This window comes from Mangrovihabitans endophyticus, from assembly GCF_014646155.1.
GTDB lineage: Bacteria > Actinomycetota > Actinomycetes > Mycobacteriales > Micromonosporaceae > Actinoplanes > Actinoplanes endophyticus.
Genome location: NZ_BMMX01000005.1, coordinates 1 through 114,451 on the forward strand (window position 1 = coordinate 1; position 114,451 = coordinate 114,451).

At 71.4% G+C, this 114,451-nt stretch carries 100 protein-coding genes and 1 tRNA gene; 54 read left to right on the forward strand and 47 right to left on the reverse strand.

From position 1 onward, the window contains the following. Positions 1–250 precede the first annotated feature (250 nt). Entirely contained in the window at positions 251–517 is a 267-nt protein-coding gene (locus IEY73_RS08990; RefSeq protein WP_189078659.1) for a DUF7660 family protein, read from the forward strand. 176 nt (positions 518–693) lie between these two features. Here IEY73_RS08990 and IEY73_RS08995 read toward each other — a convergent pair whose 3' ends face one another. Beyond that, positions 694–1,389: an AAA family ATPase gene (locus tag IEY73_RS08995; protein ID WP_189078660.1), complete on the reverse strand. Its 696-nt coding sequence runs from the start codon at positions 1,387–1,389 to the stop codon at positions 694–696. Positions 1,390–1,693: 304 nt separating this feature from the next. On the opposite strand from IEY73_RS08995, the gene IEY73_RS09000 reads away from it, so the two are divergent. From IEY73_RS09000 to IEY73_RS09010, 3 genes are all read left to right on the forward strand, one after another. After that, positions 1,694–2,161, forward strand: a complete 468-nt coding sequence (locus IEY73_RS09000) for a nuclear transport factor 2 family protein (RefSeq protein ID WP_189078661.1) — start codon at positions 1,694–1,696, stop codon at positions 2,159–2,161. A gap of 299 nt (positions 2,162–2,460) precedes the next feature. Next, the gene (locus tag IEY73_RS09005) at positions 2,461–2,772 is read left to right on the forward strand and encodes a ribosomal protein L7/L12 (protein ID WP_189078662.1); all 312 of its coding nucleotides are present in this window, start codon (positions 2,461–2,463) and stop codon (positions 2,770–2,772) included. A 249-nt stretch (positions 2,773–3,021) separates the two neighbouring features. Further along, positions 3,022–4,266, forward strand: a complete 1,245-nt coding sequence (locus IEY73_RS09010; RefSeq protein ID WP_189078663.1) for a recombinase family protein — start codon at positions 3,022–3,024, stop codon at positions 4,264–4,266. Positions 4,267–4,314: 48 nt separating this feature from the next. Here the strand turns inward: IEY73_RS09010 and IEY73_RS09015 are convergent. Both IEY73_RS09015 and IEY73_RS09020 read right to left on the reverse strand, forming a co-directional pair. After that, positions 4,315–4,389 (reverse strand) — tRNA-Val (locus IEY73_RS09015). 50 nt (positions 4,390–4,439) lie between these two features. Further along, positions 4,440–4,850, reverse strand: a complete 411-nt coding sequence (locus IEY73_RS09020) for a TIGR02611 family protein (RefSeq protein ID WP_189078664.1) — start codon at positions 4,848–4,850, stop codon at positions 4,440–4,442. A gap of 278 nt (positions 4,851–5,128) precedes the next feature. Between IEY73_RS09020 and IEY73_RS09025 the strand changes: the two genes are divergently transcribed. From IEY73_RS09025 to IEY73_RS09040, 4 genes are all read left to right on the forward strand, one after another. After that, positions 5,129–5,560 (forward strand): SsgA family sporulation/cell division regulator, encoded by a 432-nt coding sequence (locus IEY73_RS09025; RefSeq protein WP_189078665.1) that lies wholly within the window; start codon positions 5,129–5,131, stop codon positions 5,558–5,560. Positions 5,561–5,745: 185 nt separating this feature from the next. Beyond that, complete coding sequence (locus IEY73_RS09030; protein ID WP_189078666.1) at positions 5,746–6,684, forward strand: helix-turn-helix domain-containing protein; 939 nt, start codon at positions 5,746–5,748, stop codon at positions 6,682–6,684. Between the two features lie 23 nt (positions 6,685–6,707). Continuing rightward, complete coding sequence (locus IEY73_RS09035; RefSeq protein WP_189078667.1) at positions 6,708–7,163, forward strand: RrF2 family transcriptional regulator; 456 nt, start codon at positions 6,708–6,710, stop codon at positions 7,161–7,163. Between the two features lie 88 nt (positions 7,164–7,251). Then, entirely contained in the window at positions 7,252–7,425 is a 174-nt protein-coding gene (locus tag IEY73_RS09040; RefSeq protein WP_189078668.1) for a DUF4236 domain-containing protein, read from the forward strand. On the opposite strand, the gene IEY73_RS09045 is transcribed toward IEY73_RS09040, so the two are convergent. Beyond that, complete coding sequence (locus IEY73_RS09045) at positions 7,426–8,316, reverse strand: hypothetical protein (RefSeq protein ID WP_189078669.1); 891 nt, start codon at positions 8,314–8,316, stop codon at positions 7,426–7,428. Positions 8,317–8,398: 82 nt separating this feature from the next. On the opposite strand from IEY73_RS09045, the gene IEY73_RS09050 reads away from it, so the two are divergent. Beyond that, positions 8,399–9,940 (forward strand): fibronectin type III domain-containing protein, encoded by a 1,542-nt coding sequence (locus tag IEY73_RS09050; RefSeq protein ID WP_189078670.1) that lies wholly within the window; start codon positions 8,399–8,401, stop codon positions 9,938–9,940. A gap of 16 nt (positions 9,941–9,956) precedes the next feature. On the opposite strand, the gene IEY73_RS09055 is transcribed toward IEY73_RS09050, so the two are convergent. Next, positions 9,957–10,877 (reverse strand): AEC family transporter, encoded by a 921-nt coding sequence (locus tag IEY73_RS09055; protein ID WP_189078671.1) that lies wholly within the window; start codon positions 10,875–10,877, stop codon positions 9,957–9,959. Between the two features lie 62 nt (positions 10,878–10,939). On the opposite strand from IEY73_RS09055, the gene IEY73_RS09060 reads away from it, so the two are divergent. The 4 genes from IEY73_RS09060 to IEY73_RS09075 are packed head-to-tail and all read left to right on the forward strand — an operon-like array spanning position 10,940 to position 18,656. After that, a complete protein-coding gene (locus IEY73_RS09060) occupies positions 10,940–11,935 on the forward strand; it encodes a magnesium transporter CorA family protein (protein WP_229715691.1) in 996 nt (331 codons plus the stop codon). Positions 11,936–11,992: 57 nt separating this feature from the next. Continuing rightward, positions 11,993–14,983 carry an FtsX-like permease family protein gene (locus tag IEY73_RS09065; RefSeq protein ID WP_189078673.1) on the forward strand — a complete coding sequence of 997 codons (2,991 nt, stop codon included), beginning with the start codon at positions 11,993–11,995 and terminating at the stop codon, positions 14,981–14,983. After that, entirely contained in the window at positions 14,980–17,991 is a 3,012-nt protein-coding gene (locus tag IEY73_RS09070) for an FtsX-like permease family protein (RefSeq protein ID WP_189078674.1), read from the forward strand. Before IEY73_RS09065 ends, IEY73_RS09070 begins: the two co-directional genes overlap by 4 nt. Further along, positions 17,988–18,656 (forward strand): ABC transporter ATP-binding protein, encoded by a 669-nt coding sequence (locus IEY73_RS09075; protein WP_189078675.1) that lies wholly within the window; start codon positions 17,988–17,990, stop codon positions 18,654–18,656. Before IEY73_RS09070 ends, IEY73_RS09075 begins: the two co-directional genes overlap by 4 nt. A 40-nt stretch (positions 18,657–18,696) precedes the next feature. Here the strand turns inward: IEY73_RS09075 and IEY73_RS09080 are convergent, their stop codons facing one another. Beyond that, on the reverse strand, positions 18,697–19,539 hold the full coding sequence (locus tag IEY73_RS09080) for an ABC transporter ATP-binding protein (RefSeq protein WP_189078676.1): 843 nt from the start codon (positions 19,537–19,539) through the stop codon (positions 18,697–18,699). 66 nt (positions 19,540–19,605) lie between these two features. Between IEY73_RS09080 and IEY73_RS09085 the strand changes: the two genes are divergently transcribed. The 6 genes from IEY73_RS09085 (at position 19,606) to IEY73_RS09110 (ending at position 23,505) form a co-directional block, all read left to right on the forward strand. Continuing rightward, positions 19,606–20,544 (forward strand): ribose-phosphate diphosphokinase, encoded by a 939-nt coding sequence (locus tag IEY73_RS09085; protein WP_189078677.1) that lies wholly within the window; start codon positions 19,606–19,608, stop codon positions 20,542–20,544. 33 nt (positions 20,545–20,577) lie between these two features. Further along, positions 20,578–21,492 carry a glycoside hydrolase family 88 protein gene (locus IEY73_RS09090; protein WP_189078678.1) on the forward strand — a complete coding sequence of 305 codons (915 nt, stop codon included), beginning with the start codon at positions 20,578–20,580 and terminating at the stop codon, positions 21,490–21,492. 211 nt (positions 21,493–21,703) lie between these two features. Beyond that, positions 21,704–22,078, forward strand: coding sequence for a hypothetical protein (locus IEY73_RS09095; protein ID WP_189078679.1), 375 nt, complete (start codon positions 21,704–21,706; stop codon positions 22,076–22,078). After that, positions 22,075–22,515 carry a hypothetical protein gene (locus IEY73_RS09100; protein ID WP_229715692.1) on the forward strand — a complete coding sequence of 147 codons (441 nt, stop codon included), beginning with the start codon at positions 22,075–22,077 and terminating at the stop codon, positions 22,513–22,515. The genes IEY73_RS09095 and IEY73_RS09100 overlap by 4 nt, the downstream gene beginning before the upstream one ends. A gap of 5 nt (positions 22,516–22,520) precedes the next feature. Beyond that, the gene (locus tag IEY73_RS09105; protein ID WP_189078680.1) at positions 22,521–23,084 is read left to right on the forward strand and encodes a hypothetical protein; all 564 of its coding nucleotides are present in this window, start codon (positions 22,521–22,523) and stop codon (positions 23,082–23,084) included. 25 nt (positions 23,085–23,109) lie between these two features. Further along, on the forward strand, positions 23,110–23,505 hold the full coding sequence (locus IEY73_RS09110; RefSeq protein ID WP_189078681.1) for a roadblock/LC7 domain-containing protein: 396 nt from the start codon (positions 23,110–23,112) through the stop codon (positions 23,503–23,505). Here IEY73_RS09110 and IEY73_RS09115 read toward each other — a convergent pair. Both IEY73_RS09115 and IEY73_RS09120 read right to left on the reverse strand, forming a co-directional pair. Continuing rightward, complete coding sequence (locus tag IEY73_RS09115; RefSeq protein ID WP_189078682.1) at positions 23,489–25,543, reverse strand: hybrid sensor histidine kinase/response regulator; 2,055 nt, start codon at positions 25,541–25,543, stop codon at positions 23,489–23,491. The two genes, IEY73_RS09110 and IEY73_RS09115, sit on opposite strands and share 17 nt — an antisense overlap. A 143-nt stretch (positions 25,544–25,686) precedes the next feature. Then, the gene (locus IEY73_RS09120) at positions 25,687–26,499 is read right to left on the reverse strand and encodes an SGNH/GDSL hydrolase family protein (RefSeq protein WP_189078683.1); all 813 of its coding nucleotides are present in this window, start codon (positions 26,497–26,499) and stop codon (positions 25,687–25,689) included. A gap of 288 nt (positions 26,500–26,787) precedes the next feature. Here IEY73_RS09120 and IEY73_RS09125 point away from each other — a divergent pair, with 288 nt between their 5' ends. Next, on the forward strand, positions 26,788–27,195 hold the full coding sequence (locus IEY73_RS09125) for a hypothetical protein (protein ID WP_229715693.1): 408 nt from the start codon (positions 26,788–26,790) through the stop codon (positions 27,193–27,195). Between the two features lie 6 nt (positions 27,196–27,201). On the opposite strand, the gene IEY73_RS09130 is transcribed toward IEY73_RS09125, so the two are convergent. After that, positions 27,202–28,059 (reverse strand): patatin-like phospholipase family protein, encoded by an 858-nt coding sequence (locus IEY73_RS09130; RefSeq protein WP_189078684.1) that lies wholly within the window; start codon positions 28,057–28,059, stop codon positions 27,202–27,204. A gap of 454 nt (positions 28,060–28,513) precedes the next feature. Beyond that, positions 28,514–28,804: a DUF1540 domain-containing protein gene (locus IEY73_RS09135; protein ID WP_189078685.1), complete on the reverse strand. Its 291-nt coding sequence runs from the start codon at positions 28,802–28,804 to the stop codon at positions 28,514–28,516. A 164-nt stretch (positions 28,805–28,968) separates the two neighbouring features. Between IEY73_RS09135 and IEY73_RS09140 the strand changes: the two genes are divergently transcribed. Together IEY73_RS09140 and IEY73_RS09145 are read left to right on the forward strand one after the other, a co-directional pair. Further along, positions 28,969–30,078, forward strand: coding sequence for a glycoside hydrolase family 26 protein (locus tag IEY73_RS09140; RefSeq protein WP_189078686.1), 1,110 nt, complete (start codon positions 28,969–28,971; stop codon positions 30,076–30,078). A gap of 82 nt (positions 30,079–30,160) precedes the next feature. Next, entirely contained in the window at positions 30,161–30,544 is a 384-nt protein-coding gene (locus IEY73_RS09145; RefSeq protein WP_189078687.1) for a PPOX class F420-dependent oxidoreductase, read from the forward strand. A gap of 3 nt (positions 30,545–30,547) precedes the next feature. Here the strand turns inward: IEY73_RS09145 and IEY73_RS09150 are convergent, their stop codons facing one another. Further along, entirely contained in the window at positions 30,548–31,693 is a 1,146-nt protein-coding gene (locus tag IEY73_RS09150; protein ID WP_189078688.1) for a DUF5925 domain-containing protein, read from the reverse strand. A gap of 210 nt (positions 31,694–31,903) precedes the next feature. Between IEY73_RS09150 and IEY73_RS09155 the strand changes: the two genes are divergently transcribed. Beyond that, on the forward strand, positions 31,904–32,695 hold the full coding sequence (locus tag IEY73_RS09155; protein ID WP_229715716.1) for an ABC transporter ATP-binding protein: 792 nt from the start codon (positions 31,904–31,906) through the stop codon (positions 32,693–32,695). Here IEY73_RS09155 and IEY73_RS09160 read toward each other — a convergent pair. The 7 genes from IEY73_RS09160 to IEY73_RS09190 all read right to left on the reverse strand — a co-directional run bounded on the left by IEY73_RS09160 (position 32,658) and on the right by IEY73_RS09190 (position 42,903). After that, positions 32,658–33,098 carry a nitroreductase family deazaflavin-dependent oxidoreductase gene (locus tag IEY73_RS09160; RefSeq protein ID WP_189078690.1) on the reverse strand — a complete coding sequence of 147 codons (441 nt, stop codon included), beginning with the start codon at positions 33,096–33,098 and terminating at the stop codon, positions 32,658–32,660. The genes IEY73_RS09155 and IEY73_RS09160 overlap by 38 nt on opposite strands. 49 nt (positions 33,099–33,147) lie before the next feature. Next, positions 33,148–34,332: a VWA domain-containing protein gene (locus IEY73_RS09165; protein WP_189078691.1), complete on the reverse strand. Its 1,185-nt coding sequence runs from the start codon at positions 34,330–34,332 to the stop codon at positions 33,148–33,150. Then, positions 34,329–36,611, reverse strand: coding sequence for a DUF5682 family protein (locus IEY73_RS09170; protein ID WP_189078692.1), 2,283 nt, complete (start codon positions 36,609–36,611; stop codon positions 34,329–34,331). The genes IEY73_RS09165 and IEY73_RS09170 overlap by 4 nt, the downstream gene beginning before the upstream one ends. Beyond that, positions 36,604–37,665 (reverse strand): ATP-binding protein, encoded by a 1,062-nt coding sequence (locus IEY73_RS09175; protein ID WP_189078693.1) that lies wholly within the window; start codon positions 37,663–37,665, stop codon positions 36,604–36,606. Before IEY73_RS09175 ends, IEY73_RS09170 begins: the two co-directional genes overlap by 8 nt. Next, positions 37,662–40,727, reverse strand: coding sequence for an SWIM zinc finger family protein (locus IEY73_RS33475; RefSeq protein WP_229715695.1), 3,066 nt, complete (start codon positions 40,725–40,727; stop codon positions 37,662–37,664). The genes IEY73_RS09175 and IEY73_RS33475 overlap by 4 nt, the downstream gene beginning before the upstream one ends. Before the next feature lie 68 nt (positions 40,728–40,795). After that, complete coding sequence (locus tag IEY73_RS09185; protein ID WP_189078694.1) at positions 40,796–41,803, reverse strand: glutathione S-transferase family protein; 1,008 nt, start codon at positions 41,801–41,803, stop codon at positions 40,796–40,798. A 50-nt stretch (positions 41,804–41,853) separates the two neighbouring features. Continuing rightward, the gene (locus IEY73_RS09190; RefSeq protein WP_189078695.1) at positions 41,854–42,903 is read right to left on the reverse strand and encodes a LacI family DNA-binding transcriptional regulator; all 1,050 of its coding nucleotides are present in this window, start codon (positions 42,901–42,903) and stop codon (positions 41,854–41,856) included. Between the two features lie 252 nt (positions 42,904–43,155). On the opposite strand from IEY73_RS09190, the gene IEY73_RS09195 reads away from it, so the two are divergent. Further along, positions 43,156–44,550, forward strand: coding sequence for a DUF1996 domain-containing protein (locus IEY73_RS09195; RefSeq protein ID WP_189078696.1), 1,395 nt, complete (start codon positions 43,156–43,158; stop codon positions 44,548–44,550). A gap of 183 nt (positions 44,551–44,733) precedes the next feature. Here IEY73_RS09195 and IEY73_RS09200 read toward each other — a convergent pair whose 3' ends face one another. The 4 genes from IEY73_RS09200 to IEY73_RS09215 form a co-directional block, all read right to left on the reverse strand. Beyond that, complete coding sequence (locus IEY73_RS09200; protein WP_189078697.1) at positions 44,734–45,384, reverse strand: DUF305 domain-containing protein; 651 nt, start codon at positions 45,382–45,384, stop codon at positions 44,734–44,736. Between the two features lie 468 nt (positions 45,385–45,852). Then, a complete protein-coding gene (locus tag IEY73_RS09205; protein WP_189078698.1) occupies positions 45,853–46,677 on the reverse strand; it encodes an NAD-dependent protein deacetylase of SIR2 family in 825 nt (274 codons plus the stop codon). Positions 46,678–46,775: 98 nt separating this feature from the next. Continuing rightward, entirely contained in the window at positions 46,776–49,808 is a 3,033-nt protein-coding gene (locus IEY73_RS09210) for a discoidin domain-containing protein (protein ID WP_373292762.1), read from the reverse strand. Between the two features lie 870 nt (positions 49,809–50,678). Then, positions 50,679–50,858: a hypothetical protein gene (locus IEY73_RS09215; RefSeq protein WP_189078699.1), complete on the reverse strand. Its 180-nt coding sequence runs from the start codon at positions 50,856–50,858 to the stop codon at positions 50,679–50,681. Positions 50,859–50,968: 110 nt separating this feature from the next. Between IEY73_RS09215 and IEY73_RS09220 the strand changes: the two genes are divergently transcribed. From IEY73_RS09220 to IEY73_RS09230, 3 genes are read left to right on the forward strand one after another with little or no spacing between them, the layout of a single operon-like run. Further along, positions 50,969–51,658, forward strand: coding sequence for a response regulator transcription factor (locus IEY73_RS09220; protein WP_189078700.1), 690 nt, complete (start codon positions 50,969–50,971; stop codon positions 51,656–51,658). Further along, entirely contained in the window at positions 51,651–53,042 is a 1,392-nt protein-coding gene (locus IEY73_RS09225; RefSeq protein WP_189078701.1) for a sensor histidine kinase, read from the forward strand. The genes IEY73_RS09220 and IEY73_RS09225 overlap by 8 nt, the downstream gene beginning before the upstream one ends. A 35-nt stretch (positions 53,043–53,077) precedes the next feature. Further along, positions 53,078–53,584 carry a hypothetical protein gene (locus IEY73_RS09230; protein WP_189078702.1) on the forward strand — a complete coding sequence of 169 codons (507 nt, stop codon included), beginning with the start codon at positions 53,078–53,080 and terminating at the stop codon, positions 53,582–53,584. A 52-nt stretch (positions 53,585–53,636) separates the two neighbouring features. Here the strand turns inward: IEY73_RS09230 and IEY73_RS09235 are convergent, their stop codons facing one another. Continuing rightward, a complete protein-coding gene (locus IEY73_RS09235; protein WP_189078703.1) occupies positions 53,637–54,404 on the reverse strand; it encodes a DUF5995 family protein in 768 nt (255 codons plus the stop codon). Between the two features lie 165 nt (positions 54,405–54,569). Beyond that, positions 54,570–57,368: a helix-turn-helix transcriptional regulator gene (locus IEY73_RS09240; protein ID WP_189078704.1), complete on the reverse strand. Its 2,799-nt coding sequence runs from the start codon at positions 57,366–57,368 to the stop codon at positions 54,570–54,572. 148 nt (positions 57,369–57,516) lie between these two features. Here IEY73_RS09240 and IEY73_RS09245 point away from each other — a divergent pair, with 148 nt between their 5' ends. From IEY73_RS09245 to IEY73_RS09255, 3 genes are all read left to right on the forward strand, one after another. Continuing rightward, positions 57,517–58,098: an adenylate/guanylate cyclase domain-containing protein gene (locus IEY73_RS09245; protein ID WP_189078705.1), complete on the forward strand. Its 582-nt coding sequence runs from the start codon at positions 57,517–57,519 to the stop codon at positions 58,096–58,098. Between the two features lie 128 nt (positions 58,099–58,226). Then, positions 58,227–60,284 carry a DNA gyrase/topoisomerase IV subunit B gene (locus IEY73_RS09250; protein WP_189078706.1) on the forward strand — a complete coding sequence of 686 codons (2,058 nt, stop codon included), beginning with the start codon at positions 58,227–58,229 and terminating at the stop codon, positions 60,282–60,284. 13 nt (positions 60,285–60,297) lie between these two features. Further along, positions 60,298–62,820 (forward strand): DNA gyrase/topoisomerase IV subunit A, encoded by a 2,523-nt coding sequence (locus IEY73_RS09255; protein ID WP_189078707.1) that lies wholly within the window; start codon positions 60,298–60,300, stop codon positions 62,818–62,820. On the opposite strand, the gene IEY73_RS09260 is transcribed toward IEY73_RS09255, so the two are convergent. Further along, complete coding sequence (locus IEY73_RS09260) at positions 62,799–64,490, reverse strand: GGDEF domain-containing protein (RefSeq protein WP_189078708.1); 1,692 nt, start codon at positions 64,488–64,490, stop codon at positions 62,799–62,801. The two genes, IEY73_RS09255 and IEY73_RS09260, sit on opposite strands and share 22 nt — an antisense overlap. Before the next feature lie 129 nt (positions 64,491–64,619). After that, entirely contained in the window at positions 64,620–64,928 is a 309-nt protein-coding gene (locus IEY73_RS09265) for a hypothetical protein (RefSeq protein ID WP_444543371.1), read from the reverse strand. A 44-nt stretch (positions 64,929–64,972) separates the two neighbouring features. On the opposite strand from IEY73_RS09265, the gene IEY73_RS09270 reads away from it, so the two are divergent. Next, a complete protein-coding gene (locus IEY73_RS09270) occupies positions 64,973–66,226 on the forward strand; it encodes an ROK family protein (RefSeq protein WP_189078709.1) in 1,254 nt (417 codons plus the stop codon). Between the two features lie 37 nt (positions 66,227–66,263). Here the strand turns inward: IEY73_RS09270 and IEY73_RS09275 are convergent, their stop codons facing one another. The 8 genes from IEY73_RS09275 to IEY73_RS09310 form a co-directional block, all read right to left on the reverse strand. Next, on the reverse strand, positions 66,264–67,664 hold the full coding sequence (locus IEY73_RS09275) for a GH1 family beta-glucosidase (RefSeq protein ID WP_189078710.1): 1,401 nt from the start codon (positions 67,662–67,664) through the stop codon (positions 66,264–66,266). A 43-nt stretch (positions 67,665–67,707) separates the two neighbouring features. Continuing rightward, the gene (locus IEY73_RS09280; RefSeq protein ID WP_189078711.1) at positions 67,708–68,721 is read right to left on the reverse strand and encodes an ABC transporter ATP-binding protein; all 1,014 of its coding nucleotides are present in this window, start codon (positions 68,719–68,721) and stop codon (positions 67,708–67,710) included. After that, entirely contained in the window at positions 68,718–69,797 is a 1,080-nt protein-coding gene (locus IEY73_RS09285; RefSeq protein WP_189078712.1) for an ABC transporter permease, read from the reverse strand. The genes IEY73_RS09280 and IEY73_RS09285 overlap by 4 nt, the downstream gene beginning before the upstream one ends. Continuing rightward, positions 69,797–70,777: an ABC transporter permease gene (locus tag IEY73_RS09290; protein WP_189078713.1), complete on the reverse strand. Its 981-nt coding sequence runs from the start codon at positions 70,775–70,777 to the stop codon at positions 69,797–69,799. The genes IEY73_RS09285 and IEY73_RS09290 overlap by 1 nt, the downstream gene beginning before the upstream one ends. Next, complete coding sequence (locus tag IEY73_RS09295; RefSeq protein ID WP_189078714.1) at positions 70,774–71,916, reverse strand: ABC transporter ATP-binding protein; 1,143 nt, start codon at positions 71,914–71,916, stop codon at positions 70,774–70,776. Before IEY73_RS09295 ends, IEY73_RS09290 begins: the two co-directional genes overlap by 4 nt. A gap of 85 nt (positions 71,917–72,001) precedes the next feature. Next, positions 72,002–73,687: an ABC transporter substrate-binding protein gene (locus IEY73_RS09300; protein WP_189078715.1), complete on the reverse strand. Its 1,686-nt coding sequence runs from the start codon at positions 73,685–73,687 to the stop codon at positions 72,002–72,004. A 102-nt stretch (positions 73,688–73,789) separates the two neighbouring features. Then, positions 73,790–74,812, reverse strand: a complete 1,023-nt coding sequence (locus IEY73_RS09305) for a LacI family DNA-binding transcriptional regulator (RefSeq protein WP_189078716.1) — start codon at positions 74,810–74,812, stop codon at positions 73,790–73,792. A gap of 274 nt (positions 74,813–75,086) precedes the next feature. Beyond that, positions 75,087–75,929, reverse strand: a complete 843-nt coding sequence (locus tag IEY73_RS09310) for an NAD-dependent protein deacetylase (RefSeq protein ID WP_306661479.1) — start codon at positions 75,927–75,929, stop codon at positions 75,087–75,089. A gap of 108 nt (positions 75,930–76,037) precedes the next feature. Between IEY73_RS09310 and IEY73_RS09315 the strand changes: the two genes are divergently transcribed. The 3 genes from IEY73_RS09315 (at position 76,038) to IEY73_RS09325 (ending at position 78,654) form a co-directional block, all read left to right on the forward strand. Further along, complete coding sequence (locus IEY73_RS09315; protein WP_189078718.1) at positions 76,038–76,571, forward strand: hypothetical protein; 534 nt, start codon at positions 76,038–76,040, stop codon at positions 76,569–76,571. A gap of 158 nt (positions 76,572–76,729) precedes the next feature. After that, positions 76,730–77,533, forward strand: coding sequence for a hypothetical protein (locus tag IEY73_RS09320; RefSeq protein ID WP_189078719.1), 804 nt, complete (start codon positions 76,730–76,732; stop codon positions 77,531–77,533). Between the two features lie 80 nt (positions 77,534–77,613). Next, on the forward strand, positions 77,614–78,654 hold the full coding sequence (locus tag IEY73_RS09325; RefSeq protein ID WP_229715717.1) for an App1 family protein phosphatidate phosphatase: 1,041 nt from the start codon (positions 77,614–77,616) through the stop codon (positions 78,652–78,654). Positions 78,655–78,677: 23 nt separating this feature from the next. Here the strand turns inward: IEY73_RS09325 and IEY73_RS09330 are convergent, their stop codons facing one another. Next, positions 78,678–78,848 carry a hypothetical protein gene (locus IEY73_RS09330; protein ID WP_189078721.1) on the reverse strand — a complete coding sequence of 57 codons (171 nt, stop codon included), beginning with the start codon at positions 78,846–78,848 and terminating at the stop codon, positions 78,678–78,680. A gap of 18 nt (positions 78,849–78,866) precedes the next feature. Between IEY73_RS09330 and IEY73_RS09335 the strand changes: the two genes are divergently transcribed. The 3 genes from IEY73_RS09335 to IEY73_RS09345 all read left to right on the forward strand — a co-directional run bounded on the left by IEY73_RS09335 (position 78,867) and on the right by IEY73_RS09345 (position 82,962). After that, positions 78,867–79,523 (forward strand): hypothetical protein, encoded by a 657-nt coding sequence (locus tag IEY73_RS09335; RefSeq protein ID WP_189078722.1) that lies wholly within the window; start codon positions 78,867–78,869, stop codon positions 79,521–79,523. A 154-nt stretch (positions 79,524–79,677) separates the two neighbouring features. Further along, on the forward strand, positions 79,678–80,526 hold the full coding sequence (locus tag IEY73_RS09340) for a sigma-70 family RNA polymerase sigma factor (RefSeq protein WP_189078723.1): 849 nt from the start codon (positions 79,678–79,680) through the stop codon (positions 80,524–80,526). Between the two features lie 105 nt (positions 80,527–80,631). Beyond that, positions 80,632–82,962 carry a HelD family protein gene (locus IEY73_RS09345; RefSeq protein WP_189078724.1) on the forward strand — a complete coding sequence of 777 codons (2,331 nt, stop codon included), beginning with the start codon at positions 80,632–80,634 and terminating at the stop codon, positions 82,960–82,962. 29 nt (positions 82,963–82,991) lie between these two features. Here the strand turns inward: IEY73_RS09345 and IEY73_RS09350 are convergent, their stop codons facing one another. Further along, on the reverse strand, positions 82,992–83,876 hold the full coding sequence (locus IEY73_RS09350) for a sigma-70 family RNA polymerase sigma factor (protein ID WP_189078725.1): 885 nt from the start codon (positions 83,874–83,876) through the stop codon (positions 82,992–82,994). Positions 83,877–84,054: 178 nt separating this feature from the next. On the opposite strand from IEY73_RS09350, the gene IEY73_RS09355 reads away from it, so the two are divergent. Next, complete coding sequence (locus IEY73_RS09355; protein ID WP_189078726.1) at positions 84,055–84,555, forward strand: DUF456 domain-containing protein; 501 nt, start codon at positions 84,055–84,057, stop codon at positions 84,553–84,555. 16 nt (positions 84,556–84,571) lie between these two features. Here the strand turns inward: IEY73_RS09355 and IEY73_RS09360 are convergent, their stop codons facing one another. Then, on the reverse strand, positions 84,572–85,873 hold the full coding sequence (locus IEY73_RS09360) for a D-alanyl-D-alanine carboxypeptidase family protein (RefSeq protein ID WP_189078850.1): 1,302 nt from the start codon (positions 85,871–85,873) through the stop codon (positions 84,572–84,574). 50 nt (positions 85,874–85,923) lie between these two features. Next, the gene (locus IEY73_RS09365) at positions 85,924–86,352 is read right to left on the reverse strand and encodes a hypothetical protein (RefSeq protein WP_189078727.1); all 429 of its coding nucleotides are present in this window, start codon (positions 86,350–86,352) and stop codon (positions 85,924–85,926) included. 348 nt (positions 86,353–86,700) lie between these two features. Between IEY73_RS09365 and IEY73_RS09370 the strand changes: the two genes are divergently transcribed. Continuing rightward, the gene (locus IEY73_RS09370) at positions 86,701–87,054 is read left to right on the forward strand and encodes a histone-like nucleoid-structuring protein Lsr2 (protein ID WP_189078728.1); all 354 of its coding nucleotides are present in this window, start codon (positions 86,701–86,703) and stop codon (positions 87,052–87,054) included. Between the two features lie 210 nt (positions 87,055–87,264). On the opposite strand, the gene IEY73_RS09375 is transcribed toward IEY73_RS09370, so the two are convergent. From IEY73_RS09375 to IEY73_RS09385, 3 genes are all read right to left on the reverse strand, one after another. Continuing rightward, positions 87,265–87,726: a MarR family transcriptional regulator gene (locus tag IEY73_RS09375; protein ID WP_189078729.1), complete on the reverse strand. Its 462-nt coding sequence runs from the start codon at positions 87,724–87,726 to the stop codon at positions 87,265–87,267. A gap of 84 nt (positions 87,727–87,810) precedes the next feature. Then, on the reverse strand, positions 87,811–88,950 hold the full coding sequence (locus IEY73_RS09380; RefSeq protein WP_229715697.1) for a PP2C family protein-serine/threonine phosphatase: 1,140 nt from the start codon (positions 88,948–88,950) through the stop codon (positions 87,811–87,813). A gap of 129 nt (positions 88,951–89,079) precedes the next feature. Next, positions 89,080–89,472: an ATP-binding protein gene (locus IEY73_RS09385; protein ID WP_229715698.1), complete on the reverse strand. Its 393-nt coding sequence runs from the start codon at positions 89,470–89,472 to the stop codon at positions 89,080–89,082. Between the two features lie 199 nt (positions 89,473–89,671). Here IEY73_RS09385 and IEY73_RS09390 point away from each other — a divergent pair, with 199 nt between their 5' ends. The 10 genes from IEY73_RS09390 to ggt all read left to right on the forward strand — a co-directional run bounded on the left by IEY73_RS09390 (position 89,672) and on the right by ggt (position 102,420). Beyond that, entirely contained in the window at positions 89,672–91,522 is a 1,851-nt protein-coding gene (locus IEY73_RS09390; protein WP_189078732.1) for a sigma-70 family RNA polymerase sigma factor, read from the forward strand. 9 nt (positions 91,523–91,531) lie between these two features. Continuing rightward, positions 91,532–92,524 carry a glucose-6-phosphate dehydrogenase (coenzyme-F420) gene (fgd, locus tag IEY73_RS09395; protein ID WP_189078733.1) on the forward strand — a complete coding sequence of 331 codons (993 nt, stop codon included), beginning with the start codon at positions 91,532–91,534 and terminating at the stop codon, positions 92,522–92,524. Positions 92,525–92,555: 31 nt separating this feature from the next. After that, entirely contained in the window at positions 92,556–93,428 is an 873-nt protein-coding gene (locus IEY73_RS09400) for an LLM class F420-dependent oxidoreductase (protein WP_189078734.1), read from the forward strand. After that, complete coding sequence (locus IEY73_RS09405; RefSeq protein WP_189078735.1) at positions 93,425–94,084, forward strand: HAD family hydrolase; 660 nt, start codon at positions 93,425–93,427, stop codon at positions 94,082–94,084. Before IEY73_RS09400 ends, IEY73_RS09405 begins: the two co-directional genes overlap by 4 nt. A gap of 118 nt (positions 94,085–94,202) precedes the next feature. Next, a complete protein-coding gene (locus tag IEY73_RS09410; protein ID WP_189078736.1) occupies positions 94,203–95,876 on the forward strand; it encodes a sodium:solute symporter family protein in 1,674 nt (557 codons plus the stop codon). Between the two features lie 27 nt (positions 95,877–95,903). Further along, positions 95,904–96,245, forward strand: a complete 342-nt coding sequence (locus IEY73_RS09415) for a hypothetical protein (RefSeq protein ID WP_189078737.1) — start codon at positions 95,904–95,906, stop codon at positions 96,243–96,245. A 112-nt stretch (positions 96,246–96,357) separates the two neighbouring features. After that, positions 96,358–96,603 (forward strand): hypothetical protein, encoded by a 246-nt coding sequence (locus IEY73_RS09420; RefSeq protein ID WP_189078738.1) that lies wholly within the window; start codon positions 96,358–96,360, stop codon positions 96,601–96,603. A 185-nt stretch (positions 96,604–96,788) separates the two neighbouring features. Continuing rightward, on the forward strand, positions 96,789–98,579 hold the full coding sequence (locus tag IEY73_RS09425; protein WP_189078739.1) for an ABC transporter ATP-binding protein: 1,791 nt from the start codon (positions 96,789–96,791) through the stop codon (positions 98,577–98,579). Continuing rightward, a complete protein-coding gene (locus IEY73_RS09430; RefSeq protein ID WP_189078740.1) occupies positions 98,576–100,504 on the forward strand; it encodes an ABC transporter ATP-binding protein in 1,929 nt (642 codons plus the stop codon). Before IEY73_RS09425 ends, IEY73_RS09430 begins: the two co-directional genes overlap by 4 nt. A 116-nt stretch (positions 100,505–100,620) precedes the next feature. Continuing rightward, positions 100,621–102,420 carry a gamma-glutamyltransferase gene (gene ggt, locus IEY73_RS09435; protein WP_189078851.1) on the forward strand — a complete coding sequence of 600 codons (1,800 nt, stop codon included), beginning with the start codon at positions 100,621–100,623 and terminating at the stop codon, positions 102,418–102,420. 49 nt (positions 102,421–102,469) lie between these two features. On the opposite strand, the gene IEY73_RS09440 is transcribed toward ggt, so the two are convergent. The 3 genes from IEY73_RS09440 to IEY73_RS09450 form a co-directional block, all read right to left on the reverse strand. Further along, entirely contained in the window at positions 102,470–104,131 is a 1,662-nt protein-coding gene (locus tag IEY73_RS09440; protein WP_189078741.1) for a PAS domain-containing sensor histidine kinase, read from the reverse strand. A 64-nt stretch (positions 104,132–104,195) separates the two neighbouring features. Further along, the gene (gene trmB / locus IEY73_RS09445; RefSeq protein WP_189078742.1) at positions 104,196–104,891 is read right to left on the reverse strand and encodes a tRNA (guanosine(46)-N7)-methyltransferase TrmB; all 696 of its coding nucleotides are present in this window, start codon (positions 104,889–104,891) and stop codon (positions 104,196–104,198) included. Between the two features lie 64 nt (positions 104,892–104,955). Further along, complete coding sequence (locus IEY73_RS09450) at positions 104,956–105,564, reverse strand: hypothetical protein (RefSeq protein ID WP_189078852.1); 609 nt, start codon at positions 105,562–105,564, stop codon at positions 104,956–104,958. Between the two features lie 266 nt (positions 105,565–105,830). Here IEY73_RS09450 and IEY73_RS09455 point away from each other — a divergent pair, with 266 nt between their 5' ends. The 3 genes from IEY73_RS09455 (at position 105,831) to IEY73_RS09465 (ending at position 108,698) form a co-directional block, all read left to right on the forward strand. Beyond that, positions 105,831–106,412 (forward strand): IS607 family transposase, encoded by a 582-nt coding sequence (locus IEY73_RS09455; protein ID WP_189078743.1) that lies wholly within the window; start codon positions 105,831–105,833, stop codon positions 106,410–106,412. Further along, positions 106,409–107,869, forward strand: a complete 1,461-nt coding sequence (gene tnpB / locus IEY73_RS09460) for an IS607 family element RNA-guided endonuclease TnpB (RefSeq protein WP_229715699.1) — start codon at positions 106,409–106,411, stop codon at positions 107,867–107,869. The genes IEY73_RS09455 and tnpB overlap by 4 nt, the downstream gene beginning before the upstream one ends. Positions 107,870–107,993: 124 nt before the next feature. Beyond that, positions 107,994–108,698, forward strand: a complete 705-nt coding sequence (locus IEY73_RS09465; RefSeq protein WP_189078744.1) for a class I SAM-dependent methyltransferase — start codon at positions 107,994–107,996, stop codon at positions 108,696–108,698. Positions 108,699–108,792: 94 nt separating this feature from the next. Here IEY73_RS09465 and IEY73_RS09470 read toward each other — a convergent pair whose 3' ends face one another. Further along, entirely contained in the window at positions 108,793–109,002 is a 210-nt protein-coding gene (locus IEY73_RS09470; RefSeq protein ID WP_189078745.1) for a hypothetical protein, read from the reverse strand. An 86-nt stretch (positions 109,003–109,088) separates the two neighbouring features. Here IEY73_RS09470 and IEY73_RS09475 point away from each other — a divergent pair, with 86 nt between their 5' ends. Further along, on the forward strand, positions 109,089–110,030 hold the full coding sequence (locus tag IEY73_RS09475) for an aminoglycoside phosphotransferase family protein (RefSeq protein WP_189078746.1): 942 nt from the start codon (positions 109,089–109,091) through the stop codon (positions 110,028–110,030). Positions 110,031–110,185: 155 nt separating this feature from the next. Further along, positions 110,186–110,968 carry an alpha/beta hydrolase gene (locus IEY73_RS09480; protein WP_189078747.1) on the forward strand — a complete coding sequence of 261 codons (783 nt, stop codon included), beginning with the start codon at positions 110,186–110,188 and terminating at the stop codon, positions 110,966–110,968. Positions 110,969–110,990: 22 nt separating this feature from the next. Here IEY73_RS09480 and IEY73_RS09485 read toward each other — a convergent pair whose 3' ends face one another. Together IEY73_RS09485 and IEY73_RS09490 are read right to left on the reverse strand one after the other, a co-directional pair. Next, on the reverse strand, positions 110,991–111,896 hold the full coding sequence (locus IEY73_RS09485; protein WP_189078748.1) for a proteasome assembly chaperone family protein: 906 nt from the start codon (positions 111,894–111,896) through the stop codon (positions 110,991–110,993). A 112-nt stretch (positions 111,897–112,008) separates the two neighbouring features. Beyond that, positions 112,009–114,333, reverse strand: a complete 2,325-nt coding sequence (locus IEY73_RS09490; protein ID WP_189078749.1) for a putative bifunctional diguanylate cyclase/phosphodiesterase — start codon at positions 114,331–114,333, stop codon at positions 112,009–112,011. Positions 114,334–114,451 lie beyond the last annotated feature (118 nt).

Sequence of the window (114,451 nt, forward strand, 5' to 3'; positions counted from 1 at the left end):
CGCACCACGAGCGGTGAGTTCTGACATGTCGCGATCTTCGCACGAAGACTTCGACGTGCGATCCCCCGAACTCTGAGGTCGCCACCTACGCGGCAGCAGCGTTCCGATTGACGATTGGCCAGTCCTACTGAGGCGTTTGGATCGTGAACCGCGGTATCCGCTTCTGCCGCGCCAAATGCGCGGTCGTGCCGTCGCGTGGGCGCGATCGCCGGCGTGTAGTCGCCGGCTGGTCTCCGTGCACCATGGGGCGGTGAACTACGAGACTGGCCGGGCAACCGACGTAAACCCGAGCAGCGTCGAAACACGCGACGACTTCGCCCGCTTCCTCTCGGGGGTCTTGGCCGACTTCCGATCGGAGGGAGCGGCCGAGTGGGAGAACGGCACCCTGGACCGTTTCCTCGACGGGCTGTTAGCGGTCGCGGAGGCCCGTCTTGTCGATGCGTCGACACAGGATCAGGAGCAAGCCTCCTGGCGTCTGTTTGCCGAGCTCATACAAGGTGCGACGGGGTACGAGTAGCGCGCCTTCATCTGCCGCTGTTAACGCGTCTGGCTACCGGAGTAGAACCAGCTCACACCTTGCGGCCGTCAGCATGACCTGCTGGTAAGGGCTTACACATCTGGCTGTGCCCGGAACGACGGCCATGTCACCGGGCCAGGTCACTGCCATCGGCGAGGACCATCGCGGTCAGGGTTTCACCAGCGTGCACGGCGGCATCCAGCCGACGGCGTCCTTGTTCGGCGAAGAAGTGTGGTGCCCGGTAGCGCACCACGATTCCGCCGTCCTCGTCGGTCGTGGCGGCCAGGCGTACACGGTGGGGATCGAGGTAGCAGACCGGTGCCGGCAGGCGTCGCGAGCGATTCGACGATTCGTTCGACGACATCTTCCGGCGCCGCTCTCGTGGTATCGCAGACGAGGTCGTAGTTACGCAGCCAGGTCTTGTCGACGCCGTATCGCGACAGGAACCGCTGCCGTTCGCTGTCGCTGCGAAGGCCCAATTGGCGAGCGGCCTCGTCCAGGTCGCGATAGTTCTCGACCTGGTCGCCGACCCGGCCAAGCACGCGCCGCGCCGCCACGATCGGCTCGGTGACCAGGTGCACCTTCAAGGCGTCAGTAAAGAAGTACCAGGCCAGCCGGCTGTCGACCACCAGACGCTCGCCGCCGGCCGCGATGTCATGCTGCAGATGGTCGATGTAGTGGTCGACCTTGTCGTCCAACTCCGCATGCAGGTTGAACTGCAATGCGGTCATGCCATGCTCCGCGGCCATCCGACGATAAAGATCCCCGATGCTGACCCTTCGTACCCCCAGCCGGTCCGCCAGCATCACCGACACGGTGGTCTTGCCACCGCCGAGATCACCGTTCAGGACGACCGTCCGGCCTCGCATCATCGGCCAACCGTAACGGTTCGGAGCACCGGCGTGGCGTCGAGAAGATCGGCACCATCTACCGATAGGGACGCCCCGCCTTCGCCCGTCGAATGGCCCAAGGTCACGTGTACGGATTTGCCGCGAACCGATCGCTACGTAGCGTGGTGCACGGCTCGACGGCTCGGCTCGGAAGTAGTCGACGGGAGCGCTGCGGGGCAGTCAAAGCGAGGCAGGCTCGGTACGGTGTGATGGGTTTCGGGCTTCTCCGGATGTGGTTCGCCGACATGCCCGGACGACATTTGCCGACTCGAAGGAAGCCCCCGGTATGAGCAGTCCTCGCGAGACTTTCCTCCGACTGGTGAACGGCGTCTGTGACGGCCCGTACGAGGGCCTCGCGGGGCTGTACGCCGAACAGACCCATGTCACGCATCCGTTCCACCCGCTCGATCCGCCGCCGTTGCGCAGCCGCAGCGAACTCCACGAGCACTTCACCGCGCCGGGTCCCGTCGCCCGGACGCTGAGGCGCAAGCCGGTCGACATCACGATCCATGAAACCGCCGACCCGGAGGTGATCGTCGCTGAGTTCGCCTACCAGGGGCGGGTCGAAGAGACAGGCGAGGCATTTACGGTGCCGTGTGTCTTTGTGATGCGCATCCGCGATGGGCTCATCATCGAGTCGCGAGACTACATCGACCACATCGCCAGTGCGCGGGCCTGGGGTCAACTCGACAACCTGCTGACCGCACTTCGCCCGCAGGAAACCACCACCGATGATAGTACCGAGCGGCCTTGACGGACTTTTGACAAGTCGACCGCGCACGGATTTGCCGCCGATCGTGCGCGGTGGCCCGGCGGCTGCCATCACATGCTGTGACGGTACGGGCAGGCTGCGCAGACCAATGCCCACCGCCAGACGCTGGATCAAGTCCTTTCGCGGGCGCTGGTTCGCGATCAGGGGCGATGGGGGCGGCATGGGTCTGCTCGTCTGTAGCCGCAACGGAACCACCCGCCGGGTAGGGATGGCTGACCGTCGATTCTGGTGAGTGCGCAAGCGGCCAGTTTGACTTCGTCCTCCGGTGTTGAATGGCGGGCATGGAGTGGATCATTTCGTTCGCCGTGGTTGTGCCGTTCGTGTTGGCCCTCGTGGTGGCCGTCAGTGACCGCCGTAGCGCCATTGATCGTCAGGCTCGCCGGTTGGCGGCAGTCGAGCGCAAGCTGGATCTGATCATGGACCATCTGGATGTCCGCGAACCCGAGCCGACCCTCCCAGGGCCGGTCTGGGAGGAGTTGGTCGCCGGCCGCAAGATTCAGGCGATCAAGAAGTACCGGGAGGCGACCGGGGCCGGTCTGAAAGAGGCCAAGGACGCTGTCGAACTCGTCGCCAGGCAGCGCGGCCTGGAGTGACGATCTCGGCAGCGATCTGTCGGCCGGTCACCCGGATGGACCAAGAATTGCACGGTGCGCCGGTGGTGGGTTCGCTGGATGTCTTGTCTCCGCTTGAGTCGGAGGCCTGTTGAGGGTCGATCCACTTCGACGTCGACCCGCCCCCGCGAGTCCGACGGCCCACCGAAGGAGAGGACCACACGATGTCGATCTTCAATCTTCGTGGCCGCTGTCCTGGTATTCGTCAGGCGGATCTCCCTCAGGTCGCCTATGGATGATCACGGTTCGAAAGGAGATGACTCCGGCACTCCGCAACCCGGCGACTGGGAGATCGTGGTGGTCTACTCCGACGACGCCTCCGGCGCGTCCACCGACCGGCCGCAACTCCAGCAGGCGCTGCGCGCGGCGCGGGCCGGACTGTTCGACACCCTGTTGGTGTACCGGGTGGACCGGTTCTCCCGCAGCCTGCGGGACCTGACCGGACTCCTGGACGAGTTGGCGGAGGCGCAGGTGGTGTTCCGGTCGGCGACCGAGCCGTTCGACACCGCCACCCCGGTGGGGCGGATGCTGGGCGTGTTCGCCGAGTTCGAACGCGAGACGATCATCGACCGGGTCATCGCCGGGATGGAACGCACAGCCGCGAAAGGGTTGTGGACCGGCGGGCAGCGTCCGTTCGGCTACCGCCTCGACCGCACCCTGGACGGGCTGGTGCCCGACCCCGGCGAGGCGGTCACGGTCCGGAAAATCTTCGACCTGTACGTCACCGACCGGCTCGGCACGAAGACGATTGCCGGGCGGCTCAACGAGCAGGGGTCACGCACCCGGCTGGGCAAGCCCTGGTCGGCGCACACCGTGGAGATGCTGCTGACCAACCGGATCTATGTGGGGGAGAAGACCTTCCGCGACATCGTGGTTCCGGACGCTCACGAGCCCATCGTCGATCTCGCTCGTTTCGACATCGCCCAGCAGATTCTGGGCCGCCGGTCGGCGGAGATCGGGCGGCGGGCGGCGAACCCGTCCAGCTACACGCTGACCGGGTTGATCCGCTGTCCGCAGTGCGGGCGCGGCTACATCGGCACCGCCGCCAAGGGCAGGTACAAGACCTACCGGTATTACACCTGCTGGAGCCAGGCCCGGTACGGCACCAAGGCCGGCTGCTGCATTCACCGGTTCAACGCCGACGACCTCGAAGCCGCGGTCAGTGACGCGCTGCTGGACTTCTACACCACCGGCCACGACCTGATCACCGACGCGATCACCCGTTTTCAGGACAACTACGCCGCCTCCACCGCCGCCAAGCGGGAACAGTTGGCCACGCTCACCGGGGAACTGCGGGACAACACGGCCGTCGTCGACCGCTACCTGAGCGCCTTCGAACGAGGCACCCTAGACGACGACGCTCCCAAGATCCGCAAGAGATCACGGTCGTGTCGGACGACACCGTCCGACCGGTGTTCAAACTGCCGCTCACCGCAGAGCCCGGAAACGACGAACGGCCAGCCCCCGACGGGCTGACCCCTGCCGACCGTGACGCCAACCAGGTGGTTCGCGCACTGACAACTATGGTGGGCGATACTGGGATCGAACCAGTGACCTCTCCGGTGTGAACGGAGCGCTCTCCCGCTGAGCTAATCGCCCTCGACGCAGACAGACTTTACCGGACCGGGCGCCGGAGCCGGAAATCGGGGTCAGCTTCCTCCGGTGATCCAGTTCCAGGCGATCGACACCAGGTCGATGCCGAAGCTGAGGCGCACCGACAGCCACACCACCGCGGACACGAACAGCATGCCGGCCATGCCGATGACGGCTCGCAGGCCGAGCGGCTGGCGGCCCACCCAGTGGGTCCACGACCGGACGTGCCTCTTGGTGAATTCCAGCAGGTTCTTCGCCCAGGCGAACTCGAGTGCCCAGATGGCGAGTCCCAGGATCACGATGGCCCAACCCGGCCCGGGGAGGGGGATCAGCACGATCCCCACGGCCACCACCAGGGTGCCGAGCGTTCCGATGCCGATGCGGAGAGCCAGACGCCCGGTCGGATTGCGCCTGATTCGGTCCAAAACACCCATGCGGGTGCTGGGCTCGTCGTGCTTTGTGGTCATTCCATCCCCCAGTGTCCCGGATCCCCGTCACTACCCGGGAGGAATGGACGTTACCGGAGTAAGTCAAACAGCTGGGCCCACCCGTCGCCGGGCGAATCTAAGCGCTCGTCGAGAACAAGACAATATATCGCTTTTTGTCAGTCTTGGAGCGCGAATTGGGGTCGTCTTCCCACTACTGGGTGAGATCAGCTTATGGCGGAGCGTAACGACAGGGATCACCTGAGTATGGGAAACGCGGGGTTCATCGGCCTCGCAGCGGTGCCGGGGGGAGTACGTCCATGAGTACCATTCGTCCAACGACCGTCGAGGTCGAAACCTCGCTGCGGCTCGTAGCGCCTGATGCCACGGCTCTGCCCGTGCGTGCCAGTCTCCGCTATGACCCAGCCGATCCGTACGCGGTGCACGTGTTGTTCCACGCAGAATCAGCCGGTGGGGAAGCCGTGAGCTGGTCCTTTGCGCGGGAACTTCTCGTTGCTGGGCTCGATGAGCCGGCGGGCATCGGTGACGTCCGGGTGTGGCCGTGGGCCACGCCGCGGGGCGACTTCGTCGCGTTGGCGTTGTCGTCGCCGGACGGCAATGCGCTGTTCGAAGTTCCGCGCAGCATCCTTGTCCGGTTCTTGCGGCGCACCTATGTGGTGGTGCCGCGGGGTCGGGAATCCGATCATCTGGATGTGGACGCCGCCGTGAACAGGTTGCTGGCGGGCCGGTAACGAGGCGGATATTTCGGGGACGATCCGCGAGGGCACTGCCGGCTCTCGCGGGTCGTCCCTTTTGTCAGCCCGATCGCGGACTTTTAGACGAAAATAATGCTCAATGTCCGTTTCTGCATGTCATTGGGACAGGTGCAAGAACTCTGGCGTGCATCAGTGGCGGGCGCCGGTTACGTTCGGCCCCGATGCTGACGTTGGACCAGCGCCATCGCGCCGCCGCACTGCCGTTGCCGGCCCCGTTGTGGGCGGGCGTCGGAACCTGCGCGCTGCCGGACACGGCGCTGGCCGATCCGCGCACACCGCCGCAGCGGCTGCCGAACCACCTTCTCGCCCTGACCACCACCGGCCACGGCGTGATCGAGATCGACTTCACATCTCGCGAGTGCCGGCCGGGGACCCTGCTGTGGGTGCGGCCGGGCCAGGCGGTCAAGGTGGCCGAGGGGACCGGCCTGGACGCGGCGATGGTGTGCTGGCGACCGGGCCTGTTGCCGCCCGGCCAGACCGCCGGCCTGGACACCGATGATCCTGTCGGTCCGGGCCGCTGGCAGTTGACCGGCGAGGACGAGGACGCCGTGATCAACGAGTTCGCCCAGCTCGCAGTGGATTGTGAGCGGCATTCCGCCGGGGAGGCGGCGGCCGCGCTGCTGCGCCATCAACTGGCGGTGCTGTTGCTGCGGATCACCCTGATCGCTGCCGATGACCTGCCGGACATGTCGACCGTGGAGAGCCGGACGTTCGCCCGGTTTCGCCGCATGCTGGAGGAGGGGCATGCGACCAGCCGCCGGGTGGAAGACTACGCGGCCCAGGTGGGCTGCTCGGTGCGTACGTTGACGCGGGCGAGCCTGGCCGTTACCGGCCGCACGGCGAAGCAGGTGGTGGACGACCGGGTCGCGCTCGAAGCGCGGCGGCTGCTGGCCTGCACCCCGCTCTCGGTGGCCGAGGTCGGACGGCGCTTGGGTTTCGCCGAACCGACGAACTTCGGGCGGTTCTTCCACCGGGAGGTGGGCGCCAGCCCGGGAGTCTTCCGCACGAACGCGACATCGGACGGTCGTCACGTGCCGGTGCCGCGCGTGCCGCCGGATGACCGGCGCGACCCGCTCGCGGGGGCCCGGCACACGGCGTAGCCACTACGGGGCATGATGGTGACGTGCAAATCTCCGCGCGCGGCGACTATGCGGTACGGGCGGCGCTGAGCTTGGCCAACGCCTATCCGACCCTGATGTCTGCCCAGGCCATCGCTCAGGACCAGGACATGCCCAGGAAATTTCTGGAGGCGGTTCTCGCGGACATGCGTCGCGCCGGCGTGGTGCGTGCCCAGCGCGGCGCCGAGGGCGGCTACACGCTGTCCCAGCCGCCCGGCGACGTGACCATCGGGCAGGTCCTGCGGGCGGTGGACGGTCCGCTGGCAGGGGTGCGCGGCATGCGTCCGGAGGAGACCCATTACTCCGGCCCGGCCCGGAACCTGCCGAACCTCTGGGTCGCGGTGCGGTCCGCGGTGCGCGAGGTGGTCGACGAGGTCAGCCTGGACGAGGTGATCAGCGGCAAGATGCCGGCGCACGTCCGCAAACTGACCGCCCGGCCGGATGCCTGGCACCCGCGCTGACCACTGTCCGGGCGGGGCCGCGTTTGCCGCGGCGGGCGATCGGGAACCATCTGACCACTTCAGTGGTACATCGTGGAGGGACCGCACCATGGGCGTCATGCTGCGCAAGCAGAAAAAGATCGGACCGATCACGCTGCACTTCACCCAGAACGGTTTCTCGTCCTGGAGCGTCAAGATCGGCCGCTGGTCATGGAACTCGCGCGCCAAGGCGCACCGCTTCGACCTGCCCGGCCCGCTGCACTGGAAGCAGGACAAGTCCTGATCACAGGCCGATGATCACGTCGCCGCCGAGGCGTCCGTGCTCGGGCCGTCGCGTCACCGTGCCCGCGTCGATGAGCGTGTGCAGCACCCGGGTGGCGTCGGCGGCCCGATACACGGTCTCGGTGAGCGCGAACGTGCGCAGGTCGGTCACCGTGGCCTCGCCGATCCGGCCGAGGTGGGCCAGGATCTCGCGGCGCAGCGGACCCGGGTGCGGGGTGAGTGAGATGTCGATCAGGTGCCGTTCCGGATCGCCGGGGTCGCGGTAACGCACGCCGGCGAATTCGTCGACCGCCCACAGCGTGTCCTTGAAGGCGGCCAGGCTGCGGCCCAGCGCGGTGGCGTAGGCCAGGACCGGTCCGGGTTCCTCACCGGTGGCCAGTTCGATGGCGGTGACCAGCGGAAACCCCGCTTCGCGCAGCAGGCTCCCGGTGCTGGCGGCGGGGAGCACCGCGAGCACCTCCGCAGCCTTGCCGCCGGCGAGCGCGCCGAGGGTGCCGGCCGCGGGCGGGTACGCGGCGGTGGAGGCGTCCAGGTAGGCCAGGCGCGGCGCTCGCGTGTCCCCGGTGGCCCGCAGCGCCGCCGGGAGCCGGGCGTCGGTTCCGCCGGGTACCGTGTGCACGACGAGCCCGGGGGCGTCACAGCCGGGCACGCCGGACAGCCGGCGACCGACCTCGGCGACGTCGTCCCCGAGGGCCAGCATCACCAGTTCGCGCCCGCGGACCAGGTCGGACTGCTCGGCGAACACCCGCAGGGCGGCCTCCGCGGCGGTGCCGCCGTCCGCGTCGGCGTACCCGTGCACGTACACGGCGGTGCGTCCGCGGTGCAGCGCCGCCGGAACCCATGCCTGCAGATGGCGGATCAGCACCTCGCGGGTCAGGTCTCGGACGGTCATGCCTTGAGTTTCTACCCGCCGTGGTCGCGCAGGCATAACCCCGGGCTCACGGTCTTGTACCTAACGTGGCCGACCGAGCACTATGAGGCACGTGGCCCCACCCATCGCCGAACTCACCGCCCGAGCCCAGACGCTGTCGTCTGCCGGCGACCTTCAGGCCGCCCGGGAGATTCTCACCGGCGCGTTGGACCCGCGCCGGGTCGACCCGCAACACGCGTCACCCGATCTGGCTACCGCGGCGGCGTTGCTCGCCCGCATCCTGGTCGGACTGGGCGACTCGCACGCGGCGCGGTCCTGGGCCGGGTTCGCGCACGCCGCCGAGGACCGGCTGCACGGTCCCCAGGATGAGCGCACGCTTGCCGCGGCGGCGCTGCACGCGGCGGTGCTGCACCGCGTCGGCAACCACGGCCGCGCCGCGCAGCTCTACCACGACCTGGTCGGCTCGCTGGCCACGAAGGACGGCCCGAACTCGCCGCGGGTGCTGGCGGCGGAGGCGGACCTGGCGACCGCGGAACACGCGGCCGGCCACTGCACGGCGGCCCGCGCCCGGCTCGCCGACGCCTGGCAGCGCTACCGCTCGGTGCACGGCGACGCCGCGCCGGCCGGGATCAAGATGCTGGCCCGGCTCGGCGCGATGGAGCGCGAGTGCGGGCGCTTCGCGGAGTCCACCGAGCATCTCAGCCTGGTGCAGGAGTTGTGCGCACGCTATCTGCCCGCCGACCATCCGCTCGCCCGCCAGGCCGCGTCGCTGGCCGCGGCGCCCCCGTCCGGGCGGCACACCTGCGGGCGCGTGATGCAGTCCAGCGGGCCGGACACCGACCCGGGCCCCGCCGCCGGTCCGGTCCCCGCGCCCGCGGGCCCGCGCCACCCGGAGCGCGCCGTTCCCGATCAGGCGGCCTCGCCGCAGGCCGGGCCGGATTTCTCGGACCCGCCGCCGGACGACCGCATCACCGACCCCAACGGGTCGGTGTACCAGGCGCCGATGTACCTCCATCAGATGCAGACGGCGCCGGGCACCCGCAACGGCGGCCGGCACGCCCGCGTCGACACCCCGCTGCCCGCGCCGGGGCAGCGCGCCGAATACACCCGGGACGGGCGGCGCGTGCCGGCCGGCAGCGCCCCGGTCGAGACCCCGCAACGACGTCTCCCGGTGCCGGTGCGCCGACCCGAACGCCGGCCCGGCAACCCGTACGTGCTGATCGCGGCCGTGGTCGCGGGCATCGCGGTGGCCGCCGTGGTGGTGGTCCTGACGTTGCCCCGCGCGGTCGGCCAGTCCGGCGCCCCGGCGACCACCCCCGCATCGTCAGCGCCCGCGTCCCCGCCGGTGGTGATCACCCCCACCTCCGGGGCGCCCGATGGCGCCGCGCCGACCGCGGTGAAGCTGCGCGACAACCACGACAGCGTCTCGTTGACCTGGGGGTATCCGGACGACTCCGAAGGGCCGGTGCTGATCTCCGGCGGCCGGGTGGGCCAGGAGCAGCGGGCCTTCCAGCAACTGCCGGCGGGCACCACCAACTATGTCGTGTACGGCCTCAACGAGGCGGAGAACTACTGCTTCACGGTCGCCGTGGTCTACACCACCGACCGGGTGGCCACGTCGAAGCAGGTCTGCACACACCGCTGAGGCGACGGGCCCGGGTTCAGCCCAGCAACAGCGCGGTCAGCAGCAGCACCGGCACGCAACCCACCGTGGACAGGAACGTGGCATCCCGCACCAGCGTCAGCCCGGCACCGAAGCGCTGCGCGAACAGGAACACGTTCTGCGCGGTGGGCAGCGCGGCAAGCACGGTGACCGCGTACCGGATCTGCGGCGGCAGGCCCAGCGCGAGGGCCAGGGTCAGCGCCACCACCGGCATGACGACGATCTTCAGGATCACGGCCGCGATGGTCGGCACCCGGTCGTGGCGCGCGGCGAGCACCCGCCGCCCGGACAGCGACATGCCGAAGGCGATCAGCACCACCGGCACCGCCGCGGCGCCGATGGTGGCCACCGGCCGCGCGACGATCGCGGGCACATGCAGGCCGAACGCGGAGACCAGCACGCCCAGGGCGACGGCGATCACCAGGGGATTGCGCAGCGGCGCCGCCAGGATGGCACGCGGGGACACCCGGCCGGTGGTGGCGGCCTCCAGCAACGCCAGCACCAGCGGGGTGATGATCAGCACCTGGAGCACGATGATCGGTACGGCCAGGGTGGCGTCACCCAGCACGTACGTGGCGACCGGGATGCCGATGTTGTTGGCGTTGACATAGCCGGCGGCCAGCGCCCCGGTGACGGTCGCCCCGGGCGTGCGCTCGCCGGGCGCCAGCCACGACACCAGCACGTGCGAGCCGAAGCAGATGCCGGCCGCCGCGGCGGACACCAGCAGCGGCTCGCTGAGCAGCAGGTGCAGATCCGCGCCGGCGGCGGCGGTGAACAGCAGGCACGGCGACAGCACCGTGTAGGCCAGGCCGCCGAGCACCGCCTGGGCGTCGTCCGGCAGGCCGCTCCAGCGGCGCGCCGCCCAGCCGGCCAGCACGATGGCACCGATGAGCACGAACCCGGACAGCGCGGAAGTCACCGGGCCCCCGTTCGCGGCCGGGAGCAGGGATGACCGGGCGGACCTTGGGGCATAGTGACGGCGTGGAACCTGTATGCCCGACGCACACCCGTCTCTACGAGGGCGGCAAGGTCATCGCGGAGAACTTCGCCACCGACCAGATCGCCGGCCTGCTGAAGGACAATCCGGACGCGGTTCTGTGGCTGGACCTGTACGACCCGGACGAGAACGGGTTGCGCGCGGTCCAGGAGGAGTTCGGGCTGCACCCGCTGGCCGTCGAGGACGCGGTGCATGACCACCAGCGTCCGAAGCTGGACCGTTATCCCGATCACCTCTTCATGAACGTGTACGAGGTCCGCGTGCGGACCGACGGGCCGGTGCCCAGCATGCAGCAGACCGAGATCAGCGCGTTCATCACGTCCCGCGCGCTGATCACGGTGCACAAGTCGCCGGGCGACCTGGAGGCGCTGATGCGCCGCTGGGACGCGGACATCGAGCTCAGCGCCACCAGCGGCGTCGGCTTCCTGGTCTACGGCATGCTCGACGTGGTGGTCGACGGCCAGTACGACGCGGCTCGCAGCCTGGACGAGGCGATGGACGCCACCGAGGACGACATGCTCGACGAGGGCGGCGCGCCCCGGCCGGTCCGCATGTACGGGTTCGGGCTGCGCAAGACGCTCGCCGCCCTGCGCCGGCCGGTGGAACCCATGGCGGATCTGATCGCTCAGATGCTGCGGCCGGACACCGGGCTGGTGGATGAGAGCCTCACGCCGTACTTCCGGGACGTGGACGACCACGCCCGGCGCGCGACCGAAACCATCGACGGCGCCCGCGACCGGATCAACGGGCTGCTCGACGCGGACCTCAACGAGCAGAGCAACGCGCTCAACGTGGTGACCCGCAAGCTCGCCGCCTGGGCCGCGATTATCGCCGTACCGACCGCGCTGACCGGATTCTTCGGCCAGAACCTGCCCTACTGGGGATACGGGACCACGACCGGCTTCGTGGTCAGCCTGGCGCTCATCCTGGTCTCGGCCGGCATCCTCTACGCGTACCTGAAACGCCGCGGCTGGCTCTGAGCCGGGCCGTCCGCCGACGGTGTAACGTGCCACACCGATCATGGTGGGGGTGGCCGTATGTTCGCGCTGATCCTCGGCGCGGCGCGGACCCGCACCGCCCAGGTGTCCGCGGTGCTGGCGCTGACCGCGCTGGTGGCGGTGGCCGCGGCCGCCGGGCCGTGGTACAGCGAGGCCGCCGGTGAGCGGGCCGCCGCCGCGGACGTCCGGGGCGCACCCGCCGAGCAGCGCACGCTGTCGGTGCGCCGGGTCGCGGACACCGACGGCGATCCCCGCGCGGCGCTTGACGCCTTCGCCACGGCGGCCACCACCAACCTGCCGGTCGACGGTTCGGCTCCGGCGCTGGGCATGACCCTGGCGATGACGGTGCCGCACGGCGTGCAGGCCCCGGCCATCGCGGTGAGCTACCGCGCGGGGTTCTGCGACCATGCGCAACTCGACGGGCGATGCCCCGCCGCGGCCGGCGAGGTGGCCCTGGAGCGTGCGGCGGCGCAGCAACTGGACCTCGTGGCCGGGGACACCATGACGGTCCGGTCGGCGCCCGGCACGGAACCGCTGCGGCTGCGCGTGGTGGCGCTGTACCGCATCGCCGATCCCTCCGGCGCGTACTGGAGCGACAAGCTGTTCCGGGCCGACGACGGCTTCGAGCCGCTGTTCACCCCGCTGGACACCTTTGCGCGCCGTCCGCTGTGGCAGCCCACCCTCGCGTACGACACGGTGGTGCCGCAGGCCCGGCTGCGCGAGGGGGTGCGGACGCTGAGCGCGGCGCTGGCCGAGGCGGACCGTCGCCTGCGCGCGCAGGACCTGCAACTGGTCGACGCGACGGGTGACCTGCTGGCGACCATCGCCCGGGACCGGGCGGCGATCCGGCGCAGCGTGCTGGTGGCGCTGGGCCAGGTGCTGCTGCTGGGCTGGTTCGCGATCGCCCTCGCCACCCGGTACACCGGGCGGGACCGCCGCGCCGACACGGCGTTGCTCAAACTGCGCGGGGTGGGACGGCCGGCGATGCTGCGGCTGATCCTGGGCCAGCACCTGCTTCCGATGATCGGCGGCTTGCTGCTCGGGCTGCCGCTGGGAGCCCTGATCGTGCGCCTGCTGGCCGGGCCGGTGTCCGACGGCGCCCGCGCGACGGTGCTGGCCTGGTCGGCCGCGACGGCCGGCGCGGTGCTGGCCGGTGGCCTGCTGGTGGTGACCGCGGTGGAAGGGCTGGCGTTGCGGCTGAGCGTGGCCACCCTGCTGCGCCGGGTCACGGTGGGCCGCCGCGACTGGCGGGCCGACCTGATCGACCTGACCCTGCTGGCGCTCGCCGCGGCGGCCACCTACCAGGCCCGCTCCGGCGGCGCCGACTCCGGTGTCGGGCTGATCGCGCCGGGCCTGGTCGCGCTCGCCGTCGCGGTCCTGCTGGCACGGGTGCTGTCCCGGGTCGCCGATGCGGTGGGCGGGGCGGCGCTGCGGGCCGGGCGGCTGCGCGCCGGACTGGTCGCCGTGCACGTCTCCCGCCAGCCCGGTACCGACCGCGTCTTCGCCTTCGTCACCACCGTGGTCGCGGTGTTCGTGACGGCCGCCGGAGGCTGGGCCGCGGCGCGCACCTCGCGTGTCGACCGGGCGGCGGTGGAGCTGGGCGCGTCGCGAGTGCTGACCGTGCAGGCGGACAACCGCACCGTGCTGGAGGACGCGGTCCGCCGCGCCGACCCCGCCGGGCGGTTCGCCATGGCCGCGGTGGTGGACGGGTCCAGCGACCCGCCGGTGCTGGCGGTGGACACTTCCCGGCTGGCCGCGGTGGCTCGCTGGCGTCCCGAGTACGGGCCGGTAGACGCGCTGCCGGCGGCGACCCGGGCGGCCCGTCCCGTGCACACGCCGCCGGTGGTCACCGGGCGCGCTCTGGTGCTGGGCGTGCGCAACGACTCCGACGCGCCGGTCACGCTCGCTGCGGTCCTGCAGAACGAGGGCGACGGCACCCGCGTCACCGCCGTGTTCGGTGCGGTCCCGCCGGGGGAGCACCGGGTATCCACCCCGGTGCCGGTGTGCGGGGGCGGGCCGGGCTGTCGCCTGGTCGGGTTCACCATGTCCGGCTCCGGCACCGAGGTCCGGTTGTCGTCTCTGGCCCAGCGGGACCCGGCCGGCGAGCTGCTGGACGGGGCCGCCTTCGGCGACATCATCCGATGGCGGCCGAGCGTGAACGGCGCCGCGCTGGACGTCTCGGTGGCCGGCCGCAGCCTGCGCCTGCGTACCGACGTGCGGGCGCGCGAATACGGCACGGCGACCGGTGACGTGTACGCCCGCGCGGCCCCGCTGCCGGTGCCCGTGGTGCTTGCCGGCGCGCCGCCGGAGACCTGGCGGTTCACCGACCCGGCGCTGTTCGCGGTCGGCCCCGGCCTGACCCCGGTCCGGGTGGCCGGCACCGCGTCGGTGCTGCCGGTGCTCGGCGCCACCGGTGTGCTGGTGGACCTGGACACCGCACGTCTGCTGGCGGCCGGCGCGGAGACCGGCGGCACGTTCCAGGTGTGGCTCGCCGCCGACGCGCCGCCGTCGGTCGTGGACGCCCTGACGACGAACGGCCTCACGGTGGCCGCCGACCAGACCGTCGCCGCCCGCGCCGCCCGGCTCGGCGTGCAAGGCCCGGCCGCCGCGGTCGAGTACGCGCTGCTGGCGGCGGGCCTGGCGCTGCTGCTGGCCGCCGCGGCGGTGGCGGTGGTGGCCGCGGTGGACCGGGAACCGCAACTCGCCCGGCTGGCCGCCCTGCGGACCCAGGGGCTGTCCCGGCGTGTCGCGGCGACGGCCGGGTATGCCGGACCGGCCGTCCTGATCGTCACCGCCTGGCTGGGTGGGCTGCTCGCGGCGGTGGCGGCAGGGGCGGCGGCGCAGGTGCGCACGGCGCCGTTCACCGACGGCTGGCGGATCGTCATCCCGCCCGATCCGCTGGGCGGCGGCGCCTTCGCCGCGGCGGCGGTGATCGCGCTGGCCGTGCTCGCCCCCACGGCGTGGCTGGCGGCGCGTCCGCTGATCCGTCGGCTGTCCGGGCGCGGCGCCGGCGCGGAGGGCGGGGCATGATCCGCATCGTTGCGATCATGATGTGGCACCGGCGCGGGCAGGCCGTCACGCTGGCGCTGCTGTCGCTGCTCGCGGTGGCCGCCGCGGTCGCCGCGCCGGCATACGTGCGGGCCGCCGACCGGGCCGTCGCGGCCGGGCAAGTGGCCACCGCCACCCCGGCGGAGCGGGCGCTCACCGTGTCCGCCACGCAGAACCAGCGCTCCGGCGAGCAGGAGGCATTCGGCTTCGACGACATCGCGGGTGCCCTGCTCGACCTGCCCGGCTTCAGCTACGTGTATGCCGCGGAGTACCCCACCGTCGGCATCGAACCGACCGCGATGGTGCGGTCCCGCTTCGTCTACCGGCAGGACGCTTGCGCCCACCTGCGCATGGCCACCGGCCGGTGCATGATCGGCGAGGGTGAAGTGGTGATCGGCGTGCGGGCCGCCGGGCGGCTGTCGCTGACCGCGGGCGACCCGATCACGCTGACCGCGGCGCGGTTCAACCCGGACCCGCGGCATCCCGGATTCCTGACCGACGGCAAGCCGCGTGACCTCACCGTGGTGGGCACCTACCGGGTGAGTGACCCGCAGGACACGTACTGGGGCGCGCACGGATATTTCGCCCGGGACGCCGGCGACCGGCCCGGCGAGCCGGTGTTCGCCGACGCGGCCACCCTGCAGGCCATGGACCACGGCAGCACCGACGTGTCGGTGGACGGGTTCGCCGGGTCCGCCGCGCTGGCGGTGGACCACCTGGGCGCACTGCGCACGCAACTGACGGGCGTCGGCGACCAGGCGGGCGACCTGGGCGCCGGACTGGTCGTGCGGACCCGCATCCCGCAGATGCTGGACCGCATCGACGCGGGCCGCGCCGCCGCTCGCCTGATCGTCCCGGTGCTTGCCGTGCCCCTGGTACTGCTCGCCTGCCTGAGCATCTTCCTCGCGGTGGGATACAGCACGCAGGGCCGGCGTCCCGAGCTGGCGGTGGTCGCGTTGCGCGGCGCCCGCCGGTGGCACCGCTGGTGGCTGGCCTGCGGCGAAAGCCTGTTCGCCATCGGCGCGGGCGCGGTCGCCGGATGCCTGGCGGGTCAACTGCTGGTGGACGCGGTGGCGGCGTGGCGCTTTCCGGGCGTGGGCGTGGACGCCGGGATCGCGCCGCTGCGCAACGCGCCGCCCGCGTTGCTGGCCGCGGTCGCCGCCGCGCTGCTCGCGCAACGCCGGCAGATCGCGAGCCCGGTCGCCGACCTGCTGCGCCGCACCGTGCTGGCGGCCGGCGGCGGGCGCGCGCTGGCGGTCGAGGCGGCGGTGGCGCTGGTGGCCGTGGTGACCGGCCTGCAACCGCTGCTGTCCGGCGGGTCGCTCACCGGGGTGGGCATGTTCGCGGCAGGTTTCGTGATGCTGGCCCTCGCGCTGATCTTCGCGCGGCTGGTCACCCTGGCGATCACCCGAGTCGCCGGCCGGGCGCTGATCCGCGGCCGGCTCGGCCTGGCGCTGGCCGCCTTCCCCCTGTCCCGGCGGCCGGGTGCGGCCCGGCTGTGTGCGCTGCTGGTGGCCGCCGTGGCGGTCGCCGGGTATGCCGCCTGCGCGGTGGACGTGGCGGCGCGCGGCCGGCGGGTGGTGGCCGAATTGGGCACCGGCGCCGACCGGGTGCTCACCATGGAACCGGTGGGCCGGCAGCAACTGCTCTCCGCGGTGCGCGGCGCCGACCCCGGCGGCCGGTACGCGATGGCCGTGGTGCCGCTGCCTCCGGTGGGCGCCGGTGAACCGTCGGCGGGGCTGGCGGTGGACTCGACACGGCTGGCCGCCGTCGCGCACTGGGCGCCCGGCGGGGACCCGGCCGGGGCCACCGCGCGGGCGCTGCGCCCGGCCACGCCCGCCCCGGTGGTGATCCCCGGGCGGGACGTCACGGCCGACATCACCGCCACCGGCCTGCAGCCGGACAAGCCGGTGCGGCTGTCGCTGGTGTTGTCCTCGGTGACCGGCTTGGGCGACACCATCGTCCACTTCGGAGACCTGCGCTCCGGACCCTGGACCTATCAGCAACGGGTGCCGGTGTGCCGGCAGGGCTGCCGGCTGAACGCGGTGGCGCTGACCACCGGCATCGGCGTGGCCGGCGTCAGCGGCGAGGTGGTGCTGCACGGGCTGCGCAGCGTCAACCCGGTGCGGCCGGCGCTGTCCGCCGCGGCGCTGGCCGACACGGGCCGCTGGCGGCTGAACGCCTACGGCAGGCTCACCACCGCCCCGGACGGGCTGCGCATCGCGCTGAACGCGCCGAACGGACTGGGCGACGGCGCGTTCGTGCAACCCGTGGACACCCCGTGGCCACTGCCGGTGGCGTGGTCCGGCGACGCGGGGGAGCGCATCGCCGGTTTCGACGGCGGTGACGTGCCGGCCACCACGGTGGCGCACCCGGCGGTGGTGCCCGTGTCGGGGCTCGGGTCCGCCCTAGTCGACATGGAATATCTGGACCGGGTCTCCACCGACGCCTCGGCCGTCGACGACCCGCAGGTGTGGCTGGCGGCGGGCGCCCCGCCGGGCATCGTCGACGCGCTGGCCGGCCGCGGTCTGGTGGTGGTCCGGGACGTGCGCGCCGACCACGTCCGCGATCAGTTGGATCGGCAGGGCCCGGCGATCGCGCTCTGGTTCGCCGTGCTGGCCGCGGTGCTGGCGACCGCGCTCGCGGCGGGCGCGCTGATCCTCGCCGCGAGCGTCGACCGGGCCCGGCATGTGGCGGACCTGCGTGCGTTGCGTGCCCAGGGACTGCCGCGTCCGCCGGTGCGCCGGGCCACCCTCGGGACCTACCCGGCGCTTGTCGTGGTGGCCACCGTGCTGGGCCTGGCCACCGCGCTGGCCGGGTGGGGGCTGACCGGCTGGGCGTTGCCGCTGGCCGGCCTGGACCCGCCGCCGCTGCCGTTGCCCGGATGGCCGCAGCCGCCGGTGCTGGCGGCGACCGGTGCCGTGATGCTCGCCGTACTGGCCGTGGTCGCGTACGCGGCGGGCCGCCGAACCCTCAGGGAGGTGCCATGACGACGTTGACCCTCGCGTCGGCCACCATCGCCTACGCCGGCGGTGACCCGGTGCTCGGCGACGTCTCGCTGACCGTGCGGCCCGGTGAGGTGCTCGCGGTGACCGGCCCGTCCGGGGCCGGCAAGACCACCCTCCTGTGGGCGCTGGCCGGGCTGCTGCCGCCGGTGTCCGGACGCGCCACGGTGGACGGGACGGACCTGGGCGACCGGGACCACGCGGTGTCCCGCGGCGTGGTGCTGATCCCGCAGGACAACGGGCTCGCGGCGATCCTGACCGCGGCGGAGAACGTGGTGGTCGCGGTGATCGCGGCCGGGGGCACGGCGGCACAGGCGCGCCGGGACACCCAGGCGGCCCTGGAGAAGGTGGGCCTGAGCGGGCACGGCGACCAGCTCATCGAGGAACTGTCCGGCGGCCAGCAGCAGCGCGCCGCGATCGCCCGCGGGCTGGCGCTGCGCGGTGACGTGGTGCTGGCCGACGAGGTGACAAGCGAACTGGACGCGGCGAACCGCCAACGGGTGATGGATCTGCTGCGCGCCGAAGCGGACCGCGGCGCGGCGGTGGTGCTGGCCACTCACGACCCGGACGCCGCCGCGCTGTGCGACCGGGAGCTGCACCTGCGCGACGGCGTGGCGCAATGGACGCGCGAGGCGCCGCCCGGAGGGTGACGTGGCCCGCCGCCCGCCGCCGCCCGTGGAAGCGCCACCGTCAGGGCGCCGGCTCGGTGCCGCCCGGCACCAGGGTGACCTCGCCGTCGTCGTGCTGCACCGTGAACAGGGTGCCCGGCGGGTAGTCGCCCAGCACGTCGGGCGGCAACTGCACGGTGCCGTCGCCGGCGACCACCGCGAAGTCCTGACCGCCGCGCCCCTCGGAGCCGACCCGGCCGTCGCGGATGGTGACCGCCCGTCCCAGCCGGGCGCCCACCTCGTTGTCGTGGGTCACCACCACGACGGTGGTCTGCCGCTCCTGGTTGACCGTCTCCATCGCGGCCAGCACCTCGTCCCGGCCGTGCGTGTCCAGCCGGCTGGTCGGCTCGTCCACCAGCAGCAGTCCCGGTCCCGCCGCGACGCCCACGGCCAGCGCGGCACGCTGCCGGGCGCCGGGAGTCAGGTCGGCGAGCCGGGATCGGCCCTGGCCGGGCAGCCCCACCAGGTCCAGGATGCGGTCCGGGTCGTCCAGCGTGATGCCGCGCGTGTGCGCCGCACGCCGCTGCGCCAGCCAGATGTTGCGGTGCAGCGTCGCATACGGCAGCAGGTTGCGCGCCGCGCCCTGCAGCACCACGCCGATCTCGGTGCCGCGCAGCCGGGAGATCTCGCTGTCGGAGAGCCGGCCCATGTCGTACGTGCCGATGTTGATCCGTCCCGCGGAGGGCCGCATCAGGCCCGCCAGCAGGGAGATCAGGGTGGACTTGCCGGAGCCGGACGGCCCGACCAGGGCGAGCGTCTCGCCGGGCGCGATGGACAGGTCGACGCCGGCCAGCGCGACCACGTCACCCGCCTCGGCGCGGTAGATGTGGACCACCCGGCGACAGGCGACGGCCAATCCGTTCATGCCGCTCACGCTAGCGGGCCAAGGTCACCCGTCCGTGTCACGGGTCCGCCTTCTAGGGTGGTGCCCGTGCGCGACATCGCCGTCTTCACCGGAAGTGCCCATCCCGACCTGGCCGCCGAGATCTGTGAGCACCTGGGCGTGCCGCTGCTGCCGGCCAAGGTCTCCCGGTTCGCCAACGACTGCATCGAGGTCCAGCTCCAGGGCAACTGCCGGGAGCGGGACGTGTTCCTGATCCAGCCGCTGGTCCCGCCCGTACAGGAGAATCTGGTCGAGCTCCTCTTCATGCTGGACGCGGCCCGTGGCGCCTCCGCCGGGCGCATCTCGGTCGTTCTTCCCCATTACGCGTACGCGCGAAGCGACAAGAAGGACGCGCCGCGGATCTCCATCGGCGGTCGCCTGGTGGCCGACCTGCTGACCACCGCGGGTGCGGACCGGGTGCTCGCGATGACCCTGCACTCGCCGCAGGTGCACGGCTTCTTCAGCATCCCGGTGGACCACCTGCACGCGCTGCGTGAGCTGGCCGACCACTTCCGCGGCTACGACCTGAGCAACACCGTGGTGGTCTCGCCGGACCTGGGCAACGCCAAGGAAGCGGCGGCGTTCGCCCGGATGCTCGGCATCGAGGTGGCCGCCGGTGCCAAGCAGCGCTACGCCGACGACAAGGTGGTGATCAGCACCGTGATCGGTGAGGTGACCGACCGTGACGTGATCGTGCTGGACGACGAGATCGCCAAGGGCAGCACGGTCTTCGAACTGCTCGACCGGCTGCGCGAGCGCAACACCCGCAGCGTCCGGGTGGCCTGCACGCATGGCTTGTTCGCCGCGGGCGCGATCGAACGGCTGTCCGCGGAGAAGGACGTCGAGGAGATCGTCTGCACGAACACCGTGCCGATCCCGCGGTCCGAGCACACCGACAAGCTCACCGTGCTGTCGGTGGCCCCGGCGCTGGCCGAGGCGATACGCCGGATTCACAACGGCGAGTCGGTCAGTGCCCTGTTCGCCTGAGGGACACTGGTTCGCCTGCGGGACACTGGCGCGATGACCGACGCCGCGCCGCCCGAGGACCGCGTCTGGACCGCCCTGCTGGCCATGCAGCGGCAGTCCTGGGAACAGGGCGTGGCCGCGCAGGCCGCGCTGGACGGCGGCCGCGCCGATCTGGCCCGTTTGCTGGCCGAGTCGGCGGTCGCCCGGCAGGCCCCGGACGGTCGCCTGGGCGGCGCGGACGACAACGCGGTCAACGGCGCGGCCTGCGCGGAGGCGGCCCGGGCCGGTGGCTTCACCGAAGCTGCGGACCGGCAGATCGACTGGCTGGTCCACCGCGCTCCGCGTGCCGCCGACGGCACTCTGTTTCATGTGCTGGGCGGGCGCGAGGTGTGGGCGGACACGGTGTACATGGTGGTGCCGCCGCTGGCCGCCGCCGGGCATCTGGACCTCGCGGTCGCCCAGGCGCACGGGCATCGGCGCCGGCTGTGCCGGGACGGCCGCTACGCCGCGGTCTGGGCCGAGGACATCGGCGCCGCGCGGCGTGGCGAACACTGGGGCGGCGGTAACGGCTGGGTGGTTGCGGGCCTCGCGCGGGCGCTGCGCCAGGCCCCGCAACTGCGCGACAGCGACCTGCCCGCGCACGGGCGGGAGGTGCTGGACGCCTGCCTGGCGCTGCGCCGCCGGTCCGACGGGCTGTTCCACGACGTGCTGGACGACGACACCACCTTCGTGGAGACCAATGCTGCGCAGATGTTCGCCTACGCGGCCCTCACCGGCGCTGCGGACGGCTGGTTGCCCGCGGCGTACGCGGTCACCGGGCGGGATCTGCTGGCCGCCGCCACCCGCCGGATCGACAGATACGGCGTGGTTCGTGGCGCCTGCGGCGCACCGGCCTTCGACGGCCCCGGAACGTCACCGGAGGCACAGGCATTTCACCTGCTCGCGTGGGCTGCGTCGATTCGCGTCTGACCGGACCGGCGCTGTCCATCGGCCGTTGCGGCCGGATCTCGTACGATCGGCCTACCTCTTCGGGATGATGGGCTTGACCTGCACGGATTGCATACCGCATCACACGCTGTGGCGGTCTGGGTGTGTCAGTGTTGCCCCCGCAAAGATCCGCTTGGGCCTCGGATGTCATCACTTACCGTGACGATCGGGGTCCCGGTTCCCCGGAGGACACGTGGCGAACATCGAGACTTCCATGAAGGAAGCGATGGCCATCGAGGGCGCCGTCGGCGTGGCCCTCGTCGACTACACCAGCGGTCTCACGCTGGGTGTCATGGGCGGCTCGCCGACCATGGACATGAACGTGGCCGCGGCCGCCAACACCGACGTGGTGCGCGCCAAGATGCGCGCCCTGGAGATGCTGGCGCTGGGCGACTCCATCGAGGACATCCTGATCACCCTGGACAGCCAGTACCACCTGATCCGCCTGCTGGACAACCGGCGCGGCGGCGGCTCCTTCTTCCTGTACCTGGCGTTGAACAAGAGCCGGGCGAACCTGGGGATGGCCCGGCACCAGCTCCGCAAGATCGAAGCGGAACTCGAGGTATGACCGCCGTCGACGAGGCGCCGACCCGGAGCATGTCGCAGATCGTCACCGATTCGGTCGCCACGTTCCGCGTGCAGGTGCCGGAGTGCATCACCGCGGCGCTGGTGGACATGTCGACCGGCATGCTGCTCGCGGTCGACACCCTGGAGGAACGGCCGGACGACGACCTGGACCTGCTGGCGGCGGCGACCTTCGACCTGTTGCAGGGCCGCAACGTGCGGATCATCGAGGACGTGTTCCGCGGTGGCGCCGCCGGTGACCGCCCGTACTTCCAGGAGATGCTGGTCAACACCGACGACCTGGTGCACCTGTTCCTGCGCAGCGCGCGGCATCCGGACCTGGTGGCCGCCGTGGCCTGCCGGCGGCAGGCCAACATCGGCATGCTGTTCGCCCAGGCCCGGATGGTGATGAAGCAGATGGACGCAGACTTCGGCGCCTGACGGCCATGCAGGTGGAGAAGGCGCTCACCATCGCGGGCGCCGTCGCGGCGGCGTTGGTCGCGGTGGCCGACCGCAAGGTCGTCTGGGCCGGCGGAGCGCCGGCGCCCGGCCGACTGGACGCGGACGCCGCCGTCGGCGTGGCGCGGGGTGCGCTGGCGCTGGTCGAGCTGACGGACCCGGATGACGAGTTCGGCGACGTGCTGATCACCAGCGCCGCTTACTTCCACGTGCTGCGGCTGGTTCGCGGACCCGACGGCGCCGACCTGGTCGCCTGCCTGGTGCTGCGGCGCACGACCGCGAGCCTGGCGCTGGCCCGGCACGAGTTCAAGATGATCGCCAACGAGCGAGGCGCGCCCGCCGCGCCCGCCCCCGCCGGGGAAGCCGAGCCCGATCCCGATCCCGGCCCCGCCCCGGCCCACCTGCCACGGCGGCGGTCCGGCCGCAACAATGCGCCACCCGCAGCGGCCACCGCCGCCGTGCCCAACGATTGGTTCTTCCTGCTGAGTCAGCCGTTCACCACCGAGGACGCGGTGCTCGACCGGATCCTCGGCACGCTGCGGCACCTCTGACGACCACGACCCGAGAGAGACGCCCGTGCAGAGCACCACCGACCCTTACCAGGACATCCGCGGTGAACTGGCGGCGCTGCGCCACCAGGTCACCGGAGTGCAGGGCTGCGTCGTCGCCGGCGTGGACGGCCTGTTGATCCTGCACGACACGCTGAATCGCGCCGAGCCGCACGACCTGGCGGCGCTCGCGGCCGGCGCGCACGGGATCAGCCGCACCTGCGGCAACGCGCTGAACCAGGGCGGCTTCCACGAATGCACCATCCGCAACCACAAGGGCTACCTCGCCGTGTACGGCATCGGCGAGCTGGCCCTGCTGGCGGTGCTGGGCGACGAAGGGCTGAACATCGCCCGCCTGCACATCGAGGCCCGCCAGGTGACCGGCCGGCTGGCGCGGATGCTGGAGATCAATCCGTTGGCCTGACCGGTTGCGGCCCGCACAGCGACCGGATCGCGCCGAGCAGCGTGGATCGGGTGAACGGCTTCTCCACCAGCATGCTGTTGTCGTCCAGCTCCAACTGCGGGCCGAGCGAGGCCGCGGTGTACCCGGACATGTAGAGCACCGGAAGCTCCGGCCGGTGCGTACGCAACGCGGCGGCCAACTCCGGACCGGTCATCGCGGGCATCACCACGTCGGTGATCAGCAGATCCGGGTGCGCGCCCGCGGCCACCTGCGCCACCGCCTCCAGCGCGTCGGTGGCCACCGTGATGGCGTACCCGGCGGGCTCGATGAGCCGCTGCACCAGCCGCCCCACCTCCGGCTGGTCCTCGACGATCAGCACCCGGCCGATCACCGACCGGGTGGCCTCGTGCGCGGTCGCCGATCCGGGCCGCTGCTCGGCGGCCGGCAGATAGAGATGCACCGTGGTGCCGATCCGCGGCTGCGACTCCAGCGTGATGTGCCCGCCGACGGCCCGCACGATCCCGGCGGTGGTGGCCAGGCCGAGGCCGGCGGCGGTCGCCCGGGTGGTGAAGAACGGCTCCAGCGCCCGCTGCCGGGTCTCGTCGCTCATTCCCACGCCGGTGTCCTGGACCACCAGGTGCACCAGCCGGCCGCCCGGGGTGTCCTCGCCGAGCTGCCCCGCCGCGACGGTCTCGTTGCTCGCCGCCACCCGCACCATGCCGCCGTGCAGCATCGCGTCGCGGGCGTTCGCGGCCAGGTTCACCAGCGCCTGCTCCAGCGGGCCCCGCTCGGCGCGCACCGCCCACACGTCCGGGCCGAACGCCATGTCCAGGCCGATGTGCTCGCCGAGCGTACGGCTGAACAGGCTCTGCACGTCGGTGAGCAGATCCGGGACCGGGATGATCTCCGGGCGACCGCCGTCGCTGCGACCGAACGCGAGCAACTGGTGCGTCAGGGTCCGCCCGGTGTCCACCGCCTCCAGGATGTCGGTGGCCAGGCGGTGCTGCTCGGATCCCTCGGCGGCGGCCCCGGCCAGCATCTCCGCCGACCCGGACACCACGGTGAGCAGGTTGTTGAAGTCGTGCGACAGCCCGCCGATCAACTGACCGAGGCTGTCCAGCCGCCGCAGGTGGTCGAGCTGTCGTTTGAGCCCACGCGCGTCGATGTGGTCGGTGGTGTCGGTGATCATGCACACCACGCCGCCGAACGCGCCGTGGTCGTCGGTCAGCGGCATCATGCTCATCCGCGCGCTGCGCCGGGAGCCGTCGGCCCGCATCAGCCGGGCGGCGCCGACCGTGGACCGACCGGCCTGGCATTCGGTGAGCCGCCGGTTCAGCTCCTGCTGACCCACCTTGTCCAGGAAGCCCCGTAGCGGCAGCCCGACCAACTGCTCGCGTGGCAGCCCGAGGACCACCCCGATCGGTTCGTTCGCGTACGTCGTGACGCCCTCCGTGTCGAGCTGGAGCACCCCCTCGGGCACGGTCTCCAGCACCCGGCGGTACTTCTCCTCGCTGCGCCGCAGGCGTCGCGTCGCGCGGGCCGAGGACACCGCCAGCGCCAGCTCCCCGGCGACGTCGCGGGCCAGCTCGACCTCCGCGGCGGCGTAGAAACCGCCGGGCGCGCCGCGGGTCAGGATCAGGTATCCGGCGTACGCGTTGTCCACGATCACCGGGCACAGCACCGCGGCGTACACGGCGGGCGCCGGGCCGGAGTCGGTGCGCGAGGGCAGCTCGGTCAGCGGCGCGGAGCCCTCGGCGGACGCCACGATCGGCCGGCGCCCGGCGGCGAGCGTGGCGGAGAAGTCGTCGTCCGGCGCGTCACCGTGGCGGTCCAGCCACACGGCCAACCGGCGCGCCGCCTCGTCGTCCGGGTGTGTGGCGGCGATCGGGCCGTACCGGCCGTCGTCGCCGAGCAGCACCACCGCGGCGCCGTCGCCGATCATGTCGGCCGCCGCCTGAGCCGCGATGACCTGCACGTCGTACGGATCGTGTGTGGCCCGGCTCAGGGCATGTGCGAGGTCGGCGAGCGCGTACCGGAGCGGATAAGCCATGACACCCATGCCCATCATCATCAAGCGGTGTGCGGGTGCGCGGAGGCGGTTCGCGGGGACTGCAACCGTCGCCGGACGGCTCCGTGACGGCCGGGACGCGTGGGGCAGGTGGGAGGTCCGGCCGCGGGACCGGTCCCTCCCCGGGCGGGCCGTCAGCCGGCTGCGTCGCTCAGCGCGGGCAGATACCCGTACGTGTAACCGGACTGGTTGGGGTGGAACGAGTCGGTCGGCGGCAGCAGGGTCAGTCCGTTGATCCATGGGCTGGGGCCGCACACGCCGTGGCCGGCGAACCGGTCACGCACGTCGGCGAAGGTGAAGCCGGCGGCCTGCGCCCGCGCCGCGATGGTGTCGTCGAGCAGCCGGGCCCCGTCGTTCAGCGCGCGGCGCTTGGTCAGGCTCATCCCGCCGATGCCGCACGAGGCGGACGAGGTGTCGAAGAGCACCGGGTATCCCAGCACGACCACGTGCGCATGCGGGGCACGGCGCCGGATCGCCGCGTACGTCGCGTCCAGGTCCGCGGGGAGCTCGTCGGTGATGTAGTCACGGCCGTCGTCCACGACGCGCTGGCAGTCCGCGTCGCTGCCCACGGTGCACGAGATCACCGTGGGGGCGAAGCCCGCGTCGTTGCCGCCGATGGTGATCGACACCAGGTCGGTGCCGCTGCTCATGAACGGCACCTGCAGGGAGCGCACGTCGTCGGTTTCGGCGCCGCCGCAGGTCAGGTTGGTGAACGAGCGCGGGTCGTTGGCCGCGGTCCACTGCGCCGGGTAGCCGCGAGAGCTGCGCAGGCACAGCCCGGACTGGCCGGGTGCGCCGACGCCGGAGGAGTACGAGTCGCCGAGCGCGACATAGTCGGTGTCGGCAAACGCCGAGGCGGCCTGGGCGGGGCTCGCGGCGGTGGTGAGGACGAGGGTGAGTAGGGACGTGATGGCGAGGCAGGCGAGAACGGCGGGCCGTCTGTTCATCGGTGGCCTCCGATATCCGCGGGGGATGCTGGGGGCCGAAGCGCTTCGGTTACCGCAGAGTAAGTCACCGCATCCGGGAAAGAAACACGGTGACATTCCCATTACGGGGTAGTAACATCCGTCGATGTGACATGCATGGATGGCATGCGGTCATGCTTCGCGCGCGGGTCGAGATCCCGGGTCGAGATCCCGGGTCGAGATCCCGGGTCGAGGCGCTGCTCCGTGGTCACATCGCCGGCCCAGGGGAGGTTCAGCCTGCCCACAGGTGTGCCGGTTAGCGTCGGACGCATGGAACACGAAAGGGCACGTCGCGTCGTGGACACCCTGCGGGCGCGCAACGTTTTCGCACACCTGAAACTGCCGCACGCGGGCATCACCCAGTACGGGATTCGCGTGGTCCTGCCCGACGGCCGCGAAGCCGTCTGGGACAACGACGGCACCGCCGGGCTGGAAGCGCAGATCATGCGCGACGGGGTGCTGGTGGGCTTCGTGGCGTCGATCCCCGGCTCGGAGAACTTCGGCGACGCCGAGATCGTCGAGGCGATCGCGGCGGCCGACTACAACCAGCCCATCGGGCGCTCGAAGCCGGCGTCGGCGCGCCCGGCTCCCGCCCGGCCGGTGGCGCCGAACCGGACTGAGGAGCGGTCGCGGCCCCAGGCGAGCCTGGCGCAGCGGCTCCTGGGTCGTCGCGGCTGACGCCGTTTACCACCTTTGCGGGCTGCTGTGCTCCCAGACGGCGCGGACCCGCTCGGTCGCCGAGGCCGCCTGCCGGTAACCGGCTTGCGCCGCCTCCGCCCGGTGGTCGGGATCCAGCGGGTTGCGACCGATCGCTCGCCGCGCCGCCGCATCCGGGCTGACCACCGTGGCGGGCACGCCGAGCCGGGCAGCCTGCGCGCCGGGCCGGTCGCCACGGCGCACGGTGGCGGTGGACGGGGCGATCACGATCACCCGGCCGCACCCGGCCGCCAGGTCCACATTGGCCATCGAGCGCACACCGCCGTCCACGTACCGTTCCCCGGCCACCGTCATCGGCGGCCAGACCAGCGGCACCGCGCAGCTCGCCGCGACCGCGTCGATCAGGGAGACGCCGCTGTCCCGGTCGAACACCCGCACCTCACCGGTACGCGCGGCGACCGCCGGGATGCGCAGGTCGGCCGTCTGCGGCCATGCGTCGTGCGGCACGCGCGCCATGATGGCGGTGCGGCGTGCCGACTCGGGCACCGTGGAGGCGCGCAGGGCGGCCCGTCCCAGCCACGCCCGGCCACGCCGCCGATCGCCGGGAACCAGGGCGGAGGCCACGAACCGCACCACCACGCCCAGGCCGATGGCGGCGTTACGGTCGCCGGAGGTATCGGCGAGCTCGGCCTCGAAGATGTCACCCAGCGGGGTGCCGCCGGTGACCTGCGCGGCGACGACCGAACCGGCGGACGTGCCCACGAAGCGGTCGGCGCGGGACAGATCAACACCGCGCTCGGCGAGCCCGTGCAGCAACCCGATCTCCCAGGCGACACCGGTGACGCCGCCACCGCCGAGTACGAGAGCCCGTGCGTCTTCGGTCATACCCTAGATCGTCTCACCCCCACGGCGGCCCCGTCTCGCCCTGCCCTGTCCCGTCTCGCCCTGCCCCGTCCCGTCTCGCCCTGCCCTGTCCCGTCTCGCCCTGCCCTGCCCCGTCTCGCCCTGCCCTGTCCCGTCTCGTCCTGCCCTGTCCCGTCCCACCCTGCCCTGTCCCGTCCCACCTCGTCCCTCCGCTCGTCGATCTTGCACTTCCTGTGCCCGGCCTGAGGCGGCATAACCGATTTGTCGGACCGGCAAGTCCAAGATCGGCGGACCGACGGGGCGATGCGGGATCGATCTTGGACGCTCGATGCCAGGTTGAAAAAGGTTCAATGACGTTCCATCATGCCGCAGGCGGGAAAACTCACCCGAAATGCGTCGTTCAATGGATCGCCGCGCCCATGGCGGTGGACGCGGCGATCAAATGGGTGAGGCTATTCGGCGGATCGGGAATGCCTTACCTCGCTTCGAAGGTGAGGCAGTCGGCGCGGTCGGCGCCCGCGCCGACGACGATCGCGCTCGCGTGGCACTCCAGGTCCTCGTTGTGCACGCAGTCGGTGCGTTTGCAGGCGCCCACCTGCGCCGTGAGCTGCCCGATCCCACCCTTGACCGGGGAGTCGACGAACGTGTCGCACTCGCTGCCAGCGCCACCGATGGTGATCGCGAAGGCCGTGCAGCCGTTGTGGTTGTAGCCGCACCCGCTGACGCTGCACTCCTGCACACGCGGCATGGCCATCATCTGAGTCATGGTGAGGCTCCTTTGCACTTCTGCCAGGTCTCCCGGCCCACGATAAAACATTTTCCGGTATCGTCGCGTGCCACCAAGGAGCGCACTTTTCGCCAAGGGTCACCGTTGTTAGGCAAGGCTGTGCACAATGATCGGGATCCGCCGCCTCGACCTGGAGACGCAGCATGCCCGACGCAGGCCCGGATCCACGCAGCACGCGGGCGCGGTCGCGGCGCTTGCGGTTGCTCGTCCTCGGCGTGGTGGCGGTGGTGCTGCTCGGCGCCGCCACCCTGGTGGTCATCCTGGCTCGCCGGCACGGCTCGCCGACCGCCGCGCCGCTGCCGGCGTCCGCGATCTCGGCGCGCCGGCTCATCGGGCAGCCGCGGACGGTGGGGCAGTGGCCGGGGGAGCACGGACTGTCCGGTGTGAACGGTGACCCCGTCTTGGACAGCGCGCACGTCAACGCGTTCTGCGCGGCACGCGGACGGCCGTGCCGGGTGACGCAGACGTACACGGACCGGACCTCGTGGGCGAGCATGACCCAGCAGACCGGCTGGACCTTCGACCTGTTCGCCGACTTCGCCGGGGCGCTCGTCGTTTCGCAGGGTCTGGTGCCCACCGGCGCGGAGGACGACCTGGCCGGCTGTGCCCGCGGCGACTTCGACGACCGGTGGCGCGACTTCGGCGCGCTGATGGTGAGCCATCGGCGGGGCGATTCGGTGGTGCGGCTCGGTTGGGAGTTCAACGAGCCGAGCATGGCCTGGCGGGCCACCGACACGCAGGCGTGGATCGAGTGCTACCGCCACGCGGCGGACAACATCCGCGCGACAAACCCGGACGTGCTGCTGGACTGGACGATCAACGCGCACCGGACGCCCGCGGACCTGTGCGGCGGCGTGTCCACGAACTGCTACCCCGGCGACGATTATGTGGACATCGTGGGAATCGACAACTACGACCATTATCCGTGGTCGCCCACCCGGGACGCGTTCGACGAGACCGCCGCGGCGCCGGAGGGACTGGACTGGCTGTACGACTTCGCCCGTACGCACGGGAAGCTGTTCTCGGTGGGTGAGTGGGGTGTGACGCCGGTCGGTGACGCCGGCCAGGAGAATCCGGACTTCGTCCGGTGGATGCACGAGTGGTTCGCCCGGCACGCCGCGGATCTGGCGTACGAGGCCTACTTCACCGACTGCTCGGCCGGTGGCGTCCAGTCCAGCCTGTTCCGCACCGACGCCGGATGCCGGCCCAATCCGCGCTCGGCGCAGGCGTACCGGGAGCTCTTCGGCGCCTGACCAGCCCGGTCACACCCTCGGTGTCGCGCCGCTGGTCTATCGTCGCGGGGGCAGACATCGCCGCGACCGCCGGGAGCCCGATGTGATCGCCGAGCAATTCCGCCGTCAGAAGACCGTGCTGCTGCAGACCCGCAAACGAGACGGTACGTGGGTGGGCACCCCGGTGAACGTCGTGGTCGACGACGAGGGCCGGTACGCCTTCTTCCGCACGTACGACGCGTCCGGCAAAGCCAAGCGGCTGCGCAACTTCTCCGACGTACGCCTGGCGCCCAGCACCGTGCGCGGACGGCCGACCGGGCCCGCGGTCACCGGCCACGCCCGGTTGCTCGACGAGACGGAGGCGGTGGCGGTGCGCGCGATGCTCGCCGCCAAGCACCCGCTCATCCACGGGCGGCTGGTGCCCGCTTTTCATCGCCGCCGGGGCTACCGGACGCTGCACTACGAGGTGACGTTCGAACCGCAGTGAACCTCAGAGATACAGGCCGGTGCCGTCGGCGTGCGAGGCCGGCACGGTGACCGGCCGGGTGCCGCCGCGCAGCGCGAACAGCTCCGCGAGGGTCGCCCCGTGCGGCCCGATCCCGGCCGAGGTGCCCAGCCACGCGACCGCTTCGGCGTACGGCAAACGACCGACCTCGATGCTGGCCAGGCACCGCCCCGGCCGGACCACCGCGGGGTGCAGCGTGCCCAGATCGTCGTTGGTGGTGATCGCGATGAGCGCGTTGCGGCCCTGGCCGAGCATGCCGTCGGTGAGGTTGAGCAGGCGGGACAGTTGCTGCCCGGCGCCGGCCTTGGCGTCCCCGCCGACCAGTTCGTCGCAGTCCTCCAGCATCAGCAGGCGCCAGCGCGGCTCGTCCTGGTCGCCGCTGCCGAGCGCGACGCTCATCAGGTACGCGGGGTCGCCGAACAACCGCTCCGGGTCGAGCACACAATCGACCTGACACCATGAGCGCCACTGCTGCGCGAGCGCCCGCAGCGCGGTGGTCTTGCCGGTGCCCGGTTCGCCGTGCAGGAGCAGCAGCCGTCCGTCGACCGTGGAGCCGTCGAGGGCCATCAGCCGTTCCAACGTACGGGTGACCGGCTCGGCGTAGTTCATCCTGATCCGATGCCACGGGGCGGCGTCGATCTCCCGTTGCACCCGCCGCGGCCCGTGCGGACCGTAGTGCCAGAAACCGATCGGCACGCTGTCCGACGCCGGCGCGGGTTCCTCGACCGCGTCCTCGATGGCGATGGCGAGCACGGACTCGGCCAGTTCGGCGCTGGTGGCGGTCACCGTGACACGCGCCCGGCGGCTCTGCTTCCAGCGGGTCACGTGCAGCGTCCAGCCGTCGCCGACGGCGAGCCGCCCGTGCCCGTCCTCCTCGGCGGCGTCGCGCACAACGCGGGCATCGTCGGTGGTCAGGGGCGCGTCGGCGCGGACGTTCTCCAGGTGGCTGGTGCGCCCGAACGGCTCGCGTCCGGTGACGAAGGCGTCGAGCGCGAGCAGGTCGACCACGTCGACCAGCCGGTCACCGTCGTCGACGGAACCGGACAACGGCAGCGAAGCGTGCGCGGGCGCGGCGGCACCGTCCGGCAGGCGGCCACCGGTCCGGTCGACGCTCTGGTGGGGAGTGCGCATGCCACCATGATCATGCCGCCACGGGGGTGGCCGCGGTACTTTCCCCCATCGGGCGATCCCCACCCGGTGCGTCGGCGCCGGACCGCCGCCGGACCGTTTGCCGGAGTGCCGCCCGGAGTGCCCGGCACCGGCACGCGCGCCGCCGTCGGGTAAGGTGAGCCAAGCCTAACCACTCAAGGGGGTGTCATGGCGCGGCTGTCCGGCACCGGCATGACACTCGGTTATGACCGCCGGGTCGTGACCACCGACCTGTCGGTGGAGATCCCCGACGGTTCCTTCACCGTGATCGTCGGCCCCAACGCGTGCGGCAAGTCCACGCTGCTGCGGGCGCTCGCCGGCCTGCTGACGCCGCGTCGCGGGGCCGTCGTGCTGGACGGGGCCGCCATCTCGTCGTATCGGGGGAAGGAAGTCGCCCGCCGTCTCGGCCTGCTGCCGCAGTCGGCCATCGCCCCGGAGGGCATTTCGGTCACTGACTTGGTGTCGCGCGGACGCTACCCGCACCAGAGACTGCTCCGGCAGTGGACACCGCAGGATGAGGCCGAGGTCGCCGCCGCGATGGCCGCCACCGGCGTGACGGCCCTCGCCGACAGGCCGGTGGACGAGCTGTCCGGCGGCCAGCGCCAACGCGTCTGGATGGCCATGGCGCTGGCCCAGCAAACCGGCATCCTGCTGCTCGACGAGCCGACCACCTATCTGGACATCGCCCACCAGATCGACATCCTCGACCTGTGCGCGGACCTCAACGAGCAGGGCCGCACCCTCGTCGCGGTGCTGCACGACCTCAACCAGGCCGCCCGTTACGCCACACACATGATCGCGATGAAGGCCGGCGCGGTCGTCGCCGAGGGCACGCCCGCCGCCGTCATCACCGCCGATCTGGTGTCCTCGGTCTACGGCCTGGCGTGCGAGGTGATCGAGGACCCGCAGACCGGCACGCCGCTGGTGGTGCCCGCCTCCCGCGCGGTCAGGCGTCCTTGCGGGTCAGCACGAACACCGGGATGACCCGCTCGGTCTTCTCCTGATAGTTCGCATAGTTGGGGAACGCCTGCACCGCGCGCGCCCACCACTCGTCGCGCTCGGCGCCCTCGACCTCGCGCGCCTCGTAGTCGTGCCGCTCCGCCATGTCCTGCAACTCGACGTGCGGGTTCTTCCGGAGGTTGTGCACCCACACCGGGTGCTTGGGCGCGCCGCCCAGGGAGCCGACCACGGCGTACCGGCCGTCGTGCTCGACGCGCATCAGCGCGGTCTTGCGCAGCATGCCGGACTTGGCGCCCACGGAGGTCAACACGATGACCGGCTTGCCCTGGATCTCGTTCGCCTCGGCACCCGCCGTCGCCTCGTAGGTCTCGGCCTGATTGCGCGCCCAGTCGGATTTGCTCGGCGCGTACTCCCCGGAAAGTGGCATTCCGCCATCCTAGATCCGCTTCCCGTCCGCCGCCCTGAACCCCGCGCCCTCATCCCTGCGCCGTCGTCCCGGAACGTTCCGCGAACACCCGGAGATCACGGCGCTCCACCGCCGCCGCGATCAGGTCCGGGAAGGCGTCCGGCGTGCAGGCGAACGCCGGCACACCCAGGGCGGCGAGCGCCGCGGCGTTGTCGTGGTCGTACGCCGCAGCACCGTCGTCGGAGAGCGCCAGCAACACCACCACCTGCACGCCCGCGGCGGTCATTTCGGCGACCCGGCGCAGCATCTCCTCCCGCACGCCGCCCTCGTAGAGGTCGCTGATCAGCACGAAGATGCTGTCCCGCGGGCGGGTGATCAGTTGCCGGCTGTAGGCGATCGCGCGGTTGATGTCGGTGCCGCCACCGAGCTGGGTGCCGAACAACACCTCGACCGGGTCGTCGAGCTGTTCGGTGAGGTCCACGATCGCGGTGTCGAACACCACAAGTGACGTGCGCAACGACTTCATCGAGGCGAGCACCGAGGCGAAGACGCCGGCGAACACCACCGACGCGGCCATCGAGCCGGACTGGTCGACGCACAGCACCACGTCCCGCTGGACGGCGGCCGACCGGCGGCCGTACCCGACCAGGCGTTCCGGGATCACCGTGCGGTGTTCGGGCTGGAAATGCCGGAGGTTCGCGCGGATCGTCTTGTCCCAGTCGATGTCGGTGTGCCGCGGGCGGCTGATCCGTGCGGCGCGGTGCAGCGCACCGGTGACCGCCGCCCGGGTGTGCTGCGCGATCCGCTTCTCCACCTCGGTGACCACCGTGCGGACCACCCTCCGCGCCGCCTCCTTGGCCCGCGCCGGCATCACCCGGTTCAACGAGAGCAGCGTGCCCACCAGGTGGACGTCGGGTTCCACCGCGCCGAGCATCTCCGGTTCCAGCAGCAACCGGGTCAGGTCGAGCCGTTCGATCGCGTCGGCCTGCATCACCTGTACCACCGTGCTCGGGAAGTATTCGCGGATGTCACCCAGCCAACGGGCCACCGACGGGGCCGACCCGCCGAGGCCGCCCGAACGCCGGCCGGAAGGGCTTTCGGGCGGGCCGCCCCCGTCGTAGAGGGCGGCCAGCGCCGCGTCCACGCGCTGGTCACGCCCGTCGGCCTGGCCGAGGCTCTGGTCGGCTGCGGCCCCCAGCACCATCCGCCACCGACGCGTTCGCTCGCGCCGCGCCGCGTCGGCCTGCTCACTCATGGGTGCCCCCTTTCGTCCGTGGCGCCGACCGCGTGGTTCACGCCGTCGGGGTGGCCCGCGCCGTCCGCAACGGTGACCGCGCGTCCCAGCAGGGCGCTCAGGGTGGGCAACACCGCAGCCGCCCGCTCGTGGTCGATGACCGCCGCGTCGGCGGTGCTCGCCGCCGCGCGACCCGCCGCGCCGGCGGCGACACGTTCGCCGATGGCCCGGCGCTCGCCCTCGGCGAACGCACCGAACGTGCGCCGCAGCAACGGCAGCACGTCGTCGAACGCCGCACCGTCGATGTCCGCCAGCCATTCGTCGAGCAGATCCAGCAGCGCGTCGTCGTGCACCAGCAGCAGACCGCCGTCGGCCAGAAAGCCCTCCACCCACGCCGCGCCCTGTGCCGGTGGCGTGCCCACGGTCAGCGGCAGGCGCAACCGGCGGCGCACCGCCGCGGTGTCGAGGCGGCCGGCGTCCATCAGCAGCCGGGTCAGCCGCCCGGCGATCAGGCCGTGCAGCCCGGGGCGGCCGGCGACCTGACCCAGCGTGTCCAGCCAGCGTTCCCGCCACTCGTCCGAATCCAGCAGCCCGACGGCCCGGTGCACCCGGTCGAGATGGTCGCGCAGATCCCGGGCCGCCTCGTCGGACAGCGAACCGGTGGCGGAGCCCAGCCCCGCGCAGACCCGGCCGAGGAGTCCACCCAGGACGGTGGCCAGCCCGGCGGCGTCCGTTCGCCGCACGTCGCCGTATCGCAAGGTGCGCGCCAACGCCGGGATCGCGGCCATCAGGTGCTGGACGTCGGTGTCCGCCGCGGCCCGCACGTCCAGCGCCGCCAGCACCGGCGGGTACGCGCGGGACAGCCCCGCCAGCAGGCAGGTCTCGACAAGCGCGGTGACCTCGGCAAGCGTGGCGGACGACCGGGCGGCGCCGACGACCCGAGCGGTGGCGGCGTCGGCCACGGTGGTGCCGTGCATGCTCTCCTCGACCAGCCGCACCGCGAATTCCGGATGCCATCGCGTCGTCCACGTCTCGCGGAAGGTGCCGGTGCCGCGCCGCTCGTCCTCCGGCTCGCCCCACGGCACCCCGATCGCGCGTAACCGGTGCAACAGGCGGCTGCGCCTCAGGTCGATGTCGCGGCGCAGATCAAGCTCCCGTCGCCGTGGCGTCGCCTCCGGCTTGAGCCGCAGCGTGCGCTGCTGCCCGGCCAGGTCACGGGCCAGCGGGACGGCGGGCATCTCGGACGGCACCCCGCCGAGCCGCTCGCCGACCACCAGCCGGCGGTCGATCAGCTCCAGCCGCAGCGCCTCGCCGTCGCACATCACCGCCTCGGCCGCGTCGGTGACCTCGGTCAGCCCGGCGAGTGGCCGGCCGCGCAGTGTGGCGAGCGTCTCGGCCAGCCGGGTCGCCTCGATGACGTGCGCCGACGACATCGGGACGCCCTCCGCCCGCAGGACCTGCGCGGCGTTCACCAGCCACCGGGGCACCACGTCGTCGCCGGTGCTGAACAGGTGGTGGTACCACCCCGGCGACCGCACCCCAGCGCCGTACCCGGACCAGGACGCGAGCCGCCCGTACGTCCACGGCACCCAGGTGAACGCGACCTTGGCCCGGGTGCGCCCGCGCAGCAGGGCCGTGTCGTCCTTGACGGCGATCGTGCGGGTCAGCGCGGGCACGTGCCAGGCGCCGCAGACCACGGCGATGTTCTCGTGCGCGCGGCGCGTCTCCCGCAGCACCTTGCGCATGTGCGCCTCGCGCACCAGATCCTCGGGATCCTCCGGGGCGGACTCCCGGATCGCGGCCATCGCCTCGGCCACGGCGGTGAAGGCCGGCATGCCGCGATGCTCGACGACGTCCTCCCACCACCGTTCGGGATCGTCGTAGCCGGCCGCCGCGGCCAGCTCGCCGATCGGGTCCACCGGCCGCCCGGAGCGCGCCGGAGAGTCGCCCGTGGCGGCCGGGCCGGTCTCCGCGAGGCCGCCGTCGCTGAGCCGGTAGGCGTACGGCAGGTCGAAGAAGCGCACCGGCACCCGATGCTGGATCGCCCACCGGATCGCCTGCCACTCGGGCGAGAAGACGGCGAACGGCCAGAACGCCGCACGGCGCGGATCGTCGGTGCGGTAACCCAGCAGCGCCACCGGTGGACGCAGGCCGGCGTCGGCGACCCAGTGCACCAGGTCGTCCGCCTCCGGTGGCCCCTCCACCAGAAGCACGTCCGGGCGCTGCCGGTCCAGTTCCGCGACCACCGCGCGGGCCGAGCCCGGACCATGGTGGCGGACACCGTAGTGCAGCTCAGGCATCGCGGGCCGCGCGGTAGAAGTCCCGCCAGTCCGCGCGTTCCCGGACCACCGTCTCCAGGTATTCGCGCCAGACCACCCCGTCGGACCCCGGGTCCTTGACCACCGCCCCGGCAATGCCGGCCGCCACGTCCGCGGCATGCAGCCGGCCGTCGCCGAAGTGCGCCGCCAGCGCCATGCCGTTGGTGATCACCGAGATGGCCTCGGCGGGGGACAGCGTGCCGGTCGGCGATTTGAGCTTGGTGCGGCCGTCCTCGGTCATGCCGCTGCGCAGCTCCCGGAAGATCGTCACGACCCGGCGGATCTCGTCCAGCGCGGCGGGCACCTCGGGCAGGTCCAGCGATCGGCCGAGCTGCGCCACCCGTCGGGTGACGATCTCCACCTCCTCGTCGGCCGAGGCGGGCACCGGCAGGACGACCGTGTTGAACCGACGGCGCAGGGCGCTGGACAGGTCGTTCACCCCGCGGTCCCGGTCGTTGGCGGTGGCGATCAGGTTGAACCCGCGCTGGGCCTGCACCTCGGTGTTCAGCTCCGGAACCGGCAACGTCTTCTCCGACAGCACGGTGATCAGCGCGTCCTGCACGTCGGAGGGCACCCGGGTCAGCTCCTCCAGGCGGACGATGGACCCGGACCGCATCGCCCGCATGACCGGGCTCGGCACGAGCGCCGCCTCGGTGGGCCCCTCGGCGAGCAGGCGCGCGTAGTTCCAGCCGTACCGGATGGCCTCCTCGGCGGTGCCCGCGGTGCCCTGCACCAGCAGCGTGCTGTCGCCCGAGACGGCCGCCGCCAGATGCTCGGACACCCAGGTCTTGGCGGTGCCGGGCACACCGAGCAGCAGCAGCGCACGGTCGGTGGCCAATGTGGACACAGCCACCTCGATGAGTCGCCGGGGCCCGACGTACTTCGGGGTGATCTTCGCACCGTCGCCCAGAAGATAGGTCACCACGGCCGCCGGCGACAGCCGCCATCCGGGCGGGCGCGGCCGGTCGTCGGTCGCGGCGAGCAGGGCCAGCTCCTCGGCGTGCTGGTCCTCGGCGTGCGGGCGCTGTGCGGTCACTCGAACTCCAGATGCATCTCGTGGCGGAAGGTGAGGGTGCCGGCGAGCTCCGCCACCGGCCGGACCCGGGACGGCTCGGCGGACTCCTGGCCGAGCTGGTCGGCGAGGCGCTGGACGACGGGCGCGTATGCCGACGGCAGGCCGAGCGCCGCGGCACGGCACAGCTCGGCAAGCTGCCAGCTATGCCGGTCGGCGCGGGCACGCTGGGCGACGGTCTCCACGACGGTGGTGGCGAGCTCCTCCGGCCACACGCCCCGGTGCACCGCGAGCAGCCGGTTGGCCAGGTGATCCGCACGGCGCAGAAAGTCGGCCGCCACCGCCGCCAGCTCGTCCGGCGGCAGCACCAGGTGCAGTTCCCACCGGACCGCCTCGCGCAGACCCACGGTGTTGCGCCGGGCGTCGTGGGCGACCAGCGCGGCGGCCCACGACGGCGCCCGCTGGGTGACCGCCGCGCGGGCCCAGCCGTGCAGCAGCGGAGCCTCCCAGTCGTGCCCGCGGGCCAGCGCGAGGACACCGGCCGGGTCACGGCCGACGTCGTCGGTCCAGATCTCCAGCGGCGTCCCGGCGACGATCTCCTCCAGCAGCCACGCGGAGATGCCGGCGCCGCGGGGCGGCTGGGCGGTCACGCCGTCACGGCGCAACCCCGCGTCGAGGTCGGTGGGCGGTTCGACCACCAGCCGGTCGCGACCCACCGAGCGGCGCTCCAGCCGCACCGCGGTGCGGGCCCGCTCGCCCATGCGGTGGCACACCGCCGAACCCGGCAGGGCGCGCAGCAGGTCGAGAGCCGCCTCGCGCACCTCCTTGCGGCGGTCGTCCAGCGCGCGTTCCAGCAGCGGTTCATCATCGGTGGACAGGCCGTCACCGAGCACCGTCACCAGCCGCTCCCGCTCGCCCGCGGACTCGCCCGCCCAGGCGTCGTCGATCAGCTCCCGCGCGGCGGCCGGGTCGCGGGCGCGGAGACGTCGCAGATATGCCAGCCGTTCCCCGCCGGTGCCGGTCTCCCACACCGCCGGATCGTCGGCGGCAGGCGCGCCGGGCTCCTCCGCCAGCAGCCACTGCCACGGCGGCTGCATCGCGGCCAGCCATCCGGCGCGCCGCCCACCGACCCGGGCGATGGCCGGGCGCACCGCGGATTGTCGGCGACCGGTGTCGAGCAACGCGGGCAGCGACTCCGGCGGCACCCGCCCGCCGTGCCGTGCCGCAAGGGCGAGCCACTGGGCCAGGATCTCGTGCGTCGCCGCGGAACCGCCGGGCACGCCACCCTCAAGGATGCGCACCAGACGGGCGGACGCCGGGGACGGCAGCGGGGCAGCGGTCTCGTCGGGTGCGCGGGACACCGGTCGGCGGCCGGACGCCGGGCTGACCCCGGCACGACGGTAGACCACCGCGGCCCCGGCGGCGGCCAGCAGGGAAGCCGGCCCGGCGGACCCGGTCGGCGGGACGGTCACACCGTCGGATCCGCCGGCCGTCGCGAGGCTCAGCCGCCGGTCGCCGACCCGCACCGATCCGGTGTCCGCCGTGCGTCGTCCCGTCCCGACCAGGGCCGTCGCCAACAGCTCCGGTGGCAGTTCCGGCGGGGTGGCGGCCGGGCGAGGGTCCGGGACCCGGCCGGTGGCACGCACATAGCGGCCCCGCACCCACGCGGCGAGCGGAGCCAACCCCTCCGGGGACCACTCGGCCGCCACGGTGACCGGCGCGCCGCCGGCGGCGGCGAGCAACCACCACGGCTCGCGGTGGCCGGGAGCCAACGGCAACGCGTCCCCGTGCCGGTCGACCAGCCATCCGTCCGCGGTGGGGACGGCGCCGGCCAGCAGCACCGGCATGTCGCGACGCCACGGCTCGGCGGCGAGCGCGGCGCTCCATGCGGCCAGGGCGGCACGAAACGGCTGTGCGGCGGCCGGTGGTGGCGGCGCGCCGGCGGTCGCGCGCCGGTCGGCGATCACCGCGCGCAGCGCGGGCGCGCCCGGATAGAAGCACAACTCGGCGTCGACGGCCGTGCCCGGCACGGCCTCGGTCTCCCACTGCCGACCGGGCGCCGCGAACGCCAGCAACAGCGCGAAACGCCCGGTCGCGGTGCCGTGCAGCCAGGTGCGCCGGGCCAGCAGCGGCCCGTCCTCGGTGATCACCTCGCCGAGCACCAGCCAGTCGTCACGCACGCGCGGACCGGCCAGCACCTGCTCGCGGGTCACCGGGAAGCCGATCCGGGCCCGCACGGTGGCGGCCAGCCCGGGGTCGAGCGAGTCCAGCCGGTCGTGGCCGTCGGTGAGCAACCGCAGCAGCGCCATCTCAGCGAGCAACCGGTCCGCCCAGTGCGGACCGATCCCGGCGATGGCGCCCATCCGGCGCACCGCACCGGCGGCGCCGGGCGCCTGCGCATCGACCAGGCGCGCCGCCATGGTCTCGAACGGCGCGTAGCCCGCCCGCTGGGTGCCGGCCAGGCCCTGCTCCACCTGGTCGTCCAGCCAGCGACGCAGCTCGGTCATGCCGCCGGCCACCCGCTCGCTGCGCTGCTCGGCCCGTCGCCGGGCGGCGGCAGGGTCGGCCGTGCCGCCAGTGCCCGTGCCGCCAGTGCCCGTGCCGCCAGTGCCCGTGCCGCCAGTGCCCGTGCCGCCAGTGCCCGTGCCGCCCGTTTCTCCGCCGCCCGTTTCTCCGCCGCCCGTTTCCGCCGCCCCCGAACTCGCGGCTCCCGAACCCGGGGCTCCCGAACTCGGGGCGGCGCCTGCCGCGCGGGCGGCGCGCGCCGCCCGCGCGGCGACCCAGTCGTGCACCGCGGAGGGCATGTCGGCCCGGCCGAGGTGGCCGTCGGCCCAGCGCAGCATCAGGCCCAGCGCATGCTTGCAGGGGAATTTGCGGCTCGGGCAGGAACATTTGTAGGCCGGGCCGGACGTGTCCACACAGGCCAGGTAGGAACCCTTGCCGCTGCCGCGGCACTCGCCCCACAGCACGCCGTCGCGTGCGCCCGACTCCAGCCAGCGGCCGGACAGGCCGTGCGCGGCGCGCAGCGAACTCGCGTCGGGAGCCAGCGCGGTCACATGAGCGTGGGACCAGGGTTCATCGGGCACGGGCAAACCCTAGGCAACGGGTACGACGTTTTCCGCCGCGCGGCTTGCCGCCGTCGTTGAGTACGGGCTCAGGCCGCCGCACCATGCCCGGCCGCGACCCGTTCCCCAGGCTTCGGCGGCGGTGGTGGGGTCCCGTCGCCGAACGGGCGACCGCCCAGCTCCTCCCGACCGTGCTCGGTCAACCAGACGGAGGTGTCCGGGCCGGCCGGCACGATCCGCGTCGGATTGATGTCCGTGTGCACGAGGTAGTAGTGCTGCTTGATGTGCACGAAGTCGATCGTGTCCCCGAAGCCGGGGGTTTGGAAGAGGTCCCGTGCATACGCCCACAACACCGGCATCTCGCTCAGCTTCCGCCGGTTGCACTTGAAATGCCCGTGATAGACCGGGTCGAAGCGGACCAGCGTGGTGAACAGCCGTACGTCCGCCTCGGTGATCGTGTCACCGGCCAGATAGCGGCGGGTGCTCAGCAGGTCCGACAAGGCGTCCAGGCGGGCGAAGAGGCGCTGGTACGCCTGCTCGTACGCGCCCTGCGTACCGGCGAACCCGGCCCGGTAGACGCCGTTGTTGACATCGGTGAACACCGCGTCGTTGATCCGGTCGATCTCGTCCCGCAGGTGTTCCGGATAGAGCCGCGGCGCGCCCTCCCGGTGATACTTCGTCCACTCCAGACTCAGATCGAGGGTGATCTGGGCGAAGTCGTTGGTGACCACCTGCCCGGTCGGCACGTCGACGATGGCCGGCACGGTGATGCCCTTGTCGTACCCGGGCTGGCGGGCGAAGAACGCCTGCTGCAGCCGTTCGATGCCGAGCACCGGGTCCCGTCCGTCCGGGTCCAGGTCGAAGGTCCAGCTACGTTCGTCGTGTGTGGGGCCCGCGACGCCCATGGACAGCACGTCTTCGAGGCCGAGCAGGCGACGCACGATGATCGCCCGGTTGGCCCACGGGCAGGCGCGGCTGACGATCAGACGGTATCGGCCGGGCTCGACCGGATAACCATCGCGTCCGTCGGCCGTGATGCGGGTGCTGATGTATCGCTGGTCGCGGCGGAATTCGCCGGACGGGTTCACGTACGCCATGACGCCATCCTGCCTCGCGAACGACCGTTACGTGCGGTGCTCGCGTCCGGTCATGCCGACTCCCGGATCACCAGCGTCGGCTCGTAGATCACCGATGAGACCCGCATGGACGCGTCGTCGATCCGGCTGAGCAGCAACCGCGCGCTCTCCGCGGCCATGTCCTCCAGCGGATGCCGGACCGTGGTCAGCGGCGGACTGGCCGCCAGCGCGGCGCTGCTGTCGTCGAAGCCCACCACGGCGACATCCTGCGGCACCCGGCGTCCGGCGGCGCGCAGCGCGGTGAGCGCACCCACCGCCATCAGGTCGTTGGCCACGAACACCCCGTCCAGACCGGGATGCCCGGTCAGCAGCGAACACATCGCCGCCTCGCCGCTGGCCTGGGTGAAGTTGCCCGACGCCAGCGGAATCCAGCCGTGCCCGCGTCGCGCCATCGAGCGCCGGAAGCCGGAGATCCGGTCGCTGCTGGCGGGCACGTCGACCGGGCCGGAGATCATGCCGATGAGCTGACAGCCGCGGCCGACCAGGCGGTCCGCCGCGAGCGCCGCGCCGATGTCGTTCGCCAGGTCGACATAGTTGATCGGCACGGTGTCCGCGGGCCGGCCGATCATCACCGCCGGCACCTCGCCCTCGGTGAGCATGCGGGGCAGCGGATCGTGCGCGGGCAGCGACAACACGATCACCCCGTCCGCCTGCCCGTTGCGCAGGTCGCCGACGAGCCGGGTGCGCTGTTCGTCGGTGCCGACGATCTGCAGGGCGAGCTGCACCCCGGACCGTCGCAGCACGCTCATCAGGCCGCCGACCACACGTCCGAAGTACGGGTCGGCGAAGAATCTGCCCATGAACGGATCGTCGTCGTGTGTCTCGGAATCGCTGACCACCAGGGCCACGGTCCCGGTGCGCCGGGTGACCAGCGATCGCGCGAGCCGGTTGGGCACATATCCGGTCCGGCCCACGGCTTCCCAGACCAACTCGTGCAGTTGCGGATCCACGTTGCGAATGCCGTTGATCACCCGAGACGCGGTGGCGCGGGAGACACCCGCCACGCGGGCCACATCCTCCAGCGTGGGCAGGCGCTGTCCGGCTGCGGCGCGCCCGCTCATGAAGCCACCACCATAGGAAGCTTTATAGCACAATGGGAGAGCGCTCTCCGGCCCGCACGTCGATGACAGCCGCTTCCTACGGCCCGGGTCGGGTGCGGTATCCCCGAAGCGCGTGCTGCCTCGCCGGGCAGCCGTGACCGTGCCCGAGTACCGGAACCTCGGCCACGTATTGACTGCCGCGCAACCCGGGCGTAACACTTCGGAAAGCGCTCTCCAAATCATCCCCCATCCCCCTGGAGACCGGAGATCCCCATGAGAATCACCAAGAGGCGGCTGATCGCGCCGCTCAGCGCCGCGGCCATGGGCGCCGCGTTACTGGTGGCCGTCATACCCTCGGCACACGCGGCGGACACGCTGCTGTCCCAGGGCAGGCCGGCCCTGGCCTCCTCGCAGGAAAACGGCGAGTCCCCGGCGGCGGCCGCGTTCGACGGGCGGACCGAGACCCGCTGGGGCAGCCAGTGGTCCGACCCCCAGTGGGTGCGCGTCGACCTCGGCGGCACCGCCACGATCAGCCGGGTCGTCCTGCAGTGGGAGGCCGCGTACGCCCGCGCCTTCCAGATCCAGACCAGCCCGGACGGCAGCGCCTGGACGTCGATCTACAGCACCACCGGCGGCTCCGGCGGCACGCAGACGCTGAACCTGTCCGGCACCGGCCGGTACGTGCGGATGTACGGCACTCAGCGTGGCACCGGCTACGGCTACTCCCTGTACGAGTTCAAGGTGTACGGCTCCCTGTCCAGCACCCCGCCGCCGGAGGGCGACGGCTATGTGTACGCGAATCCGCCGGTCACCGGCGTGGTGCCGTCCACCGCGACGCCGCCCGCCACCAACCCGCCGACGACGCACCACGAGTTCCAGGCGAACTGCTCGGTGAGCCGGTCGAACCTGCCGGACGATCCGATCGTGTTCCCCGGCATGCCCGGCGCCTCGCACTCGCACACGTTCATGGGCAACACCACCACGAACGCCTACACCACCCTGGCCTCGTTGCAGGCCGGCGGCACGAGCTGCATCACCCCCGGTGACAAGAGCGCCTACTGGATGCCGACCATGTTCAACGGCGACAGCGCGGTGCAGCCGGTGGGCCGCCAGGTGATCTACTACAAGAGCGGCGTCCTCGATTACCGCAGCGTGCGGCCCTTCCCGGCCGGCCTGCGCTACATCGCGGGTTCGCCGATGGCCACCATGGACGAGTTCCGCAACTCGCCGGGCGCGGTCGAGGGCTGGGAGTGCGGCGACAGCACGCGCAATTACGACTTCCCGGCCAACTGCGTGTCGGGCAGCCAGCTCAACGTCCGCTACCAGGCGCCGAGCTGCTGGGACGGCATTCACCTGGACACTCCGGACCACAAGAGCCACATGGCGTACCCGGTGGTGGGGGTCTGCCCGGCGGATCACCCGGTGGCGGTGCCGATGATCGAGTTCAAGATGGCGTTCCCGGTCAGCGGCAACATGTCGAACGTCCACCTGGCCAGCGGGCGCGGGTACTCGTTCCACTACGACTTCTTCAACGCGTGGGACGCCCCGACGCTGAACGCCCTGGTCACCCACTGCATCGACGGCGGTCTGCAATGCGACCCGCGCGGTTTCGACCAGTACAAGCCGGACCGCGGTGCGGCCCTGAACGAGAACTACGAACTGCCGTAACCGGTCTCCGTCCGGGTGCCGACGGCGCCCGGACGGAATCGCCGGTCACGGATAACGCAATGGTGCGACGAATGAACCTTTTTCAACGTGGCGAGGTCGGCGGATGCCGCCGCTAATCGACGGCGCGCAACCGGCGGGCTCGATGCCAGGTTGAAAAGGTGCAATGGCGGCGCTGTCCGGAAATCATGATCCGGACAGCGCCGTCAGTTCGTCCAGCGCTTTCCGGCGATCGTTGCGAGCACGGTCGGCGAGAGATGTGGTCCGCGGCTCCAGCCCGGATTTCTGCTCGCTCTCGGCGAGCCGCACGCCCTGTTCCAGATGCGCGCGTACGTGATCGAACAGCACCGTGTCGAAGCCCGCGCCTCGCTGTGCGGCGGCCCGGGACACCTGCTCGGGCGTGACCATGCCGGGCATGGTCATCCCCTTGTGCGGGTTCTCATCCGGTAGCCGCGCGTCGTCGTGCAGCCGGCGCAGCACGGTCAGCTCGGCCTGCGTGAAGGCGTCGACCCGGGCCGCGTACGCGCGTACCGGCTGCCGGTCCGTCCGGTCCGCGACCAGGCCGAGCAGCGGCCGTAACTCCTCGTCCATGGCAATATTGATCTCGATCCAGGCGAGGTCGGTGCCGCCGAAGAAGCCCGGCGCGCCGGACGAAGCCGGGGTGCGGGCAGAGGCGTCCGGGGGAGGGCTCGGTGCGCCGCACGCGGTAAGGGACAAGCCCGCGGTGAGGACGCCGGCGATCAGACAGCCCTTTTTCGTGGAGCGAGGGTGGTGACGGCCGGCGCTGGTCGACGGCTCGGCGCGGTCGTTCTCGATGCCAGGCGGGGAGGGGATCATCGGGGACTCCGTGGGGAAAATGGGGGAGCGGCATCGGAAGTTTCGGTCGTCGAAGCGTTCGATGTCAATGAATCGCCCACGGTTCCGGAACAATTCGCAGACACGACTCGGAAAACGAAAGCGGATACCGCGTCGATTTCACACGCGTGCATCACGCGCGTGTCACGACAGTGCCGACGGCGGTCAAGCCGACAGCGGCGGGTCGCGGCGGCGGGTCGGCGCGGCGGGTCACGGCGACGGCGGTCAAGCCAACGGCGACGGACCGGCATGAAAGCCGCGTAACGTCGCGCAACCCCCAAGATCGCTCAGATGGTCGTGCCAATAGTCGTCGATCTTGGAGAAAGTGTGTCGACCAAAGCCGCCAATCACGCATAGCACCCACACAAAGTTCATGATCGGCGGGTGCGGCGGGTGCGGCGGGTGCGGCGGGTGCGGCGGGTGCGGGGTGCGCGGGGTGCGCGGGGTGTGCTACTGGCTCTTTTTCCTGGTGGCGGGCAGGATCGAGGTCTCGTCCACGTACGGCCGGATCACGTCTGCCGTGCTGTTCCCGGTCCGCCCGGCCCGCATCCTGGTGGCCAGTGCCCGGACGGTCCCGGCCAGCATGTCGGCGACCTGGATCTGCGGCTGGTGCTGCGCGTCCCGCAATCGCATGCCGGCGAGCCGGCCCGCGCACAGCTCCCGCACCCGGTCCACCCGGGCCGGGGGCAACATGATCTGGCGGTCGTGCGCGACGATCACCGCACCGCCGCCGTCCACCGTGCTCCAATGGTGTACCGCCGCGACGATCGCTGGCACCAGCGGATCCAGCACCGAGTTGACCACCGGGTCGGTGCGCAACCAGGCCCGGAACAGCTCGGCCCGCTCGCGGCAGCCGGGCAGGTCCCAGACCCGGACGAACTCGTCCACCACCCCCGGCCGGTCCTTACCGCGCAGCACGTCGTTGGCGGCGGCCAGATGGTACGGCGGCCGGGCGTACACCTCGGCGGGCGGCATGCCGGTCAGCTCGCCGGTGCGCAGCGCGAGCAGCCACGCCTTGTCGACCAGGAAGACCCGGCCACGGCCGCGCATCGGCCCGTCCGGGCCGAGGAACCAGGTCAGCGTCGCGTGGTGCTTGGCCCGCAGCAGATGCCCCGCCTTGTACTGGGTGGCCGGGGACCGGACCCGCGCACGCAGCTCGGCCAGCACCGCGTCGGCGTCCGGCACCGCCACGCTGGCATGGGCGAAGAGTTCGGTGGTGGTGTCGATGAGCTTCTCGCCCTCGTACCCGGACTCGTCGCAGTAGATCTCCCGCACCGATCCTGTCTAGCGCCGAACCCGCCGCGGCGCTTCCCGAATAGACGCGCGGCGCCCCCCGATGACGGGGAACGCCGCGCGACCGGGTGGCCGGGACGTTACTGGCGATACACGCCGAACTCCCACAGCGAGTAGCCGTACGTGGTCGCTCGGCTGGTGCCGTTGACCCGGACGTACCGGCCGGTGCCGCTCACGTTCAGATCGTCGAACCCGCCGTTGCCGCTGCTCGTGGAGTAGATCGTGGACCAGTTCGATCCGTCGTTGGACACCTGCACCGAGTAGCCATTTGCGTACGCGTTCTCCCACGCCAGTTGCACGTGGTTGAACGACTGCACCGAGCCGAGGTCGACCCGCAGCCACGCGGTGTCCACCCATTCGCTGGCCCACCGGGTGCCGTAGTCGCCGTCCACCGCGTACGCCGGCAGTTGCGGCCCGTTGCTGCCGGTCGGCTGGTACGACGAGGCGGTGACGGTCTTGCCCCGAGCCAGGTTCGTGCCGGGTACGGTCGGCGGCACCACCTTGATCGACTTCTGCTCGATGCCGACGTTGCCGTGGCCGTCGAAGGCGTACACGTACACCTTCCAGACGCCCAGCTTCTCCGGCGCCCGTACGGTGAACGAACCGTTCCCGTTGTCGGTGAAGACCACATTGGTCAGCCCGGTCCCGCCGCTGATGTACTTGTCGCTGTACATCAGGTTGTAGCGGATCAGGTCACCGTTCGGGTCGCTGGTGTCGGTGCTGATCGTGTATGTGCCGCCGGCCGGGACCGCGGTCTGGTTCGACACCGTCATGGCGCGGATCTCCGGTGCGGAGTTGTCCAGCGGGGTGCCGGTGTACGCCTGCTTGAGCGCACCGTATCCGAGCCGCCGCCACCCACCGGTGAACGTGTTCAGCCAGACGCCGCCGAAGTCGTTCTCCAGCCCGTAGTGGAACTCGGTCGCACCCAACGCGACCTTCGGGTGCGCGTTTATTGCGTTCCAGCTATTCGTGTATCCGGCGCGCTTTTGCAGGTCGGTCGGCTCGGTCGGCACGCCGTTGACGTCGTCCGGGACCTCCCACTCGCCGGCCGGCCCGGCCTCGGTCACCACGTACGGCTTGGTGTACCCGCCGGACACCCAGTCGTTGTAGACGTTGCCGATCGCCCCGTACGAGTTGACCGCCAGCAGGTCCAGGTCGGGCGCGTACTGCTTGTAGTACGGCCAGGCGCCGGTGTAAGCGTCGGTCGAGGTGACCGGGTGGTTCGGGTCGGCGGCGTGGATCGCCTGCGCGAGCTGGTTGACGAACTTGGCGTACCCGACCCGGCGGGCCTCCACCTCCGAGGCCGACAGCCCGTGGTCCTGCATGGTGAGGATGACCTCGTTGCCGACGTCCCACATCAGCACGCCGGGGTTGTTCTTCAGGGCGTTGACCTGGTTGACGACGGTCGTCTTCACCGAGTTCATGTACGCGGTGTCGTTGACGTAGTCGGCGCCCTGGTTGAGCCACTCACCGACGATCACCTTGATGCCCTGGCGGGCGGCGGTGTTCAGCAGGATCGGCGTGTTCGTGTCGTCCACACCCCAGGTGCGGATGGTGTTGACGCCCATGTTCTTCAGGTCGCGCATGTAGCCGTCGGCGGCCTGCGCCGGCGGGCCGTACGTCAGTCCCTTGATCTGCCAGGGCTGGTTGTTCACCTGAAGCTGCCAGTTGCCCTGGCTGCCGGTCACCTTGACCACGCTCGGCCCGGACGGGACCGCCGGGTCGGTCATCGCCGACGGGGTGCTGCCGGTCGCGCGGGCCACACTGACCGAGTCGATGCTCAGCACACCGCCCGACGTGGTGTCCGCGGTCGGCGTGGTGAAGCCGGCGATCGCGTTCGGCAGCGAGCCGCCGACCGCCAGGTCGAAGCGGAGGAAGAAGCCGTGGTGCACGGCGGCGTTCCAGGCGGTGACGCCGACCTGCGATTCGCGCACCATCCAGGTCTGCCGCCCGTCGAGGTAGAAGCGGATCTCCTCGTCGGTCTTCGTGCGGTCGATGACCTGCGTGTACTCGTGGTAACCGGTCTGGCAGCCGGTGCAACTGGCGAACCCGGAGGCGCGCCCGTTGTACTCTCCGCACGGTCCGTCCGGCGCGGTGCCGCAGTGCAGCGTCTGGGAGAGCTGGCTGCGCCCGTTGACGTCGGTCATGATGTCGGTCTCGCCGACGCCCGGCCAGTTGTTGAAGTTCCCCCGGTACGCCGCACCGGTGGCTCGGAATCCCGGCCAGTACCCGGACGCGTCGGCCACGTCGGGCTGCTTGAGCACCGCGGTGAACTTGAGCTGCTCGCCGGGCTTGGCCTCGAAGTCGCTGCGCTGGGTCTCGATCCGCCCGGACGTCCAGTTGCCGTTCCCGTCGCGGATTGCCTTGATGTTGAGCTTGCCGTTGCCGTCCAGGGAGACGTTGGCGGTGGAGTTGCTGGCGGTCTCCACCTCGCCGGTGCCCCAGTGCTCCGCGCCGCCCGGGTACTGCGTGCCGGTGCGCAGCAGCCAGTTCGCGCCCGACGGCGAGGTGTTCGCCGAGCCGTTGAAGTCGTCGGTCCACACCGTGCTGAAATCACCGGGCACCGTGGTCGGCGGCGTCGTGGGCGGGGTGGTCGGCGGGTCGGTCGGGCCGCCGCCACCGGTCGAGCCGTACACCTTGAACTCCCACAGCGAGTAGCCGTAGCCGGTGGTGCGCGCGGTGCCGTACATCCGCACGTACCGGCCGCTGCCGGAGACGTTCAACGTCTGGGTGCCGCCGGTGCCGTTGGTCGTGGTGTAGACGTTGGTCCAGGTGTTGCCGTCGGGTGAGGTCTGGATCTGGAAGGACTTGCCGGCGGCGGACTCCCATTGCAGCACGACCTGGGTGAGGGTGGCGGTCGCGCCGAGGTCCACGCGGATCCATTGCGGATCGCTGAACTGGCTGGACCACCGGGTGCCGGCGTCGCCGTCGACGGCGAACGACGGCGCCCAAGCCTCGCCCTCCTGACTGCTGGCCGTCGCCGGTTTGCCCTGCGACAGGAGGGTGTCCGCGGCGTGCGCGGAGAGCTGCGCGACCGCGACGTACGCGATGACGACGGCAGCCAGGACGACAGCGGGTAACGATCGTCGTATCGGGCGGGAAGCCAGATGCACGGGGACTCCTACGGGGACGGGCTCGGGGAAGCCATCGGGGGCTCGGGGAAGCCTGACTGGAGAGCGCTCTCCACCATGGGCGGATTGTTACGCCCGGTTTTCGCAAGTGTCAATAGATTCGGGCGCGCCCCGGCCGGTTCCGGTACTCGGGGCCCGTTCGACGCGCGGGCCGGCTGCGGCGAACGGCGCGTAACGGGCATCTACCACGACGGTGGCACGGGTGTGCGCCGCCGCGGAGGCGATCATGGGAAAACGCTCTCCAATCCCCCACGATTCCTCCAGCCGGCCCCTTTGCGCCCCGCGCCGCCGCCCCGTCCGTGACGCCGCCCCTTCGCACCCCGCGGTGACGTCCCTTCCGTGACGCCACCCCCTTCGCACCCCGTGGTGACGCCCCTTCCGTGACGCCGCCCCTTCCCACGCCGCGGTGACGCCCCGTCCGTGACGCCGCCCATTCCCACGCCGCGGTGACGCCCCGTCCGTGACGCCGCCCCCTTCCCACGCCGTGGATCTTGAAGTTTGTGTGCTCCGGAAATGCACAAAGGCGACTTATCGCCCCACAAACTCCAAGATCGACGTCTGAGGTGGTCGATCTTGGAGTTTGTGGGCGCATAAAAGGTGCGAAATGCCGTGAAACGGTCCCGAAAAGTTCAAGATCGTGCGGGGCTTGGACGCCGGGCCGGGGCGGGGCTTGGACGCGGGGTGGGGGCGGGGCTTGGACGCGGGGTGGGGGCGGGGCCTGGACGCGGGGTGGGCGGGGCCTGGACGCGGGGTGGGCGGGGCTTGGACGCGGGGCGGGGATGCGGGGTCTGGGGGCGCGGAGGTGCGGGGGTGTGGGGATGTGGGGATGTGGGGGCTTCGGGACTGGGGTGGTCAGTGTGGTGGTGGACCGTACTGGCCGCCCGGAACACCGGAGCCGCCGTCGCCGCCCTGGTGCGCCTCGTCGTACTCGTAGTCGCCCGCATCCGTCTGCTCGGTCGTCGGCGAGGCGTCCCGGTCGGCTGGCGTGGTCTCGGGTTCCGCCCGGCGCGCATCGCTCGGAGAATCGGTCATGCGTTCCGTCTTACCCCGTGTGGCCGCCACTGCCCACCGACATGCCGGAACCCGTCATCCTTACCGTGCCCGAACATCGTGCCGGCACCCTCGGCGTGCATGATGGGTGCGTGACCGAGACGCCCGGCAAGGGACTGGTCCTCGTGGTCGAGGACGAGCGTCCGATCGCCGACCTGGTGCGACTCTATTTGAGCCGGGACGGCTTCGGCGTGCACGTCGAGCATGACGGCGACGCCGGCCTGGCCGCCGCGCGACGTCTGCGCCCGGTTGCCTGCATCCTGGACATCGCTTTGCCCGGCCTGGAAGGTACCGACATCTGCCGGCGGATGCGTGCCGACGGTGACTGGACGCCCGTCATCTTCCTCACCGCCCGTGACGACGAGATCGATCGGATTCTCGGCTTGGAGCTGGGCGGCGACGACTATGTGACCAAGCCGTTCAGCCCGCGCGAGCTGGTCACCCGGGTGAAGACGCTGCTGCGCCGCGCGTCCGGTCCGCCGGAGGGCGACCGGGTGCGCACGCTCGGCCCGGTGTCGCTGGATCCCGCCCGCCGGCTGGCCACCGTGGACGGCGCCGCGCTGAGCCTGACGCCGACCGAGTTCGACCTGCTCGGCCACCTCCTGGGGCGGCCTGGCCGGGTGTTCACCCGGGAGGAGTTGCTGGCCAGCGTCTGGGGGTACGCCTCGCATGCGGGCACCCGGACCGTCGACGTGCATGTCGCCCAGGTGCGCGCCAAGCTGGGCGGGGCGGCCGGCCTGATCCGCACCGTGCGCGGCGTCGGCTACACCGCCGATGCGTAGGCTCCTGCGCACTCTCACCGCCCGGGTGGTGCTGGTCACCGCGCTCACCGCGGTGGTGTCGGTGATCGTCACGGCCCTCGTCGCGTTGCCCATCGCGGTGCGCTCGGTCAATCAGGCGGTGCGCGCCGACCTGGTGCAGAAGACCGCCCTGGCGGTGCAGCTTCTCGACAACGCCAAGCCGGGGACCCGCCCGCGGATCGTCCGTGAACTCCGCAAGGACAAGATCAATGTCTTCTTGATCCGGCACGGCAAGGCCGGCCGGGCGGGCCTGCCCGGACGGGTGGTGCAGCAGGTGGCGGCGGGACGGCAGGTGAACACCCGGGGGATGGTCGGCGGCACCTCCTCGTTCATCGTCGGCCGCCCGCTGAGCGGCGACTCCGCCGGTGTGGTGCTTTCCCGCAGGGTGGCGTCCGGCGTGGGCGGCCTGGTCCTGGGCGGTGTCTGGCGGGCGCTGCTGGCGGGCCTGGCCGGTGGTGTCGTTGCGGGCGCGGTGCTGGCCCGGCTGATCGCCCGGCCGATCCGCCGCGCCGCGGTCGCGGCCGGTCACCTCTCCGCCGGCGACCGGTCGGTGCGGTTGTCCACCCAGGGGCCGGCCGAGGCCGCGGAACTGGCCGCCGCGTTCAACCAACTGGCGTCCGCGCTGCAGGTCAGCGAGGGCCGCGAGCGGGACTTCCTGCTGTCGGTGTCACACGAGTTGCGTACGCCGTTGTCCACCATCCGCGGCTACGCCGAGGCGCTGGCCGACGGCGTGGTCGAGGGCGACGGCGCGGAGCGTGCCGGTGCGACGATCCTGGCCGAGGCGCAGCGCCTGGACCGGCTCATCTCCGACCTGTTGGTGTTGTCCCGGTTGGAGGCCGCCGACCTGCCCCTGGACGTGGTGCTGGTCGACCTGGTGGAGTTGATGGGCGCGGCCGCCCAGGCATGGCAGACCCGGTGCGATCCCGACGGCCCCCGGCTGGTGACCGAGTTGCCGCCCGCACCGGTGCTGGTGCAGACCGATCCGGGCCGCATCCGGCAGGTGGTCGACGGGCTGTGCGAGAACGCGCTGCGCGTGCTGCCGCCGACCGCCCCGCTGGTGCTCGCGGTGCGCGCCGAGGCGGACGCGGGCGTGGTTGAGGTCCGCGACGGCGGCCCCGGCTTCACCGACGACGATCTGGCGGTGGCGTTCGAACGCGGCGCGCTGAACCGGCGTTACCGAGGCATCCGCAAGGTCGGCAGCGGGCTCGGGCTGGCGCTTGCCGCGCGGCTCGTGGCGCGGCTCGGCGGCACCATCGAGGCCGGTCATGCGGCCGAGGGCGGGGCGCGGTTCACCGTCGCCGTGCCCTATCCGGCGCGCCCGGACCAGACGTCCGCGCAGATTTACCCGACCCGAACATCACGCTGACCGGCTTCGTGCGCGACGGCGGCACGCTGGCCGTCATGACTCGCACCCGCGCCACGCTCGTCCTCGCCTCGCTGGGCCTCTCCGGAGTGCTCGGCCTCACCGCCTGCGGCGTCACCGCCGCCCGGCCCGCGGAGGGCTCCGCGACGGCCGGAGTGGCCGACGAGGCGTCCGCACTGCGCACCGTCGGTCTGCAGACCGAGCCGTCGCCGTCGGCGTCTGCCGCGAAGGGCACGCATCGTCATGGCGGGGTCCGCCGCTACCTGCGCAAGAACACCCTGCACGGTGAGGTGGCGGCGCAGGGCAAGGACGGCACGCGCACCATCGTCGTGCAACGCGGCACGGTGACCGCGACCGGTTCCGGCTCAGTCACCGTCAAGTCCGCCGACGGCTTCGCACTGACCTGGACGTACGGGGACAAGCTGCGCGTGGTGCAGGACAAGAAGAAGGTCGGTGCCGACGCGGTCACCACGGGCGTGCGGATCGGCGTGGCGGGCAGGCGTGACGGCGACGCGACCACCGCGCGGCTCATCGTCGTCGAGTAGCCGCCGATCGCCGCCGGGACTCCGCCTCGGCTCGACCGGGACTACGAAACACCTAGTGCAGGAATGCGCCCATCGGCGAGACGAGCAGCCGTCCCAGCGCCGCGGCGTTGCCGTCGAGCCGGGCCCGTTCCCGATCGGTCGCGGCGAGGTCGTGGCGCAACGTCCACAGCCGCTGCGCGCTGCGCCACGACACATTGCGGGAGTACGTCACCGTCTCGCCCTGCCACCACTCGTCCAGCTCGCCGTTCATGGTGTCGATCAGCAGCCGCCAGCGGTCCAGGCAGCCGCTGGCCAGCTCGGGCGACGCGGCGGCGAAGATCTCGTTGATCCGCAGATAGTCGTGGTGCTGGTCGCTGTCGTCGACCGGGTCCGACCCGAGATGGTCGAAAGTGGTCACCAGCGCGAACGGCAGGTCGAAGTTGAGGTGTGCGTTCATCCCGGCGGCCGCGCAGGGCACCCGGTCGTGCCGGGCGCCGGTGGTCCGGTCGAGCAGCACCGTCCACACGCGGGGACAGCGACTGCCGCCGGTCCACTGGCGCAAGGCGTCGAAGTAGCGCGCGGCGAACTCCACATCCAGCCGGGAGAGGAACGCCGGGTCGGCGAAGCGGCCCTCGTACAACTCGTCCAGCAGGCTGGTGGTGCTGCGCAGATACACACGGTTGAAGTCGGTCAGTGACCCGCCGTGCACGGACGGTGGAATCCGCTCCAGCATGTCCTGCAGTTTGGTGAGCTGATCGACGACGGCAGGCACGTCGTCGGGGTGTCCGGTCAGCAGGCCGGTCATATCCTGGTGCCAGGGCCCCCAGACCGACTCGTTCATCGGTTCCTCCACGAACGAATTTCAAGTTCTGGGAGCCCTAGCACCGGTCGGCGGCCGCCACCGCCGGCCGGTGCTCCCCCATGTCGGCAAGCTTGTCAGCGCATCGGTCCCGCCGGATCAGTAGAATGACGTATTTCCGCGTACGTACGCCGTACGTATCTCGCCTCAGGTGGCTTGCAGATAGCGGCGGCTGGCCTGCACCCGGGTGCGTACCTGGAGCTTGTCGAAGATGTGCCCGACATGGACCCCGACGGTGCGTTCGCTGATGAACAACCGCTGGCCGATCTCCCGGTTGGTCAGTCCTTCGGCGACCGCACCCAACACCTCGCGTTCGCGGGCGGTGAGGGCGGCGAGTTCGTCGCCACGCTCGTCTGCGGTCGGCGGCGCCGGCTCGTCGGACAGCGCCACCCGGTCGCGCGCGGCGACCGTGGCGATCTCGGCCGCGAACGGCCGCGCGCCCATCGCCTGCGCCGTCTGGTATGCCGCACGGAGTAGTCCGGCCGCGTCCGCACGCCCGGATCGCTGGTGCAGCACGGCCTCCGCCTGGCGCAGCCGGGAGTACGCCGCCGGGTACGGCTGCATGCGCCGGTCCCAGGACTGCGCCGCGCGCGCCCACGGCCGCGGGTCGTGCTGCTGCTCGATCCGGCTGGACTCGGCCGCGCACAGATCGAGGTAGCCCTCGACCACGGCCCGGACCGGGGGAGCGGCGGCGCTCACGTTGCGCGACATCCGGTCCACGACCGCTCGCAGCCGTCGTACCGCGCCGGGGTCGACGGCGACGCTGCCGCCGGACTGCGCCTCGGCCTCCGCCCGCAGCCCGTGCCAGGCGAGGACGCCGAGCAGGACCAGGTCGTCGGAGCGGGTCTCGGTGAGCCCACGCTGCACCGCGGCGCGCGCTTCGGCATGCCGGCCCTGCCACATCGCCAGGCCGGCCCGCAGCGTCAACATCGGCAGCACGTGCCGGGCGCCGCCGCCGGCCAGGATGGTCGCCACCGCGTCCAGGTCCCGGTGCGCTGCCTCCACGTCGCCGAAGCCGACCCACAGCCGGCAGCGGGCGAGTAGCAGCTCGACGGCATCGGCGCCGGACGGGCGGTGCCGCATCGCCGCCTCCACGACGGCCGCCGCCTCCGACCATTGACCCACCCGGAAGAGCCCGTTGCCCGCCGCGGCCAGCAGCCGCGTCTGGTAGCTGCGGGCACCGCCGAGGGCGGCCAGCTTCTGCGCACCGTGCCGGGCGACCAGGACACCCTCCTCGATGCTGTTCAGCGGCCCGGTGAGCAGCTCCGCCAAGTGCAGGTACGCGCAGCCGACATCCTCCGGGCTGCCGTCGCGCTCGGCGATCTGCACGGCGTGCCGCAGCACCGCCAGGCCGGCGTCCGGGTCCTCGCGCAGCGCGGCGCTGGATCCGAGCGCCGCGCTGGCGCGCACCACGTCGGCCGTGGTGCCGTCGCGCTCGGCCAGGTCCAGCGCCACGCGGGCGCGGGCGTGCGCGTCGGCGTTGCGGCCCAGATGCAGCAGCAATTCGGCCAGGTACGCCGCGGCGGACGCCTTCTCGACGGCGGTGCAGGCCGGTGCGGCAAGCGCACGCTCGTACTCGGTCTCCGCGGTGGCGGACCGGCCGGCCGCCGCGAGATAGCGGGCCCGCCGCAGGTGGATCTCGCACTCCCCGGGACCGTCCGGACGCTGCGCGAGCTGGTCCAGTCGCGACAGTGCCCGCTGATGCTCGCCGCAGCGGTGCGCGGCCTCGGCCGCGTGGCCCAGCAGGCCGGTCCGGTCCGCGTGCTCGTCGTGGGTCAGGTCCAGGGCGAGCGTCCAGTATCGGTGTGCCTCGGCGACACCGTAGAGGCCCTCCGCGGCGCGTGCCGCCGCGATGGCCGGCTCGCGTGCCCGGCCCGGTTCGCCGGCGCGTTGCCAATGGTGCGCGAGGCGAGCGTGGTCGGTGCTCCCGACGGCGGTCAGCGCCGCGGCGTACCGGCGGTGCAGTGCCGCGCTCTCGGCCGGCAGCACCTCCTGCGCCAGTACCTCGGCGACCAGGCGATGGCGCAGTCGGTAGCCGTCCGCGGAACTGACCAGGAAGCGGCGGGCGACGGCGACCCGCACCGCGTCGATGAGCTCGGCGCCGTCCACGTCGACCACACGGGCGAGCACCGCGTGGTCGACCGGCTCCACGCCGGCCGCCACCGCGTGCACGACGGCGTGCGCGGGCGGCGGCAGCTCGTCCACCCTGGACAGGAAGATCTCACGCAGCGTGTCGGACAGCTCGACTCGTCCGTCGCGCAGGTCGCGCGCGAGTTCTTCGGCGACGAAGGGGTTGCCGCCGCTGCGCTTGAAGACGGCCTCGGCATCCTCGTCGGCGACCCCGGCTCCGGCGACCGCGGCGACCAGCTCGGCCGTCTGGGCGCGGTCCAGGGGCGCCAGGTCGACCACGCTGACCCAGCGCAGTCGGCGCAGTTCGGCCAGCACGCGGCGCAGCGGGTGGGTGCCGTGCAGCGACTCGGCGCGGACCGCGGCGAGCACCGACAGGCGCAGCTCACCGAGCCCGGCGAGCAGATAGAGCAGAAGCTGCCGGGTGCTGCGGTCGGCCCACTGCAGGTCGTCCAGGACCAGCAGCAGGCGGCGCGGGCCGGCCACCTCGGCCAGTTCCCGGGACACCTGGTCGAGCGGGGTGCCCGCATCGCCGTCCTCCTCGGGCGGACGACGGCCGAGCCGGCGCAGGGCGTGCAGCACCGGATGCAGGGGTGAGGCGTCACCGATGTCCAGGCAGGTGCCCCACACCACTGCCGCACCCTCGGCGCGCAGGGCAGCCGCGATCTCGGTCAGCACACGGGTCTTGCCGACCCCGGTCTCGCCGGTGACGAAGACGGCCGCGGACCCGCCGGGCCCGGCGTCGGACAGGTCTGTGCGGACGGCCGCCAGCGTGGCGTGCCGCCCGACCAGTGGTGCGTCGCCCCCCTCGCTGGTCATGCAGGGCAGCCTAGTGCCGATGGCTCTGGCACGTTCTCGTCGGTTCGGACCGTTCTTTGTCACAGATACGTCGTTTTGCCGATCCATGCACGCCGTGGCGCTGACAACGTTCGTGTCGGGGACAGCGAGCGCATAGGGAGTGGGGGCCATGGTAGGGACCGCGACACGGGTGCGTCGGCAGACGGTCACCGTGTTGTTCGTGGACATCGTCGGGTTTACCGGATTGATCGATGAGTTGGATTGCGCCGAGGTGCGCGACCTCCAGGTGGATTACTTCGCCGCGGTGTCCCAGGTGATCCGGGAGTGCGGGGGCGTGGTCGAGAAATATGTGGGCGACGCGGTGATGGCCGTCTTCGGTGTGGCGGGCGCCGCTGGCGCGGCGGAGGCAGCGGTGCAGGCCGGGCTGCTGGTGCAGGAGGCGTTGCGTGGCCGTGCCCTGGCCGGGCGGCACACGGTGCACACCCGCGTCGGCGTGGCCACCGGCGATGTGATGGTGGACCCGGACGCCGTGCGTGACGGCGGCCAGGCCATGATCAGCGGCCGGGTGGTGAGTGCGGCCTCGCGTCTGCAGAGCTGCGCCCCCGAGGACACCGTGGTGGTGTGCGCGGCGACCCGGGCGGCCACCGACCGTGAGGTGGCTTACCAGGAGATGCCGCCGATGGCGCCGGCCGGCTGCCGCCGTCCGATGGAGGTTTCCCGGGCCTTGCACCCGCAGGGGGTCCTCTGCTAGCGATTTGTCCTTTTTCAGATTATTTGCCGACCCCGACGCGCGGCGTGGCGGTCGGTCCGCCGGACCTGTCACAACCGACCGGTAGGCTCGCCCGCGTTGTTGCACCGCACCTGATCGGGAGTTTGTTCGTGACTGCGCAGCCGGAGGTCCTGTACGGAGCCGACGACCTCACGCACCTTGAGGGGCTCGACGCTGTCCGCAAGCGCCCCGGGATGTATATCGGGTCCACCGACAGCCGGGGCGTCAACCACCTGGTCAACGAGATCCTGGACAACGCCACCGACGAGGGCGTCGGCGGCCACGCCACGAATGTCACGGTGACGTTGCATGCCGACGGCTCGGTCCGGATCGACGACGACGGTCGCGGCATCCCCACGGACATCAACACCAAATCCGGGCTGTCCGGCGTCGAGCTGGTGCTCACCCGGCTGCACGCGGGCGGCAAGTTCGGCGGCTCGGGCTACAAGACCTCCGGCGGTCTGCACGGCGTCGGCGCCTCCGCGGTCAACGCGCTGTCCCTACGCTTCGACGTGACCGTCAAACAACACGGCAAGGTGCACGAGATCTCCTTCCAGCGCGGCGTGCCGGGCGTGTTCGCCGGGCCCGGCCCGAAGGCGGCCTTCACCCGGCAGGCCGGCCTGCGGGTGGCGCGGAAGATGAAGCGCGGCGAGGCCACCGGCACCTCGGTGCGTTACTGGTACGACGCACGCTACTTCGAGAACGGCGCCGCCCTGGACGTCGAGGCGGTGCGCGCCAAGCTGCGCAGCACCGCGTTCCTGGTGCCCGGCGTGACGTATTCGCTGCGCGACGAGACGGGTGACGAGCCGGCCACCGAGACGTTCCACTTCCCGCACGGGCTGACCGACATGGTGGAGTTCCTCACCCCCTCCTCGGACCGCCCGGTGTCCGGCATCCTGGTGGTCGCCGGCGAGGGCACCTACAAGGAGAACGCGGCCGACGCCAACGGCGTCATGCAGTCCAACGTGGTGCGGCGTGCCGAGGTGGAGGTCGCCTTCCGCTGGGGCACCGGCTACGAGCGCGTCGTCGAGTGCTTCACCAACACCATCCGCAACTCGCACGGCGGCACCCACCGCAAGGGCTTCGACCGGGCCCTCGTGCGGGCCCTCACCGAGGCCATCCGCAACACGCGCGGCCTGCTCAAGGCCAAGGAGGAAGCGCCGGTCCTGGACGACCTGCTGGAGGGCATGACCGCGGTCATCCACGTCCGTCTGCCGGAGCCGCAGTTCACCTCGCAGACCAAGGACGAGTTGTCCACCGCCGGTATCACCCGGGTGATGCAGGGCCTGGTGGAGGCGCACCTCAAGCAGTGGGTGGAGGGGCGGCGGACCAAATCCGAGGCGCGGACCGTCCTGCAGAAGGTCGTGGACGCGGCGCGCGTGCGCCTGACGCAGAAGCAGCAGAAGGACGCCGCCCGCCGCAAGACCGCCCTGGAGGGCGCGTCCATGCCGCCCAAGCTGGTCGACTGCCGGTCCACCGGCATCAGCCGCAGCGAGCTGTACATCGTGGAGGGTGACAGCGCGCTGGGCACCGCCCGGATGGCCCGCTCGTCGGAGTACCAGGCGCTGCTGCCCATTCGCGGCAAGATCCTCAATGTGCAGAAGGCCAGCCTGCAGCAGGTGCTGGACAACGTCGAGTGCTCGGCCATCGTGCAGGTCCTCGGCGCCGGTTCGGGCCGCACCTTCGAGCTGGGCTCGATGCGCTACGGCCGCGTCATGATCATGGCCGACGCCGACGTGGACGGCTCCCACATCCGCACCCTGCTGATCACCCTGTTCGCCAAGTACATGCGACCGGTGATCGAGTCGGGGCGGCTGTTCGCCGCGATGCCACCGCTGCACAAGGTGGTGACCAAGGGCCGCAACCCGGAGACCGTCTACACCTACACGCAGCAGGAGATGGAGTCCACCGTCGCCCGCCTGGAGAAGGGCGGCAGGGCGGTGCAGAAGCCGGTGCCCCGGTTCAAGGGGCTCGGCGAGATGGACGCCGACGAGCTGTGGGACACCACGATGAACCCGGCCACCCGCGCGGTGCGCCGCATCACCCTGGACGACGTGGAGCGCGCCGAGGCCACCCTGGAACTGCTCATGGGTGAGCGCGTGGAGCCGCGCAAGAACTGGCTGATCGAAGCGGCCGGCCGCATCGACCAGGAAACGATCGACGCCTGAAGGGTCAGAACACATGGCACGCCGCAAGAACAACGAGTCGCGGGTCGACCTGTCGGCGTTCGACCAGGCGGGCGCGCGTGTCCTCGACAACTCGGTCAGCAGCGAGGTCGAGGACTCCTACCTGGAGTACGCCTACTCGGTCATCCATTCGCGGGCGCTGCCCGACGCGCGGGACGGGCTCAAGCCGGTGCATCGCCGGATCCTCTGGTCCATGTTCGAACAGGGACACCGACCCGACCGTCCGTACGTGAAATCCGCCCGGGTGGTGGGCGACGTGATGGGCCGCTACCACCCGCACGGCAACCTGGCGATCTACGACGCCCTGGTGCGCCTGGCGCAGGACTTCTCGCTGAACGCGCCGCTCATCGATGGGCACGGCAACTTCGGCTCGCCGGACGACGGCCCGGCGGCCGAGCGGTACACCGAGTCCCGCATGTCGCGCGAGGCCATGCTGCTCACCGGTGAGATCAACGAGGGCACGGTCGACTTCAAGGCCAACTACGACGGGTCCGAGCAGGAGCCGAAGGTGCTGCCGGCGGCCTTCCCGAACCTGCTGGTGAACGGCACCTCGGGCATCGCGGTCGGGATGGCCACGAACATGATTCCGCACAACCTGGCCGAGGTGGTCGCGGCGGCCCGCCATCTGATCACCGAGCCGGATGCGGACCTGGACGCGCTGATGCGCTTCGTGCCCGGCCCGGACCTGCCCACCGGTGGGCAGTTGCTCGGCCTGGACGAGGTGCGCCGGGCGTACGAGACCGGCCGGGGTGTGGTGCGCATGCGGGCGCGGGCGCAGACCGGACCGCTGGAGGGCGGCCGTGGGCGCCAGGCGATCACGGTGACCGAATTGCCGTACGGCGTGGGCACCGAAAAGATCATCGAGGCGATCACCGACGAGGTGAAGGGCAAGCTCATCGTCTCCGGGCCGCGGAAGGGACAACGCCAGCCCGCCCGTCTGCAAGGCATCTCGGACGTGAAGGATCTGACCGACCGGGAGCACGGGACCCGGCTGGTGGTCGAGTGCAAGGTCGGGGTGAACCCGCAGGCGCTGCTGGCCGACCTCTACCGACTGACGCCGCTGGAGAGCTCGTTCGGCATCAACAACCTGGTGCTGGTCGGCGGGCAACCGCGCACGCTGGGCCTGAAGGCGCTGCTGGAGGTGTTCCTGGCGCACCGCTACGACGTGGTGACCCGGCGCACCACGCATCGCCGGACCAAGCGGCAGGACCGCCTGCACCTGGTGGACGGTCTGCTGATCGCCCTGATCGACATCGATCGGGTGGTGGCGCTGGTGCGCGGCAGCGACGACGCCGCGGCGGCCAAGGCGGCGCTGATGGCCGAGTTCGGGCTCAGCGACATCCAGGCGGCCTACATCCTGGAGACCCCGCTGCGGCGGCTGACCCGCTTCGACCGCATCGAGCTGGAGACCGAGCAGGAGCGGCTGCGTGCCGAGATCGCCGAGCTGTCGCGCATCCTGGACGACGGCGAGGTGCTCAAACAGGTGGTCTCCGACGAGCTGGCGCAGGTGACGTCCGACTTCGGCGAGCCGCGCCGCACCACGCTGATCGACGGCGACCTGAAGGAGGTGCTCGCCGCCTCGGTGCCTGCCGGCCCGCTGGAGGTCGCCGACGATCCGTGCCAGGTGATCCTGTCCGCGACCGGCCTCATCGCGCGCACCGCGGCGGAGAGCGAAGAGGCGTCCGAGGGCCGCCGGCGCAGTGGCCGGGTCAAGCACGACGTGGTGCGGGCGCTCGTGCATTCGACCGCCCGGGGACGGGTGCTGCTGGTCACCAGCCGCGGCCGGGCCTTCAAGATCGATGTGCTGCCGCTGCCGGTACTGCCCGAGCAGACCGGGACTGTCTCGCTGCGCGGCGGGATGTCCGCCTCCGAGCTGGTGCCGTTGGCCAAGGGCGAGCGGGTGGTGGGGCTGGCGCCGATGGGTGCCGCGGATGCCTCACCGGGCCTGGCGCTGGGCACCCGGCAGGGCGTGGTCAAGGTGTGCGCCCCGGATTGGCCGGTCCGCTCCGACGAGTTCGACGTGATCTCCCTGAGGGACGGCGACGAGGTGCTCCAGGCCACCTGGCTGACTGGCGGCGAATCGTTCGCCTTCGTCACCTCGGACGCGTCGATGCTGCGCTTCGCCGCCACACTGGTCCGCCCGCAGGGGCTCAAGGGCGGCGGCATGGCCGGCGTCAGCCTCGGCGCCGACGCCGAGGTCGTCGCGTTCACTGTGGTGGACACGGCCGACCCGCGGCACGGCGAGCCGATGGTCGTCACGTCCACCGGGACGCAGGTGAAGGTGACACCGTTCGGTCGCTACCCGGCCAAGGGCCGCGCCACCGGCGGGGTGCGCGTGCAGCGTTTCCTCAAGGGCGAGTCCCGGCTGACCGTGGCGTGGGTGGGCCCCCGCCCGGTGGGGTGCAGTTCCACCGGAGACCCGGTCGAGCTGCCGGAGCCGGACGACCGTCGCGACGGTTCCGGCGAGGCGGTGATGATGGGACCGCAGATCGTCGGTCACCTGATCGAGCGTGACTGAGGCCCGGCACCGTCGGCGATCGTGAAGGAGCCCTTGCCGGCGCGTTTGACGGCGTACATGGCGCGGTCGGCGGTGCGCAGCAGCGCCTCGGCAGTGCGGGCGGGCCCGGACGGAGTCGTCATGGCGATGCCCACGCTAGCGCCGACGCGGGCCGCCCCGCCGTCCACCGCCATGGGCGCCCCCACCGCCGCGACGATGCGCGCGGCCACCTCGGCGGGATCGTCGTGCGGCGGGGAGATCAGCACGGCGAACTCGTCGCCGCCCAGCCGGGCCACCGTGTCCCCGACGTGGACGCAGCCGCGCAACCGACGACCGATCTCGCGCAGCAGCGCGTCACCGGCGGCGTGCCCGAAGTCGTCGTTGACGAGCTTGAAGTCGTCCAGGTCGACGAGCATCACCACGGCCGGGGCCCCGCGGGTCAGCACCGCGTCCAGCCGTTCGGCGTACAACGAGCGGTTGGGCAGCCCGGTCAGGTCGTCGTGAAAGGCCTGATGGTGCAGCCGGGCGGCGAGTGAGTCCCGCTCGGCCAGGGAACGATGCAGGCCCTGTTGAGCGGAGTGCAGCTCGGTCACCTTGGCGTCCAGTTCCCGCAGCAGACGTTCGTTCTCCCGGAACGCGTCGAGCTGCCGCAGCACCACCAGCACCGTGCTGGTTGCGGCTCCGGCCAGCGCGATCGGCACGGCGTCACGCTGATCCATCCGCACCGCGACGATCAGCAGCGCGAACGTGACGGCGATCGCCGCGTACGGCAACAGGCTGTATCGCCGTCGACCGCGCCGCCGCGTGACGGCCTGCGGGTCGTCGCGAATCTGCTGCTGTGTGGCGCGGATCGCGATGCACAGCAGGGCGTGCGCGGCCACCGTCAGGGCGAGGAACCAGGGCAGCGTCCGCTCGGTCAGGCCGTCCCGGGCCAGCGCGTCGGCGCCGGACTTGACCACCGCCGCGGTGACGCCGAGCGCGGCGCACCGGCCGGTGAACGGCGCGGTGCCGGACATGATCAGTTTTGCCACGACGAAGCAGCAGAGCAGGACGACCACCGGTCCGCGCACCACCGCACCCGCCGTGCGGACGCCGGCGTCGCCGCCGCCGGATGGCACCACCAGGTACCACCCGACGACGAGCGCGGCGACCATCACGGTGGCCACGTCCATCCAGAAGCGGACCCGTTCGCGGCTCGTGCCGAAGCCGAGCGGCATGGCGAGCAACGCGATCATCAGCACCGCGCTGCCGACGGTGAGCGCGGCGACCTGAGCCGTGCCGCCGGTCGCGGCGGTGAGCGTGCGGGGTGCCGCCGCGGCATGGGCCACCTGAGCGATGTCACCGGCGAGGTAGATCGCCGCGCCCACGGCCACCGACGCCCAGAACCGGCGAGCGCCCGCGGTCAGGCCCGGCGTGCGGGCGGTGGCGGCGGCCACCGCGATCAGGCAGGCGTGCACCGCGGCGATGACGACCCATGCCGCGATCACCTGTACGGCGGCGCCGGCCGTGCCAGCCGCCTCGAAACACACCACCGCGGCGGTGCCGCACACCAGGGCGAGCAGCAGCCGGTCCCGCCGCAACGGGGCGAGGCGACTCGTCGGCTGCATCATCACCATCCGGAAGGCGAACATGCGGGCACCCGTGCGGGAGGAGAAACCACCCATCGGCAACGCGGCGCCGCGGTCAACCACCTCTGTCCGATAGAGACCCTAAGGGCTCCGGCGGAGATCGACGGCATTCCGTGGCGTGTCGTTTTCCCGGCGGACACGACGACGGCCCCCGGCGCGAGCCGGGGGCCATGCCGAGGGTGGCGCGGGAGCCTACTTGCTCGGTTCCGGGATGTCGCACTTGATTTTGGGATTGACGCCCAGCCAGTTCAACGGGCCGGCGACCACGGTGACGACGACCGTGCCTGCCTTGGCGCAGCCGGCGTCACCTTCGTCGTCGAAATATCCGCGCTCGTAGGCGGCGACGGCGCCGAGCACGAGCCAGAGGAGGACGATCAGTCCGCCGATCGATCCGAATCGCATCGGGTCTCCTATGTCGTGGGGATGCAGGCGGCTTACCCCGAAGCCGTCGATCTCTAAACGGAGGCGATGCGCCATGCGGCGGCGCACGCGCACCGGCATGATGTCGGTCGACGTGTCGGGAACGAGGCCGGGGTGATCAGCGGGTGCAGACCAGACGGACGACGGTGCGCGACGTGCGCCGGGCCAACCGGGCCAGCCTGCTCACGGACCTGTTTCACGGCGGTCGGCAGAGCCGGCAGCAACTGGGCGACACGACCGCGCTGAGCCAGGCGAGCGTCAGCAACCTGACAAGCGAAATGCTCGACGAGGGGCTGGTGGAGGAAGCGGGGCTGGTGGGTTCGGACGGCGGGCGCCCACGGGCCCTGTTGCGGGTGGCTCCGGGCTTCGGCTACGTGGTCGGCGCCGACGTCGGCGAGACACGCGTCCTGGTCGAGCTGTACGACCTGGCCATGTCCCGCCTCGCGGTGCGCGCCTACCGGCTGGGCGACGGCGCCCGCGACCCGGCGCGGGCGGTGGACCGCTTGCTGACCGGCCTGTCCGAGGTGTGCGACGAGGCCGGCGTCGCCGATTCCCGCCTGCTTGGATTCGGCGTCGGGGTGCCGGGCGTGGTCGACCAGGGCGACGGCGATGCGGTGGTCTGGTCGCAGACCACCGGCTGGGACGGCGTCGAACTGGGCGCGATGCTGCGTGCCGGCACGGCGGCGCCGGTGTGGGTGGAGAACGGCGTGCAGGCCGTCGGCCGGGCCGAGATGTGGTTCGGTGCCGGGCGCGGCGCCCGGCACGCGGTGATCGCCGTGGTCGGCACCGGCGTCGGCGCCGCGGTGGTGATGGACGGGCACGGTTATCGCGGCGCGAACAGCAACGCCGGGGAGTGGGGGCACACCACGCTGGTGTTCGACGGCGAGCCGTGCCGCTGCGGCGCGCGCGGCTGCCTGGAGGCGTACATCGGCGGGGAGACGGTGAACCGGCTGCTGTCCGGCGCGACCGGGCAGCCGTATGATCGGGCGCTGCTGGCGCGCCTGCTGGCCGCGGGCACGTTGTCCGGCGAGGCGGCGGACGTGGTGTCCCGCACCGTGCGTTATCTGGGCGCGGGCATCGGCGCGCTGGTGAACCTGTTCAGCCCGGAACGCATCGTGCTGGGTGGTCCGCTGGGCCTGGCACTGGGGGAGCACTTCCTGCCCGACATCCGGGCCGCCGCCGCCCGCAGCGCGTTGCGTCACCCGTACGCGAAAACCAGCATCGATCTCGGCCGGCTCGGTCCGGACGCGGTGGCCCTGGGCGCGGCGACCCGGCCGGTGGCCCGGCTGCTGGCCGACGGCGGACTGCCGGCGGCGAGCGTCACCGCGCCGGCCGTGCCATCCCGGCCGCGCCGTCACCGCGGCCGGGCGGCGTCCTGACCGCGGTGACGGCGCGGCCGGCGACGGTCGGAACCCCTCAGGCGCCGCGCACTCGCCGGATGGTGTCGCGGAACCACATCCCGCTCTGCTTGAGGGTGCGCTTCTGCGTTTCGTAGTCCACGTGCACGATGCCGAAGCGCTTCGCGTAGCCCTCCGCCCATTCGAAGTTGTCCATCAGCGACCAGGCGAAGTAGCCGCGCACGTCGGTACCCTGCCGGCGCGCCTCGGCCACCGCTTCGAGATGTGTCGCCAGGTATTCGGTGCGGTCGTCGTCGCGGATGAACCCGTCCTCGTCCGGCGCGTCGTCGAAGGCCGCGCCGTTCTCGGTGATGACGATCGGCAGGCCCGGGTAGTCGCGGTGCAGGCGCACCAGCAACCGGGTCAGCCGCTCCGGGGTGATCGGCCAGTCCATCGCGGTGCGGGCGGTGCCCGGCGGCACGCCGCGCACCACCGGGTGGCCCTCGTCGTCGGTGGTGCGGCCGTCCGCATCCGTGCCGCTGAAGTCCTGTCCGAAGTAGAAGTTCACGCCGAGCACGTCGAACGGCGTAGAGATGATCGACAGGTCGCCGTCGCGCACCGGGAACGCGGCGCCGCGCTCGGCGAGTTCGGCGACCATGTCGGCCGGGTACGCGCCGTGCCGCAACGGATCCAGGTAGATGCGCAGGCCCATGCCGTCCGCCCGGCGGGCCGCCTCGGCGTCCTCCGGCGCGTCGGTCAGCGGGTCCGCGGTGCCGGTGTTGAGCGTGATGCCGAACCGGTGGTCCCCGCCGGCCGCCCGCATCCGCTGGGTCGCGAGGCCGTGCCCGAGCAGCAGATGGTGCACCGCGCGAATGGCGTCGTCGTGGTCGGTGCGGCCAGGCGCGTGCACACCGACGAAGTAGCCGAGCCACGCCGAGCACCACGGTTCGTTGAGTGTGGTGAACGTGGGCACCCGGTCGGCCAGTCTGTCGAACACCATCATCGCGTAGTCGGCGAAGCGATACGCCGTGTCCCGGTGCGGCCAGCCGCCCGCATCCTCCAGTTCCTGCGGCAGGTCCCAGTGGTACAGCGTCACCCACGGCTCGATCTCCGCCGCCAGCAGCTCGTCCACGAGCCTGTCGTAGAACGCCAGGCCGGCCGGGTTGGCCGGGCCGCGGCCGTGCGGCTGCACCCGCGGCCACGCCACCGAGAACCGGTACGTGTCCACGCCCAGGCTCTTGATGAGCGCGACGTCCTCCGGCATCCGGTGGTAATGGTCGCAGGCGATGTCGCCGTTGTCGCCGGCGTGCACCGCGCCGGGTCTGCGGCAGAACGTGTCCCAAATGGACGGTGTTCGGCCGTCCTCGGCGATCGCGCCCTCGATTTGATACGACGAGGTGGCCACGCCCCACTGAAAGGTGGCCGGAAGGTCGGCCTCCGGCAGGATCAGCCCGGAGGCGGCGGTGACGGTGGGATTCATGCTTCTCCTGGAATGAGGGGCGGCTGGCGAGGCGGGCGTGTGGTCAGCCGACCGGCTCGCGGACCGGGTGCAACCAGCACGCGACGCTGCGCGTGCCGCCGTCCGGGGTGTCCGGGTGGCCCAGCGCCGGGATGGTCTCCGCGCACGGGTCGAACGCCTTGGGGCACCGCGGATGGAACGAACAGCCGGTGGGCATGGCCTTGAGGTCCGGCGGGGACCCCGGGATGCCGGCCAGCTCGCGCCGGGGACCGCGCAACGCCGGGAACGACCCCAGCAACCCTTCGCTGTACGGGTGCAGGGAATCCTTGTACAGCGCGGTGGCCGGTGCCTCCTCGACGATCCGGCCGCCGTACATGATGGCGATCCGGTCCGAGAACTCCACCAGCAGCGACAGGTCGTGGGTGATGAAGATGACCGAGAAGCCGAGACGCTCGCGCAGCTCGATCAGTTGGCCCAGGATCTGCCGCTGCATCACCACGTCCAGCGCGGTGGTCGGCTCGTCCATGATGACCACCTGGGGCTGCAGGATCAGCGCCATGCCGATCATCACCCGCTGGCGCATGCCGCCGGACAACTGGTGCGGGTACGCCTCCATCCGGTCCGGCGAGATGCCCACCAGCTTCAGCATCTCCCGGCAGCGGGCGTTGCGCGCGTGCGCGGACATCTTCGGATCGTGCGCCTGCAACACGTCGTTGAGCTGGGTGGAGATCTTGTGCACCGGGTTCAGGGAGTTCATCGCGCCCTGGAACACGATCGCCGTCTCGGCCCACCGGAAACCGCGCAGATCGTTGTCGGACAGCGACAGCACGTCGTACGGTTCGCCGTCGGCCGGGTGGTAGATCACCGAGCCGCCGCTGATGGCTCCGGGCGGGGCGAGCAGGCGGGTCATCCCGTACGCGAGGGTGGACTTTCCGGACCCGCTCTCGCCGGCCAGGCCGAGCACCTCGCCGCGGTGCAGGGTCAGGCTCACGTCGCGCACGGCGTGCACCGCCTGCGGGCCCAGGCCGTAGTCGACGTTCAGGTTGCGGATCTCCAGGACCGGTTCGCTCGTCGTCATCGCGCGGTCTCCTTCCGGTGCACCGGGGTGGCGCCGTGGGGGTTGATGCTCGGCACCGGCCGCGCGTCGGCGTGTGCCGGGGCCTCCAGCACCGGCGTGAAGCCGACGCGCATCCGCACCGTACGACCGGAGGCGGTCTTCACCTTGGTCTTGCCGGCGCTGCGCAGGCGCGGGCTGACGAACTCGTCGATGGCGAAGTTGACAAGCGATAGCGCGGTGCCGAGGAAGGCGATCGCCAGGCCAGCCGGCACGAACCACCACCAGGCGCCCTGGGCGAGCGCCTGCTGGCCCTGCGCCCAGAACAGGATGGTGCCCCAGTTCCAGGTGGTGTTGGAGGTGACGCCGATGAACGCCAGGGTGATCTCGGAGAGCACCGCGAAGATGACCGTGCCGACGAAGCCGGAGGCGATCACCGCGGTCAGGTTCGGCAGGATCTCGAAGAGGATGATCCGCCAGGTCTTCTCGCCGGTGGCGCGGGACGCCTCGACGTAGTCGCGGCGGCGCAGGGACAGGGTCTGCGCGCGCAGCACCCGCGCGTTCCACGCCCAGGAGGTGAACCCGATCACCAGTGCGACAAGCAGGTCGTTGGCGCTCTCCAGCACCGACGTGATGATGATGATCAGCGGCAGCGCGGGGATCACCAGGAAGACGTTGGACAGCGCCGACAGGCCGTCGTCGGTGGCGCCGCCCAGGTAACCGGCGGTGACGCCGATCAGCACGGACAGGATGGAGGCGACCACACCGGCCAGGAACCCGACCATGACGACCGTGCGGCAGCCGACCAGCACCTGGCTGAACACGTCCTGGCCGAGGTGCGTGGTGCCGAACCAGTGCGCCGCGGACGGCGGCTGGATCAGGTCGTTGCTGCGCGCCCCCGGATCGTACGGCGCGACCCACGGGCCGATGATCGCGAACAGGATGTAGATGCCCAGAATGACGATGCCGGTGGCGGCCTTGCCGTTGGCCAGGAACCGGAAGCGCTGCCGCTTGGGCTTGGGCGGCTTCGTGGTGTCGGCCGGCATGGCCGCGCCCTCCGGGGTGTTCTGTTCCAGGCTGGAGGTGGGGATGCTGGTCATCAGCCCTCCTTGCGGGTGCGCGGGTCGAGGAGCAGGTACGCGATGTCGGCCAGCAGATTCGCCACCAGCACCGAGATCGTGATGACCAGGAAGATGCCCTGCATCAGCGGGTAGTCCTTGGCGCCCAGCGCCAGGAAGAGCTGGAAACCGAGACCGGGGTAGGAGAACACGATCTCCACCAGCAGCGTGCCGCCGACGATGAACCCGAGCGACAACGCGAAGCCGGAGACGTTGGGCAGCAACGCGTTGCGGGCCGCATAGCTCAGCGCCACCCGGCGGTCGGAGAGGCCCTTGGCGTGCGCGACGGTGATGTAGTCCTCGGAGGCGACGGTGACCATCATGTTGCGCATGCTCAGGATCCAGCCGCTGACCGAGGAGATGAGGATGGTCGCGGCCGGCAGCAGGCTGTGCTTGATGGCGCTGGGGATGAAGTACTGGTCCCAGGCGGGCACCAGCCCGGGGGTGAAGCCGCCGGAGGAGGGGAAGAAGCTGCCCGGTCCGGTGAGCAGATAGATCGCGATCAGGCCGAGCCAGAAGTACGGCACGGACGACAGGAACGTGGTCACCGGCAGCAGGCCGTCGGTCCACGACCCGCGCCGCCATCCGGCCAGCACGCCTAGTCCGGTGCCCAGGAAGAAGCTGATCACCGTGGTGATGCCGACCAGGGCGAGGGTCCAGGCGATGGAACCGCTGATCACCTCGGAAACCGGGGTCGGAAAGAAGGTGAACGACAGGCCCAGGTCACCGTGGAACAGTTGCTTCCAGTAGTCCAGATACTGGCCCCAGATGCCCTTATCGTTGTCCAGGCCGAAGAGCACGTACAGGGAATTGATCGCCTGCGTGCTCATCTGTCCCTGGAACTTGGTGATCAGCGACTGCACCGGGTCGCCCGGCACCATCCGCGGGATGAAGAAGTTGAGCGTGATCGCGGCCCACGCGGTGAAGACGTAGAACGCGATGCGCTGCAGCAGATATTTCACCGGGCCTCCCCTGTGGACGGTGCTGCGGTGGCGGGCTGCGGTGCGGTCTCGCCGCCGGCCCCGGTGGCCGCGGCGGACCCGGGCGGTTGCGCCGCCACGGTTGCCTCGTCGTACAGCCAGCAGGCGGCCCAGTGGCCGGGTTTGTCGCCGATCTCGATCGGGGTCGGCAGATCCGTGGTGCACCGGGGCATCGCCATCGGGCAGCGCGGGTGGAACCGGCAGCCGGCCGGCGGGTGGATCAGGCTGGGTGGCTCGCCGTTGCCGCGGTCGGTGCTGTCGGACGCCATGTTCTCGATCCGGTCCGGGTCGGGCGCGGAGTCGATGAGCAGCCGGGTGTACGGGTGGGCGGGGGACTGGGTCACCGTCTCGCTGTCGCCGGCTTCCACCATCCGGCCGGCGTACATCACCATCGTCTCGTCGGCGAAATAGCGCGCCGACGCGATGTCGTGGGTGATATAAAGAATCGCCAGGTTGAATCGTTCCTTCAGATCGCGCAGCAGGTTCAGCACGCCCAGCCGGATCGAGACGTCCAACATGGACACCGGCTCGTCGGCCAGCAGCGCCTCGGGGTTCGCGGCGAGCGCGCGGGCGATGGCGACGCGCTGGCGCTGCCCGCCGGACAGCTCATGCGGGAACTTGTCCAGATAGCGCTCCGGCGGCGTCAGCGCTACGCGGTCGAGCAGCTCGTGCAGGGCCCGTTCCAGCTCGGCGGTGTCGGAACCGGCATGCTGGTGGATGCGCAGCGCGCGGGTCAGGTGATACCGGATGGTGTGCACCGGGTTCAGCGAGGCGAACGGGTCCTGGAAGACCATCTGCACCCGGGTGGCGTACTGGCGGAAGGCCCTGCCGCCCTTCACCGTGGTCGACGCACCGTGCAGCTTGATGTCGCCGTCGGTGCGCGGGTACAACTGCGCCAGCAGCCGGGCCACGGTGGACTTCCCGGACCCGGACTCGCCGACCAGCGCGACCACCCGGCCGCGGCGCAGGGCGAGATGCACATCGTCGACGGCGTGTACCGCGCTGCTGGTCCGGCTCATGAGGCTGCGCAGGTTCCGGCGGACGGGGAAGTGCTTGGTCAGGCCGACGGCCTCAAGCACCACCTCGCTGGCCGGAGCCTCGGTGTCATGGCTCAACGTCATGCCGTGTTCCTCTGTAGGGGGATGAGGGATCGGCGCCGCGCCGGGCGCCCGGACAGGAGATGCTGTCCGGGCGCCCGGCGTGCGATCAGGAGTTGGCGGGCTTCAGGTGCAGGACGACGTCCAGCGCGTACGGCTGGGTCGGCTGCTGACCGGCGTACGGGTCGGAGTCCGACGGCCAGCCGGTCCAGTACTTGTCGTTGTACGCGGCGCCGACGTTGTCCGCGCCGACCGGCAGCATCGGGGCCTGCTCCACGAAGATCTTCTCGATCGTGGCCAGGGCGGCGGTGCGGCCCGCGTCGTCCGCGGCGTTCGCGTACTGCTTCAGCGCGGCGGTCGCCTCGGGGCTGTCGAACCGGCCGAAGTTGCCCTGCTGTGCGGCGGTGCCGATGGGCTTCATCAGCGCACCGTCCATCACCGTCTGGTACAGGTCCCACGGCGTGGCGCCACCGTTGGTCCAGCGCATGCTGGCCTCGAAGCTGCCCTTCTGGATGTTGGCGTCCCAGACGTCCTGGTTGGGCTTTTCGACGGTGGCCTTGATGCCGATCTGCGCCAGGTTGCTCTTGATGATCTCCAGCGTGGTCTGGTAGTCCGACCACGGACCCGGGTCGCTGAGCTTGATGGTCACCGGCTTGCCGGACTTGTCCTTCAGGGTGTCGCCGTCCATTGTGTAGCCCGCGCCGGTGAGCATCGACTTGGCGCCGGCCACGTCGACCGAGAACGTCTTGCCCTTGTAGTCGGCCGAGATGTACGCGTCACCGGCGGGCGTCGGCAGACCGGTGACGCTCTTGATCTCCGGGTGGAAGTAGCCGGCCTCGGCCTGGTTGAAGATGTCCGTACGGTTGATGACCATGTTCATGGCCTGCCGCAGCGTCGGGTCGTCGAACGGCTTCTTGGTGGTGTTGATGTAGAGGCCGTGGATGCCCAGCACACCCGGCGCCCAGACCTTGTGGTGCTCCGGGTCCTTGGCGACGAAGACCTGCTTGTAGTTCGGGATGAAGACGAAGCTCCACTCGCATTCGCCGTTGGCCAGCGCGGTCGACTGGGTGTCGTTGTTGGAGTACGACGTGTACCGCAGCTCCTTGACCTGGGGCAGGTCCTGCCAGTAACCGCCGTCGCGCACGGCCAGGGTGGCGCCCTGCGCGGTGTAGGACTTCAGCGTGTACGGGCCGCTGCCGACCGGGTTCTTGTTGGTGTCCGTGGCCGGGTCGGAGATCTTCTCCCAGACGTGCTTGGGCACGATGACGTAGTTCGCCAGGATCTTGTTCTGGTAGACGAACTGCGACGACGGGAACGTCATCTTGACGTGGTTGCCGTCCTGGGTGATGTCGCCGAACGAGATGGCGTGGAAGTTGAGCGCGTCATTGCTCTTCAGCAGGTTGTATGTGTAGGCGACGTCCTCGGCGGTCAGCTTCTCGCCGTCCGACCAGGTCGCGTTGTCGCGGACCGTGATGTCCACCGACTTGTAGTCGTCGGCCCACTTCACCTCGCTGGCCAGCCACGGCTTGGCGGGCTCGGCCGGCTTGACCGGGTTCCACATCAGAAGGGGCTCGTAGATCATCCACTTGTAGCCCAGCGCGTTCGCCGACGAGGTTCCGACGAACGGGTTGTTGTTCTCCGGCTGCGTGCCGTTCGGCATGCCGACGGTCAGGAACGAGCGCGCCGCGCCGCTGTTGTTCTGCTTGTTGGCATTCGGCGAGTCACTGCACGCGGCGAGCCCGCTGCCGACGAAGACGCCGGCCGCGGCGACCGCGAACAGTTTCCTTCTTTGCATCGTGAAATCTCCTCGGTGTTGCGGATTCGGGGTGAGAGGTGCCCGAGGTGAGGGCTGCCGGAGGACCGGCGAACATGGTCTGTGCGTCGGGGACGGATCGGGTCAGGGGTGCGTGGCCTCGGGCTCCGCCCCGGTCGAGGCGCGGGCCGTGAAGGTGGCCGGAATGACAGTCGGTCGGTTCGGCAGGGGCGTGCCTTCGAAGTGGGCGAGCAGCATGCGCGCGGCCGCCTCACCCATCTCGCGCAGGGGTTGGTGCACGGTGGTCAGCGGCGGCTGGGTGTGCGCCGCCAGGGGAATGTCGTCGAAGCCGACCAGCGCCACGTCCTGCGGGATGCGCCGGCCGCTGTCCAGCACCGCCTGCATGGCGCCGGTGGCGGACAGGTCGTTGTGCGCGAACACGGCGTCGAAGTCGACACCGGTCTCGATCGCGCGCTGCACCCCCTCGAAGCCGCAGGCGATGGTGAAGTCGCCGGGCAGCACCCGCTGCGCGGCGATCGGGTGGCCGGCCTCGGCGAACGCGGCGGCGAAACCGTCCAGACGCTGCACGGTGCAACCGAACCGTTCCGGGCCGGCCACCACGAGGGGCTTGGTGCGGCCGATGGACAACAGGTGGCGGGCGGCGGCGCCGGCGCCGGTGTGGTTGGTGGTGCCGACGCTGGGAATCTGGCCGGGCTGGTGGTCGCGGTCGTCGATGAGCACCACGGGCAGGCCGCGGGCGTGCAGGGTGGCGATGTAGTCGAGGGTGCCCTCGGGCTCGATCACCAGGAGGCCGTCGAAGGACTTCGCGGACACTTGTGCGCCGAATTGGCGCATCGATTCGGCTCCACGGTTGCAGGTGAACAGGAGGAGGCCGTAGCGTTCCGTCTCCAGCACGTCGACCGCACCCTGCAACACCTCGCCGATCCACGGCCAGGTGAGGGAGGGCACCAGCATGCCGACCACGCGGGTGCGTCCGCGGGCCAGGCCGACGGCGCGGGAGCTGGGCACATAGCCGAGTTCCTCGATGACCTTCCGGACCCGGGCGGCGGTGGATTCGTCCAGCTCACCCTTGCCGTTGAGCACCCGGGACACGGTGGTCTTGCTGACCTTGGCCCGGGCCGCCACGTCGGCGATGGTGATTGGCACTGGTCCTCCGAGGGGTGTAACCGCCCGGTTAAACCGCAGTTTCGGAACCGGTTTCGGGAGCGGTTCCGGAAGTTAACGCCAGTGAGCCCGGTCACGTCAACATGTAAGAACCTTTATTTAGGTTTCAGGACGGTAACCGCGCGGCTTGGTGATCGTTTCGGGTCGTGATTCCATGGCACAATGCCGCCGCCGTCGTTCATGTCGGACATGGTGGGCTTGACCGTTGTCCCGGCTCCGGGCGCGCGGGCTCCGGGAACAGCGTGTCTGCGCGCGGCTAGAAGGTGTCTGCGCGGTCCATGTGGCGCACCAGTTCCGGCAGCGCTTCGCCGAGCGCCGCGTCCAGGATCAGGTTCGCGTAGGGCTCGCCGCGGGTGACACCCTGATTCACGATGGCCACGCGAATGCCGTTGCGTGCCGCGCGCAACACGAAGCGCCGACCGGACATGACGGTCAGCGATGATCCCAGCACCAGGAGCGTACGGGCGGATTCCACCAGCGCGAAGCTGCGGCCGACCCGGTCCGGCGGGACCGTCTCGCCGAAGTAGACGACGTCGGGCTTGAGCATGCCGCCGCAGGCGGCGCAGTCGACGACCACAAAATCGTCGAGTTCGGCGTCGTCGATCTCCACGTCGCCGTCCGGATTGATCGCGGACACCGTGGCCGCGAAACCGGGGTTTGCCGCGTTCATCCGGCCGGTGTGCGCGGCCCGCGGCATCGACATGCCGCATCGCAGGCAGATGATCCGGGACAGGTTCCCATGCAGCTCGATCACGTCCCGCGCGCCGCCGGCCTGATGCAGGCCGTCCACGTTCTGCGTGATGATGCCGTCCAGCACGCCGGCTTCCTGCAGGGCCGCGACGGCCCGGTGCCCCGCGTTGGGCTGCGCGTCGCCGATGGTGCGCCACCCGAGGTGGCTGCGCGCCCAGTAACGGCGGCGGGCGACCGGATCGCGAGTGAACGTCTGGTAGGTCATCGGCGTGGCCCGGCGCGCCATGCCGGACGGTCCCCGATAGTCGGGGATGCCGGACTCGGTGGACAAGCCCGCGCCGCTGAGCACCACGACGCCGCCGTCGCCGACCCACGTGGCCAGCTCGCCGATCCGTTCGTTGTTCACCACGCCATTGTTCCTCGCCGGGAGGGACACAGCCGTCTGTTCCTCGCCGGGAGGGACACAGCCGTCGGCGGCAGCGGATACAAACTAGACGACACGCGGTAAATTGGCGTGATGGCGATCGGCGGGGTGCAACCGCCCGGAGGCGAGCGAGGGCTCGACGCCGGGTCCGCCAGCTCTGCCCACTCGCATGATGCCCGCCTGTCGTACCGTCGCGACGACGGCTCGCGCACCGGCATGCATTCGCTGCTGAGGTTCCTCGCCGGGCTCGCCCTGCTGGCGCTCGCGTTCGCGTTCCGCGCCGGCATCGATACCTCCGGTGTCACCGCCGGACACGTCGACGCGCTGCGGTCGTGCGCCAGCGCGCCCGCGAGCGCCCGCGCGACGCAGGAGCCCGCCGACGCCGCGGCGGTCCCCGACGCCGCAGCCCCGGACGCCGCGGCGGTCTCTGACGCCGCGGCGGCCTCTGACGCCGCGGCGCGCCCGGCCGCAGCCGACGACCATCTCGCCAAGAGCGGCGTGCCCTGCGACGCCGTCGGTCTTCTCGCGGCCGATGTCGCCACCGTCCCTTCGGTGCCGGAACCGGGTGCGCCACCGGCCGGGCGAGATGCGGGCGCGCAGGCCCCGCGCGCTCCGCCGCGCGCCTGACACCAGGCCGAGTCTCACGCGCACCGGAACCCGCCGGCGACCCGCGTCGCCCGCGGCCGGCCCGGACGCGTCGCCCGTGGCGGCACGCTCAGGTACCGCCCGGGAGAAAACCGTCGCCCCGCATCACCGAAACGGACGTCCCCTCGGAGTGTGCCGTCATGGAAACCACCCTGCACAGCTTTCTGCTCGCCGTACCGCAAGCCGCCGCCATCTGGATGCTTCTGTTGTTGGTGGCGGTCGCCGCCCTGGCCCTGCTCGCGTTGCCGGACCGCCGGCCGGAGGCCGCCGCATCGGTACGCCACACGCCCGGCTTCCCGGCGGGCAGCGGCCCCGGCGGGCCGCCCGGCGGGGTGGCCGGGGAAACGCCGGACGACGAGGTGCGGTACGAGTCCGAGCTGGCGGTGGCGACGGATCGAGCCGCCACCACTGCCACGCGGATGCGCACGCAGTGGGAACTCGCCCAGGAGGCGGTGGACACCGCATGGGCGGCGTACGAGGACGCGGACACCGCCGCCCGCCGGGTCATCGCGGCGACGGCGTACCCGGTCCGGCGCGCGCGGCGCTCCCGGGACGAGCGCGCGGACCGCGAACGCTTTTTGCACCACGCCGCGCTCGCCGCGTGCCGCAACCGGCAGATCTCCATCGCCCAGTTGAATGACGTGCTGGCGCATCGCGGGTGGGACGCCCGGTTGCATCCGGTGATGCAGGAGGCGGCGCTGTGTCGTGCCGTCCGTGCGCACCGGTTCGCGTGCTATCAGGCGGCGGTGGCGGCGGAACGCGATGCCTGGGCGGAGTCGGAGCGTGCCGCGGAGGCGTTGCGCGGCCTGCGTACCGAGCAGCGGCTGGTGGGTGCGACGGTGAAGACCGACTGGTGGGCGGAGCAGTGGGCGACCACGCAGCCACTGCCCGTGGCGCGTCCCGTCGGCTCCACTGTGGATGGTGTTCACCCGATTGCTGCGTGACGGTCGTTTCGGGGCGCGCCCGGTGGCTTCTCCGGGTACGGTCACAAGGGCAGACGCAGGCCGATCGGCAGGAGGGCATGGTGGCGTCGAACCCGTCGGTCGAGGTGTCCGCGGCCCCGTTGCACCGGGCCGCGCGCATCGAGGACGCCCTCCACGAGGTCGTGGTGCGCCTGTTGCGCCAGCGCGGCTGGCGGCCGGTCATCACGGCCTACACCGGCTATGGCGGGCCGGGCTGGGCGCGGGTGATGGCTCGCGTCGTGCTGACCCGCCGGATGCAGGAGCGCAAGCGACTGGAAAAGGTCCGCGGATGGCGCAGCTTCACCACGTCGCCGGTGAACCACGCCCCGGTGATCATCCAGATCGGTGACCGGTTGCATGAGACGCACACCGATCGCAGCGGCTATGTCGACTGTCGCGTCGAGGGGGACCTGACACCCGGTTGGGCGAGTGTGCGGATCAGCACCGAGGGTGCCGCGCCGGTGGAGGCGCCGATCCGGGTGGTCGATCCGGGTGTGAAATTCGGCGTGATCTCCGACATCGACGACACGGTGATGGTGACCGCATTGCCACGTCCGCTGCTCGCGGCCTGGAACACGTTCGTGCTCGACGAGCATGCCCGGGTTCCGGTGCCCGGCATGGCGGTGCTCTATGAGCGGTTGATCACCGCCAACCCGGGCGCGCCGATCTTCTATCTGTCGACCGGGGCGTGGAACGTCGCGCCGACGTTGAGCCGATTCCTCTCGCGCAACCTCTACCCGGCGGGGCCGCTGCTGCTCACCGACTGGGGGCCGACGCCGGACCGGTGGTTCCGCAGCGGTTCGGAGCACAAGCGGAACACCCTGCGCCGGCTGGCCACCGAGTTCCCGGACATCAAATGGCTGCTGATCGGCGACGACGGCCAGCACGACCAGGAGATCTATTCGGAGTTCGCGCACACCTTCGCGGAAAACGTGACGGCCGTCGCGATCCGCCGGTTGTCGCCCACGCAGGCCGTGCTCGCGGGTGCCATTCCGGGGCCGTCGGGCAATCCCGAAGCGGTCGGTTCGGGCGGCAAGACGTGGTTTTCCGCGCCGGACGGCGCCGGGTTGTGGTCCCTGCTGCGGGACACCGATGTCGTCTGACTGCCCGGCCGGAGCTCGCCCGGCTATTCGGCAGGCGTGGTGGTGTGCTCGACGGCGTCCACCCGTGCGTGCAGCCGCTCCCGGATCTGCTCCGGCGTGTATTGCCGCCGCTGCCTCTCGGCGCGCGCCAGCACCACTCCCGTGGCCGCCACGCCCGCCAGTCCCGCCAAGCCCGCTACCTTCCACCACCGCATCTCATCGAGGATAGACGCATGGTTGCCGAGATCGGCCTGGACGAGGCCATGGACTTGACGCGTACGGGTGATGTCTGGATTTTCCGGGGCCGGTCCGCTCCGGACCGGGCCATCCAGACGCTGACCAACAGCCCGGTGAACCACGTCGGCATGACGCTGGCGGTCGAGGACATGCCGCCGCTGATGTGGCACGCCGAACTCGGCAAATCGTTGCCCGACCTGTGGTCGGGGACCTTCCAGCGCGGTGTGCAACTGCACGACCTGCGGGACGCGGTGACGGTGTGGGCACGCCGGTACGGGCAGCGCGCCTGGCTGCGGCAGTTGGAGCAGCCGGTGCCCGCGGAGATGGAGGATCGCGCGCTGCAGACGGTGGCCCGTTTGGACGGCACCCCGTTCCCGTCCTCGGCGCGGTTGGCCCTGCGCTGGTTGCGCGGCCGGGTGCCGGCGACGCGGTGGCGCCGGGCCGGTGACGTCGTGGATCAGGCGGCTCTGGAGACGGCCTACTGCGCCGAGGTGGTCGCGGTTACGTACGAGCAGATGGGTTTGCTGCCGTCGGGACGGCAGCCGCACTGGTATGACCCGGGTCGCTTCTGGAGCGGCGACGACCTCCGCCTGTGCGACGGATACCGGCTGGGCGACGAGATCGCGGTGGCCGTGCCGACGGCCCGGAAATAGCGCACTCCACGACGGAGCGACCGACGCTCGTCACGGCCGAAGCGGGCGTCCGCAACCGTTTCGCACCCGCTCGGGATCCGCCCCGCACCCGCCGGGACGGACATTTCTCCTCAGTGCCGGGATTCCCCCTCCCGGCCGACGCGAGGAGACCCCCATGAGTCGTGCAGCGGCGGCCGATCGTCGAGGCGAGGATGTGGTGCGGGCGCACATGCCGCTCGTCGGTCACCTGGTCCGCGAGATGTTGTCCCGCGTACCCACCCACGTCAACCGTGACGACCTGCTCAGCGCCGGCTACGCGGCGCTGGTCGCGGCGGCGCGCGGCTTCGACGCCGATCGGGGGGTGCCGTTCGCCCGTTTCGCCGCTGCCCGGGTGCGGGGCGCCTTGCTGGACGAACTGCGCGGCATGGACTGGGCCAGCCGGTCGGTCCGCCAGCGCGCCCGGCGCACCGACATGGCGCGTCAGGAACTCACCGCCGAACTGGCCCGCACGCCGAGCGCGACCGAGGTGGCCGAGCGGCTCGGGTGTTCGGTCGAGGATCTCGCGGCGGCCGACGATGACGTGCACCGTGCCATCGTGTTCAGCCTGCAGGGGTTCGCCACCGGGGGAGCGGAGTCGATGGTCGCCGAGCCGAGCGCCGGGCCCGAGGAGCTGCTGATCCGGCGAGAGCGGCTGGGATACCTGCGGCATGCCGTGGAGGTGCTGCCGGAGCGGTTGCGCGCCGTGGTGATCGGATACTTCTTCGAGGAACGTCCGATGGCCGACATCGCCGCCGATCTCGGCGTCACCGAATCGCGGGTGTCCCAGTTGCGCGCCGAGGCGCTGACCCTGTTGCGGGACGGGCTCAACGCGCACCTGGACCCGGCGCTGGCCGCGCAGAACCCGCCGAAGGAGGGATGTGTGGCACGCCGACGGGCGGCCTATTACGAGCGGATCGCCGCGCACGGCACCCTGCAGAGCCGGCTCGCGGTCACCGGCCCGGACGGCCTGCCGGTCGCCGCCTGAGCGGATCCCGGTCGCCGCCGGGGCGGATCACCGCGTCGCCCGTACGCTATCCTGAGCGTTTGCAAGCAACAAAAAAAGGCGCCGATCACGGGCGCCGCGCTCAGGATGCTACCACGCTGGGGAGGCGCATTGTCAAGGTCCGTCGCCGTCACCGACGACATGGGTGCCGAACAGACCTATCTCGACGGGCTCTACGAGCGGCTTGACCAGTTGCGTGCGCAGGCCGACGGCCGGTTGCGGGAGATCCTGCTGGAAAGCGGCGGCACCCCGCAGGGCCGGTCGCAACGGGACGCCGTGCGCAGCCACTACACCGAGCAGCTCGCGCAGATGAACGCGGTGGAGAACGCGCTGTGCTTCGGCCGCCTCGACTTCGCCGCACAGAGCCCGCGCTACATCGGCCGCATCGGGTTGTTCGCCGAGGACCGCGACCGCGACCCGCTGCTGATCGATTGGCGCGCCCCGGCGGCGCGCCCGTTCTATCTGGCCACCGCGGTGTCCCCGGACGGCGTCACCCGCCGGCGTCACCTGCGGACCCGCGGCCGCGAACTGCTCGGCATCGACGACGAGGTGCTGGACCTGGCGGCGGCGAACGGCGACGGGCGCGAGGACCTGACCGGCGAGGCGGCGCTGCTGTCCGCGCTGACCGCCAACCGGACCGGGCGGATGCGCGACATCGTCGAGACCATCCAGGCGGAGCAGGACGAGGTGATCCGGTCCGTGCTGCCGGGCGTGCTGGTCGTGCAGGGCGGTCCGGGCACCGGCAAGACGGCCGTGGCGTTGCACCGCGCGGCATACCTGCTGTACACGTACCGGCAACAACTCACCCGACAGGGCGTGCTGATCCTCGGGCCGAACCCCACGTTCCTGCGATACATCTCGCAGGTTCTGCCGTCGCTCGCGGAGACCGGCGTGCTGCTGGCCACGCTCGGCGACATGTTCCCCGGCGTGCGCGCCCGCGGCGCCGAGCCGTCGCCGAGCGCCGCGCTCAAGGGCGAGCCGGCGATGCTGCCGGTGCTCGCCGCCGCAGTGGCGGACTGGCAGACCGTGCCGCACGACCACGTCGAGGTCGACCACGACGGTTATCCGCTGCGCATCGACCGCGCCGTCTGCGAGGACGCCCGCGCGGCGGCCCGGCGCTCCGGGCGTCCGCACAACATCGCCCGCGCCCACTTCGTCACCGAGGTCGTCCACGCGTTGTCGGTGCAGATCGCCGAGCGCATCGGCGCGGACCCGCTGGGCGGCGAGAACCTGCTGTCCGAGGCGGATCTCGCGGAGACCCGGCGGGAGCTGCGTGAGGACGCCGATGTGCAGGCGGCACTCTTCGAGATGTGGCCGCTGCTGACGCCGCGCCGGGTGCTCCGCGAGCTGCTCACCGATCCGGACCGGCTGGCCTCGGCCGGCGCGTCGCTGACCGCCGCGCAGCGGGAGATGCTGTTGCGCCCGGCGGGCAGCCCCTGGACGCCCGCGGACGTGCCGTTGCTGGACGAGCTGGCCGAGCTTCTCGGCGAGGACGACACGTTGCGCCGGCGCAGCGCGCAACGACAACGGCAGCAGGCGGTCGAGTACGCCGAGGGCGTACTGGAAATCGTCGAGGGATCCCGGTCGCTGGACTTCGAGGACGAGGAGGAGGAGATCCTGTCCGCGGTCGACGTGGTCGACGCGAGCGCGTTCGCCGAGCGGTACGCCGACGTGGACACCCGCAGCACCGCGGAACGTGCCGCGGCGGACCGGACCTGGACCTTCGGCCACGTGATCGTGGACGAGGCGCAAGAGCTGTCGCCGCTGGCCTGGCGGATGCTGATGCGCCGGGTGCCGAGCCGGTCGATGACCGTGGTGGGTGACGTGGCGCAGACCTCGGATCTGGCCGGCACGACCACATGGGATCAGGTCTTCGAGCCGTACGTGGCGCAGCGCTGGCGGCTGACCGAGCTGACCGTGAACTACCGCACGCCGGCCGAGGTCATGGCGGTGGCGGCCGACGTGCTGGCCGCGATCGATCCGGGTCTGCAACCGCCGCGATCGGTGCGGTCGGCCGGCGAGATGCCGTGGGCCGAGCCGGTCGCGCCCGGCGCGCTCGCCGGCGCGGTGGTCTCGGCGGTACGCCGTGAGGCCGGCGCGGTCGGCGACGGGCGGCTGGGCGTGCTGGTCCCGGAGGCGCTGGAGGACGAGATCGGCGAGTCCCTCACCGCGGCGATTCCGCAGGTGGCCGTGGGTGAGCAGCCGGACTTGCGGCATCGCGTCGTGGTGATGACGGTGCGCCAGGCCAAGGGGCTGGAATTCGACACGGTGATCGTGGCGGAACCCGACCGGATCATCGGCGAGTCGCCGCGCGGGCTCAGCGACCTCTACGTCGCCATCACCCGGGCCACCCGCCGATTGGGCATTCTGCACAGCGCGGACTTGCCCAAACAGCTCTCCGCCGTGCTGCCGGCCTGATCCCGCACCGGGATCAGGCCGGGCCGGGCCTATGACACCGTCGCGGAGTGCGGCATGCCCTGGACGGTGGTCATCGCCAGCCGGGTCCGCACCGTGGTGTTGTCGCCGATGGCCGCGTAGTACGACGCCCGCCGCCGCGCGGTGATCGATTCCGGGTTCTCCGGCACCGGTGCCAGGTGCGGGTCCAGGTGGGTGTTGAGACCGTCCTTGAGCAGCGACAACGCCTCGGCGCGTAGCTGGCTGACCCGGCTCTCGGTGACGCCCAGGTCGGCGGCGATGTCCGCCATCGGGCGCTCGTTGAGGAAATACTCGGTGACCACCAGTTGCAGCCGCTCCGGCAGCGCGGAGACGGCGTGGTGCAGGTAACCGATCTGCTCGCGGCGCAGCAGCATGTCCTCCGGGCCGGGGGCGCCGTCGGCGACCAGATCGTCGGCGCTGGCCGTGGTGAAGCCCTGCAACGACAGCACGGTCGCGCGCTGCACGTCGGTGTCGGTCTGGTGCAGCTCGGTGGTGGTGGTGCCCAGCGCCTGGGCGAGTTCCTCGGGGGTGGGTGTGCGGCCGAGCGCGGTGGTCAGGTTCTGCCGGGTGAGGTCGGTGGTCCGCGCCCGGGTCCGCACCGAGCGGGTGGCCCAGTCCAGCGACCGCAGTTCGTCGAGGATCGCGCCGCGGATGCGCGTGGTGGCGAAACGGTGGAACGGGATGCCGCGCTGCGGGTCCCAGCCGCGCGCCGCGGTCACCAGGCCGTGCAGGCCGGCGCTGGTGAGGTCGTCGCGGTGCACGTGGCTGGGCACCCGGCTGAGCATGTCGCGCACCAGGTGGCCGACCAGCGGCATGTGCTCGCGGATCAGCGCTTCCTGGTCGTGGTCGGACAGCGTGGTGACGGTGTCGGCGTCGGGCATGGCGGTGCTGGTCATCTGATCCCCCGTGTGGTGACGATGGCCGGAAGCAAGGCGGCATCGGCTGACATGAGGAACTCTCGGCGACCAGGAGTGCACCCTCCGTTGATGAAGGGTTGCGCGGTGGTTGTACCCGCCCGGCCTGATGCACGGGCCGGATGTGCGGGCCGGGGTGAGCTGAGGCAGGGTGAGCGGCATGGATCTGTCCGACACCGGCGCCACGATCACCCTGATCTCCGGGCTCGTGGTGCTCACCGGCGTGCTCGGTGTGGTGATCCCGCTGCTGCCCGGCTTGGTGCTGTGCTGGCTGGGCGTGCTCTGCTGGGCACTGCTCGGCGACGCCGGCGCCGGCCGGTGGTTGGCGCTCGCGCTGGCAACGGTGGTCGCCGCGGCTGGGCTGCTGACCAAATACCTGTGGCCGGGGCGTCAGATGCGCAATGCCGGCGTCCCGATCGCCTCGATGCTCACCGGCGGGGTGCTGGGCGTGGTCGGCTTCTTCGTGGTGCCGGTGGTGGGCCTGGTGCTCGGATTCGTGCTGGGCATCTGGATCGCCGAGCGTGCGCGGCTCGGCCCCGGCCGGGCGTGGCCGTCGACCCGAGGAGCCCTCGCGGCCGTCGGGATGTCGTTGCTGATCGAGTTCGCCGCCGCGCTGGGGGTGGCGGTGATCTGGGTGTTCGGTCTGGTCCTGACGAGCTGAGCGCGCCCCTCGCCGGTCAGGATCTCAGCGCGGTACGCGGTCTGCGCCGCACCCGGCGCCGACGACGGCGCTGGGTGAGCAGCAGCAACAGGGGAGTGGCCGCCAGGATGACCGCGACGGCCGCGGCCGCGCCCAGCGACAGCAGGCGCGGTGGGGCGTCGTCGCGCGCCGCGGTCGTCGACACGCCGTCCGCGGACCGGGCCGGGGCGGGTGCCGGCGCCGCGGCGCCGCCGTCCGCCGACGCGAGCGGCTGGGCCGCCTGCGGATCGACAAGCTTGCCCACGGAGGCGTCACGCGGCAGGGAGAAGCCCCAGTCGAGCAGCGCGGCGCCCTGCTGCCAGCCCCGCAACGGCTGCGCCTCGGCGCCCAGCAACGTCGCCACCAGCCGTCGCCCGTCACGCTCCGCGGCACCCACATAGCTGTGCCGGGCCAACTGCGTGAATCCGGTCTTGCCGCCCAGCGCACCCTTGTAGTTGTCGATCAGGCGGTTCTCGTTCTGGAACTGGAAACCGCCCGTCTTCGGCTTCTTCTGGGCGGGCATGTTCGCGGTACGCGTCAGGGCGTACTTGCGGAAGTCCGACCGGTCGAAGCACACCCGCGCGATGAGCGCCAGATCGTATGCGCTGGTGAACTGCCCCGGGCCGTCCAGGCCGGAGGGGGTGACCGCATGCGTCTGGAAGGCGCCCAGATGCTTGGCCGTGTCGTTCATCGCGGCGACCGTGGCGGCCACCCCGCCGCCGTCCGTGTCGCCGCCGACCCGGGCGAGCGCGTTGGCCGCGTCGTTGCCCGAGTTCAGCAGCAGGCCCAGCCACAGCGTCGACACCGGGTACTTGCCTCCGGCGACCAGGCCGACGGCGGAGCTGCCGGGCTCGATGTCCAGATCCGCCCGGGTGACGGTGACCGTCGCGTCCGGGTCGAGTTTGGGCATCACGGTGGCGACCAGCAGCAGCTTCTGCACGCTGGCCGGGGTGCCGTAGACGTGCGGTCCGCAGCCGCCCAGCACCTCACCGGTGTCCAGGTCGGCGACCAGCCAGCTCGTGGCGGTCAACGCCGGAGGGGCGGGCGATCCGGACGGCACCACCAAACCGTCGGTGGACAGGGCGTCCCCGCCGACCGCGCGCAGCGCGGGGTCGTCCGGCGGCGGAACCGGGCGAGCCGGGCGGCCGGGCGGTGGTTTGACGTCGGGCTTGGGGCACGGCACCGTCTCGGGTGCGGCGGCGGCCCGCGCGGATATGGCGGCCCGCGCCGGGACGGCCGCTTGCGCCGGGGCAGCGGCCCGTGCCGGGGCGGCGGTGGTCAGCAGCACGGCAGCGGTCATGGTCACCGCGGCGGTCCGCCAACTCGTCAGGTGGGAGGTGGAGCCGAACGTCACGGCCAGGTGACTCCTGCGTCGAGCCGGCGCGTCAGCAACTGCGCCAGGGGGATGGTCTCACCGTCGCCGCCGCCCGCGCCGACCACGAGCCGGGGGAGGCTCGGCGCGATCTCGGCGCCGGTCAGGCGGGCCCGCAGCGATGCGGGTACGGACAGGACGTAATACCGGCCGTCTTCGCCGACGGCCACCGAACGATTGCGTTTCAGGTACCAGCCCCGCAGACGAGTGCGGTACGTGGCGTTGCGGTCGACGGCACGCACCCGCAGCGGGCCGGGGGTGAGCCCGCGTGCCGAGGCCTCCCGGACGAAGTCGGCGAGTAGCGCGGCGGCACGCTCGGCCTCGGCCTCCCGATCCGCGGAGAGGGCGGCGGCGTGCCCGGCGACGGCCTGCTTGCGCCGTTCGGTCCAGGCACGGTTGTCGTCCATGGCATCGACCCTAACGTCTGTCCGGAGCGCGTATCCATCGAGCGGCGCTCGCCCGCCGGGATGTACGTGTGTGGCGGCCCGCGCGTTCAGAGCGGTGAGCAAGACGTCGGTGTTCGACGGCGGCGACGGCCCGTGCGCCGGCGCCGGTGCTCGGCGCGGGCGGCTTGGTGCGCATCGCCCGCCGTGCGTATTCGGCACAATGCTGTCAAGCAATTCTGCTGCCAGGATGGCCGATGGTCCGCCGGGATGGCGATGAGAATTGATTGTCAAATTTACCGGAAGAGTTGCGCAAGCGCTTCGGCGCGCGGGAGACTGGGCGCGGTTATTACACAAGCGGCGGGAGTCGGCATGGCGCGGCAAGTAATCACCACTCTCATCGACGATCTGGACGGAAAGACCGCAGACCGAACCGTCGAGTTCAGCCTGGACGGGACCAGCTACACGATCGACCTTTCCGAGGCGAATGCGGGGAGGCTGCGGAAGGCACTGGATCCGTTCATCGCTGCGGGAACGCGCGTGGGCCGGGGCGGCGGGCGCGGCCCGAAGCGCACATCGGCGGCGTTCGGCGGTCGCAGCGCCAGCAGTCGAGACGAGAACAAGGCGATTCGCGACTGGGCACTGCGGAACGGGCACCAGATCTCCGAGCGCGGGCGCATTCCGAGCAGCGTGAGCGACGCCTACCGGGAGGCCCACGGCCGCTGAGCGCCGATCATTGCATTACGGCGGCATGCCGTGGGATTTCCTGGATGTGTGCACCGAATGAGCAGGAAAGGTGCCTTACCGCGGCGCGGGACGACCGTTTTCGCACCTGAGGCGACCGCTGCCGGGGGATTCGAGCGTGCGCCGGCCGGCGGTGAGAATGCGTGGCCGGGCGAGGCTAAAGCGGGCGGCGATGGCCACGGCCTAAGGGGCTCAGGCAGACCGTAGTGTGTCGCCGTCCGCCTCCGCCGGCGTTGCGGCCGCGTCGAACGCCTGGAGCGCGCGGACCAGTTCCTGCCGTCCGGCGAGGCTCATCCGTTCCAGGACTTCGGCGAGCGCCGCACGCCGCCGCTCGTGCAGTTGATCCAGCAGCCGCAGGGCCGCCGGGGTGAGCGTCAGCCGCACCTCGCGGCGATCCCGCGGGTCGGCCACCCGGCGCAGCAGGCCGGTGGCTTCCAGCCGGTCGCACAGGCGGCTGGCCGAGGACGGCACCACCTCCAGGGTCTCGGCGAGGCGGCTCATGTTCGTGTGCCGGTTGTCGGCGATGATGGTGAGCACCCGTAACTGCGCGGGTGGCACCGCCGGCGACTGCGCCAGCCGCGCGCTTTCCAACACTCCTACCAGCGAGTCCACCGACGACTCCACTGCCGTGGCGAACTCCGAGACGCGCTCCATGCCGGTCCTCTGCGCTCTGTGGCCAAACGGTTGACGAGGCGGTCCATCCGCCACTTCAGCGGCGGTCGAAGCCGAGCGGACTCCTCAGCGCCGCCAATCCAGGCAGACCATGACGGCGTCATCCTCCTGGTCGGCCCCCGCATGATAGTCGCGAAGCCCACGCATCACCGTACCGACCGCCTCGGTGGCGGGCTGCAGTCGCGTCCCGCGCAGCGCGGCCGGGAGGGCGGCATGCCCGTACGGCTGACGACCGCGCGGCACCGCTGCGTGCACTCCGTCACTGACGATGAGCATCCGGTCGCCCGGTTGCAGGTGGAATTCCTGGGTCTCGTAGCGGGTCTCGGCGAACATGCCCAGCGGCAGTTGCTGCTCCAGGGACACCGGCCGGATCTCCCCGTCGCGGGCGATCATGGCCTGCGGCGAGCCGGCGTCCACCGCGTCGACGCGCCCGCTCATCAGGTCCAGCTCCAGCAGCAGCGTCGCGGTGTGCATCGCCCCTCCGTGCCGGGCGTACACCGCGTCGGAGGCCAGCTCGGCCTGCTCCACGATGCCGGCGCCGGAGCGGCGCGCGTTGCGCATGGCGTTCACCGAAGTGGTGGTCAGCAGCGCGGCCGGCAGCCCGTCGCCGAACCCGTTGAGCACGGTCACGGTCAGCCGGTCGCCGGTGACCGACCAGTCGAAGTGGTCGCCGTGCACGTCGTACGCCGGTTCGAGCTGCCCGGCGACCAGGAAGCGCGGATCGCCGAGCGAGCGTCCGGGCAGCAGGTCCCATTGCAGCTCGGCGGCCATGGTGAGACGTTCCCGGCGTTGCACCCGGCGGTACCGGTCGGTATCCCGCTCGGCGGCGCGCAGCGCGACCGCGAGCTCGTCGGCCACCAGGGCGAGTTGGTCGACCAGGGCCTTGTCGACCGCACGGCCGGTTTCCACGAACAACACGCCGAGCCGATCGCCGAATGCGGTGATCGGCAGATGCACCCGCCCCGGATCGCCGACGCGTTCGGTCACCGGGAGCTGGCTGCCGAAGCAGCGCTGGCTCATCGGGCCGCCGGCCGGCCGATGAGGGTCGAGCGCCGGCCACAGCCCGGACATGGTCAGATCGCTCAGCAGCATCTCGACCCGGTCGGCGGCGGCTTCGGTGCGCAGGTGCTGCGCCACCACCTCCCCGAGCCGGTCAGGTGGCGCCGCGCGCAACAGCGCCCCGAGGGGCGTCGGACTGTCGGACAAACTGGCCTCTCCTCGTTCTCCGGGCACGGTTACGTCGGCCGGTAAGCGACGATCTTCTCGTCGTCGTACGGCAATATTTGCTACGGAGCAAGGAGGATAGGGCATCGAGGGATGTGCCCGCCGAGATGGTCAGGCGAAGGTCTTCTCGAAGTGGATGAGGCTGCCGCTGCGCGGCGTCGACTGCAGGCGGACGTTGTCACTCAGCGCTCTGATGAGGAAGAGTCCACGGCCGTGCTCGCTGTCCGCGCCCGGGTCGTCCCCGGCCGCCTCGCCGATGTCGAATCCGGTGCCGTTGTCCCGCACGTCGATGGCGCACCGATCGTCGGCCACCTCAAGGCTGACCTCGAACTTGTCCGCGCCGGAGGCATGTTTGACCACGTTTCCGCAGGCTTCGGTGAGGGCGAGCTCCAGGTCGGCGCCGTACTGGCGGTCGACGTGCAGCACGCCGAGCGCGCAGCGCAGCAACCGTCGCACCGCGGGCACGCTGTCCACCTCGCACGGGAGGTTGAGACGTACGGACATGCGCATCGTCGTTCGCTCCCCTCGTGTGCCGGGCGGCCACCGGTTGCTGACCTTGCCTAAGAGTTCCCCATGACGCGGTGGATAATCCGCCCGGCCGATTCCTGTTATCCCGGGTGCGCCGCATCGTCTCCCTTCCCGGCGGTGTCGCGAGGCGGCATCGTGCGCGATGATCGACCGCCGAGGGAAGGGCTGAGCACACATGCCGGAACAACCGGACACCGCGACAGTGGTGGCAGCCCGCGCGGGCGACCCCGGGGCCGTCGACCGGCTCGTGGCGGGATATCTGCCGCTCGTCTACACCATCGTGGGCCGGGCGCTGGACGGGCACGCCGACGTGGACGACGTGGTGCAGGACGTCATGCTGCGAGTGTTGCGCAATCTCGGCGAGCTCCGTGACCCGGACGCCTTCCGGTCCTGGCTGGTGGCGATCACCGTGCGGCAGGTGCGGGAACGGTTCCGGGCCCGACGTGGCGCCCCCGATGCGCTGCTGCCGGCCGACGTGCGGGACCCCGGCGCCGACTTCACCGACCTGGCGATCACCCGGCTGGAACTGTCCGGGCAGCGCAGGGAGACCGCGGAGGCTACCCGCTGGCTGGACGAGGACAACCGGGAACTGCTGTCGTTGTGGTGGCTGGAGGCCTCCGGCGAACTGACCCGGGACGAGATCGTGGCGGCCACCGGCGTGACCCGGCAGCATGCCGCGGTCCGCATCCAACGGATGAAGGGCCAGTTGGAGACGGCCCGTGTGGTGGTGCGCGCGCTGAGCGCGACGCCGCGGTGCCCGGACCTGGACGCGGTGGTGGCGGACTGGGACGGGCGCCCCGGCAGCCTCTGGCGCAAGCGGATCGCCCGGCACACCCGCGACTGCCGGCTCTGTTCCCCGGCTTGGTCCGGTCTGGTCGCCGCGGAACGGTTGCTGGCCGGGATGGCGCTGCTGCCGGCGCCGCACGGCCTGCCGGCTCACCTGGGCCTGGGCGGGACGGCCGCCGTGCACGGCGCCGGCCACGGCAGCCACGCGCTGGCTGGCAAGATCGCCTTCGGGCTCACCCGCCGGGCGCTGACCGCGGCGCTGACCACCACCGCGGTGGCTGGCGGCGGCGCGGCAGCCGTGGTGTACCACCAGCACCAGGGCGACGACCCGGTGACCCAGGCCGCGGTCGTCTCGTCCCAGGCGCCGACGCCGCGGTTGTCACTGCCGTCGCCCACGCCGAGCGCCACCTCGGCCGCCGCGACGGCCACCGCGTCGCCGTCGACGACCACGCCGTCGCGTGCCGCGAAGACCTCGGTCGCGGCTGCCGCGCCGGCGCCCGCGGCAGCGTCCCGGAAGAAGGGTGTCAGCGTCTGGAAGTTCGCCGGGATGAAGGCGGCGCTGCGTGACGTCGGGGCCGGGTGGTACTACAACTGGGCCTCGAACAACGACGACGTGCCCGGCCCGTCGGGCGTCGAGTTCGTCCCGATGATCTGGGGCAAGGACAACGTCACCGACGCGACCCTGGCGCAGGCCCGGCGTGAGGGAAAGGTGCTGCTCGGCTTCAACGAGCCGGACATGGGCGGCCAGGCGGACATGAGCGTGGCGAACGCGCTCGCCGCCTGGCCCCGGCTGGAGGCGACAGGCATGCGGCTGGGCAGCCCGGCGGTCGCCTACGGCGGCGACACCCCCGGCGGCTGGCTGGACCAGTTCATGAGCGGCGCGACCGACCGCGGGCTGCGCGTCGACTTCATCACCCTGCACTGGTACGGCTCGGACTTCAGCGACGCCGCGGTCGACCAGTTCCTCGGGTACGTGGACGCGGTGCACCGGCGGTACGGGAAGCCGATCTGGGTGACCGAGTACGGCCTGATCAACTTCGGGGGGTCCCCGAAGTATCCGACCGGGGCGCAGGAGGCCGCCTTCATCAGGGGCACGACGCGCGGCATGGAGAAGCGCTCGTACGTCGAACGGTATGCGTGGTTCGGGCTGCCGGCGGTCGGTGACAGCGCCGACTTCGGTCTCTATCGCGACGGGGACACCCCCACCGAGGCGGGTAAGGCGTACCGGGCCGCGGGATAGGCTGCGAACATGATTCGGTTCGGGTACAAGGCTTCGGCAGAACAGTTCGCGCCGGCCGAGCTGCTGGGCTACGGAGTGCGCGCCGAGGAGCTCGGTTTCGACTCGGTGTTCGTCAGCGACCACCTGCAACCGTGGCGGCACGACGGCGGTCACGCCCCGGCCGCGCTCCCGTGGCTCGGGGCGCTGGTCATGCGCACCAGCCGGGTGCTCGTCGGCACGAGCGTGCTCACGCCCACGTTCCGCTACCACCCGGCGGTGATCGCCCAGGCGTTCGCCACGCTCGGCTGCCTGGCCCCCGGGCGGGTCGTGCTCGGCGTCGGCTCCGGTGAGTCGCTCAACGAGGTGCCGCTGGGTCTGACCTGGCCGGACGGCAAGGAGCGCTACGCGCGGCTGCGCGAGGCGGTGACGCTGATCCGCCGGCTGTGGACCGAGGACCGGGTGACCTTCGAGGGCACCTACTTCCGCACCGAGCACGCGACCATCTACGACAAGCCGGAGCAGCCGGTGCCGCTCTACATCGGCGCCTCCGGGCCGTCCGCGACGCGGCTGGCCGGCCGGGTGGCCGACGGTTTCATCACCACCAGCGGCAAGGGACACGACCTCTACACCGAGACGCTGCTGCCGGCGGTGCGCGAGGGCGCCGCCAAGGCGGACCGCAAGGCCGACGACATCGATCTGATGATCGAGGTGAAGGTGTCCTTCGACCCCGACCGGGACCGGGCGCGTGCGGACACCCGGCACTGGGGCGCGCTGGCGCTGTCGCCGGAGGAGAAGACGGGCGTCGAGGATCCGATCGAGATGCAGCGTCGCGCCGACGCGTTGCCGGCCGAGCGGACCGCCACCCGGTGGATCGTGTCCGACGACCCGGACGAGCACGCCGCCAAGGTGCGCGAATACCTCGACATGGGCTTCACCCACCTGGTGTTCCATGCGCCCGGTCCGGATCAGGAGCGGTTCCTGCACCTGTACGGCGAGCAGATCCTGCCCCGGTTGCGGAGCTAGGGTTCAACCGTCGCAACGAAAGGACCACGTCGTGAAACTCGGTCTGCACATCTCCAATTTCACCTGGCCCGAGGGTGCGCCCCGGCTGGGTGCCGTGCTCGGCGACGTCGCCTCCGCCGCCGACGAGGCAGGCTTCGACCGGATCAGCGTCATGGATCACCTGTGGCAGATCCACGTCATCGGCCCGCCGGAGCACGACATGCTTGAGGCGTACACGGCGCTGGGCTACCTGGCCGCGCACACCCGCCGGGCCAAGCTGCTCACTCTGGTGACCGGCGTGGTCTACCGGGAGCCGGGGTTGCTGGCCAAGGCGGTCACCACCCTTGACGTGCTCTCCGGCGGGCGGGCCATGCTGGGCATCGGCGCGGCCTGGAACGAGGAGGAGTCGAGGGGTCTCGGGCTGCCGTTCCCGCCGACCGCGGAGCGGTTCGAGCGCCTTGAGGAGGCGCTGCAGATCTGCCGGCGGATGTTCGACGGCGACGAGACCGCCTACCAGGGGCGGCATTACCAGCTCGGCCGGTTGCTCAACTCGCCGCTGCCGCTGAGCCGGCCGCATCCGCCGATCCTCATCGGGGGCGGCGGCGAGAAGAAGACCCTGCGGCTGGTCGCCCAGTATGCCGACGCGTGCAACCTGTTCAACGGCCCGGACGTGGAGCACAAGCTGGACGTGCTGCGCGGGCACTGCGAAGCGGTCGGCCGCGACTACGACGAGATCGAGAAGACCGCGCTGTTCAACTTCGACCTCGGCGAGAGCGGCGAGCGGGTCGGCGAGACCATCGAGGGTCTGCGGGAACTGGCGCGGAAGGGGTTCACCGTGGCGCACGGTTCGCTGCGCAACGCCTGGGACATCAAGCAGTTCGAGCTGTTCCGCAACGAGATCATGCCCGCGGCTCAGGCGCTGTGAGCGCGATCCGGGCGGTCGTCTTCGACCTGGACGGGGTGATCATCGACTCCGAGGGTGTCTGGGAGCAGGTGCGCCGGGCGTACGTCGCCGAGCACGGCCGCCAGTTCCTGCCGGACAGCCAGGACCGCATGATGGGCATGAGCACCGGCGAGTGGTCCGCCCACCTCAGCCACGAGGTGGGCGTGCCGCGCAGCCCCGAGCAGGTCGCCGGTGACGTGCTGGCCCGGATGGCGCAACGCTACCGGGCGGCGCTCCCGGTGATCGACGGCTCGGTAGCGGTGGTGCGCGCGATGGCGGAGCGCTATCCGCTCGCGCTGGCCAGCTCGTCCGCGCGCTTGCTCATCGATCAGGTGCTGGACACCGCCGGGTTGGCGGGCGCGTTCCGGGTGACGCTGTCCACCGAGGAGGTGCCGCGCGGCAAGCCCGCCCCGGACGTGTACGAGGAGGCAGCCCGGCGGCTCGGCCTGCCGCCCGCGGCGTGCGCGGCGGTGGAGGATTCCAGCAACGGGCTGCGGTCCGCCGCCGCCGCCGGGCTGGCCGTGGTGTGCGTACCGCACGGCGTCTACCCGCCCGCGGCCGACGCGTTGGCCGCCGCCGACATGGTGCTCGACGGGATCGCGGATTTGACGCCGGAAGCGGTGCAGAAGCTGCGCTGAGCCCGGGGGAGCCCTGCCGAGCCCGCGGGTGCGCGAATCGGTAACACGCCTGACAGATAAGCGTGTGAAAGATCCTCGCCACGGGTAGGTGGACCGCCGGAACGGAAGGGGGTCGCCCGTGGAATTACTCGCCGCGGAGAGCGGACTCAGGCTCAATCTCGACGTCTTCGACTACCTGATCCTGGCGGTCTATTTCGCCACGGTGCTGGGCATCGGCTTCGCCGCCCGAAGAGCGATCAGCACCAGTGCGGACTTCTTCCTCTCCGGGAGATCGATGCCTGCCTGGGTGACGGGCCTGGCGTTCGTCTCCGCCAACCTGGGCGCCCTGGAGATCATCGGGATGGCCGCCAACGGCGCGCAGTACGGCCTGATGACGCTGCACTACTACTGGATCGGCGCGGTGCCGGCCATGGTCTTCCTGGGCATCGTGATGATGCCCTTCTACTACGGCTCGAAGGTCCGCAGCGTGCCGGAGTTCCTGCGGCTGCGCTTCAACCGGCCGACGCACCTGCTCAACGCGGTGATCTTCGCGGTCGCGCAGGTGCTGATCGCCGGGGTGAACCTGTACGCCCTGGCGCTGATCCTGGACGCGCTGCTCGGCTGGCCGCTGTGGGTCGCCATCATCCTGGGCGCGGTCATCGTGCTGGTCTACATCACCGTCGGCGGGCTCTCCTCGGCGATCTACAACGAGGTGCTGCAGTTCTTCGTGATCCTGGCCGGGCTCGTGCCGATCACGATCATCGGCCTGGTCAAGGTCGGCGGCGTGGACGGGCTCTTCGACGCGGTCCGCAACAGCGACCTCGGCGAGGGGGCGTTGCACGCCTGGCGGGACACCGCGGGCACCGGCAACCCGCTGGGCGCGAACTGGATCGGCATCGTGTTCGGCCTCGGCTTCGTGCTCTCCTTCGGATACTGGACCACCAACTTCGCCGAGGTGCAGCGTGCGCTGAGCGCCAAGGACATGAGCGCCGCCCGGCGGACGCCGATCATCGCCGCGTTCCCGAAGATGGTGATCCCGGCGGTCACCGTGATCCCCGGGCTGATCGCCATCGTCACGGTCAAGGGGCTGGGCGCCGACTCCGGAGACCTGGTCTACAACAACTCGATCCCGTTGCTGATGCGCGACCTGCTGCCCAACGGGGTGCTGGGCGTGGCGGTGACCGGCCTGGTGGCGTCGTTCATGGCCGGCATGGCGGCCAACGTGAGCGGCTTCAACACCGTTTTCACCTACGACATCTGGCAGTCGTACATCCGCAAGCACGAGAGTGACCAGCACTACCTGCGGGTGGGCCGGACCGCCACCGTCGTCGGCGTGATCGTCGGCATCGGCACCGCGTTCATCGCGGCCGGCTTCAGCAACATCATGAACTACATCCAGGCGCTGTTCTCACTGATCAACGCCCCGCTGTTCGCCACGTTCATCGTGGGCATGTTCTGGAAGCGGATGACCGCCTGGGCCGGGTTCTGGTCGCTGCTGCTGGGCACGCTGGCGTCGCTGACGCTGTACCTGTCGTACCTGGGTGGTGCCATCTCGTTCAACTCCGACCTGGAGGAGAGCTTCTGGGGCGCCGGCCTGGCGTTCGTCACCGCCGTGGTGTTCGCGGTGGCGGTCACCTTCTTCACCCCGTCCAAGCGCGACGACGAGCTGCGCGGCCTGGTCTACGGTCTGGCCGGCCCGACCACCTCGGGTGACGTGATCGTCGCCGGGGACAAGGTGTGGTGGCGCAACCCGGCGCTGCTCGGCACCATCGCGGTGGTGCTGGCGTTCATCCTCTACATCCCCGTCTGGTGATCCGCGGGCGCAGCGAAAGGAGCGATCATGTCCGACGACAACACCCGGCCCGGCGACTCCGGCGGGACCGAGGATGAGCTGGTCGCGCAGAGCGAGGAACTGCAGAGCCGGTCGGCCGCGGCCAAGCTGTTCGACGTACGCCTGGTGATCGGCGGCCTGTTCGTCCTGTACGGCGTGCTTGTCACGCTGCTCGGCATCTTCGACAACAGTGCGGAGATCGACAAGGCGCAGGGCGTGCGGATCAACCTCTGGATGGGCCTGGCGATGCTGGTGCTCGGCGGCCTGTTCCTGCTGTGGCGGTGGTGGCGGCCGGTCGAGGTGCCGTCCGCCGGGCAGGCCCGAAGCGAGGAGCCGGACTCCGAGCACTGAGCGGAGACGACGGCGACCGTTTGATGGAGAAGGCGGTGCGACTCGGGTGCGGCCCGGGTGCACCGCCGTCCCGTCTCTTCCGCGGAGCACCCCGACTTCCGACACTCTAGTCATGGAACCTGTTGCCTCCGTGAGCCTCGCCTCGACCGGCGGTAGCCATCCCCCCGGCTGGCAGCTCCAGCTTCGTGTCGATTATGTGGTCAACCGAGTCATGCGCACGCATCGCGGGCAGCCCGACGAAGTGGTGCGTGGCGTGATCGAACAAAGTCTGCGAAGTCTGGGCGTGGTGCCGAACGATCGGCAGGTGGCCCAGTACGCTGCGGTCATCGCGGACATGCCTCCGTGGCCGAAGCGGTGACGCGTCAGCGCTTCGGGCATCGCGGGACGCGGTCGTCGCCGGGCCCGGCGTAGCGGGTCGCGTCCGGAGCGGACGCGGTCCGCCCGCCCGCCGTCGTGGTGGCCCGGGTGAGCATCGACACGTCGGGGACCGCGCGCTCCGAGGGGTATCGTTAGCCAGGCTAACTACCCCGTCAGGAGGGCCTCGTGGCGCGTCGTGCCCCCAGGGCGGCCATCGACCCGGACCGCACCAAGCCCTGGCTCCGGCGGGCGTGGCCGCTGGTGAAGGCGCACCGTGGCCTGCTCGTCACCTCGTTGCTGCTGTCCTTCGTCGGACTGATCGTCCAGGTGCAGATCCCGAACCTGGTCCGGGTGGGCATCGACCGTGCGGTGGTGGACCAGACCGCGCGGCTGTCCACCTATGTCGGCTGGATCGTGGCGCTCGCGCTTGCCCAGGGCGTCATCAACTACCTGGCCCGGCTCTATCTGCTGCGCACCGCGTACGAGATGGAGTACGACCTGCGCAACATCGTCTACGCGCATCTGGCCCGGCTGTCCTTCTCCTTCTACGACCGGGTGCAGTCCGGCGAGCTGATGTCCCGCTCCAGCTCCGACATCCGAGCCGTGCAGATGTACCTCTCCTTCGGCCCGTCGATCCTGGTGCAGTGCACCATCGCGCTGGTGGCGTTCGTGCTGATGCTGTCGATCAACGTGCCGCTCGCCATCGTCGCGATGATCACCATGCCGGTCATCGGGATCCTCGGGGTCACCATGCGCAAGGCGGTCTTCCCGGTCTCCTGGATGATCCAGGCCCGGCTGGCCGAGTTGGCCACCGTGGTGGACGAGAACATCCAGGGCGTCCGCGTGGTGAAGGCGTTCGCGGCCGAGGGCCGGCAGGTGCGCGCCCTGGCCGCCTCCGCCGACCGGGTCCGGTGGGCCTACCTGCAGGACGCCCGGATCCGTAGCCGCTGGTCGCCGCTGCTGGACAACCTGCCCCGCCTCGGCCTCGCGCTGGTGCTGCTGATCGGCGGGATGATGGCGATCCGCGGGCAGACCACGGTCGGCACCATCGTGGCCTTCAACTCGTATGTGCTGATGCTCCAGCCGCCGTTCCGGATGCTCGGCATGATGATCATGATGGGGCAGCGGGCATCCGCGTCCGCCCGGCGCATCTACCAGATCCTGGACACCCGCAGCGACGTGACCGATCCGCCGCAACCGCGCCGCGGTCGGGTGCGGGGTGACCTGCGATTCACCGGCGTGCGGTTCGCCTACCCGGACGGCACCGTCGCGCTGACCGGCCTCGACCTGCACGTACGGCCGGGGGAGACGGTGGCCGTGGTCGGCGCCACCGGCTCGGGCAAATCGACGCTGGGCCGGCTGATCGCCCGCTTCTACGACGTCACCTCCGGCAGCATCACCATCGACGGTCACGACATCCGCACCCTGGCCCTGGCCGATCTGCGCGACCAGGTCGGCATTGTGCCGGACGAGCCGTTCCTGTTCTCGCTGTCGATTCACGACAACATCGCGTACGGCAGGCCGGCGGCCTCGCGTGCCGACGTGATGGCCGCGGCGCAGGCGGCAGGCGCCGACGGGTTCGTCCGGGAACTGCCCGACGGTTACGACACCGTGGTCGGCGAGCGCGGCTACACGCTGTCCGGCGGGCAGCGCCAGCGCATCGCCATCGCCCGCGCGTTGCTGGTCAACCCGCCGGTGCTGGTCCTCGACGACGCGACAAGCGCCATCGACGTGCACGTGGAGCAGCGCATCCACGCCGGTCTGCGCACCGCGATGGCCGGCCGGACCACCGTGATCGTCGCCCACCGGCTGTCCACCATCGGCCTGGCCGACCGGGTGGTGCTGATGGAACGCGGCCGGGTCGTCGCGTCCGGCGCCCACGCCGACCTGCTCGCCGGCGAACCCCGTTACGCGGCCGTGCTTGCCGCGCAGAACGAGCCGGCGGACGGCGCGGATGCGCTGGAGGAGAGCCGATGAGCATGTTCGGCGGCGGGTTCGGCGGCTTCCGTCAAGGCGGCCACTCCGCACTGGGCGGCGCCGGCCGCTCGGGCAACGGGCTGCCGTTTGCCGGCATTCCCGCCGATCTGGCCGCCGGCGTCGCGGCGCTGGAGGCCCGCGAGCCCGACCACGGCGATCCGCGGGTCACCTACGAACCGGTGGACGACCGGGGCGGCCGGGTCACCCTGGTCCGCCTGCTCGCGCGCCGACCCGGTCACCTGATCGCCGCCGCGTCGGCCGTGGCGGTCGAGACGTTGCTGTTGCAGGCCGGCCCATACCTGGTGCAGGTCGGCATCGACCACGGCATCGCGGCACGGAACCTGCGGGTGCTGATCGTCGCCACGGCGGCGTTCGCGGCGGCGGTGCTGCTGACCGGGCTGGCCAGCGCCGCCCGGATGCGCCTGTCCGGTCGGCTTGCCGCGTCCGCCACCCGCGACCTGCGCATCCGGGTCTTCGCCCACCTGCAGCGCCAGTCGCTGGACTACTACACCGACGAGAAGGCCGGGGTGACCCTCACCCGGATGACCTCCGATGTGGAGTCGCTGCAGAACCTGTTGCAGGACGGCTTCGCCCAGTTCGGCATCCAGGGCCTGACCATGATCGTGGTGACCGCGGTGCTGTTCCACTACGACCCCGAACTGGCCCTGATCACCCTGGCGCTGGTGGTGCCACCGCTGACCGCGGCCTCGCTGTGGTTCCGGCGGGCGGCCGACCGAGGATACAACCGGCAACGCGACACCATCGCCGCGATGTTCGCCGACCTGTCCGAGAGCATCAACGGCGTCCGCGTGGTCACCGCGCACAACCGCGCGGACCGCAACGTCGTCGCGCACCGCGACGTGGTCGGCGCGTACCGGGACGCCAACGACTTCACCGGCCGGATCAACGCCATCTACGGGCCCGGCACCTCGGTGATCGGCCTGGTGGCGATGGCGGTGATGCTGCTGATCGGCGGCCGGATGGTGCTGCGTGGCAGCCTCACCATCGGCGAGCTGACCGCCTTCGTGCTCTACATCAACGCGTTCTTCCAGCCGGTGCAACAGTTGGTGCAGCTCTACACGCAGTATCAGCAGGCCCGCGCGGCGGTCGGCAAGATCCGTGGGCTGCTGGCCCGGCCGCCGTCGGTGCCGGTCGCGGCGGCGGCCCGGGTGCTGCCCCCGATCCGCGGGGAGATCCGCTTCGAGGACGTCACCTTCGGCTACCAGAGCGACCGGCCGGTGCTGTCCGGAATCGACCTGACCATCGCGGCGGGGGAGACGGTGGCCTGCGTGGGCCCCACCGGCGCGGGCAAGTCCACCCTGGCCAAGCTGGTCACCCGGCTCTACGACCCGACCGCCGGCCGGATCCTGATCGACGGGCACGACCTGCGCGAGGTGACCCTGGACTCGCTGCGCACCCAGATCGGGGTGGTGCCGCAGGAACCCTTCCTGTTCGCCGGCACGTTGCGCGACAACATCGCCTTCGCCCGCCCGGCGGCGAGCGATGAGCAGGTGTGGGCCGCAGTGGACGCGGTCGGGCTGCGTGACCTCGTCGAGCGATCACCCGGCGGCCTGGACGCGCCGCTGCACGAACGTGGCCAGTCGGTCTCCTCCGGCGAACGCCAGTTGCTCGCCCTGGCCCGCGCGTTCCTGGCCGAACCGCGGGTGGTGGTGCTGGACGAGGCCACCTCGAACCTGGACCTGGCCTCCGAGCTGCGGGTGGAGTCGGCCCTGGACACGTTGCTGGACGGACGCACCGCGATCCTGGTGGCACACCGGCTGTCCACGGCGATGCGGGCGGACCGGATCATCGTGGTGGACGATCATCGCGTGGTCGAGTCGGGCACGCATGCCGAGCTGATGGCTGCCGAGGGGCGATACGCGTCGATGTTCACCACCTGGGCGGCCGCCGCGACGCATCGGTAGTCCGCATCGCCGTCAGCGGTTGTGCGCCGGGTCGATCACCGGTAGGCAGGGATGGACCGTTCACTCTGTCCCACGGAGGATCGATGTCCCACCCAGGATCGACGCGGCTCCGACGCATGATGGCGCTGGCCGGTGTGGCCGCGCTCGCCGTGACCACGCCGCTCGCGGCGCCCGGGGCGGCACAGGCACACGGGGCGGCACAGGGCACGCCACCGTCCACGCCCACCGCGTACGGCTACGGTGGCGCCGTCTCGACCGTCGACGCCACGGCCACCGCCGCCGGGCTGGACGTGTTGCGGCACGGCGGCAACGCGGTGGACGCCGCGGTGGCCGCGGCGGCCGTGCTCGGCGTGACCGAGCCGTTCTCGGCGGGCATCGGCGGAGGCGGCTTCTTCGTCTACTACGACGCGCGGCGCGGCACCGTCTCCACCATCGACGGACGCGAGGCCGGCCCGGCGTCGATGACCGAGGACACCTTCATCGATCCGCAGACCGGGGAGCCGTACGACTTCCAGGAGGCCCGGGTCAGCGGCCTGTCCGCGGGCGTGCCGGGCACCCTGGCCACCTGGGACGCCGCGGCGCGCCGCTGGGGCAGCCGCTCCCTGGGCGCGTTGCTGATGCCGGCGGCCCGGGTGGCGCAGCGGGGCTTCACCGTGGACGCCACGTTCAACCAGCAGGTCGCCGGCAACCGCGACGCCTTCGGGCAGTTCTCCTCGACGAGCGAGCTGTACCTGCCCGGCGGCCAGCCGCCCGCGGTCGGCTCGGTGCAGCGCAACCCGGACCTCGCCGCCACCTACCGGCTCATCGCCCGGCGCGGCGCCGACGTCTTCTACCGCGGCGCGGTGGGCCGGGACATCGCCGCCACCGTGCAACATCCGCCGCTCGCCGCGGACCCGGTCGGCACCTGGGACTACCCGATCCGCCCCGCCGACCTGCGCCTGTCCGATCTGGCCGGGTACCGCGTGCGCTACCCGGCGCCCACCACGTCGGACTTCCGCGGCCTCACCGTGCACGGCATGTCCACGCCGTCCAGCGGCGGCACCGCCGTGGGCGAGGCGCTGAACATCATCGAGCAGGCCGGCACGCCGGACAGCACCGTCGGGGTGCTGCACCGATACCTGGAGGCGAGCGCATTGTCGTTCGCCGATCGCAACCGCTACGTCGGCGACTACACCCCCCAGCCGGTGCTGAAGAAGCTGGTCAGCGAATCCTGGGCGGCCAAGCGTGCCTGCCAGATCGACCCCGGGCGGGCCTTGGCCAAGCCGGTCCCGCCGGGCGACATCAATGCCTCGGGGTGCACCCCGGCCACCGCCGGCGCTCCGGTGGAGAACGGGCAGAGCACCACCAACCTGACCGTCGCCGACCGCTGGGGCAACGTCGTCGAATACACCCTGACGATCGAACAGATCGGCGGCAACGCGATGGTGGTGCCGGGTCGCGGCTTCCTGCTCAACAACGAGCTGACCGACTTCAACTTCGCACCCACCCAGGGCGACGCGCCGGACCCGAACCTGCCCGGACCGGGCAAACGCCCGCGCAGCTCGATGTCGCCGACGATCGTGCTGAAGCATGGCAAGCCGTTCCTCGCGCTGGGCTCACCCGGCGGCTCCACCATCATCACCACCGTGTTGCAGATGCTGGTGGACCGCGTCGAACTCGGCATGAGCCTGCCGGAGGCGATGGCCGCGCCGCGAGCCTCGCAGCGCAACACCGCCGGCATCGTGGCCGAGCCGGCCTTCCACAGCCGGTACGGCCCGGCGCTGACCGCGCTCGGTCACCAGTTCGCCGAGGACACCCCGGAGCTCGGCGCGGCCACGGCGATCGAGTTCGGTCGGCACGGTGCCATGATCGCCGCCGCCGAACCGGTGCGCCGCGGCTCGGGAGCCGCCGCCGTGGTCTGGCCGGCCCGGCGCTGAGCGCCGCACGCCGGGCGGGGCGCGTGCCCCGCCCGGCGCGGGCGGTCGCTCATCGGGCGGCGTCCAGCGGCAGCCGGACCCGCACCGTGGTGCCCGGCCCCTCATGCTCGGTGAGCTCGATCGTCCCGCGGTGCCCCTGCACCACCGCCCGGCTCAACGCCAGGCCCAGCCCGGTGCCGGGAATCGCCCGGTCGCGGGCGCGGCTGGTGCGGTACAGCCGGGTGAACAGCTTGTCCCGCTCCTCCGGCGCCACCCCGATGCCGGTGTCCGACACGACCAGCTCGGCCGCCCGGCCCACTGGCCGCAGCGTCACCGAGACACGCCCCCCGTCCGGGCTGTACTTGACCGCATTGCCCACCAGATTGTCGATGATCTGCCGCAGCCGCCGCCGGTCACCCGCCAGGACCAGCTTCTCCGGCACCTCGGCGGACAATTGGAGCACGCTCGGTTCGATGGCCGCGCGCGCCGACTCCACCGACTCGCGCACCACGTCGGCCAGATCCACCGGCGCCATCGCCATGGCCGCGTGCCCGGTGTCCAGCGCGGCCAGTTCCAGCAGCTCATCGATGATGTGGCGAAGCTGGCCGGTGTTGCGCTCGATCACTTCGAGCAACTGCGGGCCCTGCGCGGCGAGCACCGCCGGGTCCATCTCGCGCAGCAGTTCCGCGTACGTGCTGATGGACGTCAGCGGCGTGCGCAGCTCATGCCCGATGAGCGCCAGATATTCGTCCCGGCTGCGTGCGAGCTGCCGCTGCAAGTCCTCCACCAGCCGCCGCTCCACGAACTGGCCGATGTGCGCGGCGATGCCGGAGAGCAGGGCGACCACCTCGTCCTCCGGATCCTCCACCGCGTCGGTGAACACGGTGAGCACCCCCAGCGGCTCCGGCCCGTGCCGCACCGGAATCGCCAGCGCGGTGTGCAACTGCGCCGCCGCGGCGGTGCGTTGGGAGATCAGGCTCTGCGGCCGTCCCACGTCGCGGATCCACAGGGACTTGCCTGCCTGCCATGCGCGTCCGGCCAGCCCTTGCCCATACCCGAGCTCGTCCGGCACCGCGACGTCGGCCTGCCATCCGGTCGCGCTCCACGACGCCGCCGGACGCAGCACCTTCGCCGCGTCGTCGACCAGCCACAGCTCCGCATGCGCCCATTCCAGGGTGCCGCCCACGGCCGCCAGCACCCGCGGACCGGCGGCGGTGACACTCGGCGCGGCGGCCAGCGCGGTGGTGACCGCGAGTTCGCAGGTGCGGAAGCGTTCCGCGCGTCGCCGCCGGGTCACGTCCTGAACCGCCTGAACCGCGCCCATCGCCGTGCCGTCCGGGCCCACGATGGGCTGGGCGTGCGCCAGGTAGTGGCGGGTGTGCCGGGTGCCGGCGTGCAGCACCAGCTCCTCGTCGCGCAACCGCTCGCCCCGCAAGGCGCGCAACAGCGGGAGACGGGCGCCGGTCAACGGTGTGCCGTCACGGTCGCACAGGCCGTCCACCACGGTGTCGCCGTCCGTGCCGGCGAGCGGTGGCAGCCCTTCCCAGAGCCGGTGCATGCGGGCGTTGGTGAGCACGATCCGGCCCGCGGCGTCGCATGCGGTGACGCCGTCGTGCAGGCTGTCCAGCACCGCGTCCAGGAACAGGCGTTGCCGGTCATGCTCGGCGTCCTTCGCGCCCGTCGCTACGTGTTCCGCCGACCCGGCCTCGGGGCCGGGGTCGATTTGTCCCATCGGCCCGACCTCCGTCACTCAGACTACGGCTCGGGCAGTCCTCGGTGGCGCAGAAACGCCCAGCTCAGACCCGCTCGTACGGGAGGTCGGCGATCGGCCTGCCGGCCCGCGCGCCACGCTGCTCGAATTTCGTCCGCGGGCGTGGCGGCAGCGTCCGGGCCTCCGGCTCGGGCATGGCTCGCAGCCCCGGATCGCCGTCCAGGGTGCGGGTCATCGCGCGGGCGTAATCCGGCCAGTCGGTGGCGCAGCGCAGCACGCCACCGGGGGCGAGCAGCTCCCGCAGCACCGCGACGTTGGCGGGGCTGATCAGGCGGCGCTTGTGGTGACGCGCCTTGGGCCACGGATCCGGGAAGAACACGTGCACCGCCGCCAGACTGGCCGGGGCGAGCCGACCGGCCAGTTCCATGGCGTCGCCCCGCGCCACGCGGACATTGCGCAGGCCGCGTTCGCCGATCAGCGCCAGCAGGTTGCCGATGCCGGGGGTATGCACCTCGATGCCGAGGAAGTCCCGGTCCGGGTCGGCGGCGGCCATGGCGGCTGTCGCATCGCCCATCCCGAACCCGATCTCCAGCACCCGCGGGGCGCTCCGGCCGAACAGGTGGTCCAGGTCCAACGGCCGGCGGTCGCCGTCGACGATGGTCAGGCCGAATCGTGCCCAGTGCGCGTCGACGGCGTCGGCGTGGCGCCCACTCATCCGTCCGCGGCGCGGATGGAACGTACGTATCGGCCGCTCCGCGGACAGGCTGATGGGTTCGCTCATGGCGACGCCCACGATACGGCGGGAGACATCCACGAGCTACGGCCGGGATGTCTCCCGAGGTTGCTCAGGCCGCCGCCGCGGACCAGATCGCCGTGAAGGCCGCCGCCTCCCCGGTCAACCAGCGCTCCACGTCGCCGGGCCGGGCGGTGGGGTCGAGGCGGCGGACGGCGCCGCGACGCACGTCGACAAGCACCGGTTCGGCGCCCGGCAGAATCTGATCCATGTGCCGGTCCATCAGGTGCATCATCGCGGTGGCGGCCTCGGCACAGGGGGGCTCCTCGTCGAAGTGCAGTCGGACGGCCGCACGGCGGCCATCGTCGTACCGCAAGCCGAAGTGGGGGTTGATCTTGACGGCCAGCGGCCCGACCAGGGCGAGCGCATCGCGTGTCTGGGCCAGGTCGATGCCGGTGGCGGGATCGCCGAGGGAATGCAGGTACGTCGTGGCGCCGGCGCTGAGTGCCTGGTAGAGCGGCTTCCACCGAGGCTTGACCAGATCCGGCACGGCGGCCAGGTAGCTGCCGCCGGTGTGGAAGGCGATGTCCGCCTTCAGCGCCTTGACCAGTTGGCCGTGCGGGTTGAAGCCGGAGCCGCGTTCGCGCTGGCGGCGCAGACCACCGACGAAGGTGGCCTTGGCCGGCCCGGTGCGAGCGACGTAGCGGGTGAAGCCGAGCATGGTGGCATAGGGCGGGATCGAGGCGGTCGGTTCCGGCAGGACGGGTGTGGTCACGACAGTCTCCTCACTCTGCCGCCGGGCAGAGCCGTGCGTGGGCGGCCGATGGGCGGCCAGGCACCGAAGAGGGCTGAAGATCAGCAGCTCAGCGGCCCTTTTCGTACATACATACTAATCGACGGCGGCCACATTCCCAACCCGGATCCGGGGGAGTTAGCTGTTGCCGTGTCGTGCGTCTTTGGCGCTCTTAAGGCCGCTATGATGCTCGCGTGAATTTGAAGGAATGGGCGGCGTCGACCGGTATCGCGTACATCACCGCTCGGCGGCAGTACGCGGCTGGAACGCTGCCCGTTCCCACGTACCGGATCGGCCGCCTGATCATGGTCGGAGAACCGGTTACCGCGACGTCGGCTGAATCCGGGCAGACCGTGGTGTATGCCCGGGTGTCGTCGGCCGGCCAGGAGGTGGACCTGGACCGGCAGGTCGCCCGGGTGACCGTGTGGGCCACCGGGCGGAAACTCGGCGTCGACCGGGTGGTCACCGAGGTCGGGTCCGCGGTCAACGGTCACCGGGAGAAGTTCCTCGCCCTGCTGCGTGATCCGGCCGTGACGACGATCGTGGTCGAGCACCGGGACCGGTTCGCCCGGTTCGGGGCCGAGTACGTCGAGGCCGCGCTGACCGCCCAGGGCCGCCGTCTACTCGTGGTGGACCCGGCCGGGGTCGATGACGACCTGGTCGGCGACGTGACTGAGATCCTGACGTCGTTGTGTGCCCGCCTGTACGGCCGCCGTGCCGCGGCGAACCGTGCCCGCCGCGCCGTCGAAGCCGCCACCGAAAACGGCCCGGCGTGAAGACGATCCAGGCGTACCGGTTCGCCCTGGACCTGAATCCCGGCCAGGAACGCGGCGTGCTCGCGCACGCCGGGGCGGCCCGGGTCGCCCACAACTGGGCGCTCGCGAGGGTCAAGGCGGTCATGGACCAGCGAACCGCGGAGCGTTCCTACGGCGTGCCGGACGAGCTGTTGACGCCGTCGCTGTCCTGGTCCCTCGCAGGGCTGCGTCAGGCGTGGAACCAGGCGAAGCCAGAAGTTGCGCCATGGTGGTCCGAGGTGTCCAAAGAGGCGTTCAACACCGGCCTCGACGCCCTCGCGCGCGCGTTGAAGAACTGGGCCGGCTCCCGCAAAGGCACCCGGGCGGGCCGGCCTGTCGGATTCCCGCGGTTCAAGTCCCGCCGCCGTAGCACCCCGTCGGTGCGGTTCACCACCGGCGCGATCCGGGTCGAGCCGGACCGGATGCACGTCGTGCTCCCGAGGCTGGGCCGGTTGAAGTTGCACGAGTCGGCCCGGAAACTGGCCCGCCGCCTGGACACGGGCACGGCCCGGATCATGTCCGCGACCGTGCGGCGTGACGGCGGGCGCTGGCAGGTGTCGTTCACCGTCGAGGTCGAGCGCGCCGAACGCGCCCCGGCCCGACCACGGTCGGTTGTCGGGGTGGACGTCGGGATCAAGCACCTCGCGGTCTTGTCCACCGGCGAGCTGGTCGACAACCCCCGCCACCTCGTTGCAGCGCAGCAGCGGATGCGGTCGCTGGACCGTGCGTTGTCCCGCAAGACCGGCCCCGACCGACGCTCCGGCCGCCGTCCGTCGAAACGGTGGGAACGCGCCGCGGCCCGGCTCGGCCGCGCCCATACCCGGGTGACGAACCTACGCCGCGACGGTCTGCACAAGCTCACCAACCGGCTCGCCACCACACATGGCACGGTCGTGGTGGAAGATCTCAACGTCACCGGCATGCTGCGGAATCGGCGACTGGCTCGGCACATCGCTGACGCCGGTTTCGCGGAGATTCGGCGTCAGTTGGCGTACAAGACCGGATGCAACGGTGGCCGGCTGCTCGTGGCCGGCCGCTGGTATCCGTCCTCGAAAACCTGCTCGGGCTGCGGCACGGTGAAAACCAAGCTGGCCCTGCACGAGCGTGAATACCAGTGTGAGGCGTGCGGGCTGGTCATCGACCGCGACCGCAACGCCGCACTCAACCTGGCCGCACTCGCGGCTGAGTCCGACACCGCCGGGAGTGGCCCGGTGGCAGCACGTGAAGCCGACCAGAAGACCCGCGTACGCGGGCAGGTGGCGACGAAGCGTGAACCCGGCACGGCATCCGCCGGTCAGACCGGGACCGTCCTACCGCAAGGCAGGACTACCGACCGTGTGCTCGCTAAAGCACACCGAGAGGTAACGGGTCGAGAACGCTCTACACACAGCCCGCTACCGGCCCGTCGAGGGCCGTGTGACGTACTACTGGCCCGGTGAGTCCTGGCAACAGTCCTTCAGTGACTTCGCACCCGGAACCCGCACCGTGACCTTGGGCCGGGCCAGATGAAAGGCGGCGACGCGATCTCCGCCGTCTGCCCAATTGACCTGGAACACTTGCCGGATGACGGCAGAGGGCAGAACGCGAGTCCGGGACGTACGCCGCCGCCTCGCCCGGGAAGGACCGGCCTGGACGCGCGGACCCGAGCGCGACTTCGAGACCGTGGCCCTGCCTGAGCACGACGGCGACCGCCTTCGCGACCTCCTGATCGCCGAACAGGTGCAGACGGTCGTGGAGATCGGTCTCGCGTACGGGAGCTCCGCGCTCGCCGTCGGAGAGGCGCTGCTGGCCGTGGCCGCGCCGCACCCTCGTCACATCGTGATCGACCCGTTCCAGCAGCAGGTGTTCAACAACGTGGGATGGGACCTGTTGCGTTCCGCCGGACTGGATTCCCTCGCCGAGCTTGTCGCCGAGCCCTCCTCGCTTGCGCTAGCCCGGCTCGTCACGGACGGCCTCGTCGCCGACGCGGCCTTCATCGACGGCAGTCACCGATTCCACGAGGTCTTCGTCGACCTGTACTTCCTCCGCAAGATCGTCAAGCCGGGCGGTCTGATCCTTCTCGACGATGACCACCACCCGTCTGTCCGGGCCGCGGTGCGGTATTACGAGCGGAACCTGGGGTTCACCGAGCTCCCGGAGGCTTTCCACACCGGAAGCATCGAGCACCTCGGCGGCGACGCCGCGGCCGAGGCTGTCCGTCGATGCCGAGCCGTCCGGCTTCCGGATCCGCCGTTCGAACCGGCGTTCCAGGACTTCACGCCGTTCTGACCCGCCGGTCGCAGAGAGCGGCTATGCCGGGGGAGCGCCGCACCGGTGTCAGCACTCCGTCCACGAGCAGGTCCACCCAGTCGAACGCCGCGTGTCACCAGGCGACGTCATCGGTATGCACAACCGCGGTTCCCGGCGTCACCGCAGCCAGCCGGTCCGCGAGTGTCGTCTTTCCGCCCGAGCTTCGTCCGTCGACGGCCAGCACCGGCGGGCGCCCGGCCGGGGTGCCGACATGACGCCGGACCAGGTCGGCGAAGTCGCCGATCGGCACCGCCCGCCAATCCGCCACGCGTGGCTCGTCCATGTGTCCATGAGACCGCACTCCGCTGTGGAGTCTGCCCGGCGATTCACGTCGAGTCCACGCGGGCACAGGCGTGACACGATGCCGGCATGACTCTGGAGACCGACGGGGCCACTGCGGGGAACGCTACGGTGACCGCCGAGCTGGTGCGCGACCTGTTGCGCGATCAGCATCCGGACCTGGCCGACCGCCCCGTGACGCTCGGCGCGCGGGGGTGGGCCAACCAGATGTGGCGCCTCGGCGACGACCTTGCCGTCCGGCTGCCGTGGGCCGCCGACGACGGGGCGGCGGACGCGTCGCTGCGCCATGAAAACGCATGGCTGCCCGTGCTCGCCCCCCGCCTGCCGTTGCGAGTTCCCGTTCCGCAACGGCTGGGTGAACCTTCGCCGCGCTTCCCGCGTCCGTGGATCGTCACCACCTGGGTTCCGGGCGTGCCCGCCGACCTCGCGCCCGCCACCCGCGGTTCGTCGTCGGCCGATGCGCTTGCCGCGTTCTTGACCGCCCTGAACCGGCCGGCTCCGAACGGGGCGCCGCGGGGACAGGGCAGGGGAGGGGCGCTGACAGAGGTCGCCGACGGCGTCGAGAACGGTCTGGCGACGGCGACGCAGCGGGGATGGATTCCCGACCCGGGCGGCATCCGCACGATCTGGCAGGACGCGCTCGCCGCCCCCGGCTGGGCCGGGCCGCCGCTCTGGCTGCACGGAGATCTGCACCCCGCCAATGTGCTCACCGAGGACGGCGGCCTGTGCGGAATAGTCGACTTCGGCGATCTGTGCGCGGGTGATCCGGCCTGCGACATGGCCGCCTGCTGGACACTCTTGGACGACCAAGGCATCCGCCGTTTCCGTACGGCGTACCGGCCGGCCGAGGATGCCGCGACCTGGCGCCGTGCCCGCGGGTGGGCCGTCTGGCGTGCGATGGGCAGCCTGTTCATCGCCGATGCCGGCCGACGCGGCAGCCCCGGCGGCAAACCCACGTGGGGTCCGCCGGCCCTCGCGTCGCTGCGCCGGCTGGTCGCCTCGGCAGCATGATCGCGGCTGTGACTCATCGGAGGATCGACCCATGACGACCCCGCGGTTCGTGCCCGGGGGATCGCCATGAAAGCCGCAGCGTGCCCGCACGAATTCCACAGCCGAGAGCCCGCCGGGTGGGACGGGGCGGGAGGGTTGTCGGCCATACTCGGGCCATGGCGTTGATCCGTTGCGACTTCTTCTCCGCGGCCCTGGAGCTCAGCACCTCCATGACCGTCCTGTTGCCGCAGTCGGGCGAGGCGCAGATCGGCGTCTCGGGGCGCGCCGGCGATGATCCGCCGCCGCTGCTCTACCTGCTGCACGGTCTCACCGATGACGACACCGCGTGGACGCGGTACACCTCGATCGAGCGGTACGCGGCCGAGCGTGGCCTTGCGGTGGTGATGCCTCAGGTCCATCGCAGCTTCTACGCCGATCAGGCGTACGGGATGAGGTTCTGGACCTTCCTGTCCGAGGAACTCCCGGCGATCGTGCAGCGGTTCTTCCGGGTGTCCGCGCGCCGGGAGGACACGTTCGTCGCGGGCCTGTCGATGGGTGGCTACGGCGCGTTCAAGTGGGCGCTGCGTCAGCCCGAGCGGTTCGCCGCTGCGGCGAGCCTGTCCGGCGCGCTGGACGCGGCCCACGTGCAGAAGCATGACAGGCGACCGCACATCCAACGGTTGGCGGCCACGGTGTGGACCGACGATCTGGCGGGCGGCGGCGACGATCTCATGCACCTGGTAGCGCAGGCCGACCCGGCGGTGCTGCCGCGCCTGATGCTGCGCTGCGGCACCGAAGACCACACCTTGGCGCAGAATGAACGGTTCGTGCGTGCCTGCCGGGAGGCCGAGGTGCCGATCGACGCCGCGTTCGGTCCGGGCGGTCACGAATGGAGTTACTGGGATGCGGAGATCCGCACGGTGCTCGAATTCATGAAGCCGCGCGCAGCGCCGTCATGACGCCGCGCGCAGCATCGCGGGCCTACTGCTCGTCGCGGGACTGCTCGGCCAGGAAACGTTCCAGCTCCGCACCCAGTTCCTCGGCGCTGGGCAGCGACCCCGGCTCGTCGGCCAGGAGGTTTCCGGTGCGGCCGCGCAGGAATGCGTCGTACTGCTCCTCCAGCGAACTGACCAGCCGGCCGGCCTGCTCGTCGTCCGCCACTTGCTTGTCCACCTCGTCGCGCACCAGGGCCGCCGCCTCTTGCAGGGTGCCGGTCGGCAGCACCAGGCCGGTGCCCCGGGCGACCGAGTCGACGAGCAGTTCGGCGGCGGCCGGGTAGGCCGTCTGGGCCAGGTAGTGCGGGACGTGCGCGGCGTACCCCATGGCGTTCCGGCCGTCCTGGCCGAGCCGGTATTCGAGCAGGTTTCCCACGCTCGCCGGCACCTGCACCCGTTGCAGCCACGACTCGTGCTCGCCGAGCAGGGCGCGGTCGGTGGCGTGCGCCGTGACGCTCACCGGGCGGGTGTGCGGGACGGCCATCGGAATCGCGTTCAACCCCACCGTGAGACGGACCCCGAACCGGTCGATGAGGCCGGTCACCGCGGCGATGAAACGTTCCCATTGCAGGTCTGGCTCCGGCCCGGCGAGCAGCAGGAAGGGTGTGCCCTGCTGGTCCTGCAGCAGGTGCAGGGCCAGGCTGGGCTGCTCGTAGCTCTCCCAGTGGTCGGCGACGAAGATCATGGGCGGTCGGCGGGAACGGTAGTCGAGCAACTGGTCCAGGTCGAACGTGGCGATCACCCGGCCGGGCAACTGCTCCAGCAGGTGGTCCCGGGACAGCTGAATCGAGCTGCCCGCGTCGACGAAACCGGTGAGCGCCTGGACGAGGACCGGGCCGTCCAGGGCAGGCAGGTCGTCGGCCAACTCGTAGAGCCCCTGTGGGTCGAGCACGCTGCGGACCTCCTCGATTGTCGTGCGCCCGCGCGAGCGGGTAACCGTCTACAACACGCGCCGGGCGCCTCCCATTCCACCATCGCGCGGCGCAGCGGGGGAGGGGTGGGGGTCAGACCGGCATGGTCGCGGGTGCCTCGGCGAGGTGCCGGGTGATCTGCTCCGCCGACAACGGCCGGGCGAAGTGGTAGCCCTGGGCGAATCGGTATCCCATGCGGTGCAGGGTCTGCGCCTGCTCCGCGGTCTCCACACCTTCCGCGATCGCCTTCAGGTGCAGGCCATCGGTGATTTGGATCATCGCGGTGGCGATCACCGCCTCCTCGGAGCCGCTGCCGATGCCGTCGACGAAGGACTTGTCCACCTTCAGCGTGTCGGTCGGGACGGTACGCAGCAGGCCGAGCGAGGAGTGTCCGGTGCCGAAGTCGTCCAGCGCCACGCGGACGCCCAGCGAGACGAGCTCGTTCAGGGTGTCCTGGGCGGCGCCGCCGTCGAACACGGCCGTCTCGGTCACCTCCACCACCAGCCGTTCGGGATCGAAGCCGGTTTCGGTCAGGGCCGCGCGCACGTCGCCGGCGAAGCCGGGCTCGCGCAACTGGCGTGCCGAGACGTTGACCCCGATCTCGTGCGGCACGGCCGCGCCGAACTGCTCGGTCCAGGCGGCGGCCTGGCGCAGCGCGGACCGCATGATCCAGTCGCCGAGCGGGACGATCAGGCCGGTACGTTCGGCGACCGGTACGAACGTGGCCGGGCTGACCGGGTCCCGCCCCGGCGGATGCCACCGCACCAGCGTCTCCAAGCCGGTCCACTCTCCGTCGGGCAACCGCACGATCGGCTGGTAGACGAGGGAGAACTCGCCGCCGTCCAGGGCGCGCCGCAGCTCGGCGCCGAGCTGTGCGTCGGCGGTGCGATCGTGTTCGAGCTGAGCGTCGTAGATCGCGTGCCGGCCCTTGCCGCGTTCCTTGGCGGCGTACATGGCCAGGTCCGCGCGTCGCAGCAGTTCCTGCGGGGCGGCGCCCGGCCAGGTCTGCGCGAGACCGACGCTGGCTCCGGTCAGCAGGTCGTAACCCAGCGCGTGCACCGGACGGTTCAGCGCCTCGGTGATCCGGGACAGCACCTCGTCGGACTCCTGCCGGCGCAGGCCGTGCAGCAGCAGGCCGAACTCGTCGCCGCCCAGCCGCGCCACCACATCGCCGTCGCGCACGCAGGACTCCAGCCGCCGGCCGACCTCGACGAGCAGGGCGTCGCCGACGGCGTGCCCGAGACGGTCGTTGATGGCCTTGAAATCGTCCAGGTCGATCAGGGCCAGACACAGGGCGTCCCCGTCGGCCGGCATGGCGGCAAGCGCCTCCCGGGTGGCTCGTTCAAACAGGGCGCGGTTGGCCAGCCCGGTGAGTCCGTCGTGGGTGGCCTGGTGCCGCAGTTGTTCGCGGCCGGCGTCCACGCGGCGCAGCAGCCGCGCGTTTTCGGACAGGGCGGCGAACTGCCGGAACGCCACCAGCGCGGTGAGCGCCACCGCGGCCACCGCGACCGCGGTGACGGCCGGCCCGGACGCGTGCGCCACCACGAGCAGCAGGCAATCGGTGGAGCCGACCGCCGCGTACGGCACCATGCTGAACGGCCGACGGCGCCTCGGGGCGCGCGGCGCGGTGACGGCGCGGCGCTGCCGGTCTGCGGCCAGCGTGACGCAGAACATGGTCGCCGGCACGAACATCTGTGCCCCGCTGATGCCCGGATGCACATGGACGAGCATGGGGAACCCGGCGCCACCGGCCGCGCCGACGATCGCCGCGGCGGCCAGCCAGCGCACCGTCACCAGGTCGAGGCCGGCCAGCCCGCTCGTCGCCACCTTGATGAGGGCCAGTCCGCCGATCAGCCCCAGGGTGGCCAGCAGCAGCATCGGCACCGTGGCGGACCCGTAGTTGTCGGCGGCACGGACGTCGGCGGTGAAATACCAGGCGAAGATGCCGGCCGTGATGCTGACCGTGAGCGCGTCGAGGACGAAACGGACCGTGCGTTCGCGCTGCCGGCGGGCGCCCAGCGGGATCCGCAGCAGCGCCCAGAGCAACACCACCATGGCCAGCGAGTACGCGATGGTGGCGAGCGGGTCGTGCTCGCGCTGGACGTCGCGGGCGGGATCGCGGATGCCTTGGTGCGCGTCGCTGCCCAGGCCGATCACCACGAAGGCGGCGACCAGCGCGATCGAGCGCCATAGCCGGCGGGTGGAGTCCTCCAGCCCGTCGGCGGCGGCGGTACGCCAGGCGGCGAGCGTGCTCAGGGCGGTGCCGAGCACGGCCGGCAGCCAGCCCCACAACACCGGAGTGAGCTGCGCCCGGCTGTTGATGACGAAGATCACCACGGCGGCCAGGACGGACGCGGCGGAGCCGAGCAGCAGCGGGGTGACACGCGGCCGGGCCACTTGTCCTTGCCCACCTGACATCTGCCGACTCCTCGCTGCGGTTGCGCGTCCGTGTCGCCTATCGGCCCTCGCCCCGCCCGCATGAGAACCCTCGCCCCGCCCGCATGAGAAAGGCCCTCGCCCCCTCCCTCGTGCGAAG

Bases quoted from the DNA above. Each gene is read 5' to 3' on its own strand.
- IEY73_RS09375 (WP_189078729.1), bottom strand. From the start codon at position 87,726: ATGGAGCGCGTCTCGGAGTTCGCCACGGCAGTGGAGTCGTCGGTGGAC.
- IEY73_RS09475 (WP_189078746.1), top strand. From the start codon at position 109,089: ATGACTCTGGAGACCGACGGGGCCACTGCGGGGAACGCTACGGTGACC.
- IEY73_RS09285 (WP_189078712.1), bottom strand. From the start codon at position 69,797: ATGACCAGCATCCCCACCTCCAGCCTGGAACAGAACACCCCGGAGGGC.
- IEY73_RS09190 (WP_189078695.1), bottom strand. From the start codon at position 42,903: ATGAGCGGGCGCGCCGCAGCCGGACAGCGCCTGCCCACGCTGGAGGAT.
- IEY73_RS09330 (WP_189078721.1), bottom strand. From the start codon at position 78,848: ATGCGGTGGTGGAAGGTAGCGGGCTTGGCGGGACTGGCGGGCGTGGCG.
- IEY73_RS09490 (WP_189078749.1), bottom strand. From the start codon at position 114,333: ATGTCAGGTGGGCAAGGACAAGTGGCCCGGCCGCGTGTCACCCCGCTG.
- IEY73_RS09480 (WP_189078747.1), top strand. From the start codon at position 110,186: ATGGCGTTGATCCGTTGCGACTTCTTCTCCGCGGCCCTGGAGCTCAGC.
- IEY73_RS09130 (WP_189078684.1), bottom strand. From the start codon at position 28,059: ATGACCGAAGACGCACGGGCTCTCGTACTCGGCGGTGGCGGCGTCACC.
- IEY73_RS09360 (WP_189078850.1), bottom strand. From the start codon at position 85,873: ATGACCGCTGCCGTGCTGCTGACCACCGCCGCCCCGGCACGGGCCGCT.
- ggt (WP_189078851.1), top strand. From the start codon at position 100,621: ATGATGGCGCTGGCCGGTGTGGCCGCGCTCGCCGTGACCACGCCGCTC.
- IEY73_RS09000 (WP_189078661.1), top strand. From the start codon at position 1,694: ATGAGCAGTCCTCGCGAGACTTTCCTCCGACTGGTGAACGGCGTCTGT.
- IEY73_RS09235 (WP_189078703.1), bottom strand. From the start codon at position 54,404: ATGAACGAGTCGGTCTGGGGGCCCTGGCACCAGGATATGACCGGCCTG.
- IEY73_RS09345 (WP_189078724.1), top strand. From the start codon at position 80,632: ATGCTACCACGCTGGGGAGGCGCATTGTCAAGGTCCGTCGCCGTCACC.
- IEY73_RS09385 (WP_229715698.1), bottom strand. From the start codon at position 89,472: ATGTCCGTACGTCTCAACCTCCCGTGCGAGGTGGACAGCGTGCCCGCG.
- IEY73_RS09300 (WP_189078715.1), bottom strand. From the start codon at position 73,687: ATGCAAAGAAGGAAACTGTTCGCGGTCGCCGCGGCCGGCGTCTTCGTC.
- IEY73_RS09275 (WP_189078710.1), bottom strand. From the start codon at position 67,664: ATGAATCCCACCGTCACCGCCGCCTCCGGGCTGATCCTGCCGGAGGCC.
- IEY73_RS09065 (WP_189078673.1), top strand. From the start codon at position 11,993: ATGTTCGCGCTGATCCTCGGCGCGGCGCGGACCCGCACCGCCCAGGTG.
- IEY73_RS09350 (WP_189078725.1), bottom strand. From the start codon at position 83,876: ATGACCAGCACCGCCATGCCCGACGCCGACACCGTCACCACGCTGTCC.
- IEY73_RS09010 (WP_189078663.1), top strand. From the start codon at position 3,022: ATGGATGATCACGGTTCGAAAGGAGATGACTCCGGCACTCCGCAACCC.
- IEY73_RS09195 (WP_189078696.1), top strand. From the start codon at position 43,156: ATGAGAATCACCAAGAGGCGGCTGATCGCGCCGCTCAGCGCCGCGGCC.
- IEY73_RS09075 (WP_189078675.1), top strand. From the start codon at position 17,988: ATGACGACGTTGACCCTCGCGTCGGCCACCATCGCCTACGCCGGCGGT.
- IEY73_RS09200 (WP_189078697.1), bottom strand. From the start codon at position 45,384: ATGATCCCCTCCCCGCCTGGCATCGAGAACGACCGCGCCGAGCCGTCG.
- IEY73_RS09165 (WP_189078691.1), bottom strand. From the start codon at position 34,332: ATGAGTGAGCAGGCCGACGCGGCGCGGCGCGAGCGAACGCGTCGGTGG.
- IEY73_RS09230 (WP_189078702.1), top strand. From the start codon at position 53,078: ATGACTCGCACCCGCGCCACGCTCGTCCTCGCCTCGCTGGGCCTCTCC.
- IEY73_RS09430 (WP_189078740.1), top strand. From the start codon at position 98,576: ATGAGCATGTTCGGCGGCGGGTTCGGCGGCTTCCGTCAAGGCGGCCAC.
- IEY73_RS09115 (WP_189078682.1), bottom strand. From the start codon at position 25,543: ATGGGTGTCATGGCTTATCCGCTCCGGTACGCGCTCGCCGACCTCGCA.
- IEY73_RS09335 (WP_189078722.1), top strand. From the start codon at position 78,867: ATGGTTGCCGAGATCGGCCTGGACGAGGCCATGGACTTGACGCGTACG.
- IEY73_RS09390 (WP_189078732.1), top strand. From the start codon at position 89,672: ATGCCGGAACAACCGGACACCGCGACAGTGGTGGCAGCCCGCGCGGGC.
- trmB (WP_189078742.1), bottom strand. From the start codon at position 104,891: ATGAGCGAACCCATCAGCCTGTCCGCGGAGCGGCCGATACGTACGTTC.
- IEY73_RS09025 (WP_189078665.1), top strand. From the start codon at position 5,129: ATGAGTACCATTCGTCCAACGACCGTCGAGGTCGAAACCTCGCTGCGG.
- IEY73_RS09465 (WP_189078744.1), top strand. From the start codon at position 107,994: ATGACGGCAGAGGGCAGAACGCGAGTCCGGGACGTACGCCGCCGCCTC.
- IEY73_RS09470 (WP_189078745.1), bottom strand. From the start codon at position 109,002: ATGGACGAGCCACGCGTGGCGGATTGGCGGGCGGTGCCGATCGGCGAC.
- IEY73_RS09245 (WP_189078705.1), top strand. From the start codon at position 57,517: ATGGTAGGGACCGCGACACGGGTGCGTCGGCAGACGGTCACCGTGTTG.
- IEY73_RS09215 (WP_189078699.1), bottom strand. From the start codon at position 50,858: ATGACCGATTCTCCGAGCGATGCGCGCCGGGCGGAACCCGAGACCACG.
- IEY73_RS09030 (WP_189078666.1), top strand. From the start codon at position 5,746: ATGCTGACGTTGGACCAGCGCCATCGCGCCGCCGCACTGCCGTTGCCG.
- IEY73_RS09090 (WP_189078678.1), top strand. From the start codon at position 20,578: ATGACCGACGCCGCGCCGCCCGAGGACCGCGTCTGGACCGCCCTGCTG.
- IEY73_RS09280 (WP_189078711.1), bottom strand. From the start codon at position 68,721: ATGACGACGAGCGAACCGGTCCTGGAGATCCGCAACCTGAACGTCGAC.
- IEY73_RS09080 (WP_189078676.1), bottom strand. From the start codon at position 19,539: ATGAACGGATTGGCCGTCGCCTGTCGCCGGGTGGTCCACATCTACCGC.
- IEY73_RS09240 (WP_189078704.1), bottom strand. From the start codon at position 57,368: ATGACCAGCGAGGGGGGCGACGCACCACTGGTCGGGCGGCACGCCACG.
- IEY73_RS09255 (WP_189078707.1), top strand. From the start codon at position 60,298: ATGGCACGCCGCAAGAACAACGAGTCGCGGGTCGACCTGTCGGCGTTC.
- IEY73_RS09170 (WP_189078692.1), bottom strand. From the start codon at position 36,611: ATGCCTGAGCTGCACTACGGTGTCCGCCACCATGGTCCGGGCTCGGCC.
- IEY73_RS09440 (WP_189078741.1), bottom strand. From the start codon at position 104,131: ATGGGACAAATCGACCCCGGCCCCGAGGCCGGGTCGGCGGAACACGTA.
- IEY73_RS09450 (WP_189078852.1), bottom strand. From the start codon at position 105,564: ATGCTCGGCTTCACCCGCTACGTCGCTCGCACCGGGCCGGCCAAGGCC.
- IEY73_RS09265 (WP_444543371.1), bottom strand. From the start codon at position 64,928: ATGCCGGTGCGCGTGCGCCGCCGCATGGCGCATCGCCTCCGTTTAGAG.
- IEY73_RS09370 (WP_189078728.1), top strand. From the start codon at position 86,701: ATGGCGCGGCAAGTAATCACCACTCTCATCGACGATCTGGACGGAAAG.
- IEY73_RS09045 (WP_189078669.1), bottom strand. From the start codon at position 8,316: ATGACCGTCCGAGACCTGACCCGCGAGGTGCTGATCCGCCATCTGCAG.
- IEY73_RS09020 (WP_189078664.1), bottom strand. From the start codon at position 4,850: ATGACCACAAAGCACGACGAGCCCAGCACCCGCATGGGTGTTTTGGAC.
- IEY73_RS09365 (WP_189078727.1), bottom strand. From the start codon at position 86,352: ATGGACGACAACCGTGCCTGGACCGAACGGCGCAAGCAGGCCGTCGCC.
- IEY73_RS09050 (WP_189078670.1), top strand. From the start codon at position 8,399: ATGAGGCACGTGGCCCCACCCATCGCCGAACTCACCGCCCGAGCCCAG.
- IEY73_RS09315 (WP_189078718.1), top strand. From the start codon at position 76,038: ATGGCGATCGGCGGGGTGCAACCGCCCGGAGGCGAGCGAGGGCTCGAC.
- fgd (WP_189078733.1), top strand. From the start codon at position 91,532: ATGATTCGGTTCGGGTACAAGGCTTCGGCAGAACAGTTCGCGCCGGCC.
- IEY73_RS08995 (WP_189078660.1), bottom strand. From the start codon at position 1,389: ATGATGCGAGGCCGGACGGTCGTCCTGAACGGTGATCTCGGCGGTGGC.
- IEY73_RS09040 (WP_189078668.1), top strand. From the start codon at position 7,252: ATGGGCGTCATGCTGCGCAAGCAGAAAAAGATCGGACCGATCACGCTG.
- IEY73_RS09135 (WP_189078685.1), bottom strand. From the start codon at position 28,804: ATGACTCAGATGATGGCCATGCCGCGTGTGCAGGAGTGCAGCGTCAGC.
- IEY73_RS09140 (WP_189078686.1), top strand. From the start codon at position 28,969: ATGCCCGACGCAGGCCCGGATCCACGCAGCACGCGGGCGCGGTCGCGG.
- IEY73_RS09120 (WP_189078683.1), bottom strand. From the start codon at position 26,499: ATGAACAGACGGCCCGCCGTTCTCGCCTGCCTCGCCATCACGTCCCTA.
- IEY73_RS09070 (WP_189078674.1), top strand. From the start codon at position 14,980: ATGATCCGCATCGTTGCGATCATGATGTGGCACCGGCGCGGGCAGGCC.
- IEY73_RS09155 (WP_229715716.1), top strand. From the start codon at position 31,904: ATGACACTCGGTTATGACCGCCGGGTCGTGACCACCGACCTGTCGGTG.
- IEY73_RS09295 (WP_189078714.1), bottom strand. From the start codon at position 71,916: ATGACGTTGAGCCATGACACCGAGGCTCCGGCCAGCGAGGTGGTGCTT.
- IEY73_RS09125 (WP_229715693.1), top strand. From the start codon at position 26,788: ATGGAACACGAAAGGGCACGTCGCGTCGTGGACACCCTGCGGGCGCGC.
- IEY73_RS09420 (WP_189078738.1), top strand. From the start codon at position 96,358: ATGGAACCTGTTGCCTCCGTGAGCCTCGCCTCGACCGGCGGTAGCCAT.
- IEY73_RS09160 (WP_189078690.1), bottom strand. From the start codon at position 33,098: ATGCCACTTTCCGGGGAGTACGCGCCGAGCAAATCCGACTGGGCGCGC.
- IEY73_RS09340 (WP_189078723.1), top strand. From the start codon at position 79,678: ATGAGTCGTGCAGCGGCGGCCGATCGTCGAGGCGAGGATGTGGTGCGG.
- IEY73_RS09150 (WP_189078688.1), bottom strand. From the start codon at position 31,693: ATGCGCACTCCCCACCAGAGCGTCGACCGGACCGGTGGCCGCCTGCCG.
- IEY73_RS09225 (WP_189078701.1), top strand. From the start codon at position 51,651: ATGCGTAGGCTCCTGCGCACTCTCACCGCCCGGGTGGTGCTGGTCACC.
- IEY73_RS09355 (WP_189078726.1), top strand. From the start codon at position 84,055: ATGGATCTGTCCGACACCGGCGCCACGATCACCCTGATCTCCGGGCTC.
- IEY73_RS09105 (WP_189078680.1), top strand. From the start codon at position 22,521: ATGCAGGTGGAGAAGGCGCTCACCATCGCGGGCGCCGTCGCGGCGGCG.
- IEY73_RS09415 (WP_189078737.1), top strand. From the start codon at position 95,904: ATGTCCGACGACAACACCCGGCCCGGCGACTCCGGCGGGACCGAGGAT.
- IEY73_RS09005 (WP_189078662.1), top strand. From the start codon at position 2,461: ATGGAGTGGATCATTTCGTTCGCCGTGGTTGTGCCGTTCGTGTTGGCC.
- IEY73_RS09320 (WP_189078719.1), top strand. From the start codon at position 76,730: ATGGAAACCACCCTGCACAGCTTTCTGCTCGCCGTACCGCAAGCCGCC.
- IEY73_RS09100 (WP_229715692.1), top strand. From the start codon at position 22,075: ATGACCGCCGTCGACGAGGCGCCGACCCGGAGCATGTCGCAGATCGTC.
- IEY73_RS09185 (WP_189078694.1), bottom strand. From the start codon at position 41,803: ATGGCGTACGTGAACCCGTCCGGCGAATTCCGCCGCGACCAGCGATAC.